This is a genomic window from Streptomyces neyagawaensis (assembly GCF_023516595.1).
Lineage (GTDB): Bacteria > Actinomycetota > Actinomycetes > Streptomycetales > Streptomycetaceae > Streptomyces > Streptomyces neyagawaensis.
Map to the genome: position 1 here is coordinate 1 of NZ_JAMGBG010000117.1, position 88,309 is coordinate 88,309.

Consider the following 88,309-nt stretch of genomic DNA (forward strand, 5'->3'; position numbering starts at 1 on the left):
CCAAAAGACATCTGCCGTGAAAGGTCAGCCGGGCATTAGCGTGGGCCACCAGGACCTCCGGTTGTGGTGAAGACAGGCATCTCCACTACGCCCGGAGGTCTTCTCTTGATCAACTACCGACGCGAGTCACCAACCTCATGGCCGAGTACAACTAGGGCCCTTGTGACGGATCTCCGCGGTGTCGCGACGCCCGGCACTCCCCCAAGCTCTTCGAGCAGGGGGTACCTCCACTCGCCGCACCGGACAAAAGCCCTGGTAGCTCCGCTACGAGGGCTTCCGCCCGGCACTCCCCCAAGCTCTCCGAGCAGGGGGTACCCCCAGAGCACGCACCGAACGCCGCTCCTTCTCCCACGGAGATCCGTCAGAAGGGCCCTGGCGGCCCGGCGTGGCCCGGCGGGGGCGTCAGCCGGGCAGCCGCTCGGGGGTTCTCGTCACCGTCAGCCCCGTTCCGCGGGCCGCCCGGGCGAAGGTCATGGCGTCCAGCACGGCCGCCGCGTGGGGGTCGTTGTTGAAGTAGGCGTGGACGTCGGCGCTGTCGGGCCAGGTGGCGGCGATGCGGTGGACCCAGGTGGTGAGGGCCTGGCGGCCGTAGTGGGGCCAGGTGTGGGCGCGGCCGACATGGAAGCGGACGTAGCCCCAGTCGGTGGTGCGCCACAGCGGCGTCGCGGGGCGGGAGCGGACGTCGGCCCAGCACAGGGCGGCGGAGCGGGCCTCCAGGACCCCGCGCACCTCGTCGGTCCACCATGACTCGTGGCGGGGCTCCACGGCGACGCGTGTCCCGGCGGGGAACCGCGCGAGGCAGGCGTCGAGGAGGGGCGGGTCGGCGCGGAGGGTGGGTGGCAGCTGGAGGAGGACCGGACCCAGCCGGTCCCCGAGGCCCTCGGCACGGCTCATCAGGCGCTCCACGGGTTCCTCGGGGTCCTTGAGCCGTTTGATGTGGGTCAGGAAGCGGCTCGCCTTCACCGCGACGACGAAGCCCGGCGGGGTCCGGTCGTGCCAGGCCTCGAAGGTCTCGCGGGACGGCAGCCGGTAGAAGGCGTTGTTGTTCTCCACGGTGGCGAAACGCGCCGCGTACTCCTCCAGCCAGAGGCGGGTGGGGCAGCCCTCCGGATAGAAGGCGCCCCGCCAGTCCTTGTACTGCCACCCCGACGTGCCGACGAACAGGGTCATATCTCCATCAAAGCACCCGGGCGCCGGACCCATGTACTCGGCTGTACTCGGCGGCCGGGACAGCTACAGATACAGGCCCGCGTCCGCGCCGCCGCGCGGTTCCGGGAGGGACGTGGGCGAGGTGCCCCGGCGCAGGGCGTACAGCTCGGCCAGGGTCGCGCCCTCGCGGCCGACGCCCTCGTCCGTGCCGAGCCAGTTCACCGCCTCCTGGCGGGTCAGCCCGCCGACCTCGATCCGGGCGAGACAGCGGCCGGGGCGGACCACGGCCGGGTGCAGCCGCTCCAGGTCCTCGTTGGTGGTGACGCCGACCAGGACGTTGCGCCCCTGCCCGAGGAGACCGTCGGTGAGGTTGAGCAGCCGGGACAGCGCCTGGCCGGCGGTGTGCTTGGCCTCGCCCCGGATCAGCTCGTCGCAGTCCTCCAGCAGCAACAGACGCCAGCGGCCCTTGCCGGTGGCGTCCTCCTCACCGATCGCGATGTCCATCAGATAGCCGACGTCGGAGAAGAGACGCTCGGGGTCCAGGACGCAGTCGACCTGGCACCAGTCCCGCCAGGACCGGGCCAGCGTCCGCAGGGCGGAGGTCTTGCCGGTGCCGGGCGGGCCGTGCAGCAGCAGGAGCCGGCCCGCGATGTCCTCCGGGGTCGTCTTCATCAGGCGGTCCATCGCGTCCGCCACCGGCGCCGTGTAGTTGGGCCGCACCTCTTCCCAGGTGCCCGCCGAGATCTGCCGTGTCGTACGGTGCGGGCCCCGGCGCGGCGAGACGTACCAGAAGCCCATCGTCACGTTCTCCGGCTGCGGTTCGGGCTCGTCGGCCGCGCCGTCCGTGGCCTGGCCCAGCACCTTCTCCGCCAGCTCGGCGGTGGTCGCGGTCACGGTGACGTCCGCGCCCCGGTTCCAGCGGGACACCAGCAGCGTCCAGCCGTCGCCCTCGGCGAGGGTCGCGCTGCGGTCGTCGTCCCGCGCCACGCGCAGGACGCGCGCGCCCGGCGGCAGCAGGGTCACACCGGTTCGTACCCGGTCGATGTTCGCCGCGTGCGCGTACGGCTGCTCGCCCGTCGCGAAGCGGCCGAGGAACAGCGCGTCGACGACATCGGACGGGGAGTCGCTGTCGTCGACGTTGAGCCGGATCGGCAGAGCGTCGTATGGGTTCGCAGACATGCCGCCATGATCCGTCACGGAGGGCTCGCCGTGCATCCGCTTTGCGTGGCGAGTCGGTTGTCGATGACGGAAGCTCCCCTACCGCCGCTCCCCGCCGTTACTGTTGCCCATGATGCGACGGCATGGGTGGAATTCGGGGGACCGGCGGTGGCGGCTCACCGCGCTCCTCGGTGTGGGGGCGGCCGTGCTGGCCCTGATCGTGACCCTGCTCAACACCCTGCCCGGCGACGGGGGCACCGCCGGCACCTCACGCGACGGCGACAAGGTGCACGGCACACCCGCCGTCCCGCCCGACGACCTCGGGCCCGAGGTCGGCTGGGGCTTCACCCACACCCAGTTCAGCGCGGACGAGGGCAGCCGGGCCGCCGTCGAACGGGTCGAGAAGCGCCTCGGCGAGCGGCCGCTGCCGCAGATCCAGCACATCATGGGCTGGGGCGCCGGCAACCCCGAACCGGTCGAGGGGCGCTACGACTTCGAGGAGATGGACCGGCGCATCGACTTCGTCCGCGCCACCGGCGGCACCCCCGTCGTCACCCTGTGCTGTGCCCCCGACTGGATGAAGGGCGGAGAGTCAGGCGTCGGCGACACGGACTGGAGCCAGTCCGCCCTGGAGACCGCCCCCGAGCCCGAACACTTCCAGGACTTCGCCGACCTCGCCGCGACCGTCGCCAGGCGCTACCCGGACGTGCGGCACTTCATCGTCTGGAACGAGTTCAAGGGCTTCTGGAACAACGCCGAGGCCCGCTGGGACTACGAGGGCTACACCCGCCTCTACAACCTCGTGTACAAGGCCCTGAAGAAGGTCGACGAGGACATCATGGTCGGCGGTCCCTACCTCGTCATGGACAGCCTCGACCCCCGGCAGAAGCAGGACGCGTCGACGTCCCTGAAGGGCCCCTGGGGCGCCATGGACCAGCGGATCCTCGACGCCTTCGACTACTGGGACAAGAACCGGGCGGGCGCGGACTTCGTGGTCGTCGACGGCTCCAGCTACACCGCGGACGACGAGCTGCTGCCGGACGAGTTCGCGGCCACGGAGAAGTTCACGGCGGTGAGCGAGTGGGTGCGGGGGCGCTCCCCGGGGCTGCCGCTGTGGTGGGCCGAGTACTACGTGGAGCCCGCCGACGCCAACGACGACCGCCACGGCTGGTCCGAGACCCGGCGGGTCGCCGTGCAGGCCGCCGGGCTGATCGGCATGGCGAAGGGCGGCGCGACCTCCGCGTTCTACTGGAACCCGGAGGAGCGCAGCGGGGAGTGCCCCGGATGCCTGTGGACCCCGACCGACACCAGCGGCGGCGGCAGGGCGCTGCCCATGTACGACCTGCTCGCCCGGTTCGGCGCGGAGTTCCCGCCGGGCACGAGGTACGAGACGGTGTCGGTGGCCGAGGACGACCGGCCGAACGTGCGGGTGCTGGCCGACGACGACGCCGTGCTCGTGGTCAACACCCTCGACCGGAAGATCAGCGCGAAGATCGACGGGCGGCGGTTCGCGATGGGGGCGTACGAGGTGCGGTGGCTCGAGCGGTGAGCCGGTTCAAGTGGTGAGCCCTCACACCTCGTACGCCCCTCACGGGGCGCCTCCCATCGTCAGGAACCGCTGCACCAGTGACGCGAGGAGCAGCGCCAGCAGTGGCAGGCTGAACCAGAAGCTGCCCTGCAACCAACGGAGTTGCCGGACGCTCGGGCGGGTCGCCACACGTACCACCTCGCGGGTGGTCAGCAGCACGATCAGGGCGATCGTCGCCAGACCGCCGACCACGGACCACGGGGTCCAGGTCACCTGCGGGCCGATCGGCCCGGGGTCGGGCGCGGGGGCCTTACCCGTCTGACCGCGCAGGGCGAAGATCGTCGCGTCCTCGTCGGTGAAGACCTTCCTGAGTTCCTTGCGCGCGTCGAGGTTGCGGATGAGCCGGGCATCCCAGTTCGCGGGGTAGCCCGAGTCCAGCTGGAGGGACGTGGCCTGGCCGCGGTTGACGATGAGGTAGGAGTTCGGGCCCGCGTCCTTGAGCGACTTGACCAGGCCCGACACCAGGACCGGGTCGACCGGTGCAAGCGTCGGCACGTACTCGACCTTCTCCATGTCCCGGGCGCCCCACGGCAGCGCGGGCGTCACCGAGTCGACCGGGTCGTCGCTGAGCCAGAGCAGCCGTACGGTGGGCTCGTCGTGGGCGTACACGTACTCCATGGCGGCGACCTCGCCGGTGCGGACGCGCTCGAAGGGCTCGTTGCCCCAGCGGGCGACGAGAAAGCCGCCGATGAGGACGAGGCCCGCCACGAGGGCCGCCAGAGGGGCGAGGCTCCGCCGGTCCCGGGCGCGCTCCGCGGTGGTCGCGCCGGAGCGCGGGAACAGGGCGAGGGCGGCGAGCAGCGCTGCACCCGGCAGGGCGAACATGAAGACCCGCAGGGCCATCTCGCCGCCGTACGACTGCATCCCGAAGCCGAGGAACGGCACGAAGGTCAGGACGAGCAGGGAGCGTTCGCGGTACCTGTTCCGGCGGCGGCGCAGGAAGCCGTGGCAGGCCAGCAGCATGACCAGGCCGGCGAGGGCCACGCGCGCGTACAGCACGAGTTTGTGCGTGGAGCTTCCCTCGCCGATACGGCCGGAGACCGAGGAGGTGACGTTCCCGCCGACGCCGCCGACACCGCCGAAGAGTTCGTCGAAGTGGCCCGACCAGTACGGCTCGGCGAGGAAGCCCACCCAGACGGCGACCAGGACGGCGAACAGGAGGGGCAGACCGCGCAGTTCGCAGCGGCCGACCAGGACGAGGGCGGCGAGGACGCCCAGCATCACGAACGGGGTGAGCTGGTGGGCCGGGACGGTCGCCGCGTACAGCGCGATGAGGACCACCAGCAGCACCGCGCGCTGCCGGCGGTCGGTGGGCTCCACCTCGGCCTCGCCGGGCCGGACCGTGGCCCACAGCATGCGCGGGGCACGGAACCACACCAGGAGGATCGCCACGAAGGCCAGGTAGAGGAGGTAGGTGAAGCCCTGCGGGGAGAAGTAGTCCTGGCCCACCCAGCCGCTCAGCACGAAGATCCACACGCCCGTCCACCGGGCGCGCCAGTTCGCGCGCACATGGCGGGCGAGGAGGAACATCGGGGCCAGGTAGAGCAGCTGCATGGCGGTGGGCCACCAGCGGACGACCTCCGTGAGGTCGTCGACCCCGCAGGCCCGGGCCACGAACGCGGCCGCCGCGAAGAAGCCCGGCCAGCTCCAGCGGGCGTCGAGGTCGGGGACCGCCGAGCCGGTGCGGTCGATGTGGTCGAGGAAGCCGAGATGCTGCCAGGCCGTCGCGAAACGAGGCTCGGCCTCGATCACGGCGGGCAGCGCGTGCAGCGACACCACGGTGGCCAGCAGCGTGACCAGCAGCAGTCCCCGGTGCTCGCGGCGCAGCCACAGCAGCGAGGCGAACACGGTGGCCAGCAGGGCCGTCCCGACCAGCGTCGGCAGCGGCAGCACGGAGACGAGGCCCAGCCCGTCCATGCCGTCCAGGGCGGAGTCGTCCAGCGCCAGCGCGGGCACCCAGTACAGCAGCAGCGCCGCGACCAGGAGGCAGCCGAGGACGAGCCCGGCGGAGGTGGGCCGCGGCAGCCGCTCCCGGCGGGGCCCGGACGGCGGCGGCTCCGCAGAGGAGGGGGCGGGCGGCGGTGCCGGTTCCCGTCCGTCGGGCTGCCCGGCGGCCTCCGCCACAGCGGACGCCGTGGACGCCGCCACGGCGGCCGCGTCCCGTAGGGCGCCCTCGCTCTCCTCGACCGGGAGGACCTCCCCGTCCACGGGCCGTGCCGGTACGGGTGGCCGGTTGAGGTGGAGCGGCCGGGTCGGCCGGTCCTGGGCCCAGGCCGGCCGGTGGTCCCTGCGGACGGCCGGGGTTCCGGTGGGCGGGGTGCCGGGGCCGGGGCGTACGTCGGGGCGGCGTTCCATGTGGTCGAAGTCGAGGTGCAGGCCGAGGGTGAGGGTGTCGGAGTCGAGCCGCCGGGACCGGGCGACGCTCTCCTTCCTCGCGGCGGACGCCACCCGGCCCAGGTCGGCGAGGTCGCCGTCGGGCGCCGCGTCCTCGGGGACCGCGGCGGGCGGCGCCGTGCGGACGATCCGCCAGAGCCGGGACGCGGCGATCAGCACGATCACCGCGAGACTGGAGATCTCGGCGACCCCCGCGCCCAGCAGACCCATGCGGGGGAGCAGCAGCAGCGTCAGTCCGAGGACCAGGGCGCACAGCAGGCCCTGCAACCAGGCGAGTCCGGCGGTACGGCTCTGGGCGCGCAGCACCGCGAAGTACGTCTCCATCACCACGCGCAGCACGGCGCCGACCGCGAACCAGCGCAGCAGCCCCGTCGCCGCGTCCGCGTAGCCCTGCCCGAACACGGCGAGGATCCACGGCGCACCGAAGAACAGCACCCCGCACACCGGCAGCATGATCCGGGCCATCCGCCGCAGCGCGGCCCGGGTGTTCGCCGCGAGCCGCGCCGGGTCGTGCGCGCCCTCCACGGTCAGCGAGGCACCCATGTTGATGGCGAGGAGGTTGACCGTGCCGCCGATCGTGGTGGTGATGTAGAAGTACGCGTTGTCGGCGGAGCTGACCTGGGCGGCGACGATCACCGGGACCAGGTAGACGACCGCGAGGGAGAACAGCGAGCCGGTGTAGTCGCCCGCGAGAAAGCGGCCGATCTCCCGCAGCGACGGCGGGTGGGCCCGGCCCTCGGTCGCCTTCACATGCCGGGGGACGAGCCGCCGGAACACCAGCCACCCCAGCGGCAGCACGGACACCGCGATCGCCGCGACCCAGGACACGAACACACCCATGGTCGGGATCGCCGTGGCGAACACCACCAGCAGCACCAGCTTCACCGCGGAGAACACGGTGTTGCCGACGGGCACCCACAGCGCGCTCCGCAGCCCGGTCAGCACCCCGTCCTGAAGGGTCAGCAGCGACCAGGCGACCACCGCGAGGACGAAGAACACGGCGTCCACCGGGTCGTGCAGGAAGCGGTACGAGGACCCCCACAGCTTGAGGGTCAGCAGGAACCCCCCGGCCGCGAGCGCCACCGCCACCGAACTGCCCGCGTACGTACGGAAGACCAGCCGTCCCGTGGCGCGCCCCGCGACCGGGATGAACCGGGCGAGGGCCCCCGTCAGCGTGAGCGCGGCCAGCCCCGCCAGGAGTTTCATCGCGGCGATCGCGGCGGAGCCCTGCCCGACCGCCGCCTCGGTGTAGTACCGGGCCGCGGCCAGCCAGAAACCGAGGCCGAGCACGGCCGAGATACCGGTGTTCAGCATCAGGGCGTAGGCGTTGCGGAACAGCTGGTTGCCGCCGGCCCCCCTGCCGAGGCCGGGCAGCCGCAGCCGGCGGGCGGGGCCGGGCCGCTGTCCGGCGGTCTCCGCGGTGCCGGTGTCGGCCTGCCCGGCCGTGGTGGTCGTCGTGTCAGACACGGGAGCGGATGGCCTTTCCCACCTGGCGAGCTCTTCGGACCATGGCGTACCCCTTGGTGAGGGCACGGTCCCGGGCGAAGCCACGGGCGATGGCGCGGCCCTCGACCAGCCGCTCGAACTCCTCGGCCCCGGTGGAGCGCCGCACGGTGACCCGCCGCAGCGCGTACGGGCCCTGCCGGCGCCGGGCGAGCGCGTTGCCGACGGCGAGCGCCTGCGCGAACCCCGTCTCCCGCACCGCGACCCGCACCCGGCGGCTGGAGTAGCCGTACGGGTAGGCGAACGAGACGGGCGGGGTGCCCAGTTCGTCGGCGACGATCCTGCGGCAGCGCCGCAGCTCGAACCGGAGCCGGTCCTCGTCGAGCATGTCGAGCTGCGGATGGGTGTGGCTGTGTCCGCCGATCTCCACGCCGTGGTCGGCGAGTTCACGGACCTGGTCCCAGTCGAGCATGGTGTCGAGGGCGCCCCCGTCGTCGTACGGGCCCTTGATCCAGGCCGTGGAGACGAACAGGGAGGCCGCGAAGCCGTGCTTGGCGAGGACGGGCAGGGCATGGCGATGCACGCCCTCGTAGCCGTCGTCGAAGGTGATCAGCACGGGCCGGGCGGGCAGCGGGCGACCTGAACGCCAGCTGTCCGCCAGGGTGGCCGTGTCGACCGGGGTGAGACCGAGGTCCCCGATCACCGCCATCTGCTCCGCGAACGCCTCCGGTGTCACGGACAGGGCACGGGTGGCATCGCGCGGAGCGGTGGCGACCGCGTGGTACATCAGGACCGGTACGGCGTCCTCCGTCATGACGAGCCCCCCTCGTCCCCCTCACCGACCGGGATCCCGCCGACGGAGAACGTGACTTCGCCACGGCGGGCCCGGACGCTCCCCACAACGTACCCCCCGGCCGCCGCCGTGACCCCGGCGACGATGGCACCGGCGCGGCCCGCGCCGCCCCGGCGGCCGAGCAGCGCGTCCCGCAGGCCGCGCGCCACCCCGGCGGGCAGGACGCGCGTGGTGTAGCGGCGCTCCGACTCCAGGCCCTTGCCGGCGCCGACGCTCCGCGCGACCAGCGCCTTCGACAGGCCCTCGGCGTAAGTGCGCGCCCGGAAGTACCCGAAGCGTTCGCGCGCGCCGGGCACCCGGTGGTGGATCACCGCCCGGTCGTCGAGGAGCAGGATCGCGTCCGGCCTGGCGCGGGTCAGCCGGATGCACAGCTCCGTCTCCTCGCAGCCGAGGGGGTGTCTGTCCCCGTCGCGGCCGATCCCGGTGGCGAAGCCCCCGGCCGCGTCGAAGGCGGCGCGGCGGAACGAGGCGTTGCCGCCGAGCACATTGCGCACCCGGGCGACCCCGCCGGGCAGGCCCTTGTAGGCGCAGCCCACGACCCAGTCGAACTCCTCGGGGAACCAGGCCGGGCGGCGGCCGGAGGCCCAGACGGGCACCGTACGGCCGCCGACGGCCATGACGCGGGGGTCGGTGTACCCCTCGGCGAACCAGCGCAGCCAGTCGCGTTCGGCGACGGCGTCGTCGTCGAGGAAGGCGATGATCTCGCCGGACGAGGCGGCGATGCCCGTGTTGCGGCCGGCGGACAGGCCGCGGGGGCCCGCGTTGGCGAGCACCCGGACCTCACCGCTCTCCCGGTGTTCCTTGTACTCCCTGGCCAGACGCTCCAGCAGGGCCTGGTTGTGGTCCACCACCAGGAGCGTCTCCAGGGCCGGCCGGGACTGCGCGCGGACCGAGGCGACCGCCGCGAGGATGTCCTCCCAGCGGTCCTCGGTGTACGCGCAGATCACGACCGAGACGGCCGGTCCGTTCAAGATGCCTCTCCTCGGCCGGAGACGAGCATCCTCGCGTGCGAACGGCGCCGCAGCGCGCGCCGGTTGGAGCGCTCCTTGAGGATCACGTGCAGGACGCGCAGCCCGTCGCGCACGGCCCGCAGATTGCTCGCGCCGTGGATGCGGAGGTACTCGTGGCTCGGTATCTCCTGCACCCTGAGACCGGCCTTGACGACCCTGATGTTCATCAGGGTCTCGACCTCGAACCCGGTGCAGTCGAGGTCGATCTTGTCCAGGCAGTGCCGCCAGAAGGCGTTGTAGCCGTAGCAGAGGTCGGTGTAGCGGGCGCCGAACTTGCGGTTGACGACCGTGCACAGCGCCCAGTTGCCGAACTTGCGGATCAGGGTCATGTCGTCGGTGGCGCCGCCGTTGGCGAAGCGCGACCCCTTGGCGAAGTCCGCGCCCGAGACCAGGGCGGAGACGTAGGAAAGGATCTCGTGGCCGTCGGCCGAGCCGTCCGCGTCGACCATCACGATGATGTCGCCGGTGCACGCCTCGAACCCGGTGATCAGGGCGTCCCCCTTGCCCTTGCCCCGCTGCGGCACGATCTTGACGCCGGGCCACACCTCGCGGGCCACCTCGACGGTGTCGTCGGTGGAGTTGCCGTCGACGAGGACCACTTCGTGGATCCAGTCCGGCAGTGTCTTGAAGACGTACGGGAGGTTCTCCGCCTCGTTCATGGCGGGGATGACCACGCTCACCGGGGGAGCGATGGCCAGATGGGTGGAGACCGGCCGGTACTTGCCCGAGGCGACCGTACTGGTGTCGTCGGGCTCCTCGGCCGTGTCGGTATCGGATATCGCCGGGCGCAGAACTGAGCTCATGAGTCTGGTCCCTCTCGTCCGGTGGACCGCCCGCCCCTGGGCGGTCCGGCTATGTGTCCGGTTCGAAAGGGGGGTTCTCACCCATGGCACGCGAAATCGATCTCCGTATCGACCCCTTGGTGCATGACAGGGTGAGCTGGCAAAGCTGGCCGACTGTCGCGACTCGGCAGTCGGTCGCGCGGCACGACTCGGCGACAGATGCGCTCACCGAGTGCGGCACCCCCCTACCGCGCCCCGCGCCGGGACCGTCACGCCCCTCGAGCCCTCCCCTTGGGACCACTGTCGACGGACCGATGCGGGTGGATGTAAGACGGTATTGATGGTTGAGCCCGTATGGCAAGGCCTACTACGAGGCCTCACATTTTTGTTGTTGTGTCCGTTGCCTATAGCCCTGACCGGATTTTGCCTATCCGTTTCAGCGCTCTGTCCGCCGACGCGAACAACTCCGGCCTGGCCAGCACGGCGTTCCGCAGCGCCCGGACGGGAGCGCGACGGGCCCGGTGCCCGAGCGCCACGGGGTGACGCCGGGTGACCCACCCCTCGGACACGGAGATCTCCCGTGTCTTCAGGGAGTCCTTGTACTGCTTCTGGCCCCGGCCGAGATCCAGGTACGCGATCCCGTCCGCGGCGCCCTCCTCCGCCATGTGCAGATGCAGCAGCAGCCCCGGCGAGAACCGCGCGAACGCCGGGTCGTACGCGGGGAACCAGCAGGTGAGCACCCGCTCGGAGCGGAGCCCGAAATGGGCCGCGACCGGCTTGTCGTCCGCGTACAGCACGGACAGCTGGCCGGCGAAGGAGTCGGAGCGGGTGTGGAACAGCTGCTGGCAGAGCCGGATGATCCACGGGTGGGCGAAGCGGTCGCTGCGACCGGTCCTGCGGTACTGGGCGGACTTCCAGGCCATCAGGGTGCGCAGGACCTCGGGGTCGCGCTCGTCGTGCACATAGCGGACCTCGCGCACCGCGCGGCCGAGCCTGCGTTCCTTGGCGAGCGTCGAGCGGAGGAACTTCGGGGAGTCGGTCCGCAGTCGGCCCAGGTAGGCCTCGTAGCCCTGTTCGAGGTCCATGACCGGTGACGGGAAGGTCCCGGTGACGTGGTCCGCGAACGGCGTCTGGCCCTCCGCCAGGTGGTCGAACTCCCAGACGACGAGCCCGCAGGCCCGCAGCAGCGCCTCGGCGTCCCAGGTGAATCCGGGGCGGTGGACGACGCCCTGGCAGTCGGACAGTCCCAGGCCGACGGCCCGGCCCACCCCGACGGCGGTTCTCTGGAACGGGAAGAACGCCGCGGGTTCACCGCCCTCGCTCAGGACCGCGATCCGCACCCCGCGCCGGCACCGGCCGACGGCGAGGGCGAACTCGGGGGACAGGAACGGGTTCGCCAGCTCGGGCGTGCCGTGGAGGTGTGCCTTCGACTGCAGGGCGGTCCAGGCCGCCCGGTCGGCGGCGCTCAGTTCGCCTGGGCGGTACACGCTGATGTCCACGTCTCAGGTCCGTCTTCTCTCCGTACGGCCGCGCACGCGCCGTACCAGGCTCAGCAGGAGAACGAGCGAGCTGATCACGGTCACGGCCGTGATCCCGCCGGGTACCGACCAGGAGTGGGTGGCGATCATGCCTTGTGCGACGAGGAGGTTCACCGCGATCGCGCCCGCGACGGACGCCACGACACGGCCGAAGGGTTCCAGTCCGCGCAGCGCGGCCCCCATGGCGGTTCCGGGCGCGACGAGGAGGAAGAACAGCGTGAACGGGCCGCGCAGGACCGAGTCCGCTTCGGTGAACGCGAGCACCGCGCCGGTCCCCGCCACGGCCGCGGCCACGCCCGCGAGCAGTGGCCCGCCACTGTCGGACAGGGATGGCTTGGTACTCAAGGTCTGCATTGGCGACTTTGCCCCCCGAAGCGCCGGATGCCGGGCTTCAATGTCGCTCAGCGGGCGCGGGACAGTCAAGATGCGGAACTCGACGGTGCGCGCTCGCGCGGAGGTCGGCGGAGAAGCGACGGCGGGGGGACTTCCGGGTCCGGGGACGAGGACTCCCCGGAGGCGGCGGGCGCCTCCGGGGAACTCGTGTGCGGACGGACCGTCCCCTGTCAGGAGGGACCTCAGGAGGCCTCAGGGACTCACCGGTCCTCGGGAGACCGGGGACGGGCCGGCCGGTGTCACGGGACGATCTGGAGCAGGCGGTTCGGGGAGCCGGAGCCCGGGCTGGTGACCTTGCCGGTGACGGCCCCGCCGGTCAGTGCCGTGGCGACCTGGGCCGGGGTGGCCGAGGTGTGGCCGGCCAGGTAGACCGCGGCGGCGCCCACGACGTGCGGGGTGGCCATCGAGGTGCCCGAGATGGTGTTGGTGGCGGTGTCGCTGGTGTACCAGCCGGCCGTGATCGACGAACCCGGGGCGAAGATGTCGAGGACCGACCCGTAGTTCGAGTAGCTGGCTCGGGCGTCGGTGCTGGTGGTCGCGCCGACCGTGATCGCCTCGGTGACCCGGGCGGGGGAGTACGAGGAGGCGTTGGCGCTGCTGTTGCCGGCCGCGACGGCGTAGGTCACGCCGCTGGCTATGGAGTTGCGGACGGCCGTGTCGAGGGCCGTGGACGCGCCGCCGCCGAGCGACATGTTGGCGACCGAGGGGCCGCTGTGGTTCGCGGTCACCCAGTCGATACCCGCGACGACGCCGGCCGTGGTGCCCGAGCCGGAGTCGTTGAGCACGCGCACCGCCACGATGTTCGCCTGCTTGGCGATGCCGTAGGTGGAGCCCGCGATGGTGGTCGCCACGTGGGTGCCGTGCCCGTTGCCGTCCTGTGCCACGTTGTCGCCGTCGACGGCGTCGTAGCCGTTGGTGGCCCGGCCGCTGATCTGGGAGTGCGTGATGCGGACGCCGGTGTCGATGACGTACGCCGTCACGCCGCTGCCCGCGGAGTCCGGGTAGGTGTACGTGCCGGAGAGCGGCAGCGACGCCTGGTCGGAGCGGTCCAGGCCCCAAGGGGCGTTGGACTGGGTGGCGTCGGCGGTGAAGATCTGGTTCTGCTCGACGGAGGCGACCGCCGGGTCGGCCGCGAGTCTCCTCGCCTCGGCCGCCGAGAGCTCGGCCGAGTAGCCGTTGAGCGCGGACCGGTAGGTCCGCTTTACCGTGCCGCCGTACTCCTTGACCAGGCTCTTGCCCTCGCTGGAGGCGGCCTTGAGGCCCGTGCCCTTCTTCAGGGTGACGAGATAGCTGCCCTTGATGGCGGTGGGGGAGTTCGCCGCGAGCACCGTGCCCTCGGCGGGGGCGGCCTGGGCCGGCAGTGCGGTCGGACCGCCGAGCAGGGCGGCCGTCGCCAGGGCGGTGACGGCGGTGACACGGATCCTCTTGCTGCGCAGGTGTGCCATTACGAGGGAGTCCTCCTCATGGGCGGCGCACGCCAGGTTGGGGGGCGTGCGTCTGTGGGGGGCGTGCGGGATCGCACTCACGACCGGGAGCGTCGCGTTCCGCTCACGGCTTCCAGCAGCGTGGTGGACACACAAGCCCGGCACAAGGGAGTTGGGGTCTTGTCATGTGTATGCCATACGTACGCAATCGAACGGGAGTTGAACGAGGTGCCTTCGGGTCGGTTGGGACCCGAAAGTATTGACATGAACACTTCCGATCAACACGCGTAGTTGCTACGACGGTTGACACAGAGATCCTGCTAAAGGGAGGTTCCATGAGACGTTCCCGATTTGCGGTTTTCACGACCTCACTCCTCCTCGCCGTCGCCGCCCTGACCGGGTCCGCGGCGGCGCAGGCGTCCGAAGAGGCCGCCGCCACCGGCTATGTGGCCCTCGGCGACTCCTACTCCTCCGGTGTCGGCGCCGGGAGCTACATCTCCTCCAGCGGTGACTGCAAGCGCAGCACGAAGGCCTACCCGTACCTCTGGGCGGCCGCCAACTCCCCCTCCTCCTTCGACTTCACGGCCTGCTCCGGCGCCCGAACGGGTGATGTTCTGGCGAGTCAGCTCGGCCCGCTGGACGCCGGAACCGGGCTCGTGTCCCTCTCCGTCGGCGGCAACGACGCCGGGTTCGCCGACGTGATGACCACGTGCGTGCTCCAGTCCGACAGTTCCTGCGTCTCCCGGATCAACACGGCCAAGGCATACGTCGACTCGACGCTGCCCGGCCAGCTCGACAAGGTGTACTCGGCCGTCCGGGCGAAGGCACCGGCCGCCCATGTGGTGGTGCTCGGCTACCCCCGCTTCTACCAGCTGGGCGGCACCTGCCCCGGGCTGTCCCAGACGAAGCGGTCCGCCATCAACAGCGCGGCCGACTACCTGAACACCGCGATCGCCAAGCGCGCCGCCGACCACGGGTTCACCTTCGGCGACGTCCGCTCCGCCTTCACCGGGCACGAACTGTGCTCCGGCGACGCCTGGTTGAACAGCCTCAACCTGCTGAACATCGGCGACTCGTACCACCCGAAGGCCGCGGGGCAGACGGGTGGCTACCTGCCGGTGTTCAGGAACGTGGCCTGACACCGGCCACGGCCCTCACGAGCACGCCCTGTACCCGCCCTGAACACGCCCACAGCACGCCCTGAGTACGCCCTGAACACGTCGATCGGGCCGGCTCCCCGCTCCCCGGGGCCGGCCCGGTCGACTGCGTTCCGGGGCGCGGGCGTGATCCTTGCGACTGGCCCTAAGCCCGCGGCTCCACCACGCGGCCGTAGGCCCCGGCCTCGTCGTCCGAGCCGCCGGGGGCCCCCGAGTCCGAGGGGGTGCCGCCCGTGGTCGGGGGCTCCTCCTCGCACGCCACGGAGAACGCCACGGAGTTGGACTTCGTCCGCACCGGCCCGCGCACCTCGACGGTGATCTCGTCCTCGTAGGTCGTGTCCGGCGCGTACGTCGTGACGACGATCCGGTCCTGCCGGCTCTTCCCGCCGCCCTCCGGGAACGACAGCGTCTTCCACTCGGTGTCCGGTGCCTTGCTGCTCGCGGTCACCCAGCGGTACTCGACCTCCACGGGCACCCGGCCCACGGTGAACGTCGCCGTGAAGCGCGGGGCGTCGCCCTCGGACGGCGGACAGGCCCCCGAGTAGTGGGTGGCCTCGCCCGCGACCACCACCTTCACGGACTGGGCCGGCGGCTTGCTGGTGGTCGGACCGTCGTCCGGGGTGTCGGAGGGCCCGTCGTCCTCGGTGGTGGGCTCGTCGCTCGGCTCGTCGGACGTACCGCCGCCGCTCGTCCCCCCGTCGCTGCCGCCCGAGGTGCCCGCCCCGTTGGTGGTGTTGCCGTCGGCCCCGCCGTCGTCCCGGTTGACCCAGGCGTACGTCAGCCCCGCGACGGCTAGGGCGAGCGCCGCGATACCCGCGATCAGGAAGGTGAGGGCTCGCCGGTCGCGTCCCCGCGCACCGGCGGGCACCGCCGAGGGGCTCGTCGCCGCGGCCCCGCCTGTATACGGCGGCGTCGGGGCCCCGTATCCCGTCGTGTCCCGTCGGGTCGGCCCGCCCCCGGCCGGGGACGTGGTCACCGTCGGGGCGTACGGAGCCGCCCCGGCCGTGCCGGTCCTGGAAGGGGTGCCCCCGGCGCCGATGATCCGCAGGTCCCGCTCGGCCTGCTCGGCCGGGACCCGCTCCGCCGGGTCCTTGCGCAACAGCCCCTCGATCACCGGGGCCAGCGGGCCCGCCCGGCGCGGTGGCGGCAACTCCTCGTCGACGACCGCGCGCAGCGTGCTCAGCGGAGTCTCCTGGCGGAAGGGGGAGTTGCCCTCGACCGCGGCGTACAGCAGCACGCCCAGCGACCACAGGTCCGACTCGGGTCCCGGTGTCCGGCCGAGCGCGCGCTCGGGGGCGAGGAACTCGGGCGAGCCGATCACCTCGCCGGTCATCGTCAGCGCGGAACTGCCCTCCACCGTGGCGATACCGAAGTCGGTGAGGACCACCCGGCCGTCGTTGGACATCAGCACGTTGGCCGGTTTCACGTCCCGGTGCAGGACCCCCGCCTCGTGCGCGGCGCGCAGCGCGGCCAGCACCTCGGCGCCGATCTGCGCGGTGCGCTGCGGGGGGAGCGGGCCCTCGGCGTCCAGGAGGTCGGCGAGCGACAGGCCGCGCACCAGCTCCATCACGATCCAGGGGCGGCCGTCCTCCAGGGCCACGTCGTACACCGTGACGACATTGCGGTTGGCGACCCGCGCGGCCGCCCACGCCTCCCGCTCCAGCCGCGCGTACATCCGCTCGACGTCGGACGTCGGGATACCGGCCGGGGCCCGCACCTCCTTGACCGCGACCTCGCGGTGCAGGACCTCGTCACGGGCCCGCCACACCGTTCCCATGCCGCCCTGGCCGAGCGGGGTCAGCAGGCGGTAGCGGCCCGCGATCACACGTTCACTGCCCGGTTCTTCGGACACGGACATCCCCCATCATTCGCATCCGCGCGACGTCTCCACTCCGTGCGATTTCTCCCCAAAAGTAGCTCAGAGGAACGCGGATGCCGCCCCCTTGAACACCAAAGCCGCCCCCAGGGCGACGACCAGGAGCGCCGACGCCAGCGGGACGGTGCGGCGGACCAGTGCCGCCGTGGGGCCGCCGAGCCGGCCCTGACCCTTGTCCATCACGCGCGCGGCCCAGCCGCCCGCCTTCACCACGGCGTACCCGGCCGCGGTCAGCGTGAGCGCCAGCCCGATGCCGTACGCCAGCACCAGCAGCAGGCCGAACCACGCCTTGCCCATCGCCGCCGCGCCGACCAGCACGACCACCGCGGACGGGCTCGGCACCATGCCGCCCGCGAAACCGAGCAGGATCGTGCCGCGCAGGGTGGGCGCGGTGGGGTGGGTGTGGGTGAAACCACCGTGGGTGTGCGTCAGACCACCGCCGAGCAGCGAGCGCTTGGGGGCGGGGGCGTGGTCGTGGTCGTGCTCATGGTCATGGTCGTGGGTGTGGGTGTGGCTCGCGTCGTGTGCGTGGTCATGGCCGTGGCTGTGACCGTGCTGGTGCCCGTGGTCGTGGCTGTGCTCGTGGGCGGTGCCGTGGCTGTGGGTGTGCGCCTTGACCGGGGCCGTTTCGGGCTCGTGGATGTGGGCGTGGGCTTCGCCGTGTGTACGCGGGTGCGCGTGCGCGAGGACGAGCTGCTTCTGGGGCTCGGGCTCGGGTGCGTGATCGTGGTCGTGGGAGTGCCCGTGGCCGTGCGTGTGACCAGGACCGTGCTCATGGTCATGGTCGTGGTCATGGTCGTGCGTGTGCTCGTGACCGTGATCGTGGTCGTGCCCATGCTCATGACCATGTCCGTGCCCCGGCATCAGCGTGAGCTTGCGGTTCAGCCAGGCGCGGCGGGCCAGGGTCACGCCCGCCGTCATCACGAAGAGGCCGCTCGCGATGCCGAGCCAGGTGATGACGGACGGGGCGGCGGCGGAACCGGCGAGGACCAGCAGCCCGAGGGCGACCACGCCCAGGGTGTGGGTGATCGTCACCGACGCGGCCATGGGGAGTACGTCGCGCATCCGGGCGCGGTCGCGGGCGGCGGCGGTCGCGGCCATGAGCGTCTTGCCGTGGCCCGGGGCGAGCGCGTGCATCGCGCCGAGGAACAGGGCGATGCCGAAGGCCAGCGCGCCGAAGCCGAGGGTGAGGTCGTGGCTGGAGACCAGGTCGTCCAGGGCCCGGGTCCAACGGTCGGCGCCGCGCGGGAGGATCGAGGCCCCCGGCGCGTCGTCCTCGCGCTCCGTCAGCGCGGGACCGCCGGGCCGTACCTGGAGGGAGGCGGCCGCGGTGTCCTCCGGGGACTGGAGCAGTTCCTGGGGGTAGTCGGTGAGCCGGTCCGACACCGACTCCTCCGGCACGTCCGACCCGGTCAGGGTCATCCGGTCGCCCTGGGCGGTGACCTCGCGCCAGCCGGGTCCGGAGTCCACGGCGGCGTGGAAGCGCACATCGACGGCCCGGTCCGGCAGGGCGGCCCTCAGCCGGCACTCCACGCGGAGGGTCTTCAGCCCGGCCTGGCCCGGCCGCTCCTGGGCCCGGCTCGACGAGACGGTCACCTCGACGGCCCGTCCGTCGACCGTCACCTCGGTGTCCCCGGCGGCCGTCGCGCACCGTTCGCGGGCCCACCCTGCCCTGCCCCGGCGCTCGATGGCGGGCTCGGCCTGGGTGGCGGGGATCTCCGCCAGGTCCTCCACATGGAGGATCCTGAGCTGTCCGGGGGCGGCGACCAGCCCGTCGTACCGGTTGACGGTGAAGTTGCCGAGCGGGTGCGCGCTGGCGGTTCCGCTGGGTACGAGCACCAGGGCGCAGGCGGCCGTGAGGACCGCCGCACAGGAGGCGAACAGGCGCCGAGAGGCAGTCACTTGGTCTCCAGAGCCTTCAGGGTCGTACGGGCTTCGGCGGCACCGCGCGGTGCGAAGCCGGGGTTCAGATCGAGTGCCGCGCGGAGCGACGCCTTCGCGGCCTTCCTCTCGCCGGCGCCGTACTCGACCATCCCCCGGTGGTACAGGAACGTGGCGTCCTTGTAGCCGGGAGCGGTGGCCCGCCTGGCGTACGGCAGGGCCTCCTTGTCGCGGCCGTTGACGTGCAGCGCCCAGGCGAGGGCGTCCGCCGTGTGGACCGTCTCGCGGCGCTTCCACTCCGCCTCGGCCGCGCGCAGGGCGGCCTTCCTGCCGCCGTGGTCGGCGGCGGCGAGCGCCGTGTCGAGGTCGGCGTTGACGCCGTTGGCGCGGGCGATCGCGGTGTAGGCGTTCACCAGCACGTACTGGTCACGGGCCGCCGACGTGTCGCCCTTCGCGTCGTACAGCTCGCCGAGGAGGACCAGCGGGCCCGGCAGCGGGTAGGCGGACACGACCTGTTCGAGTCCTCGGACGGCCTCGGCGGTGTCGCCGCTCGCGGCCTGGGCGCGGGCACGGCCCTCCAGCGCGGGGAGGTAGGTGTCGTCGGCGCCCAGGGCGCGCGCGTAGTGGTCGAGCGCCGTCTTGACGTCGCCCTGCTTCCAGGCCAGTTGGCCGAGCTGGGTGGCCACGTAGGCGATGTCGCCCCGCGTGACCGCCGAGTCGAGCGCCTGCCGCAGGACGCGGCGGGCGGTCTTCACGTCGCCGCGCAGCTCGTGCACATAGGCGTAGCGGGTGAACACGGGGATGCCGGGGCGGCGGGTGTCGGCGAGCTTCGCCGCCTTCAACGCCCCGTCATAGCGGCCGAGTTCGACGAGGGCATCGATCCGGCTGCACAGCGCCCGTTCGCTGTAAGGGTTCTCCTCGAGGGCCCGGTCCGCGTAGCGCAGGGCGTCCTCGAACTCGTGCCGGGCCGCGGCGAGCGCGGCGAGGCCGGCGAGGGCCGGGTCGTTGTCCGGGCGCAGCTTCAGGGAACGGTTCAGGGCCTTCTCGGCCTGCGGGTAGCGGGAGGGGTCGCCCTTGGTGCGGGCCTGTTCCACATAGGCCAGGCCGAGGGTCGACCAGGAGCCGAAGTCCCGCGGCTGGTCCTTGAGATGGGCCTGCAACGCCTTGACCGACGTGTCCAGGTCCCCGCCGGCCAGCTGTGCCGCCGGGAGCCCCGGCGAGGAGGAGAGAGCGACCGTCCCGTCGTCGTCCCGGGCGCCCAGCGCGATCGCGAACCCGGTGAACGCGACGGCCAGCGCGGCCGCGCACGCGGTGAGCCGCAGCAGCCGCCCCCGGACGGGCTCACGAACCGGCTCGCGAACGGGTACGACGTCGCCGGAATCGGCACCCGACTCCACACCGGACGCGGACGCGGACTCGGCACCGGACCGGGCACCGGAGTCGGCACCCGACCCGGCACCGGACTCGGAGTCGGCGCTGGACTCTGCACCGGAGTCGGCGCTGGACTCTGCACCGGAGTCGGCGACAGCCTCGGCGATCTCGTGCCCGTCGGCCTCGGGAGCCCCCTCGTCGGGGCGCGGACGCCCGTCCTGCGACGCGCTGTCGTTCGTACGCGGGGACATGCCCTCTCCTCAAAGTCCTTGCCGAGCAACGGTGGTGACGTCGGTGGGGCGCGGCCCGCGCCGTGGGGGATGGATACGAGCGGACCGCGCCGGTCGGTGGGCCGGGCCCCCGCGGGGCCCGGCCGGGGTGGGCCTAGTAGTAGGCCCGGTCGTTCCGGCGGCGCCACCACAGCAGGCCCGAGCCGATGAGCAGGACACCGACCGCGCCGGCACCCGCGGAGGCCGCGATCAGCGTGGTGTCGTCCATGCCGGCCTCGACGCCACCGCCCAGCGCGCTGCGCACGTTGTTCGTGGTGTTGCCCTTGACCGTCTTGCCCCGCGAACCCGCCGTCGGCAGACCGACGTACGGGAAGGACTTGCCGAACTTCTTGTCGTTCTTGTCGACCGCGTCGCCCAGGTCGTTCTTGGCACCGACCAGTTCGCCCTCGACCACCTGGAGCGCGATGTCGATCACGTCGTCGGTGAGCCGGCGACCGTTCGGGAAGCCCTGGTTGTCACCGTCGAGGACACCGAGCCGCTTCGGCTTCGCGGTCGGCTTGATGGAGGTGTTGAGGCGCAGCTGCTCCGACGGGGTCACGCGCGGCGGCTGGTTGAGGCCCTCGACACCCTTCAGGAAGACGTCGACGAGGTCGTTGCGCGGCGTCTTCGGGGCGGGGATCTTGTAGATCGCCTCGATCAGCTTCGGCAGCTCCGGCTCGGTGACGTTCTTCAGGAACTGGGCGTCCTCCGTGGGCGAGGACGCGTTGAACCGGTCCTTGTCCTTCAGCGGGTTGACGACCTCGTTCACCAGCGGCATGCCGAGGCGCGACACCTGGTGGAAGCGGCCGTTGGCGCCCTTGCGCTGCGTCGTCGACCATATGCCGACGATCGGCTGGTCCTTGGAGTAGGCGAGCGCCGCGCTCGGCACCTGGAGCGCGATCGAGTTGACGTTGTAGCCCTTGAGGGTGTCCCGCCCGACCTCGGAGAGGTCACCGCCGTACAGCAGGTCGAAGACCCGCAGGTCCAGGAAGAACGGGTCGTCGGCCTGGCCGGCGAACGTCGTCACACCGCTCGCGGTCTTGTAGACGGCCTCGTCGCGCAGCTTCTTGAAGTTCGGCATCGACGCCTTGCCGACGTTGGAGGGCGCCACCCACACGTCGTCGGCGAGCTTCGTCCGGGACACCGGGCGACGGTCCCGCAGCTTGATCAGCTCGATGTCGTACGTCTGCGTGATGTTGAGGTCCGGGTCGTCGAGGCTCTCCACGACACCCGTGTTGTACAGGAACGTCTTGTCGTTCTTCGTCTTGGTGTCGAACGTGTAGCGGAAGATCAGGTCTTCCTTCGCGTCGCCGTCCTGGTCGACGCGGATGTCGTACTGGGCTTCCTCGGAGAACGGGAAGAAGTTCGGTCCGCCCGCCGGCTCCTCGAAGGGGATCCAGTTCGCGACGATCGTCGTCGTGTCCGGCCTGTCCGGGCTGACGAACGCGTACACGTCGGTGTTGTCGAACTGCGGCTCCCCCGAGATCAGGGGGGCCTCACGGTGGCTGGAGGCGGAGGCCGTCCCCGGCTCCAGCACGGTGACGCCGGCGGCCGCGAGCCCTCCGGCGGCCAGCGAAGCACAAATGAGGGCCGCGATGCTCCGCCGCCCCGCGCCGCTCTTGGAAGTAGGTGTCGTCATGCCGTCCGTCCTCTGTCCCAACTTGCCTGACGAACGCCATTCGGAGCGGTCGGCAGGGTGGATTGGTCGAATCCCAAACGTTCTTACGGCGCGTTTGAAAGGTTGTCTCAGCGGAGAACGGGATTCCTCGGATCGAGATCGCGTCCGGAGCCCGTCACGATCCGATCCGGAGCCCGTCAGGACCCGATCCGGCCGGATCCGATCGGATTCGTCGACGGGGGACCCGCGTTTTGGGCACGCTGATCCGTAACCCCATCCGGAGGTGGGTCGGTTGCGAATGCCTTACGCGCGGGGATGGCCGTGCTCGGCCGGAGGCGAGGGGGAGCGAGTGGAGGCGGACAAACTCCTGGTCCGGGTGGCCGGAGGTGACCAGCGGGCCTTCGAGGAGCTGTACACCCTGGTGTCCGGGCCGGTGTTCGGTCTGGTGCGCCGGGTCGTACGCGACCCCGCGCAGTCGGAGGAGGTGGCCCAGGAGGTGCTGCTCGAACTCTGGCGCTCCGCCGGCCGTTTCGACCCCGCCCGAGGCAGCGCCCTGTCCTGGATCCTCACCCTCGCCCACCGGCGCGCGGTGGACCGGGTGCGCAGCGCCCGCGCCGCCACCGAGCGTGAGCAGCGCGAGGGCCGCCGGGCCCACGACACCGCCTTCGACCAGGTCGCCGAGGAGGTCGAGGCGGGCCTCGAACGCCAGTGGGTGCGCCACTGCCTGGAGCGGCTCACCGCGCTCCAGCGCGAGTCGGTCACCCTCGCCTACTACGACGGCTACACCTACCGTGAAGTGGCCGAGCGGCTCTCGCTGCCCCTCGGCACGGTCAAGACCCGTATGCGCGACGGACTCACACGGCTGCGCGAATGCCTGGGAGGAGTCGCATGAGCGCCCTGATCGGCCTCGTGGCACAGGAGGCCCCGTTCGGTTCCACCGCCCCCCGCGCCCGGGTGCCCGAGGGAGGGGCGGCATGAGCCTGTTCCGCCGCGAGGACCTCCACTCGCTCGCCGCCCCCTACGCCCTCGACGCCCTGGAGCCCGACGAGCGCCGCCGCTTCGAGAAGCACCTGGAACGCTGCGACCGCTGTCCCGCCGAGGTGCGCGCCCTGGCCGAGGACGCGGTCCGGCTCGCCTGGTCGACGGCCGTCCCCGCGCCGGCCGCGATGCGCGACCGGGTGCTGGCCGCCGTACGGAGCACTCCCCAGGAGGCCCCGGCGCAGGCGCGGCCCCAGCAGCATCTGCCGCCGCACGTCTGGGGCACCGCGCCGCCACCGAAGGCGCGCGCCCGTGCGCCCCGGATGCGCCCTTTGTTCATGCCGCTCGCCACCGTGACCGCCGCCGGCGCGCTCGTCGTGGCGTCGCTCTTCGCCGTCGAGGCGAACCGGACACAGGATCAGCTGGACGCGGAGCGGGCGCAGTCACGTGAGATCGCCCACGTTCTCACCGCGCCGGACGTCCGGGCGACCCGGGAACAGGACGCGGAGGGCAATGGAATCGGAGTGATCGCTTCCGCCGAGGAGGGGCGTGCGATCGTGACGCTCGCCGGATTCGAGGACCTCCCCCGCGATCGGGTGCACCAGCTCTGGCTCATGCGCCCCGACGTGCAACCACGCTCCCTGGGCCTCTTCGACGGCGACACGCCCTTGGTCACGAACGGATTGGACACCGATGCGACGTCACTCGCCGTGACCGTCGAGCCCGACGGGGGGTCAGCACAGCCCACCAGCCAGCCGATTGTCCAACTCGCCCTGAAATCAGTTGGATTCGGAGAGTGATCGACAACGCCCTTACGGGGTAGGTGTATACCGGGACCGTGATTCCCGAGTGCTCGGGTGGGGCGATATGGTTACGCTGCCCGGGCCGGGTGGACTCGAACGGGTGGGGAGTGACATGGAACAGATAACAGTCCGCAGGGCGCGAGTCCCTGCGATCACCTGCGGGAGCAGTGCGACGAGTTCGCGCCTCGACCGCCATCTCTCGGTGCTGAGCGGCCCCGCCGTGCCGCAGCGCGAGACGGCCGAGGCGACTTCGCTGATGCGGGAGATAACGGCGCGTTCCCCGCACGAGAAGCGTGCCGCCAAGGACACTCGCGTCGGCCGTGTCTCGTTGTTCGCACCCCTGAGGCGGTTGCGCCGCTCGCTCTTCGGCAGCCGCTAGCACCAAGGATCTTCAGCAGGAAGCCCGCGCTCAGGCGATCACACCGTCCCGGCGCAGCGCTGCGATCTCGTCGCCCGTCATCCCCACGGCGCGCAGCAGCGACTCGGTGTGCTCCCCGAGCGCGGGTACCGCCCCCATCCGTGCCTCGTCCCCGCCCGGCAGCGTGATGGGCGGCAGCAGCGCCCTGAGCGGCCCCACCGGTGACCCCACTTCCCGCCACCGGTCCCGGGCCGCCAGCTGCGGATGCTCCGCCAGGTCGTGCACGTCCCGCAGACGTGCGCACGCGATCCCGGCCGCCTCCAGTCGCGCCACCGCCTCGTCCGCGTCCAGGACGCCCAGCGCCTTCGCCACCGCCTCGTCCGTACGGTCCCGGTGCGCGACCCGGGCCGGGTTGGTCGCGAACGCCGGATCATCGGCCAACTCGGGCCGCCCCAGCACCTGTTCGGTGAGCCGTCGCCACTCGCGGTCGTTCTGCACCGACAGCAGCACCCGGCCGCCGTCCGCCGTCGGGTAGGCGTCGTAGGGCGCGATCACCGCGTGCGCGAGGCCCGTCCGCACCGGGGGAGTGCCGCCGTGCAGGGTGTGGTGCAGCGGGTGCCCCATCCACTCGGCGAGCGCCTCCAGCATCGACACCTCCACCGGCCCGCCCCGCCCGGTGGTGCCCCGGCGGACGAGCGCCGCGAGGACCCCCGAGAACGCGTACATCCCGGCGGCGATGTCCGCCGCCGGGATGCCCGCCTTCACCGGCTGCTCCGGGGTGCCCGTCACCGACACCAGCCCGGCCTCGCACTGCACGAGCATGTCGTACGCCCGCTTGTCCGCGTACGGCCCGCAGGCCCCGTAGCCGGAGATGTCCACCGCGATCAGCCGGGGGTGCGCGGCGCACAGGGTGGCGGCGTCCAGACCGAGCCGGGCCGCCGCGCCGTGCGCGAGGTTCTGCACGAACACGTCCGCGTCCGTCACCAGCCGCCGGACGACGTCCAGGCCGCGCGGTTCCTTCAGGTCGAGGGCGAGGGACTCCTTGCCCCGGTTGCACCACACGAAATGGGAGGCGAGGCCCCGCGCGGCGGTGTCGTAGCCGCGCGCGAAGTCACCGCCGTCCACCCGTTCGACCTTGATCACACGGGCGCCGAGGTCGGCGAGCTGCCGGGTGGCGAACGGGGCCGCCACGGCCTGCTCGACGGCGACGACGGTGAGGCCGTCGAGGGGCAGGGGGTCGCCGGTGCCGGTCGGTGAGCGCATGCCGTGGATCATGTCCCCGGCGGGGTGCCGTTGTCAGCAGGGCGTGCCGAGCGTCACGTGCCCCGCCCCGGCGTGCCGGCCCCCGGCCCACCCCGCCGGAGCGGGCCGGGGGCCGGCCGGGTCCGGCCCGTCCCCCGAACGGGCCGGAGGTCACCTGGGGCCGGCCGCGTAGGTCCGCACCGCGAGCGGGACGAACACCGCGAGGAGGACGGCGCACCAGGCCAGCGAACCGGCGACCGGGTGGGCGACCGGCCAGGCGGCGCCGTCGGGGACGGGTGCGTTCCCGAACAGGTCGCGCAGGGCCGTGGTGACCGCACTGATCGGGTTCCACTCTGCGGCGGTGCGCAGCCAGCCCGGCAGACCCTCGGTCGGGATGTACGCGCTGGACAGCAGCGGCAACAGGAAGGTGGCCCCGCCCAGTTGGCCCGCCGCTTCCTCGTTGCGGGTGAGCAGGCCCAGGAAGACACCGATCCACACCGCCGTGAACCGGAACAGCAGCAGCAGGGCGAACGCGCCGGCCGCCGCGAGCGCGCCGCCCTCGATCCGCCAGCCCACCGCCAGCCCGACCAGCAGGAACGGCACCGTCCCCGCGGCCGTGAGGACCAGGTCCGCCGCGACCTGGCCGAGCGGGACGGCGGCCCGGCTCATCGGCAGCGTGCGGAAGCGGTCCATAACGCCCCGGTGGGTGTCCTGCGCGGCCTGGAACATGCCGGTCATGATCCCGCCGGCCGCCGTCGCGACCAGCAGACCGGGCACCAGGAACCGCCGGTACTCCTCGCCCGGCACGGCGAGGGCGCTGCCGAAGACGTACCCGAAGAACAGCAGCATCGAGATCGGCATCGTCTGGGTGAGGATCAGTAGCCCCGGATTGTTCCGGGCCCGCCGCAGCTGACGGCCGAGCATGGCCGCGCCGTCGTACGCCAACGCGCTCATGCGGCACGCTCCTTGACGTCGGAGTGGTCGGAGTGGTCGGTCGCGGGCGCCTCGGTGAGGCGGAGGAACACGTCGTCGAGGGTCGGTGGGCGTAGGCTCGCGTCGAGCAACGGCACCCCGGCCGCGTCGAGTTCGCGGACGAGACGGGGAAGCGTCAGCGTCGGGTCGGGGGAGACCGCGCCGACCGCGTGCCGGTCGTGGTCGAACGACGGCTCGGCCCCGGTGAGTTGGTCGAGGACGCCCGCCGCCGCGACCATCGCGTCGGCGTGCGCGACGACCACCTCCGCGTACGACCCGATGAGTGCCTTGAGCTGGGGCGGCGAGCCGCTGTGCGCGATCCGGCCCCGGTCCATCAGCACCACCTGGTCGGCGAGCCGGTCGGCCTCCTCCAGGTACTGCGTCGTCAGCAGCACGGTCGTTCCCTCCGCCTTCAGGGCGCCCACGGCGTCCCAGATCTGGTTGCGGCTGACCGGGTCGAGCCCGGTGGTCGGCTCGTCGAGGAACAGCACCGCAGGGTGCCGTATCAGGCTCGCCGCCAGGTCGAGTCGGCGCCTCATCCCGCCCGAGTACGTGGAGACGGGCCGGTCGGCGGCCTCGGCCAGCCCGAAGCGGTCGAGGAGTTCACCGGCCCGGGCGGCGGTGTCGCGGACGCGGTGCAGCCGCGCGAACAGCCGTAGGTTCTGCCGTCCCGTGAGGTCCCCGTCCACTGACGCGTACTGTCCGGTCACCCCGATCGCCCGCCGCACGGCCTGCGGCTCCCGTACGAGGTCGTGCCCCGCGATCCGCGCCGAGCCGGCGTCCGGCCGCAGCAGCGTCGCCAGCAGCCGTACGGCGGTGGTCTTGCCCGCCCCGTTCGGGCCGAGCATCCCGACCACCGAGCCCCGGGCCACGGCCAGATCCAGGCCGCGGACGGCACGGACATCCCCGAAACGCTTCTCCAGACCTTCACTAAGTACAGCGTACGTAGAAGTCATGGGTCGACCATAGCGCACTACGTACGCTGTACGTAACTAGGATGGTGGCCAGAGGTGATGATCGATGGCTGGCCGACCGGCCGTACCCCACGTGATCTGGGCGCGCCCCGAGCGCACCGGCCGCGGCCCGAGGCCCGCGTTCAGCCGGGCGGACATCGCGGCGGCGGCGGTGCGGCTCGCCGACGAGGGCGGGCTCGACGCGGTGTCGATGCGGCACGTCGCGGCCGAGCTGGGCTGCGGCACCATGTCGCTCTACAACTACGTGCCGCGCAAGGAGGACCTGTACGAGCTGATGGTCGACGCCGTCGGCGGCGAGCACGAGCTGTGGGAACCGAGCGGGGACTGGCGGGCCGATCTGCGCCGGGTGGCCCATCAGACACGGGAGCTGATGCGCCGGCATCCGTGGCTGCCGCGGCTGATGTCACCGGTGTACGGGTTCAGCCCGAACGCGCTGCGATTCCTGGAGCACTGCCTGGCCTGCATGGACCCGCTCGACGCCCCGTACGGCACGAAGCTCCAGCTCCTGGCGCTGCTCAACGGGTGTGTGACGACATACGTCGCGAACGAGCTGGCGACGGCGGAGCGGACGCGCGCGCTGCCGTGGTCCGAGGAGCAGGAGAACCAGGTGCGGATCGCGTACCTGGGCGGACAGATCGCCTCCGGGGCGTATCCGCGGATGGCGGCGGCGTTCACGGAGGACGCGGGGCCGATCGATCTGGAGGCCGTCTTCGCGTGGATGCTGGACAGGGTGCTGGACTCGTTCGCTCCCTGATGCCGCGCCGGGCGGCGGGGCCGCTCACAGCAGGGTGAACTGGCCTTCCGGGCCCTCCTCGTCGTGGTCCAGCACCGAGGCCGGCCTGCGCGCCGACTCCACGACGGGGAGGACGCCGGCCGTGCGCAGGTCCGCCGTCGTGAGGTGGTCCTTCACCGTCAACCCGTCCAGCTCCGGACGCAGTTCGGCGAGCAGTGCCAGGACCGTGATCAGCTCCAGGAGTTCCGACGTCCAGCTCTGGGGCCAGGTCGAGGGACGTACGGCCTCCAGGGTGCCCGGGTCGGCGGGCTCCGTGCGGCGGGCGAACCACGCGTCGAGGACGCGGACACCGCCGACGTGGAAGTCCCAGGCCCCGGCGGGCACCGGTGAGACGCGGCCCTCGTCGAGGAGGAGCGCCTCCTCGTCGGGGTCGTAGCGCAGCTCCACGGGGCGGGCCGGGAGCGGGGCGCGGACGTAGGGGCGCCGGCCGCCGGGGAGCTTGGGGCGGTCGCCGTCGCGGCGCATCAGCCAGCGGGCGCGGCGGCCCAGCCCGACGCCCCGGGACCAGATGTCGGGGTCCGCGGTGAGCGGGACCTCGATGCCCCCGGGGCCCGGACGCGCGGTCGCCAGGATCCAGCCGAGGACGTCCAGGGGTTCGACGCGGTCGGCGCCGACGCGGTCGGCGAGGAACTCCGTGAGACCGGGGGCCAGGTTGGGTTCCCGGCCGCCGGGCCGCCGGTACAGGGGGCGGACCCGGCCGGGGCGCGGACCGTGCGGGGGAGTCAGCGGAAGGACCGCCGTGGCGAGGAGCGGCGGCCCGGACGGTTCGGGCGCGGGCGTCTGCTCCACCACGAACACCTGGTGCTCGTCCACGACCCGCCACAGCTCGGGGCGGGCCGCGTCGATCAGGCGGTGGTCGGGGATGAGCCACTGCTCGTCGAAGGGCGCGGCGAGGACCCGTACCGGCTCGGGGCACGGGCCCGACTCGCGGGCCAGCCGCCCGGTGCCGCCGGACCGGCCCGGCAGTCCCGGGACGGCGGACGTGAGGGTGCGGGAGCGCGTGGGGCCGAACAGGGCCTCGCGGTCCGGGCCCTCCGCCTTCAGCAACGCGTCCCATCGGGCCCTCAGGGACGCCGCGTCCGGCGCCGCCGGCCACGCCCGGCCCAGCCGGGGCGGTGCGACGGACCACGGCATGAGGTCCGCCAGGAGCGGAGCGTCGTCGTGCGTCACGCTGGGCATCGTACGACCTCGTCAGTGGGCGTCGAGGGTGACCGTGAAGGAGAAGCGGTCGCCGCGGTAGTGGATGACCGCGACGTCCAGGACGCGGCCCGACTCGTCGTAGGTGACGCCCGTGTAGTGCAGGATCGGGCTGAGCAGGGGGATCTGGAGCAGGCGGGCGGTCTCCGGGTCCGCGAGGCGGGCCTCGACGGTGTCGGTGATCCGGCCGATGGCCACGCCCACGGCGTCCCGGAGCACCTTGGTCATCGGCCAGCGGAGCAGGTCCTTCCCGTCGATGCGTTCGGCCAGCTCGGGGCGGACGTAGTTGCGGGCGTGATTGGTGGGTTCCCCCGTCCGCTCGTCGCCGCGCAGCCGGTGATAGGTGGCCACCTCCGTCAAGTCGGGGAAGTAGTCCGAGAGTTCACCCGGCAGGGGGGTGCTGCCCTGGTCCAGCAGCTCGGTCGTCATACCGGACTGCTGGGCCACGATCGCGTCCACCGAGCCGAGCAGCCGCACCGGCGTGCCCCGTTGCGCGCCCGGCTCGATGAACGTGCCGCGCCGCCGGTGCCGGCTGATCAGCCCCTCCTCCTCCAGCTCCTTCAGCGCCTGCCGCATGGTCAACACGCTCACGCCGTAGTGCCCGGCCAGCTGCTCCTCGGTGGGCAGGCGCAGCGGATCGTGGGGCGACCGGCCCAGTATCGAGGCGCGCAGGGACTGCGAGACCTGATACCAGAGAGGCAGCTTGCGGTTCAGGACGATCGAGTCCGGGGCGAAGGAGGTCACGACGCTATCCGTACCCGGCCCGGCGCGGTCAGCGCAACGGACCGAAGTGACGCTGGAGGCCCGACCACACGTCGTCGTACCCCTGCTGGAGATGGTCCGCCCCGGCCGCCTGCGCGGTCGTCAGGATCGGCCACCGCGTCTCGAACATGAAGGCAAGCCCGTCGTCGACCTTCTGCGGCGTCAGCTCGGCGGCGCTCGCCCGGTCGAAGGTCTCCCGGTCGGGGCCGTGCGCGGACATCATCGTGTGCAGCGAACCGCCCCCGGGCACGAAACCCCCTTCCCCGGCCGTCTTGGCGTCGTACGCGCCCTCGATGAGGCCCATGTACTCGCTCATCACGTTCCGATGGAAGTACGGAGGCCGGAACGTGTCCTCGCCCACCAGCCAGCGCGGCGCGAACACCACGAAGTCCACACCGGCCAGCCCCGGGGTGTCCGACGGCGAGGTCAGGACGGTGAAGATCGACGGGTCCGGGTGGTCGTACGAGATCGAGCCGATGACATTGAAGCGACGCAGGTCGTAGACGTACGGCGTGTAGTTTCCGTGCCAGGCCACCACGTCGAGCGGCGAGTGGTCGTAGGTGGCCGTCCAGAGGTTCCCGCAGAACTTGTTCACCACCTCCACCGGGCCCTCCACGTCCTCGTACGCTGCCACCGGCGCCCGGAAGTCACGGGGGTTCGCCAGGCCGTTGGCGCCGATCGGGCCGAGGTCGGGCAGCCGGAAGGGGGCGCCGTAGTTCTCGCAGACGTAGCCGCGGGCGGTGCCGTCGAGGAGCTCGACACGGAAGCGGACCCCGCGCGGGACGAGGGCGACCTCGCCGGGCTCCGCGTGGAGCAGACCGAACTCGGTGCGCAGAAGCAGGCCGCCGCGCTCCGGGACGATCAGCAGCTCGCCGTCGGCGTCGCTGAAGACCCGCTCCATGGAGGACGTGGCGTGGTACAGGTGCACGGCCATGCCGGCGCGCTGGGCCGCGTCGCCGTTCCCGCCGAGCGTCCACAGGCCGGCGAGGAAGTCCGTGCCCGCCGGGGGCTCCGGCAGGGGGTTCCAGCGCAGCCGGTTGGGGTCGGGGACCGTCTCGGTGAAGGGGGCCGTGCGCAGCGCGCCGTTGTCCGTGCGGGTGAAGGCCGGGTGCGCGGCCGACGGGCGGACGCGGTAGAGCCAGGAGCGGCGGTTGTGTGCCCTCGGCTCGGTGAAGGCGGTGCCGCTGAGCTGCTCCGCGTACAGGCCGAGCGGGGCGCGCTGGGGTGAGTTGCGGCCCTCGGGCAGCGCGCCCGGGACCGCCTCCGAGGCGTGCTCGTTGCCGAAACCGGAGAGGTACTCCAGTCCCTCGGCGGTCTTCCTCGCGTCCCCGCTCATGATCGCTCCCTCGCGCTCCTGATTCCTATGCATCACCGTAGGATTTGGGTCGGGCGGGCGCAAGAGGGCCGATGGCCGGACCACGGCAAGCCGCGGCCTCGGTGTCGCCACATCGGGTGCCATCGGGCGGCGGCGGAGAACCGGAGTCGGGGTGGATCCGTCTTGTCAGTGCGGTGCTCTACGCTCCCGGCAGGGCCCGGACGTGCGGATGTTCGTCGTCCGCGGTGTTCGACCGCTGAGCGGGAGTGGCGGTACCGGCCGTACCTGTATCCGGAAGCTCATCGGACCTCGGCGGAAAGGCATCATGAAGCCCGTGTCCCAGGCGACCTCCTTGCGCCGTGCACCCGTGCAGCGGCGCAGTGCCGAACGACTGACCAGGATCCTCGACGCCTGCGCCGACCTCCTCGACGAGGTGGGCTACGACGCGCTGAGCACCCGTGCCGTGGCGTTGCGCGCGGGTGTGCCCATCGGCTCCGTCTACCGCTTCTTCGGCAACAAGCGCGCGATGGCCGACGCGCTCGCCGAACGCAACCTCGCCCGCTTCACCGAACGCGTCGGACGCCGCCTGGAGGGCACCGGCGACCGGGACTGGCGCACCGCCATGGACGCCGTCCTCGACGAGTACCTCGACATGAAGCGCCACGCCCCCGGCTTCGCCCTCATCGACTTCGGCAACCAGATCCCCGTCGGCGGCAGCCGCCAGGAACCCAACACCCGCGTCGCCGACCGCCTCTCCGAGCTGCTCTCCGACTACATCGGCCGCACCCCCGACGAGGACCTGCGCCGTATCTTCCTCATCGCCGTCGAGACCGCCGACACCCTCGTCCACCTCTCCTTCCGGGTCTCCCCCGAGGGGGACCCGCGGATCATCGAGGAGATGCGGCAGCTGCTGAGGGCCTATCTCGCGCGTGTCCTGGACTGACCGGATCCGCCCCGATCCGGTTCGCCCCTCCCGCTGATGCATACCGGTCGGTATGCTCGGCTGCGGCGCCGCGCCCTCCGAACGCGCGGCGCCCGTCCGAGCGCCAACGCCGTCGCCCTCCGGGAGGACCCGTGTCCACCACCCCCGACTCCCGCACCGCCCTGCGGATCTGCCCGCTCTGCGAGGCCACCTGCGGGCTCACCCTCACCATCGAGGGCACCCGGGTCACCAAGGCCCGCGGCGACCGGGACGACGTGTTCAGCAAGGGGTTCATCTGCCCGAAGGGCGCCTCGTTCGGCGCGGCCGACGGCGACCCCGACCGGCTGCGCACCCCGCTGGTCCGCAAGGACGGGGAACTGCGGGAAGCCACCTGGGCGGAGGCCTTCGACGCCGTCGCCGCCGGACTGCGCCCGGTCGTCGAGGCGCACGGCCCCCACGCCGTCGGCGTCGTCCTCGGCAACCCCAACGTGCACACCATGGCGGGCGCCCTCTACCCGCCCGTCCTCCTCGCCGGGCTCGGCACCCGCAGCCTGTTCACCGCCTCCACGGTCGACCAGATGCCCAAGCACGTCTCCAGCGGACTCCTCTACGGCGACGCCCACGCCATCCCCGTACCGGACCTCGACCGCACCGACCACCTGCTGCTCCTCGGCGCCAACCCGCTGGAGTCCAACGGCAGTCTGTGCACCGCCCCCGACTTCCCCGGCAAGCTCAAGGCGCTCAAGGCCCGCGGCGGCACCCTCACCGTCGTCGACCCGCGGCTGACACGCACCGCCAAGCTCGCCGACCGGCACGTGGCCATCCGCCCCGGCACGGACGCGCTGCTCCTCGCCGCGATGGCGCACGTCCTCTTCGAGGAGGACCTCGTCGACCTCGGCGACCTCGCCCCGAACGTCCTGGGCGTCGAGGAACTCGCCGAAGCCGTACGGGAGTTCAGCCCCGAGGCCGCCGCCGAGGCCTGCGACGTGGACGCCGGCACGATCCGGGCCATGGCCCGGGAACTGGCGGCCGCGCCCACCGCCGCCGTCTACGGCCGCATCGGCAGCTGCACCGTCCCGCACGGCACCCTCGCCAGCTGGCTGGTCGACGTCCTCAACATCCTCACCGGCAACCTCGACCGGCCCGGCGGCGCCCTGTTCCCGCTCTCCGCCACGGACAAGACGCCCCGGCCCGCCGGACCCGGCCGCGGCTTCGCCCTCGGCCGCTGGCGCAGCCGGGTGAGCGGCCACCCCGAGGCCAAGGGCGAACTGCCGCTGTCCGCGCTCGCCGAGGAGATCGACACCGCCACCCCCGAGGGCAGCCCCGTCCGCGCCCTGGTCGTCGTCGCCGCCAACCCCGTGCTCTCCGCGCCCGACGGCGACCGCCTCGACAAGGCGCTCGACTCGCTCGACTTCATGGTCAGCGTCGACCCCTACCTGAACGAGACCGCCCGCCACGCCGATGTCGTCCTGCCCCCGCCCCCGCCCTCGCAGGCCCCGCACTTCGACTTCGCCTTCAACTCGTTCGCCGTCCGCAATCAGGTCCGCTACAACCGCGCCGCCGTGCCCCTGGAGGACGGCCGCATGGCGGAGACCGAGATCCTCGCGCGCCTGACCCTTGCCGCCACGGGCATGCACGGCGCCGATCCCGCCGCCGTGGACGACCTGGTCATCGGCCAGACCCTCGGCAGGGCGGTCAAGGAGACCCACTCGCCCGTCCACGGCCGGGACCCCAAGGAACTGGCCGCCCAGCTCCACGGCGAGAGCGGCCCCGAACGGCGGCTCGACATGATGCTGCGCCTCGGCCCGTACGGCGACGGCTTCGGCACCGACCCCGACGGCCTGAACCTGGAGCGGCTGCTCGCCCACCCGCACGGCATCGACCTCGGGCCCCTCCAACCCCGGCTGCCCCAGCCGCTCAAGACGGTCAGCGGCAGGATCGAACTGCTGCCGGGCCCGATCGCCGACGACCTGCCGAGGCTCCGCACGGCCCTCGGGGAACGCCCCGACGGCCTCGTCCTCATCGGCCGCCGCCATCTGCGGTCCAACAACAGCTGGCTGCACAACGTGCCCGCCCTCACCGGCGGCACCAACCGCTGCACCCTGCACATCCACCCCGAGGACGCCGCACGCCTCGACATCACCGACGGGGACGCCGTACGGATCAAGGGCGCCGGGGGAGAGGTCACCGCCCCCGCCGAGGTCACCGACGGTGTGCGCCGGGGCGTGGTGAGCCTTCCGCACGGCTGGGGACACGACCGGCCGGGCACCCGGATGAGCCACGCCGCGCTCGACCCCGGCGTCAACGTCAACCAGCTCCTCGACGGCTCGCTCCTTGATCCACTGTCGGGCAACGCGGTCCTCAACGGAGTGCCCGTGGAGCTCGCGCGAGCAGGCGCAACGCTGTGACCTGGAGTTCTGCGCTTATTGCTCGCATGTCAACGTCTTGTTAACGCTTGTGGAGCCGCCCTAACGTCGTCGCACCGCCGGTGCCCTGGTGGGAGTTCAAGGGCGAACGTTAGGTATCCACATGTTGACCATCCTCGGCTTTGCCATGATCGCGACCTTCCTGGTCCTGATCATGATGAAGAAGATGTCGCCGATCGCGGCGCTCGTGCTGATCCCCGCTCTCTTCTGCGTCTTCGTAGGGAAGGGCGCCAAGCTCGGCGACTACGTCATCGAGGGGGTGGGCAACCTCGCGCCCACCGCCGCGATGCTCATGTTCGCCATCGTCTACTTCGGCCTCATGATCGACGTCGGCCTCTTCGACCCGATCGTCCGAGGCATCCTGAAGTTCTGCAAGGCCGATCCGCTGCGCATCGTCATCGGCACGGCCCTGCTCGCCGCGATCGTCTCGCTCGACGGCGACGGCTCCACCACCTTCATGATCACCGTCTCGGCGATGTACCCGCTGTACAAGCGCCTGAAGATGAGCCTCGTCGTCATGACCGGTGTCGCCGCCACCGCCAACGGCGTGATGAACACGCTGCCCTGGGGCGGCCCGACCGCCCGCGCCGCCACCGCGCTCAAGCTCGACGCGGGCGACATCTTCGTCCCGATGATCCCGGCGCTCGCCGTCGGCCTCCTCTTCGTCTTCGTCCTCGCCTACTTCCTCGGTCTGCGCGAGCGCAAGCGCCTCGGTGTGCTGAGCCTCGACGAGGTCCTGGAGCAGGAGAAGATCGTCAAGGACGAGGAGCAGGAGCAGTCCGAGGAGACCGTGCTCGTCGGCGCGGGCGCCTCCGCCGCCTCCGGCTCCGGTGACGACAAGGTCCGTACGACGAAGACCACCGGCGGCGCCGGCTCCGGCACGGACGCCGACCCCGAGGGCGACGACGCCGACGACGTCCGCCTCCAGGGCCTGGACCCCGACCGCCCGACGCTGCGCCCCAAGCTGTACTGGTTCAACGCGCTCCTCACGGTCACGCTGCTCACCGCCATGATCATGGAGTGGCTGCCGATCCCGGTGCTGTTCATCCTCGGCGCCGCCCTCGCCCTGACGGTCAACTTCCCCCACATCCCCGACCAGAAGGCCCGGCTCGCCGCCCACGCCGACAACGTCCTCAACGTCTCCGGCATGGTCTTCGCCGCCGCCGTCTTCACCGGCGTCCTCCAGGGCACCGGCATGGTCGACTCCATGGCCAAGTGGATCGTCGACGGCATCCCGGAGGGCATGGGCCCGCACATGGCCCTCGTCACCGGTTTCCTGAGCCTGCCGCTCACGTACTTCATGTCCAACGACGGCTTCTACTTCGGTGTCCTGCCGGTCCTCGCCGAGGCCGGTGCCGCGCACGGTGTCTCGCCCCTGGAGATCGCCCGCGCCTCCCTCGTCGGTCAGCCGCTGCACATGTCCAGCCCGCTCGTGCCCGCCGTCTACGTCCTCGTGGGTATGGCGAAGGTCGAGTTCGGCGACCACACCCGGTTCGTCGTGAAGTGGGCGGCGGTCACCTCGCTGGTCATCCTGGGCGCCGGGATCCTGATGGGCATCATCTGAGCCGACGGGCAGCGTCGGTTGAGCCAAGGAGGAACGTCATCGTGAGGCCCGGCGGGAATCGCGGCTGGCTGCTTCGTCTCGTCATCGCCTTCAGCTTCGCGCAGGGGGCGGTGTCGATGGCGCGGCCCGCCGTTTCCTACCGGGCCCTCGCGCTGGGCGCCGACGAGCGGGCGATCGGTGTGATCGCCGGGGTCTACGCCCTGCTCCCGCTGTTCGCCGCCGTCCCGCTCGGCCGCAGGACCGACCAGGGGCGGTGCGCGCCCCTGCTGCCCGTCGGCGTCGTCCTCATCGCCGGCGGCTGCGCCCTGAGCGGTCTGGCGAACTCCCTGCTGACGATGGCCGTCTGGAGCGGGGTGATGGGCCTCGGCCATCTCTCCTTCGTCATCGGCGCCCAGTCGCTGGTCGCCCGGCAGTCCGCGCCGCACGAACACGACCGCAACTTCGGCCACTTCACCATCGGCGCCTCCCTCGGCCAGCTGATCGGCCCGATCGCCGCGGGCGCCCTCATCGGCGGCCCGGACATGGCACGGACGAGCGCCCTGGCGCTGGTGGTGGCGGGCGCGGGAGCGGCAGTCGCGTGCACGTCGCTGTGGCGCATAGAGCGCCCCGTGGACCCCGACTCCCGCACCGAGCAGGGCGAGCGGGTCCCCGTGCACCGCATCCTGCGCACCAGAGGAGTGCCCGGCGGCATCCTCATCAGCCTCGCGGTGCTGTCGGCGACCGACATCCTCACCGCCTACCTCCCGGTCGTCGGGGAGGACCGGGGCATCGCGCCGTCCGTCATCGGCCTCCTGCTGAGCCTGCGCGCCGCCGCCACCATCGCCTGCCGTCTGGTGATGACGCCCATGCTGCGATGGCTCGGCCGGACCGCCCTGCTCACCGTGACCTGTGCGCTCGGGGCCGTGCTGTGCGCGGGGATCGCGGTGCCGGTGCCCGTGTGGGCGCTGGCCCTGATGCTCTCCGCGCTCGGCTTCTGCCTCGGGGTCGGGCAGCCGCTGTCCATGACGACGGTCGTGCACGCCGCCCCGGACGACGCCCGCTCCACCGCCCTCGCGCTCCGGCTCACGGGCAACCGGCTCGGACAGGTCGCGGCGCCCGCCGCCGCGGGTCTGGTCGCCGGTGTCGCGGGAGTGGCCGCGCCGTTCGTGATGCTCGGCGCGTTGCTGCTGGTATCGGCGGGGATCGCCCTGCGCTCCCCGGTCGCCCCGGCGCGGGGGAGCGAGGGGAAGGAGCGTTCCGTCGGGCGGCGCCGCTCCCGGATCGGGGCGGTCTTGAGCCGGAAGAGGGATATCTGACGGCGTGTGAGGCGCGGCTCCCGCCGTCTCCTCGATGATGTGACAAAGAGTCAGGTGAAAGCATGATTTGTATGACAATCACCTGACTCGGAGGTCTTACATGTCCACCTCGTCCCGCCCCCGCCGCGCCGGAGCACGCGCGAGTGCCGCCGTCCTCGCGACGCTCACCGCCACGGGAGCCACCATGATCTCGGCACCGGCCGCCGTCGCGGCGCCGGGCGACCCCGACGTCAAGATCCACCGGGTGGGCTTCCCGTTCAGCAACCAGCGCCACCAACCGAACGTCTGCGACTTCTATCTGGCCGCGTTCAACTTCCGCGCGGGACAGAGCATCGCCTGGAGCATCGACAAGCTGCCGCCCGCGCCGATCCCCAACCCCGTCGCCGAGGGCGCCATCGCGCTCGCGGACGACGGCAGCGGCCACACCCCGCCCGTGACCCCCGAGGGTGCCGTGCGGTTCCAGGACGGCGACTACCGGCTGACCTGGCGGGTCGTCGGCGAGACGGCCGCGCCCAAGTTCAAGGACTTCACCGTGAACTGCCCCGTCGCGCCCAACGGAGGCCCGCCGGCCGGCGGCGGCGGTCTCGCCATGACCAAGGACTTCTCCCCGGTCGCCGGGACGGCCGCGGTGGGCCTCGCCGCGGTGGGCGGGGTCGCCTATCTGCGGCTGCGCCGTCGTCGCGCCGATGGCGCCGCGTAGACGCGCCCCGCGGCCCTGGCAGCGGACGCGCGCCTACCGCCTCACCCGGACGATCGTGCTGACCGTCGTGCTGGTGGTGAGCGTCGCGAACTGGGCGAAGGACGAGGAGCGGGGCGGCCCGCACGGGGCCGACCTCGCCGGGGCGCGCGATGCGGGGACATCGCGCGCCCCGGCGCCCTGGTCCTCCCCACGCCCCACGCCGTCGCCCACGGCGCGCCCCACGACGGCGGCCACACCCCGCACACCACCGGACGCGACCACGGCATCCGGGGTGCCTTCGGGGGCCGGGACGCCTTCGGGCGCAGGGTCCGCGCCCGGGGTGCCGTCGGCGGCTGGGGCGGCGTCGGTGGCGGGGGGTGCGGTGACTTCCGGGGGGCCTGATGGGGCCCGTGGGCCCGGTGGGCCCGGCCGGTCCAGTGGCTCCGGTGCGTTCTCCGGTGGGCCGGGGGTGCCGGGATCGCCTTCGCGGGCGGCGGCTTCGGGAGGAGGCGGGAGCACCGGGCGCCAGGGGTCCGCCCCCGCCGAGGGTTCCGGCACGACGGTCGGCCGGCCGACGAGCCCCGACCCGGCCGGGACCGCCCGCCCCACCCCCGGGCGGCCGGCGAAGCCGGGTGGGCCCGCGGGGCCCCGTACGCTTCCGCACTCGCCGGCGAAGACCGTCAGCATCCCCTACCTCGGCATCAAGGCCCCGGTCATGGAACTCCGCCTCGACCGCGAGGGGCGGCTGCCCGCGCCGCCGGACGACAGGCCGAAACTGGTCGGCTGGTACGCGGCGGGCCCCGCGCCCGGCGGCCCCGGTACGGCGGTCGTGGTCGGCCATCGCGACACCCGGACGGGACCGGCCGTGTTCGCCGCGCTGGACATGGTCAAACAAGGTCGCGTCGTCGAGGTCCGGCGCGCCGACGGCCGTACCGCCGTCTACACGGTGGACGCCGTGAAGACGTACGAGAAGGCCCACTTCCCCAACGAACTGGTCTACGGCACCCGGAAGCGCCCGGAGCTGCGCCTGATCACCTGCGGCGGGGTGTACGACCGGAGGAAGGGCTACGCGAGCAACGTCGTCGTCTTCGCCCACCTCACCGCCGTCCGGGACGCGACGGGGAGAAGATGACTCGGGTGCGGAGGGGCCGGGCGCGGAGGGGCGGGGCGGCTCCCCGCGCGGAGAGGGGACCGGCGCCCGGCATGGAGGGATGAAGCGGCCTCCCATGCGGAGGCGGCAACCGGCGTCGGGTGTGGAGGTCGTGAACCGGCGCGCGGGGAGCGGGGGGCGGCTTCTCGGCGGCTCCGGGGCGTACGGGCGCACGCGCGGGTCCGGCTCCGGCGCGGCCGACGTCCCGGAGTCGGCGGTTCCGTTACAGGTGTGGGCATGGCCTCGCATTCCACTCGTCCCCGGAGCCCCGCCCTCGCCCGGCACCTCACCCGCCCCCGCCTCGCCCCAGCGGCGGCCGCCTGTCTGCTCGCCGTCGGGGCCCCGACGGCGTACGCCACCCTCGCCGAGGACATCTCCTCCGGTCCCGTCGTGGCGCCCGGGCGCGGGGCCCCGTACATCGAGACCCGGCTGTTCTTCGGCACGGAGCGGCCCGACGGCGGACCAGCGGTCACCGACGGGGAGTTCCGGGACTTCGTCCAGCAGGAGGTCACACCCGGCTTCCCGGACGGGCTCACCGTGCAGCAGGGGCGCGGCCAGTGGCGGGACGCGAGCGGCGCCATCGAGACGGAGCGGTCGTACGAGCTGACTCTGCTGTACCCGGTGTCGGCCGCCGCCGCGAGCGACCGGAAGATCGAGGAGATCCGCGTCGACTACCGGAAGGCCTTCGGCCAGGAGGCGGTGGCGCGGGTGGACGACCGCACACGCGTCGACTTCTGAGGCGACCCCTCCGGACGGCTCCGGACGGGGCGGTCGTCACAGTCCTCCACTCTGGTGCCGGAAAACTATCAGAGCTAGTTTTTGGTGCGGACCACTCGGCGGCGCAGCGGAAGGCACCATGATGAAGGCACACGACGGCATGTACATCGGCGGCGATTGGCGGCCCGCCGCCGGCACCGACACGATCGAGGTGGTGAACCCGGTCGACGAGCAGGTGATCGACCGGGTCCCCGCGGGCACCGCCGAGGACGTCGACGCCGCCGTACGCGCCGCTCGGACGGCCCTGCCGAGCTGGGCCGCCACGCCGCCCGCGCAGCGCGGCGCGGTGATCGGCGCGCTGCGGGACGCGCTCGCCGCGCGCCGGGAGGAGATCGCCGAGACGGTGACGGCGGAGCTGGGCTCGCCGCTGCCGTTCTCCCAGAAGGTGCACGCCGACCTGCCGATCACGGTCGCGGGCTCGTACGCCGAACTGGCCGCGACGCACGCCTTCGAGGAGAAGGTCGGCAACTCGACCGTGTTCCACGAGCCCATCGGCGTCGTCGGCGCGATCACCCCCTGGAACTACCCGTTGCACCAGATCGTCGCCAAGGTCGCCCCGGCGCTCGCGGCGGGCTGCACGGTCGTCCTGAAGCCCGCCGAGGACACCCCGCTCGTCGCCCAGCTGTTCGCGGAGGCCGTGCACGAGGCGGGGGTGCCCGCAGGGGTGTTCAACCTGGTCACCGGTCTCGGCGCGGTCGCCGGGCAGGCCCTCGCCGCGCACGACGGCGTCGACATGGTGTCCTTCACCGGCTCGACGGCCGTCGGCCGCGGCATCGGCGCCACCGCGGGCGCGGCGATCAAGCGGGTGGCCCTGGAACTCGGCGGCAAGTCCGCCAACGTCATCCTCCCGAGCGCCGACCTCGCCAAGGCGGTCAGCGTCGGCGTCGCCAACGTCATGTCCAACTCGGGCCAGACGTGCAGCGCCTGGACCCGGATGCTGGTGCACGCCTCCCAGTACGAGGAGGCGGTCGAGCTGGCCGCGACCGCCGCCGCGAAGTACGGCGAGCGCCTCGGCCCGCTGGTCAACGCCAAGCAGCGGGACCGGGTGCGCGGTTACATCGAGAAGGGCCTCGCCGAGGGCGCCAGGCTGGCGGCCGGCGGCCCCGAATCCCCGCGCGAGCAGGGCTACTTCGTGAGCCCCACCGTCCTGGCCGACGTGACCCCCGAGATGACCGTCGCCCAGGAGGAGATCTTCGGCCCCGTGTTGTCCGTCCTCCGCTACGAGGACGAGGAGGACGCCCTGCGCATCGCCAACGGCACGGTGTACGGGCTCGCCGGTGCCGTCTGGGCCGCGGAGGAGGCCGAGGCCGTCGCCTTCGCCCGCCGCATGGACACCGGCCAGGTCGACATCAACGGCGGCCGCTTCAACCCGCGGGCCCCCTTCGGCGGCTACAAGCAGTCGGGAGTCGGCCGCGAACTGGGCGCCCACGGCCTGGTCGAATACCTCCAGACCAAGTCCCTCCAGTTCTAGTCCAGTCGCCCCTAGCCCCCAGCCCCCGGCCTCAGCGCCTGCCCGTTGCCTTCGCCGTCGTCCGCTGCCGTCGCTCCAGGAGAGTCGTTCCGTCATGACCGTTCGAGCCGCCGTACTGCCCGCCGTCGGGGCCCCGTTGGAGATCGCCGAGATCGAGCTGCCGGAGCCCGGACCCGGCCAGGTCCGAGTGCGGCTCGCCGCCGCCGGGGTCTGCCACTCCGACCTGTCGCTGTCCGACGGGACGATGCGGGTGCCGGTGCCCGCCGTGCTGGGCCACGAGGGCGCGGGGACGGTACTGGCCGTGGGGGAGGGCGTCACCCATGTCTCACCCGGTGCCGGGGTCGTCCTCAACTGGGCACCGTCCTGCGGGAGTTGCCACGCCTGCTCGCTCGGCGAGGTGTGGCTGTGCGCGAACGCGCTGGCCGGCGTGGGCGACGTGTACGCCCGGCGCGCCTCCGACGGCACGGACCTCCACCCAGGCCTGAACGTGGCCGCGTTCGCGGAGGAGACGGTGGTGGCCGCCGGGTGCGTACTTCCCGCTCCGGACGGCATCCCGCTCACCGACGCGGCGCTCCTCGGCTGCGCCGTCCTGACCGGGTACGGGGCGGTGCACCACTCGGCGCGGGTGCGGGAGGGCGAGACCGTCGCGGTGTTCGGCGTGGGCGGAGTGGGTCTCGCGGCGCTCCAGGCGGCGCGGATCGCGGGCGCGTCGCGCATCGTGGCGGTGGACGTCTCCCCGGCGAAGGAGGAACTGGCGCGGGCGGCCGGGGCCACGGACTTCGTCGTCGCCTCCGAGGGCACCGCCCGCGAGATCCGGGCGCTGACCGGGAAGCAGGGGGTCGATGTCGCCGTGGAGTGCGTGGGGCGGGCGGTGACGATCCGTACGGCCTGGGAGTCCACGCGGCGGGGCGGGCGCACGACGGTCGTGGGGATCGGCGGCAAGGAGCAGCAGGTCGCCTTCAACGCGCTGGAGATCTTCCACTGGGGCCGCACCCTGTCCGGCTGCGTGTACGGCAACTCCGACCCGGCACGGGACCTGCCGGTCCTGGCCGGCCACGTCCGGGCCGGCCGCCTCGACCTCGGCGCACTGATCACGGACCGCATCTCGCTGGACGACATCCCGGCGGCCTTCGACAACATGCGCGCGGGCAAGGGCGGCCGGGCGGTCGTGACGTTCTGACCGGCGTACGCACGGCGCGGACGGGTGGGGGCCGTTCGCGCGGTTCCCCGCGCCCCTGAAAAGCGACCGGGGCTTCGCCCCGTGCTTTTCAGCTGAAGGCGGGCCGCAGGCCCATGCCTTCAGGGGCGGGGAACCGCGCGAGAAACCACGACGCACCCGCACCCGCCACAACCACGCGCACCCCCGAGCCAGGAGGCACCCGAAACCCACCCGTGCACAACCGTTGACCGGCATACCGTCCGGTCAGTACGTTCCCCCGGAACGTCCCCGCACCCATCGGAGTGTGCACGCATGGACACCGCTCCTTCTCCCCGTCCCCAGCAGCCCGACGCCCGTCATCGCCGCAAGGTCGCCACGGCCGCGGCCCTCGCCTCAGCCGTCGAGTGGTACGACTACTTCGTCTTCGGTATAGCCGCGGCCCTCGTCCTCGGCGACCTCTACTTCCCCGCCGGCAGCTCCTCCGCGGGAGTCCTCGCCGCGTTCGCCACCTTCGCCGTCGGCTTCCTCGCCCGCCCCCTCGGCGGCATCGTCGCCGGTCACCTCGGTGACAAGCGCGGCCGCAAGCCGATGCTGGTCCTGGCCCTCACCCTGATGGGCCTCGCCACCACCGGCATCGGTCTCCTCCCCACGTACGAGACGATCGGGATCGCCGCTCCGGTCCTGCTCGTCCTCCTCCGGGTCGCCCAGGGTGTCGCCGTCGGCGCCCAGTGGGGCGGCGCGATGCTGCTCGCCACCGAGTACGCCCCCGAGGGCAAGCGCGGGGTGTACGGCAGCTTCGTCCAACTCGGCGTGCCGATCGGCGTGGTGAGCGCCAACACCGTGTTCCTCGTCGTGGGCGGGGCCACCAGTGAGAGCGCGTTCGTCGCGTGGGGGTGGCGCGTCCCGTTCCTGATCGGCCTGTTCGTCCTCGGCCTGGCCTGGTACATCCACCGCAAGGTCGAGGAGACCCCCGAGTTCCGGGAGGCGGAGCGGGCGCTCGCGGAGCAGGAGAGGAGCGAGAAGAGTTCGCCGCTCAGGACGATCCTCCGCGGTCACCTCGGCACGGTCTTCCTCGCCGGCGGTTCCTTCGCCGTGAACACCGCGACGTTCTACATCATCATCACCGGCGTCCTCGACTACACCACCCGTGAACTCGACATGAAGCGCAGCGCCGTCCTCGCCGTCTCGCTCTGTGTCAGCCTCACCCAGCTCATCCTGATCCCCGCCGCCGCGGCCCTCTCCGACCGGGTCGGACGGATCCGGATCTACGCGTTCGGCGCGGCCGGGATCGCCCTGTGGGCCGTGCCGCTGTTCCTGCTCATCGACACCGGGTCCCTGGTGTGGCTGGCCGTCGGCACCTTCGTCGCCAGCTGCTTCCTCAGCATCATGTACGGGCCGCAGGCCGCCCTGTTCGCCGAGCTGTTCACCCCCGAGATGCGGTACACGGGTGCCTCGCTCGGGTACCAGATCGCGGCGGTCCTCGGCGGCGGCCTCGCGCCGTTCCTGATGGTGCTGCTCCTGGAGGCGACCGGCACGTCCCTGGCGGTGTCCGCGTACATCATCGCGCTCTCGGTGGTGGCCCTCCTGTCGATCAGGGTCCTCGCCCGCCGGGCGAGCGCCCGGACCGAACCTGCCCCTCAGGCGGAGCCGGCGGAACAGGTCGGTTAGCCGCGTCGACTAGGAAGTCCGATCGTGCCGTGGCCGTGGCTCCGTGACCGTGTCCGGAGCCACGGCCACCGCCACCTCCGCCACTACCGCCACCTCAGCCGCACCGGTCACCGCCGTGCCGTCCGCGGCACCCCGGACCCCTGCCCCCGCCCCCGCCCCCGCCCGCGGTCGGGACCGGGACACGGCCACACCCGCCAGGCACAGCGCGCCACCGGCCAGGGTGAGCGGACCCGGCACCTCGTCGAGGGCCAGCCAGGACATGAGGACGACCAGCGCGGGCACGGCGTACGTGGTGGCGCCCATCCGGCTCGCGGTCGTACGGGCCAGGGCGTACGCCCAGGTCGTGAACGCCAGCGCGGTCGGGAAGACGCCCAGGTAGACCATGTTGAGGGTCGCGGAGAGCGGCGCGTCGGCCGCGTCCCGCACCAGCTGCCCGGCGAACGGCAGGCACAGCACCGCGCCGACGAGACAGCCGAAGGTGGTCACCTGGAGGGCGCTCGCCGAGCCCAGCGCGGGCTTCTGCGCGACCACGCCGCCCGCGTACGCGACCGCCGCGAGCACGCACAGCACGACGCCCAGCACCGACGCGCCGCCCTCGCCGGACATCGACAGCCCCACCGCGACGGCTCCCGCGAACGACACCGCCATGCCCGCGAGCAGCCGGGGCGGCATCGGGTCGCCCAGCAGACGGGCGCCGAGCAGGGCGATCAGGAGGGGGCCGATGTTGACGACCAGCGCGGCCGTACCCGCGTCGACCTGCTGCTCGCCCCAGTTCAGGGCGACCATGTAGAACCCGAACCAGAGCGCCCCGGACACCGCGATCCCCCGCCACGCGGCCTGTGGCGGCCAACCCTCCCGCCGTACCGCCCAGATCAGCCCGAGCGCCACCGCCCCGGCCGCGAGCCGGCCCAGCGCCAGCGCCCCCGGCGCGTACGCCTGCCCGGCGCTGCGAATGGACACGAAGGCCGACGCCCACAGCACGACGGTCACGAGGGCGGCCCCACCGGCGAGCAGCTCGGCACGACGGACGGGACGGACCCGGGAGTTCTCAGCCATGCCCCGAGGCTAGGCGCGCCGCCGCACCGAGGCTCGCGATTTTCGGACGCCGAGCTCGGAGGGCCGGCCGAGGGCGGCAGGGGAGCGGAGCCGCCGGCGGGAGACTTGATCCGGCGGTCGGCGTCGGCCGCCGTCGGCCGCCGCCGAGCGCCGCCGGCCGCCGCCGACCGTCGCCGACCGCCGTCGACCGCCGCCGAGCGGCGTCGGCCGACGTCCGGTCGGCTAGGGCCCCTGCCGGACGACCCGCTCGTACTGGGCCGCGAGGCCCTCCAGCAGTGCGTTCAGGCCCGCTTCGAACGCCCGCTCGTCCACCTTCTCCTGCTGTTCGGCCAGCAGATGCGCCTGACCGAGATGCGGATAGTCCGCCGGGTCGTACGCGCTCTCGTCGTCCACGAAACCCCCGGCGAACGACCCGAGGGCGGACCCCATGATGAAGTACCGCATCAGCGCCCCGATGGACGTGGCCTGCGCCGCGGGCCACCCCGCGTCGACCATGGCGCCGAAGACCGCGTCCGCGACCCGCAGCCCGGCGGGCCGCCGTCCGGGCCCCCGCGCGAGGACGGGCACGATGTTCGGATGGTCGCGCAGGGCGCCGCGGTAGGAGAGCGCCCAGTCGTACAGCGCGGTCCGCCAGTCGCGTCCGTCCTCGAACATCGACAGGTCGACCTGGGCGCTCACCGAGTCCGCCACCGCCTCCAGGATCTGGTCCTTGGTGCGGAAGTGGTTGTAGAGCGACGGCCCGCTCACCCCCAACTCGGCCGCGAGCCGCCGGGTGGACAGGGCCGCCAGCCCCTCCGCGTCGACCAGGTGCCGTGCCGTCTCCACGATGCGGTCGGTGCTCAGCAGGGGCTTGCGCGGTCGGGCCATGGCGCACATAGTAGGGGTGCGCGATTAAACTAGCAGTGATAATTAAAGGAGGGGTGAGCCGCCGTGAACCTGGAGCTCAGCGAGGAGCAGACCGCCGTCCGCCGACTCGCCCGGGACTTCGTCGAGCGCGAGATCGCCCCGCACGTCGTGGACTGGGACCGCGCCGAGAGCGTCGACCGTTCGATCGTGAAGAAGCTCGGCGAGGTCGGCTTCCTGGGGCTCACCGTCGACGAGGAGTACGGCGGCAGTGGCGGCGACCACCTCGCGTACTGCCTGGTCACCGAGGAACTCGGCCGCGGTGACTCCTCCGTGCGCGGCATCGTCTCCGTCTCCCTCGGCCTGGTCGCCAAGACGATCGCGACCTGGGGGAGCGAGGAGCAGAAGAGGCGCTGGCTGCCGGGGCTGACGGCGGGGGAGTACGTCGGCTGCTTCGGCCTCACCGAGCCCGGCACCGGCTCCGACGCCGGCAACCTCGCCACCCGCGCGGTCCGCGACGGCGACGACTACGTCCTCGACGGCACCAAGATGTTCATCACCAACGGCACCTGGGCCGATGTCGTCCTCCTCTTCGCCCGCTCCACCGACGCCCCCGGCCACAAGGGCGTCACCGCGTTCCTCGTCCCCACCGACACCCCCGGCCTGACCCGCCGCACCGTCCACGGCAAGCTGGGCCTGCGCGGCCAGGCCACCGCCGAACTGGTCCTGGAGGGTGTCCGCGTCCCCGCCTCCGCGATGCTCGGCCCCGAGGGCAAGGGCTTCGGTGTCGCCATGTCGGCGCTCGCCAAGGGCCGGATGTCGGTCGCCGCGGGCTGCGTCGGCATCGCCCAGGCCGCACTGGACGCGGCGGTCCGGTACGCCGGCGAACGCGAGCAGTTCGGCAGGCCGATCGCCCACCACCAGCTCGTCCAGGAACTCCTCAGTGACATCGCGGTCGACGTCGACGCCGCCCGGCTGCTGACCTGGCGCGTCGCCGACCTCGTCGACCGGGGCCTGCCCTTCGCCACCGAGGCGAGCAAGGCCAAGCTGTTCGCCTCCGAGGCCGCCGTCCGTGCCGCGAACAACGCCCTCCAGGTCTTCGGCGGCTACGGCTACATCGACGAGTACCCGGTCGGCAAACTCCTGCGCGATGCCCGCGTGATGACCCTGTACGAGGGCACCAGTCAGATCCAGAAGCTCCTCATCGGGCGGGCGCTGACCGGCGTGTCGGCGTTCTGAGCGCCGGGGACGGCGGGCGTTCCGAGCGCCGGGGCGGCGGGGGTTCTGAGTACCGGGAGCCGTTCCCGACTGAGTATCCGCACGGATGTGGCGCGCCCCACATCCGTCGACCCTGGTCCCCATGAGTGAGACACCGGTCAAGCAGCAGAACACGGCCGCCTTCTACGGGCAGGCCGTCGCGTCGTTCGCCGTCGCCATGGCGGCCACCGGCATCGGCATCTACAACCTGGACGCCGACGTCTGGGTCCGCGCCTTCCTCGCCATCGCGGTCCTGTACCTCGTGACCTCGGCGTTCACCCTGTCCAAGGTGATCCGCGACCGGCAGGAGGCCGGGCAGATCGTCAGCCGGGTCGACCAGGCCAGGCTGGAGAAGCTCCTCGCCGAGCACGACCCCTTCGAGAAGCTCTGACGCCCCTCACCGCCACGCGTGACGCGTGCCCAGCCGCTCGCTCCCGCACGGCCGCACCCTCGCCCGCTCACCCCGCTGAGCGGGCACTCTAAGCGCTCGCTCACCCTCGGCGGTATGGTGGTGCCCAGCCAGGGAAGGGGCGAACGATCGATGAGTACGGCGGAGGAGACGGCCGGCGGCGAGCCGCAGCCGTGGGGCGAGGTCAGCCCGGACGCGGCCCGACGGCTGCTGGTGGCCGCCGTGGAGGCCTTCGCCGAGCGCGGCTACCACGCCACGACCACCCGTGACATCGCGGGCCGCGCCGGCATGAGCCCGGCCGCGCTCTACATCCACTACAAGACCAAGGAAGAGCTGCTCCACCGGATCAGCCGCATCGGCCACGAGAAGGCCCTCGACGTCCTGCGCACCGCCGCCGACTCCGAGGGCACCCCGGCCGAGCGCCTCGCCGAGGCCGTCCGCTCCTTCGTCCGCTGGCACGCCGGGCAGCACACCGTCGCCCGTGTCGTGCAGTACGAACTCGACGCGCTGGGCCCCGACGCCCGCGCCGAGATCGTCGCCCTGCGCCGCCAGAACGACGCCGCGGTCCGCCAGATCATCCAGGACGGCGTCGCCGCCGGCGACTTCGACGTGCCCGACGTCAAGGGCACCACGGTGGCCGTCCTCTCCCTGTGCATCGACGTGGCCCGCTGGTTCAACGTCAACGGCCCGCGCACCCCCGACGAGGTGGGCGCCCTCTACGCCGACCTCGTCCTGCGCATGGTCCGCGCCACGAAGTAGGGCCCGCCCCGCACGTCACGATCGCGTCCGCTCCCCTGGAGGTCGCCCGCATCCGCGCCTTCGCGGCCGCAACCCGCACCGGACGTCCTGGACGGCCACCAGGACGGGGCCCTTCCCGGGCTCCGCCCTGGTGGCGGGGCAGCGATCCGCACGCGCTTCAGAGAAAAGAGGAAAGACCGTCGAGGAGCCTGTCCACGTCGTCGGCGGTGTTGTACGGCGCCAGGCCAACCCGCAGGGCGGGGTCCTCCAGCTTCAAGGCGGCGAAGGGCTCGTACGCGTAGAACGACCCGGCGGGGGCCAGGACGTCGCGTGCGGCCAGATGTACCTGGGCCTCGCGGGCGTCGCGGCCTTCGAGGGTCATCAGAAGGGTCGGGGTGCGGTCGGCCGCCTTCGAGTGCAGGGTGACGGCGTCGCCCAGAGCGCGCAGACCCTCTTCCAGCCTCGTGCGCAGCATCTGCTCGTGTTCGTGCAGGGAGCCCAGTGAATGCGCGAGCTGCTCCCTGCGCGTGGCCCGCGTGCCCGGGTCGATCGCGGCGAGGAAGTCCACGGCGGCGGTGGCACCCGCCAGGATCTCGTAGGGCAGTGTGCCGAACTCGAAGCGTTCCGGCACGGTGTCGGGGGAAGGCAGGAGTTTGTCCGGGTGGAGGGTTTCGAGGAGTCCGGGCGCTCCCGCGAGCACACCGCAGTGCGGTCCGAGGAACTTGTACGGGGAACAGACGAACAGGTCCGCGCCCAGGGCGGGCACGTCCACCAGATGGTGGGCGGCGTAGTGCACCCCATCCACGTACACCAGGGCACCGACCGCGTGCGCCAGGTCGGCGATCCGGCGGACGGGCGGCTTGGTGCCCAGCACGTTCGAGGCCGCCGTGACCGCGACGAGCCGCGTCCGAGGCGACAGCGCCCGCTCGAACGAATCGAGGTCGAGCTCCGCGGTCTCGCTGTCGATCTCGATCCAGCGGACCGTTACGCCGGCGCGCTCGGCCGCCTGGATCCAGGGGCGGACGTTGCAGTCGTGATCCAGGCGGCTGAGGACGATTTCGTCGCCGGTCTTCCAGCTCTTGGCCAGGTGACGGGAGAAGTCGTACGTGAGCTGGGTGGCGCTGCGACCGTGGACGACACCGTCGGCGGGCACATTGAGCAGGTCGGCATAGGCGGCGCGGAACTCCGCGACGGCGCGCTCGGCATTGAGCTCGGACGGGCTGACAACTCCCCGGTTGGAAAGGGGGCCGGTCAGCGTCGCGGCGATGGCGTCGGCGACGGGGCGGGGGGTCTGGGTCCCACCCGGGCCGTCGAAGAAGGCGAGGCCGTGGTCGAGGGAGGGGAAGTGGGCCCGGAGGGCGGTCAGGTCGATGGCCATGGCCTCGGCTTTCGCAGAAGTGCAGCGGTCATGCGGACGGCTGGGGGCGGTGGGCGGCAGCGCAGGTGAGGCGCGTTCTTCCTGCCGGTTGCCTAGACTCTGGCATCCGGCAGGAGAACACGTAAAGCGATGGATCGAGAAGAGAAAGTTCACCATCCATGAAGCCCCAGCCCGATCTGAAGCTCCTGTCCACTTTCATGGCCGTGGTCAACTGTGGCTCCATGGCCGAAGCCGCGGCAGCCCTCGGCTACGTGCCCTCCGCGGTGTCCCAGCACATCGCCCTGCTGGAGCGCGACATGGGCATCGAGCTGCTCGTCCGCCGCCCCGGCAGCCGACTGATCCTGACCGCGGCCGGCCGCTCCCTCACCCGAGCGACCGAGACGCTCTTCGAGGCGACTGCCCGATTCCAGGACGCCGCCAACGGCATCTCGAACCGTGAAATCGCCGAATTGCGTGTCGGGGCCTACCCCAGCGCGATGAGCCACCTGTTCCCCGGGATTCTGTCCGCTCTCAAGCTCCGTGGCCGCGGCGACCGCATCCGCCTCATCATCGTGGAGACACACGAAGGGTTGCCCAAGGTCACATCGGGGGACCTGGATGTGCTCATTGCCTACCGATACCTGCCCGAGGACCCACCGACCACTTCTGGTGAGTGGACCATCACCTCTCTGGGGCACGAGCCGCTGTTCCTCGTCACGGGCCCACGGCCGGGCCGTCGCCCGTTGGAACTGGCGGAATGCCTTGAGATGGAGTGGACATCAGGCCATGCGCACAGTCCCGATCGGCGTTTGCTGCATCGGTGGGCCGGAGAACTGGGGATCTCTCCCGACGTCACGCTGGAAACCGAGGACCTGCACAGCATGCTGGCCATGATCAGAGCCGGATTGGCGGTGGGTCTGATCCCGGCCACTCTCATCAGCGGAGAGAGCGACCAGCCCGGAGTCGAACGGGTTGTCCTTCCGCCCGAGGCCGCACCGCTCCACCGTGAGGTCCTTGCCGTGAGCAGACCCGGCGTCCGCCCCCCGATCGTCAACGAGTTGGTCACGCTGCTGGCCGAGGCTCTGAAGAGCGTCCAGTCGTAGTACCGGCGAGCAACGCGGAGCCGATACACCCCCACGCCCCCTCGGAGTCGCCCGGGATGCGCAGCGTCCGGCGCGTCGGCCCACAGGGCTCCGCCCGGATGGCCGGCAGCATGGTTCGGTGCAATCTTCGAAACATTCGAAGGGTAGAGGTGGGGCCTTTGATCTTCGCTTTCCGGGCTCTTGGGGGAGGTATTTCTTCTGGGTGGCGGTAACCGCTTCTGAGCAGGTAGTACGACATTTCCTCGGTCAATTCCGTCGGGCGAATGTTTCGAAACTGTTGCCGAAACCATTGACAGTTGACAGGGTCGGCTCAACACTCCCCCGTGACAGGGCCCCACGAGAGGGAGGAAGCACGCCAGATGAACGACGCACCCGCACCCGTGCCCGGCACCCCCAGCCGCAGGCTGTTCCTCGGCGGCGTCGGCGCCACCGCGCTGGCCGCCGCGACCACGCTCACACTGCCCGGCACCGCCCACGCCGACACGGTCGTCACCAGCAACCAGACCGGTACGAACAGCGGCTTCTACTACTCGTTCTGGACCGACTCCCCGGGGTCCGTCTCCATGACGTTGGCCAACGGGGGCGCCTACCGGACCTCCTGGCGCAACACCGGCAACTTCGTCTGCGGCAAGGGCTGGAGCAACGGCTCCCGCAGGACGGTGACCTACTCGGGCAGCTTCAACCCGTCGGGCAACGCGTACCTGTGTCTCTACGGCTGGACGTCGAACCCGCTCGTCGAGTACTACATCGTCGACAACTGGGGCACCTACCGGCCCACGGGGACCTACCGGGGCACGGTCAACAGCGACGGCGGCACGTACGACATCTACCGGACGACCCGGTACAACGCACCCTCCGTCGAGGGCAACCGCACCTTCGACCAGTACTGGAGCGTCCGTCAGCAGAGGCGGACCGGCGGCAGCATCACCACCGGCAACCACTTCGACGCCTGGGGCCGCGCCGGAATGCCCCTGGGCAACTTCCGCTACTACATGATTCTGGCGACGGAGGGCTACCAGAGCAGCGGCAACTCCAGTATCACGGTCGGCGGTTGACGATGACCGTTCCGTTCCCGGCCCGGTCGTCGGCACGTCCGTCGGCGCGGCCCTCCCGACACCGGTCCTCGCGTTCCCTGGTGGCGCTCCCGGCCGCCGTCGTGATGGCCGCCGTGGGCGCCCTCACCGCCGGCACCGCCGCACCGGCGGGGGCCGCCGGGGCCGCCGCCTGCAACGGGTACGTCGGACTCACCTTCGACGACGGCCCGACCGGCAACACCTCGGCGCTGCTCAACTCGCTGCGCCAGAACGGGCTGCGGGCCACCATGTTCAACACGGGCCAGAACGCGGCAGCGAACCCGGCCCAGGTCCGCGCCCAGGTCGCCGCCGGGATGTGGGTGGCCAACCACAGCTACACGCACCCGTATCTGACCCGGCTCTCCACGGCGCAGATCGACTCGGAGATCGCCCGCACCCAGCAGGCCGTCGCGAACGCGGGCGGCGGCACTCCGCAGTTGTTCCGGCCGCCGTACGGGGACACCAACGCGACGGTGAAGTCCGTCGCGGCCGGGCGCGGCCTGACCGAGATCCTGTGGAACGTCGACTCGCAGGACTGGAACAACGCGAGCACGGACGCGATCGTGCAGTCCGTCGGCCGGCTCACCAACGGGCAGGTCATCCTCATGCACGACGGGCCCGCGAACACGCGTGCGGCGATCCCGCGCATCGCGCAGACGCTGGCCGCTCGCGGTCTGTGCGCCGGGCGGATCTCGCCCCAGACCGGACGCGCCGTGGCTCCCTGAGCCCGGTGACGGCGGTCCGCCCCGGCGGGCGACGCCCGACCGGTGCGAACAGCGGTACCCGTGGCGCGGCGGACCTCACCTCCGCCGCGCCACGGGTACCGGCTCGCCAAGGGCACGTCACCGGCTCGGCAAGGCCCCGTCACCGGCTCGCCAAGGGCCCGTCACCGACACGGCAGCGCCCCGGTGCCGGCTCAGAAGTAGTAGCGCGACACGGACTCCGCCACGCACACCGGCTTGTCCCCGCCCTCGCGCTCCACGACCACCGCGGCGGTCACCTGCACACCGCCGCCGACCTCCGTGACGTCCTGGAGCGTCGCCGTCGCCCGCAGGCGGGAGCCCACGGGGACGGGCGCGGGGAAGCGCACCTTGTTGGTGCCGTAGTTGACGCCCATCTTCACGTTGTCGACCTTGAGCACCTGGGGCACGAACAACGGCAGCAGGGACAGCGTCAGATAGCCGTGGGCGATGGTCGTGCCGAAGGGCCCCGCGGCGGCCTTCTCCGGGTCGACATGGATCCACTGGTGGTCGCCGGTGGCCTCCGCGAACAGATCGATCCGCTTCTGGTCGACCTCCAGCCAGTCGCTGTACCCCAGCTGCTCGCCCACCGCCGCCTTCAGCTCCTCGGCGGACGTGAAGATCCTCGGCTCTGCCATGTCCCGGCCTCCCGCATCCCGGATGCCACCGCATCCGCGTCAACCCTGTCCCATATGCCTAAGCAACTGCTTAGCATGGTCGGGTGGGCGGCTCCTGTCAACGGACGGCGGCACCTCCCCGGGTGGGTAGGCTCGGAGGGGTGCCCCAGATTCCTGAGAAGATCCACGAGTTGACCGTCGGCCAGCTGTCCGCCCGTAGCGGTGCCGCCGTCTCGGCCCTGCACTTCTACGAGTCCAAGGGGCTGATCAGCAGCCGCCGCACCGCGGGCAACCAACGCCGCTACAGCCGGGACACCCTGCGCCGCGTCGCCTTCGTCCGGGCAGCGCAGCGGGTCGGCATCCCCCTCGCCACGATCCGTGAGGCGCTGGCCGAGCTGCCCGAGGAGCGCACGCCCACCCGGGAGGACTGGGCGCGTCTGTCCGAGGCATGGCGCTCCGAGCTCGACGAGCGGATCAAGCAGCTCAACCGGCTCCGCGACCACCTCACCGACTGCATCGGCTGCGGCTGTCTGTCCCTGGCCACCTGTGTGCTGTCCAACCCCGACGACGTCTTCGGCGAACGGCAGACCGGCTCCCGCCTCATGGTGGAGCACCGGACCGCCCGGGCGGCCGAGCCGCCGAGCGGCACGACGGCCGAATAGCGGCCCACGCGTCCGCCGGACCGTCGAGGGCCCGGGAGCGACCGCCGAGCGGCCGTTCCCGGGCCCCGCGCCCACGGGTCCCCCGAAGATCCCGTGGGGCCCTCACTCGTACTCGGTGCCGCCCTTGCGGGTCAGATACGCCGGGCTGACCGCCTTCGCGATGGCCCGTCCGCCCGTCACCGGGCTGTACCGCTCGACGGCCGGCCGGATGACCACGCCCTCGCGCAGATGCATCTCCCGCCCGGAGACGGTCTCCCGTCCTGTGGCGACCTCCAGGACCCGGTCGACGGCGTACGGGCCCTCGTACAGCCGGGGTACGAGGGGCAGTTCACCGTCGAGCAGGTCGGTCAGCTCCGCGGTGTCCAGCCAGCGGACCCGGCCGTCGATCTCCGCGGAGACGTCGAACACGGCGTAGCCGAGGCTCTCGCGGCGGCCGTCGGCGCCGTACGTCAGGTCCTGCACCCCGGCGCCGTACACCTCGCCGAAGACGCCGACCCGGCGCGCGCCGAGCCGCCGGGCGAGCCGGGCCGCGACCTCCGGGACCCCGTGGCCGTGGACGGCGCGCCAGTACAGGTTGCGCGGATCCTCCTTCAGCGCGAGGGACTTGGCGCCGAAGCCCTTCGAGGAGACCTGGACGCGGCCGTCCTCGGCGAGATACGTCATCAGGCAGGCCGAGCCGTGCAGCTTCTCGGTGAGGACCACCGGTTCGCCGGGCGTGAAGATGTCCGGGTAGCGCTGGATGTTCTCGATGTCGACCCAGGGCAGCAGATCCGGCGCGGTCTCGACCTCGCCGCTCATCGTGGGCGGGATCGGCGGCACCCACTTGACGATGCCGAGCCGCTCCGCGAAGTCGGTGCCCTCGGCGACCGCCGCCGTCAGGTCCACGTCGGCCAGCGCCTTCGGCCGGCACACGATGCCCTGCGACAGCTCGCCCCGCAGCCGTACGGCCTTCACCCGGTCCGCCCCGGAGCCGGCCAGCCGTCCGGTGAGCCCCAGCTCCTCGATCAGACCGGCCGGCAGCACGGACTGCTCCGGGATGTAGACAGCGGTGTCACCGGTGCGGAAGGCGCCCTTCGCCACGACGGCGCGGTACAGGCCCACCTGGGCCAGCTCCAGGGCGTCGGCGTTGGGGTGTTCATGGATCGTCAGCACTTCGGCGGTGACACGCAGGGTCGACATCGGGCACTCCTCGGGAGCTCAGCTCGGTTTCATCGACCCCAACTGTCCTTACGGGAAAGGGGTGGAGCGACATAATTTGCTGCTGATAAGGTCACGCGCCCCGGAGCGCCGGGCCCGGTACGAAGAGGAACGTCGATGAGCGTCGTCATATGTTCGCTGAAGTGGGAGAGCGCGCGCTCGGGGGCGCAGCGGATCAGCTACGACCCGGACGGGTACCACCTGGTGCGCTTCCCCTACGGCGTGTCGGAGGAGTCGTACGACCCGTGGAACATGCACGATCCGGCCAACGGCGGTGACACCCCGTCGGAGTTCCCCGACCCGCGTTCCGGGCTGATCTGGCCCAGCCACGACGGCTGGGGGGTGCTCTCCGCGATGGTGTTCTGGGAGGCGGACCCGAAGACGCTGGAGTACCGGGCCCGCTTCGTGCGCGACCCGCTCGACATGACCGACAGGAGATACGACTCCACGGCCACCACCGACAGCGCGCTCACCCGGGGCGGGCAGTTCCGCACGTATCTGTGGCAGATGTTCGTGAGCAAGGGCACACCGATCGGCCTGAAGGTGTCGGCGCGTGGGCTGGGGGACACCAGACGCTCCACGCCGCTCACCCTCGCCGAGTTCAAGCTCGCCATCCACACCGATGTCGAGGAGCCTTAGCCGACGGCACCGGCCCGCGGGGGCCGGGGTTCTCGGCGGGAGGCCCGGACATGGTGGGCGTCACGCCGTACAGGCACGGGGGTGCGGCATCCCCGGCGCACCCCCGCCGTGCTACGCCGACACCAGCATCCGAACGCGCCTGGTGCCGGCCAGGGCCTCGGGTGTCAGTACCGGACGCGGCACCACGATTCCGCACTCCGTGCAGACCGGGCCCGCGGACGGTTCATGGGCCAGGTCGTACTTCCAGACGAGGCGCTCGCCGTCGCACACCGGGCAGGTCGAGCCCGGTTCGCGCTCCAGCGCGGCGATCAGCCGGCGCAGCACCTCCGCGAGGGGTTCGTCGGGGTGGACCTTCGGGTCGTCGCACCAGGCGACGCCGAACCCGCCCCAGGTCAGCCGGTGCCAGTCGTCGACACTGCCCGGCCTGCGCAGCCCGTCGTGCTTCTCCTTCTTGCGGCGCTGCGCGAACTGCACTTCGTAGTCGAGCCAGACGGAGCGGGCCTCCTCCAACTCGTCCAGTGCGGCCACGAGCCGCGCTGGATCGGGGTTGCGGTCCTCGGGACCGAACCCGGCCCGGGAGCACAAGTGGTCCCAGGTCGCCCGATGCCCGTAAGGGGCAAACCTCTCCAGGCACTTGCGCAGCGAATAACGCCGCAGTGCCAGATCACACCGTGGATCGCGCACCTGTCTTGCCAGACTCCGGAAACCGGCCATCGCCCTGCACCTCCGTCACACCTGCACCTGTACTTCGGTCACTTCGGCGTCGTCCTCGGAACGTCGCGCGACGTCGCCGAATAGACGTATCGACACGCGATTCGGCTCCATCCGATTTCCGATGACCCCCATAAGTCGTCTACTGAGCCGTTCATGGACCGTTCCTGTCTGTGTCTGACCGTTGTTGACTTCTTCTTCCTGCTTACGACTCCTTCTGAGTGCCTGTTCATGCTGTCGGTCATCTGTGCGGCCGTGGGCGGCTTCGAAAAGATGACGCATGTTCACTTTCGAAGCAGGGGATACCGGCGGTAACATCCGGCCCCACCCCCCTTCGGGAGGAGCTGCCATGCCCTGGCACACCCCACGCATCTCACGCACCGCACCGGACGGAGTGAGAACTCCCCGTCGAATCCCGGAGTTCCTCAAGGCCGCCTCCGTATGCGCACTCGTTGCCGGTCTTTTGTCCCCTCTTTCCCCGGCTGCCCAGGCAGCGACCGCCGACACCAAAGCCGCACCGACCGCAGCCACCAAAGCCGCGGCGGCCGCCGCGAACGACTACTGCGGTGGCCAGTGCTCGGACATCCTGCCGCCGGGCCAGAACGGCAACGCCACCCTCGCCCAGATCCTGCTCAACCAGGCGTTCGGCAGCATGCCGGAGAACGCGAGCAACCAGCTCGGGCCCTACAACAACCTCGCCAAGGGGCACACCGGGCTCACCAACGCCACGATCAACACCTTCTTCAACGACGCGTCCTTCGGCGTCGCCTCCGACCAGGTCGCCTCCACCCTGAAGCCCGCCGGACGCACCGACGTCACGATCGTCCGCGACAAGAAGACCGGTGTGCCGCACATCACGGGCACCACCCGCTACGGCACCGAGTTCGGCGCCGGTTACGCCGCCGCCCAGGACCGGCTGTGGCTGATGGACGTCTTCCGGCACGTAGGCCGTGGCAAGCTCACCCCGTTCGCCGGTGGCGCCCCCTCCAACCAGGGCCTTGAACAGGAGTTCTGGCGGCACGCGCCCTACACCGAGGCCGATCTGCAGGCCCAGATCGACAAGGCCGTCGCCACCAACGGCGACCGCGGCCGCCAGGCCCTCGGCGACGTCAACGCCTACATCGACGGCATCAACGCCTACATCGACGCCTCCGACAGCGGCCGCTACTTCCCCGGCGAGTACGTCCTGACCGGCCACAAGGACTCCATCACCAACGCCGGCACCATAGAGAAGTTCAAGCCCACCGACCTGGTCGCCCTGGCCTCCGTCATCGGCGCCCTCTTCGGCTCGGGCGGCGGCGGCGAGGTCAACAACGCCCTGTCCCTGCTCGCCGCCCAGGAGAAGTACGGCGTCACCGAGGGCACCAAGGTCTGGGAGTCCTTCCGCGAGCGCAACGACCCCGAGGCGGGCCTGACCGTCCACGACGGCAGCTTCCCCTACGCCACCAAGCCGGCCGACCCGCAGGGCATGGCCCTGCCCGACAACGGCGCCGTCACCGAAGAACCCCTGGTGTACGACCGCACCGGAAGCGCGGCCGGCACCGCCTCCAAGAGCGTCTCGTCCAAGGCCACCGACAGCGCCCTCAGCTCCGCCCGGCGCGGAATGTCCAACGCCCTCGTCGTCGGCGGCAAGCACACCGCGAGCGGCCACCCCATCGCCGTCTTCGGCCCCCAGACCGGCTACTTCGCCCCGCAGCTGCTGATGCTCCAGGAGATCCAGGGCCCCGGCCTCAGCGCCCGCGGCGCCTCCTTCGCCGGCCTGAGCATGTACGTCGAACTCGGTCGCGGCCAGGACTACGCCTGGAGCGCCACCACCTCCGGCCAGGACATCATCGACGCGTACGCCGTCGAGCTGTGCCAGGACGACGTCCACTACCTGTACCACGGCACCTGCACCCCGATGGAGAAGGTCGAGCAGACCAACGCCTGGAAGCCCACCACCGCCGACTCCACCCCGGCCGGCTCGTACCGCATGCAGGTCTGGCGCACCAAGTACGGCCCGGTCACCCATCGCGCCACGGTCGGCGGCAAGAAGGTCGCCTACACCACCCTGCGCTCCTCGTACATGAACGAGGCCGAGTCGATCATCGGCTTCCAGATGCTGAACGACCCCGACTACGTGAAGGGCCCCGAGACCTTCCAGAAGGCCGTCCAGAACATCAACTACACCTTCAACTGGTTCTACGCCGACTCCCAGCACACCGCGTACTACAACAGCGGCGACAACCCGGTGCGCGCCGCGGGCGTCGACGCCGAGTTCCCCGCGTGGGCGCGGGCCCCGTACGAGTGGCGCGACTGGAACTCGGCCACCAACGTCGCCGACTACACCCCGCCCTCCGAGCACCCCAACTCCATCGACCAGGACTACTACATCTCCTGGAACAACAAGCAGGCCAAGGACTACCCCTCCGCCCCCTGGGGCAATGGCTCCGTGCACCGCGGCAACATCCTCGACGACCGGGTCAAGCGGCTCGTCGCGGCCGGCGGGGTCACCCGCGCCTCCCTGACCAAGGCCATGGCCGAGGCGGCCCTCGTCGACCTGCGCGCCGAGGACGTCGTCCCCGACCTGCTGAAGGTCGTCAACAGCAGCCCGGTCACCGACTCCGCCGCCGCGGCGGCCGTCACCAAGCTCCAGAACTGGGTCGCCTCCGGCTCGAAGCGCACGGAGACCTCCGCCGGTTCGAAGACCTACGCCGACGCCGACGCGATCCGCATCCTGGACGCCTGGTGGCCGCTGCTGGTGAAGGCCGAGTTCGAACCCGGCCTCGGCACGAAGCTGTACAACGCGATGACCGCCAACCTCCCCGTCGACGAGTCCCCGTCGGCCGCGCACGGCCCGACCGGCTCCCACGCCGGCAGCTCCTTCCAGTACGGCTGGTGGAGCTACGTCGACAAGGACATGCGCGCGGTTCTCGGCGAGTCGGTGCAGGGACCGCTCGGCCGGAAGTACTGCGGCGACGGCACCCTCAGCGCCTGCCGCACCCTTCTGATCAACACCCTCAAGGAGGCGGCCGGCAAGACCGCCGCCCAGGTCTACCCCGGGGACGAGTCCTGCTCGGCGGGCGACCAGTGGTGCGCCGACGCGATCATCCACCGGACCCTGGGAGGCATCAAGCACGGCAAGATCAGCTGGCAGAACCGGCCGACCTTCCAGCAGGTCGTGGAGTTCACCTCGCACCGGTGACCACCGGCGGCGGGTGACTCCCGTGCGGCGGCGGGCCGGTCAGACGACCCGGCCCGCCGCCAGCACGATCCGCGCCAGCTCCTGGTGACAGATGTCGCTGTGCGCGCCGGACGGCGCACCACCGCGCCGGACGACCGCCGACGCGTCGACGTTCACACACCCGGACGCCGGCAGCCGTCCGGCGAGCGCGGCGGACAGCGGGAACGAGAGGGTGCCCTTCACCGCCTTGATCCCGTCGTAGCCGAGCGCGCCCCACTTCGCGCCCAGCAGACTGTTCACGCTCAGGCCCCGCACCGTCCGCGCGTCGCCCGCCATCCGGGACGCCAGCGGATAGATCGTGCCGAGCGCCGAGTCGTGCCGGGAGTGGCAGCACACCAGGGGGCCGTCGACCCGCTTCTGCTGCCCGTTCAGCACTCCGCTCGCCCGGGGGTCGTGCGGCAGCCGCGCCGCGAACGCGTAGTGCGAGAACGCCGCCTGAAGCAGCGTCGCCGACTTCACCGTGCGCACCCCGCGCGGCAGCCCCCGCAGCGCGAACGACACCAGGCGCGCGCCGAAGCTGTGCCCCACGAGATGGACCCGGACGTCCGGCGCCCGCTCGGCCAGTTGCCCGAGCAGCCGCCCGAGCCCTCGCTCCCCGACCGTCCCGGCCCGCCGCTTCATCGCGAAGTACGTGGCCTGCCGCAGCAGTTCGTGGGCGCCGTCCCAGACCTGCGGCCCCGGGGCGGCGGCACCGGTCATGACGGCCGAGGGCCCGGTGGCGGACGCGGCCAAGGACGCTCCGGCCACCGCGTCGGCTGCCGCCGCGACCTCCGCCAGCGCCGCGGCGAACTCCGCGCACACCCCCGCCGTCTCCCCGCACAGCATCCCGGGCGTGCCCTCGGGCACCCCCTCGGCCAGCGTGTCCGCCGTGAACGCGCCCTGCGGCCCCTGCGGCGGCACCTCCACCAGCAGCCGTGCGAGCCTGCCGAACTCCTCCAACGAGGCGCTCTCGTCCGGCCGTTGCTCCAACAGCCGCGCCAGCTGCTCCACGAGCGTGGCCCGGCCCGGGAACACCTCCAGGAGCGCGTGCCGGGTGCGCTTGTCGAGCGCGGGACGGGCGGGACCCAGGGCCGGCACCGGCCGGTAGTCCGGGATCGGCTCGTCCGAGAACCGCATCGACGGCCACAGCACCCCGACATAACCGAGCCGGGCCGACGGGGCGAGCGCCGGGAACGGGGCGAAGAACCTGCTGTACAGGCCCGTGGCCCCGGAACGGTCGCTGTTCCAACCGTGGGCGAAGACCACCAGGTCCACCACCCCGCGCCGCACCACCCCGTCGAGCAGCCGGTCCCGCTGACCCGTGTCGACGTCACCGTCCGCGTCGAAGGTCACTTCCCAGTAGGGCGCCACGCTCATGTCCGAAGCCGCCATGACGAGCCCCCTTCGACCGCGTTGGTGCGCTCAGGCGCATGGTCCTGCCAACGGCGAAGGATGGCCATACGTCACGTACGGCTCTTTCGCGCGGACCTCGGGACGGGACATCGGGACGTGGACGTCGGGGACGCGGATATCGGGGACGGTGACATCAGGGCCCAGGTGCGGCCCGGCGTCCCGGGCGGGTCACCGGTAGAGCAGATACTCCTCGCGCACCTTCCGGAACGCCCTGAGCTCCTCCTGCCAGCCGGCCACGACCTCGTCGGTGTCCGCCCCGGCGTCGATCATCGTGCGCACCCGAGTCGACCCGGTGAGCTTGTCGATCCAGTTGTCCGGACGCCAGGCGAAGCCGCTCCACACCTTCTTCGCGGTGACGAGCAGACCGATCCCGGTGCGCACGGGGTCGTACGCCGCCCGGTCGTGCACGTGGATCTGCACGCCGCCGACGGTCTTCCCCTGGAACTTGGAGAACGTGGGCGTGAAGTACGCCTCCCGGAAGTGGGCGCCCGGCAGCCCCAGGTCGTTCGCGGCGGCCGCCCACCGCCGGTCGATGCCCTCCGCGCCGAGCAGCTCGAACGGGCGGGTGGTGCCCCGCCCCTCCGAGAGGTTGGTCCCCTCGAAGAGGCCCGTCCCCGCGTACACGAGCGCGGTGTCCGGGGTCGGCATGTTCGGGCTCGGCGGCACCCAGGGCAGCCCCGAGGAGTCGTAGAACCGCGACCGCTTCCACCCGGACATCAGCACCGTCTCCAGCGGTACGGGCTCCTCCAGGAACTCCCCGTTGAACAGCCGCGCCAGCTCCGCCACCGTCATCCCGTGCGCCTGCGAGACGGGCTGCCGCCCGACGAACGTCGCGAACTCCTTGTGCAGGACGGGCCCCTGCGCCGACCGCCCGGTCACCGGGTTGGGCCGGTCGAGCACGACGAAGCGCTTCCCCGCGAGCCGGGCCGCCTCCATGCAGTCGTACAACGTCCAGATGTAGGTGTAGAAGCGGGCGCCCACGTCCTGGATGTCGAAGACGACCGTGTCCACCCCGGAGGCGGTGAAGATGTCCGCGAGGGCGCGGCCGCTCTTCTGGTACGTGTCGTACACGGGCAGCCCCGTCGCCGGGTCGTCGTGGCGGCCCTCGGAGCCGCCGGCCTGGGCCGTGCCCCGGAAGCCGTGCTCGGGGCCGAAGACCGCGGTCAGGTCCACGCGGTCGTCGGCGTGCATGACGTCGACGATGTGGCGGGCGTCGCGGGTGATCCCCGTGGGGTTGGTGACGACGCCGATCCGCCGGCCGTCGAGGAGCCGGTAGCCGCCGGCCGCCAGGCGCTCGAAGCCGGTGCGCAGCCGCGAGGAGGCCGTCTCCCCGGAGGGCGGCGCACCGCCGGGGGAGGCGCAGGCAGTGGTGGCCGCGGCGGCGGTGGAGGCGGCGAGGAAGGTGCGGCGGGAGAGGCGCATGGGGGTGACCTCCGGGGCGCGGGTGGGGGAAGCGGCGTCCCTGCAAGCTAAGCGCTTCCCCGGGCGGTTTGTAGCCCGCGCGTCCGTCACGGCCGGTCGGGCGTTTCGCCGCGCGCCTGTCACGGCCGGTCGCGCGTTTCCCCGTACGCCCGTCACGCCCCGGTCGGGGCGTGTCCCCGCGCGTCGGTACGGCGGTGTCCAGGCACCCCTTCCTCACAACATACCGACCGGTTAGTCTGATGGCGGACGATGAGCCGTTCATCATGGTCGTGAGCCTCGCGTAAGGAGACCGGAGTGGGTGTCGTGCAGGGTGCGGGAGTGGTGGTCACGGGGGCCGGGGGCGGGATCGGAGCCGCGCTGGCCCGGCGGTTCGCGGCGGAGGGTGCCCGGGTCGTCGTGAACGACCTCGACGGGGACCGGGCGAAGGCCGTGGCCGACGAGATCGGCGGGATCGCCCTGCCCGGGGACGCCTCGGAGATCGTCGCCCCGGCGCGCGAGGCACTCGACGGCACGGTCGACGTGTACTGCGCCAACGCGGGGCTCGCCAGCGGCGGCACGGAAGCCGCCGACGAGAAGGTGTGGGCGCTCGCCTGGGACGTGAACGTGATGGCGCACGTCCGGGCGGCCCACGCACTGCTCCCGCAGTGGCTGGAGCGCGGCAGCGGGCGTTTCGTCTCCACGGTCTCGGCGGCCGGGCTGCTCACGATGATCGGCGCGGCCCCCTACAGCGTCACCAAGCACGGGGCGTACGCCTTCGCCGAGTGGCTGTCCCTCACCTACCGCCACCGGGGCCTCAAGGTGCACGCGATCTGCCCCCAGGGGGTGCGCACCGACATGCTGACGGCGTCCGGCAGCGCGGGCGACCTCGTGCTCGCGCCGACCGCGATCGAACCGGAGGACGTCGCCGACGCGCTGTTCGACGGCATCGAGAAGGACCGCTTCCTGATCCTGCCGCATCCCGAGGTGGCCGACTTCTACCAGGCGCGGGCGACCGACCCGGAGCGCTGGCTGACGAACATGAACCACATCCAGCAGAAGTGGGAAGCCGCGGGCTGACCCACCTGCCCGGCGGACCGGGCGCCGGGAGTGGGATGATCCTTCGACGGGATCGTCCCCTTCCGGCCATTCCGGCCGGCCGGGAACCGTTCGACGGCCGTGGGACGACCAGTAGGCGACGACAGAACTCCGAAAGGCAGGTGGCGGAAGTGCCCAGGACGACGGACGGAGACGGTACCCCCGTCCCGCAGCGGCTGCTGGCCGCCGCCACCCGGCTCTTCGCCGAGCGCGGCTACGACCGCACGTCCGTGCAGGAGATCGTCGAGGCGGCGGGCGTCACCAAGGGCGCGCTGTACCACTACTTCGGTTCCAAGGACGACCTGCTGCACGAGGTGTACGCGCGCGTGCTGCGGATCCAGCAGGAGCGGCTCGACGCGTTCGCGGGCGCCGACGCGCCGGTGGAGGAGCGGCTGCGGGGCGCCGCCGCCGACGTCGTCGTCACCACCATCGACAACCTCGACGACGCGATGATCTTCTTCCGCTCGATGCACCACCTGAGCCCCGAGAAGAACAAGCAGGTCCGCGCCGAGCGCCGCCGCTACCACGAGCGCTTCCGCGCGCTGATCGAGGAGGGCCAGGAGTCGGGCGTCTTCTCCAAGGCCACCCCCGCGGACCTGGTCGTCGACTACCACTTCGGCTCCGTCCACCACCTGTCCACGTGGTACCGCCCGGACGGCCCGATGGGCCCACAGGAGGTCGCCGACCATCTGGCCGACCTGCTGCTGCGCGCGCTGAGGCCGTAGGCGTTCTTGCCGGGGTTCGGTGGGGCGGTCACCATGGCTGAATGAGTTCCGGGACGGGCCCCTCGAGCCCTGGGGGCGGTTCTGCCGACCCCGATCTGTGGCAGCGCAGAGTCACCCGCTGGGCCTCCGCCCTCGCCGTTCTCTTCCTGGGCCTGCTCACCGCGGCCGTACTGGCGTGGCGGGAGGGGAGCCTGGCCGGGAATCTGGTCAACACGGTGGTGGCTGCGGCCAACGTGGCCTTCGTCATCTTCACCTGGGCCGTCTTCAAGGCAGGTCAGGAACAGATCGCCCAGATGCGCAGGGAGTACACCCACGCGGAGCAGGTCTACGAAGAGGCGGTGCGAGCCCGTCTGGACCAGACGGGTCCACGTGTCAGCGTCTCCTTCGACAGCTGGGACGCCGCCCTGGAGAAGGACGACCAGGGCAACCACCTGCAGCCCGGGGCCGTCGTCGCCGACGGCCAGCGGGTACGGGTGAGAACCCTCTGGCTGGTGAAGAACTGGGGACCGGAACCCGTCATCGTCACCCGTCGGGACATGGCCGACCCGGGGTGTCCGCACGGGCGGCGCGTGCTGCCGGGTGCAAGGACCTCCCTCACGTTCGAGAGGCAGGGCACGGTTGCGGACTGGAAGCTGGCTGACGGTTCATGGGAATGCGACATCGAGGTGATCGCCGAGGATCTGAGCGGCGCCGTGCGGGACCGGCACAGCTGGGAGGGGACCTTGCGGCTGTTCGTGGAGGTCCAGGACGGGGTGAGACTGGTGGCTCCCGACATCTCGCACGACGCCGTCGCGCGTCGAGAACGTTCCTACCCCGACCGGCCTCCGTCGCCGTTGCGAAGCCGTAGCGTTCGGATCCCCTGATCCAACAGCTTGCGGTGAGCTGCGCTGGCGGAGCGACGGACAACGAGTGGTGCCTCAGCGACATGAGCGGCCCGACACGGCAGAAGCACCTGTTGGACTTGCCGGGCGGCCTGCCGTAGATCCTCTGACCCGATCGGCTCGCCGTCGGTTTCGTCGAGCAGCTTCAACAGGATGTCGACGGCCGGACGGTGCGCGAACCAGCAGGGCAGGATCTGGGTGCCGAGTTGGTGCGTGTTCACGGCCTCGATGACGAAGTCACGAAGGTACTCCAACTCGTCCAGCGACGCAGCGGGCACCGGATCGGGCGGTGTCGACGACTGTTGCGCGGGCACGGGACGAGGAGGGTTCCTGAGGTATGCACGCCGAGCTTCCTTCACCGCATCGCGTAACCGGGGCGAGCTGTTCCAACGGCGGAGCTGCATGAGCTTGGCGGGTAGACCGCCGTACAAGCACAGCACGGTTTCGGCCGGCATCTCCCGCAGATCGGAACGCCGCCAGCCGCGATGGCTGTGCCCGCGCACGTCCGACTGCTGGAGCAACTCGTGCAGGAAATCACCGGTCCGCGGGTCGCTGTTGCCTGGGAGGAAGAGTTTGCCCCGGTGATTGTTGACGATGAGGGCGCCGCGGTCCTCGCCGTACGTGGCGCGGAGTTGGCTCATGTCGTGGAAGACGGAGATCAGTTGGATGCCGCTGCCCGCCGCCGTCGTCGCGAACGTGTCCAGGTCGTCGAGGCGCGCGATGTTGCCCGCCTCGTCCAGGCACAGCATGAGCGGCACCTGGATGATCGCCTGTCCGTCCTCCTCCGGTACACCGTTCCTGTCGATCGTCGCGCTGACCGTCTGCCGTGCCAGAGCCGTGAAGAGCGGCATGAACTGCTTCTGCTGGTGCGGTGGAGCGCACAGGAACAGAGTGTGCGGTCTGCCGTCGAGGAAGGTCTGCAGAGGCAGGCGCCTGGTCTGCGCGCAGCGTCGGTTCACACCTTCCAGGGCGAACACTTCCAGGGTGCCGGCCGCCGTGGCGCAGATATTGGCGTAGGTGTCGCGGTGGTACTGGTCGTAGCCCAGCAGGCGGGTGATGCAGCGTTCCCAGCCGCCCGCCTGCGGGTCCCTGTCATACCGTTGCCGACGCTCGATCAGCAGGGTCACCATGTCGCCGGGCTGGCCCTGGTTCAGCCATTCCAGGACGTCGCCCATGGTGGCCTCGGTCCGTGCCGCGGCGTAGAGCAGAGGAGTGAGCAACAACCGTGCGTGACTCGCCCAGAAGTCGCCGCCTCGCATCGTCCGGAAATCCGTGCCGCTGGTCAGGCTCTCCGCCTGGCGTACCGCGTCGTCCCAGTCCCGGATGGAGTCCAGAGGGCTCCAGCCGACGCAGTAGGGCGCGAAGCGCCTGCCGATGGACTCGGTCAAGCCTGCCGGATCGAAGATGAACACCTCGCCGAGGCTGCTGCGGTGCCTCAAGGTGGCCGCGATGACATCGAAGCGCACGGACGTGACCAGACACGGCCCCGACCATTCGAGAACGGCCGGGATGACCACGCCCGTGGTCTTGCCGCTCCTCTGCGGCCCGAAGACGATGAGCGGCTGCCGGTCCTCGCAGCGGTACACGCCCCGTTCGTCGGCGCCGAGAGCCACGCGACGGCCGCCGCCGTCGTCGTCCTGGGATGTGAAGAGCTGTCGGAACTCATGGTCCATGCGACGCCAGTCCTCTCCCCCGACCTCAGGCCAGGCTGCCCGAGGTCGTGTCGAAGTCGTATCCCTCGGTGACGGACGCGAGGAACCCCGCGAGGCCGATGTCACGGAAGAACGACACGTACGCGTCCGCACCGGCCGCCGGCTGGAGGAAGTGGTGGGCGTTCAGTGAGACGCGCGTGCCCTGCTGGTCGGCCCCTGAGTGCTCGCCGCTGTACACGAGTTGGAAGAACAGGCCGCTCCAGTCGGAAGCCGCGGGAGCCATGACCTGGAGGTGCTCGCTCACGCTCAACTGGGTCGGATGGCGGCGACTGACGCGATAGTCCATGCGCCCGAAGTCGTGGTAGTCGCCCTGCGGGGCCCCGTTGGTGCTGCGCTCGATCCGGCCTCCGGCGTCGGGCAGCCGGATCGCGATGTTCTCCATCATGACGTCGAGGTTGCGCGCGCGGTCGTTGAACCGGTGGCGGCGGAAGTTGTGGCAGACGACGTCGAAGGTGAAGTCCGCGGTCAGGAGTTTCACCCGTTTGGTGATCTCGTCCGGCGCGATCCCACTGCTCTGCTCACCCTCGAGGGCTCGGTGCAGCTCGGCGTCAAGGGCTGCTATCGCCTTGCGGAGGATATCCGGCAGGGTCGGCATGAGGCGCGTGTACCAGCGGTGGAACGTGCGCAGCGTCGAACCCGGACGGGTGAGCTGCACCCGCCCGTTGCCATAGAAGGTAAGATTGAAGGCGTAGTCCGTGTCGAGGAACTGGAAGAGCAACCGCTCGTCGTCGATCGCGGTTTCCAGGGCGGGAAGGTTGGCGAACTTCGCTTTGATGAGAGCTTCCTCGATGGCTCCATGCAAACGAAGCGCGACGCGGCTCGCATCGATGAGTCGCGACCAGCGGCCCACGCCGGAGAACACTGCCTGGAAGGTGAACTTCCGTATGTTTTGTACGGATTCCGCGAAACCCGTGCAGAAGTCCTCCCAGGTCAGCTGTTCCAGGAATGCCCCGGTGTAGTTGCGGTCACGCAAAGCGCGCTCGAGTTCGGGCTGCATGCTCTCCCTCAGTCGGTAGGCGTGGGGTCGTAGGTGTTCCGCGCGTGGTCGTAGGTTCCGTTTTTCAGCTGCCGGTAGACCGCGAGGGAAAGGGGGAAGCGGCTCGGCCCACCGAGGCGGTCCGTTCCCCCGTCGGTGTGGATCAGGTGATTCGCCAAGTCGTGCAATACGGGGAAGAGCTCCTGGTGCAGGCCCCGAGCTCCGAGCTTCGACTGGCAGGCGGCTGTGGCGATGGCGGACAGCACTGCGGGTTCGATGTCCAGCAGATATCCGTGGCGACGGAAGTACTCGCGGTAGAAGACCAGCGGTGAGACGTCATCCTGTTCGAGGATCTGCCACAATGCCCCGACGTCCAGCGGGTCGAAACGGATGATGACGGGCAGCCGGGCGGTCAGTTCCTCGATGAATCCGTAGCGGTGGACATCCTCAGGCCTGATCACATCACCCCAGCCGTGACCGACCTCCCGCATGTCGCGAAACCGGTCGATGTTGGTGAAGGCGCCCGCCGCGATGAACAGGATTCCGCGTGTGTCGAGCACGCGCGGGTGCTCGAACTCATCGGGAGCGAGGTCCAGCCCGTCACTCTCGATGAACTGGAGGAGCCGGCGCTGTATTGCCGCGGTGTCCTCCGTCGCCTTTCCGAACCGTAACTTGTCGAACTCGTCCAAGAAGATGATCCCGCGGGCCGCGCGATCCTCCGGAGTGCCGGGCCCTTCCATCGACCGGGCTCGTTTCACCAGCAGGCTCAAGACCCCCTCAAGGGAGAGACTGGCTGAACTGCCGGTGCCGACAAGTCGGGTGGAGTCCACTACCACGCAGGGAATGTCGAGGGCATCGGCTGCGACACGGATGGCGTGCGTCTTGCCGGTGCCCGTCGGGCCGATGATCAGTGCGTTGGGCGGGCGGTGTTGCGGGTCGGGCGCGTCGTTCCATGCGAAGTGCATGTCGATAAGGCGACTGAGCGCCCTGATCGCCCGATTCTGCCCCACTACCAGTCGATCCAGCTGCGCCTGAACGGAATCAGCCATGCGCATCCCCCCGATCGCAAGGATCGTACGTCGGGAAGATGCGCACAAGCGAGATGTTGTCAGAAAATCAAGCTGAATGTCCGATAGTTGCTGCCGCTGCTCCGGGGTCCGTCGCCCGGAATCGCAGGCACTCAGGTTGAACTCGTGGAGTCCGGAGGCCCGTGACGGTTCTTGATCGTTGCGTTACGACGTCGTCCTGCTGTACGCGCATGGGGGCGTGCTGACGCCCAAGGAGCAGGAAAAGCGGGAGCGGGTGCGCCTTTTGGCGGCCGAGCGGTTTGCACGTGGTGAGAAGACCGAGGTCGTCGCGAGGGCGCTTCGGGTGACGTCGCGGTCCGTGCGACGTTGGCGGCGGGAGTGGGAGCAGGGCGGTGCGGACGCCCTGCGCTCGAAGGGGTCGGCCTCGGTGGAACGGCTCAGTTCCGGGCAATGGGAGTGGCTGGAGCGGGAGCTGAAGCGGGGAGGCGGGCCAAGGGCTGAGGCCGCCGAAGGGACGCATGTGGGCACCGCGCGGAGCCCGGCGGTGGTGCGTGTGCGCGGTCGCAGCCGGGGACGGGTCAACATCGCCGGAGTGGTCTGCTACAGCGCCGGACACCGCTCCCGGTTCTTCTTCAAGCTGGCCATCTGGCACGGGCGCCAGGGTGAGCCGAAGGCGTCTCCTGGCGCCAGTACCGCGATCTGATCGTCATGACCACATTCAGCTCGGCACCCCGGTGGTGTGGTGCTGGGACAGTCTGAGCGTGCATATGGTCAAGGAGCTGGCCGACTTTGCCGAGGAGCACCAGGACTGGTTACTTCTCTTCCAGATGCCCTCCTACGCACCCGGGCTGAACCCGGCCGAGGGGACCTGGGCGCTCCTCAAGCGGCACCTGTTAGCCGCCGCAGACCTCGCGCACCTCACCCTCGTGATCAAGCGGAAGCTGAAGAAGATCCAGTACCGGCCCCACCTGGTCGACGGCTGTCTGCCACCCACCGGTCTGACCATGGACGGCGGCGCGATCGGACCGCCGGACTCCACGAGTTCAACCGGAGTACTTCTTCAGCTCCCGCCGCGCCAGCGACCGCTGGTGCACCTCGTCCGGCCCGTCCGCGATCATCAGCGTCCTCGCCCCCGCGTACAGCTCGGCCAGCGGGAAGTCCTGGCTGACGCCGCCCGCCCCGTGCAGCTGGATCGCCCGGTCGATGATGTCGACGACGGTCCGCGGGGTCGCGATCTTGATGGCCTGGATCTCGGTGTGGGCCCCCCGGTTGCCGACCGTGTCCATCATCCACGCGGTCTTCAGCACCAGCAGCCGCAGCTGCTCGACCGCGACGCGCGCGTCCGCGATCCAGTTGTGCACCACGCCCTGCTGGGCCAGCGCCTTGCCGAACGCCTCGCGGGCCACCGCCCGTCGGCACATCAGCTCGATCGCCCGCTCGGCCATCCCGATGAGCCGCATGCAGTGGTGGATGCGGCCGGGCCCGAGCCGGGCCTGGGCGATGGCGAAGCCGCCGCCCTCCTCACCGATCAGGTTCGACACCGGCACCCGCGCCCGGTCGAAGATCACCTCGGCGTGCCCGCCGTGGTAGTGGTCCTCGTACCCGAAGACCCGCATGGCCCGCTTCACGGTGACGCCCGGTGTGTCACGGGGCACCAGCACCATCGACTGCTGGCGGCGGATGTCGGCCCCGTCCGGGTCCGTCTTGCCCATCACGATGAAGATCTTGCAGTCGGGGTTCATCGCCCCGGAGATGTACCACTTGCGCCCGGTGATGACGTAGTCGTCGCCGTCCCGCTCGATGAGCGTGGTGATGTTGGTGGCGTCGGACGAGGCCACCTCCGGCTCCGTCATCGCGAAGGCGGACCGGATCTCACCGGCGAGCAGCGGCTCCAGCCACTGCTTCTTCTGCGTGTCGTCGCCGAACTGCGTCAGCACCTCCATGTTGCCGGTGTCCGGCGCCGCGCAGTTCAGCGCGGTCGGCGCCAGCTGCGGCGAACGCCCGGTGATCTCGGCGAGCGGAGCGTACTGGAGGTTGGTGAGGCCGGCCCCGTACTCGGAGTCCGGCAGGAAGAGGTTCCACAGGCCCTGCCTGCGGGCCTCGGCCTTCAGCTCCTCCACCACGGCCGGCGTGTCCCACGGCGAGTCCAGCTCGGCCCGCTGCTCCTCGGCGACGGCCTCGGCCGGGTACACGTGCTCGTCCATGAAGGCGAGGAGCTTGGCGCGCAGCTCCTCCGTGCGGGCGTCGAAAGCGAAGTCCATGGTGGATCAGCCCTCCTGGGAGCCGGAACCGGAGCCGGTACGAAGAGTCGTCAGGCCGTGTTCGATGAAGACGGGGACCAGGTCGCCGATGCGGTCGAAGCCGCGGCCGACGGTCTGGCCGAGGGTGTACCGGTAGTGGATGCCCTCCAGGATCACGGCGAGCTTGAACCACGCGAACGCCGTGTACCAGGCCACGGACGACACGTCCCGGCCCGAGCGCTCGGCGTAGCGGGCCACGATCTCGGCGGGATCGGGGTGCCCGGCGGCCGTCGCGGTCGTCGAGACGGGGGAGTCGGGCAGCCCGAGCGGCACGCTGTACATCACCAGCAGCCCCAGATCCGTCAGCGGGTCGCCGAGCGTGGACATCTCCCAGTCGAGGATCGCCCTGATCCGGTCGTCCTCGCCCAGCAGGACGTTGTCCAGCCGGTAGTCGCCGTGGACGATTGCCGGCGCGGGGGAGTGGGGGAGCTGCCGGCCGAGGGCCGCGTGCAGTTCGTCGATGCCGGCCAGCTCGCGGTTGCGGGACGCGTCGAGCTGCTTGCCCCAGCGCCGCAGCTGCCGGTCGAGGAAGCCCTCCGGGCGCCCGAAGTCGGCGAGGCCCACCTCGGCCGGATCCACCGCGTGCAGCTCCACCAGGGTGTCGACCAGGCCCAGTACGGCTGCCCGGGTGCGCTCGGCGCCGAGCGGCGCGAGCTGCTCGGCGGTGCGGTACGGGGTGCCCTCGACGAAGTCCATGACGTAGAAGGGCGCGCCGAGCACCTCCTCGTCCTCGCACAGCAGGACGGGGCGCGGCACGGGGACGTCCGTCGGGTGCAGCGCGCTGATCACCCGGTGCTCGCGCCTCATGTCGTGCGCGGTCGCGAGGACATGGCCGAGCGGCGGCCGCCGGACGACCCACTTGGCGACGCCGTCGGTGACCTCGTACGTCAGATTCGACCGCCCGCCCTCGATCAGCCGGCCGGTGAGCGGACCGGCCACCAGCCCGGGCCGCTCGGCGTCGAGCAGGGCGCGGAGCCGGTCGGGGTCGAGACCTGGCGGGTGGTCTGGGCGCATCATTGCTCCTACACGCGGGGAGAACGGAACCAGACACATGATGCCGACCGGTCGGTATGTCGTCCAGTGGGTGAGGCGAAAGTGATCGGTGTCTCGACGGGATCCGGCCTCGCGCAGCCGGATCCCGATACCGATGCCGTCACCCGGGGGTCCAGGTGCCGAGGGCGTCTCCGCGCCGTCCGGGCGTCACGCGTGGCAGGTCATCATCTCCCCGCCGTTGATGGTCGCCATGTCCATGAACCCGGCGAACGGGTCCACGCCCTCGCCCTCGGGCAGCCCGTCCAGCTCGGCGTAGGCCCGGTGCAGGTTCGCCACCAGCCGCTCGCTCTCGGGGAGCGCGGCGTACTCGCCGAGATCCGTGGTCCGGGCCGCCTCCAACGGAGTGAGCCCCGCCGCGCGGGACTTCTCCGCGACCTCCGCCACGAACCGGGTGTACCGCTCGGCCCGGTCGAACGCCGACGGGTCCGTCACCGGCCCGTGCCCCGGTACGACGGTCTCGGCGCCCAGCTCCCGCATCAGCGCGAGGGCGCGCAGCGAGCCGCTCAGCGACCCCATCAGGAAGAACGGCGTACCGCCCTCGAACACCAGGTCCCCCGCGAACAGGATCCTCCGGTGCGGCAGCCAGACCAGCGAGTCGCCGACCGTGTGCGAGACACCGGGGTGGATCATCTGCGCCTCGATGTCCCCGACGTGCACGGTCATCCGGTCGTCGTACGTCAGGTCCGCGCCCTGGATGCCGATGTCGCCGAAGTCGGTCTGCGGCCACAGCAGATGCAGGTGCTGCCCGCTGGCCAGGGCCTCCCGGCGGCAGGCGGAGTGCGAGACGAGGGTGGCGGCCGGCGTGAAGAAGCCGTTGCCGTAGGTGTGGTCGCCGTGGTGGTGGGTGTTGACCAGGAAGCGCGGGGTGGGGACGCCGGTCGCGTCGAGCGCGGCGCCCAGCGCCCGGGTCCGGCGTTCGGTCGCGGCGGTGTCCACCAGCAGGGTGGTCGTCCCGTCGCTCACGAACCCGGAGTTGTTGAGACACCATCCGCCGTCCGGCTGCACATACGCGTACACGTCACTCGCCAGCTCGACGGTGTACGGCTCCGCTGCGGTCATCGTGATCCCCTTCATCCCAGAATCGCCCCCAACTGGTGCTCAGAGCCTGCCAGTCGGCGACGGCCCACCGTAATCCGGGGCACCGGGAACACGCGGGTGACCGCCCGGGGCCACCGGGGCCACCGGGGCCACCGCCCGGCGGGCGGCCTCCGGCGGGCGGCCCCCGGCGAGCGGGTGGCCGCCCGGCCGTCAGAAGGGCCCTAGTGGTCGTCCCAGTGGCCGTCGTGCGCCGCGTGGCGGTGGCCGTCGTGCACATAGTCCACGTGGTCCCCGTGCGCGACCGTCGGATGCCCGCACCCGTCGCCGTGCTCGTGGGCGTGCCCGTCGTGCTCCGTGTGACCGCTCGGCTCGCACTCGTCCCAGTGCCCGCCGTGCTCGCGGTGCAGATGCCCGTCGTGCGCGTAGTCGGTGTGGTCGCCGTGCGGCACGGCCGTGTGTCCGCAGGCGGGGCCGTGGTCGTGGTCGTGGACGGGGTGTTCCTGGTGAACGGTGGTCATGGTGCTGCTCACCTTCAGTGGTGCGGGGGTGACATCCCCAAGGTAGGCACAGAACTCCCTGTTCCTCCTCTGCGAAACCTCATGCGCACCCCAAGCCTCGGCCACGGTTCACCCACCCGCCGGGCGGCGCCGAGGTCAGACCACCAGGGCCGCCCCGCACACCGCGAGGGCGACCGTGCACAGCACGGCCGTGGCGGCCACACGCGGCGCGAGAGCCGCGGGCCGGGGGCTCGCCAGGGCGCCGATCCGGCGGTGGGCGAGCCCCAGGAGCCCCAGCCACAGCGCCGCGCACAGGGCTGCCGCCACGATCCCGGACGCCGGGGCGCCGCCGTGCAGCGCGGACTTCATGGCGAGCACGGCGATCACGGCCCCGGTCAGTGTCGTTCGCCGCCACGCCAGCCGGGTCCTCTCCGGCTGGAGCCCCGGATCGCGCGCGGCGGCCGCTCGGCGAGGGGTCACCCCTCCCACCCGAGCAGGACGACGGCCACCATGGCGATCGCGACGACGGCGACCACGACGCCCAGCGCGGCCGGGAAGCGGGACACCGGCAGGTCCTCGCCCCGCCGCATCGCCCGTTCGCACCGCACCCAGTGGTTCACGGCCCGGAACGCGCACAGCACCCCGGCACCGAGCAGGGCGAGCGCGAGTCCCACGCGCCACCCCCAGCGCAGGTCCGGCAGGAACTGGTCCACCGCGAACCCGCCGCCGATGAGGGCGAGCGCGGTGCGCAGCCACGCCAGGAACGTGCGCTCGTTGGCCAGCGAGAACCGGTAGTCGGGCGTGCCGCCCTCCTCGCGGATCTCCTCCGGCGCGAACCAGAGCCGGACGTTCCGCACGAATTCGATCACTTGAGGGACCCTACCCGTGACCCCCGCCGGCCCCGGTCCCCGCCCCCGCGCCCCCGGACTCCCGAAGCCGCTCCCACGCGGCCAGCCCGTCCGGCACCCATTCCCAGTCGTCCAGCCGCCGCTCGACCTCGGCCTCGGTCAGGAAGCCGTACCAGTCGACCTCCTCGACCTGCGGGTTCACCGGCAGCTCACAGCGCACCTCGTACACGGCCGACCACCAGGTCCCGCCCTCCCCGTCGTCGTACAGGAACTTGAACAGCGGCACCGGCCGGGGCAGCCCGGACACCCCCAGTTCCTCCTCGGCCTCGCGCAGCGCCGCCTCGTCGTAGGACTCGCCGGCGCCGACCACCCCGCCCACGAACATGTCGTACAGGGAGGGGAACACCAGCTTCGTGGCCGTCCGGCGGTGGACGAAGATCCGCCCCTCGGCGTCCCGGGCCCGCACGAACACCGCCCGGTGCCGCATTCCGCGCGCGTACACCTCCCCGCGCGGGGCCTGTCCGATGACCTGGTCGTTCTCGTCCACGATGTCGAGGATCTCGTCGGCGGCACTCATGCCCTCATCCAACCAGGCGAGCCGTCACCCGCCGAGACGCGCGGCCCCGGCGCGGTCAGCCCCGCTGGAGCTCCCGCACCCGCGCGCTCCCGGAGTGGTTGCACGGCATCGCCGGATGCATCCCGAGCAGCACCACCCCGACGACGATGCCGACGAGCCCGGCCGCCTCCCAGGCCAGCGCCCCCGCGTCGGTTCGCAGCCGGTCCCCGAGGAAGCCCACCCCGCAAGCGATCCCGGCGAGCGGCTGCGCGGCCGTGAGCGCGGGCAGCGACATCCGCAGCGGCGCCGCCTCGAAGGCGCTCTGCACCAGCAGCAGCCCCGTCACCCCGAGCAGCAGCACCCCGTACGGCTCCCACGTCGTGAACAGCCCGCCCCAGCCGCCGTCGGCGAACACCTGCCCGCTCACCCGGGTGAGCGCGTCCTGGACGCCGTACAGGAGCCCCGCGGCCACCGCGAGCAGCACCGGTGCGACAGCGAGCCGGAGCCGCTTCGCGTACGCCGTCAGCAGCAGCGCCGCCCCCACCATCACACCGATGATCAGCCACTGCCGGAAGTCCCCGCTCGGAGCGGTGCCGCCCTGCGGCTGCCCCGCCACGATGAACGCCGTCACCCCGCCCGCGAGCAGCGCGAGCCCCGCCCAGCCCTGGCGGCCCAGCGGCTGCCGGTTGCGGCGGCGGGAGAGGGCGAGCGCGAAGAGCAGATTCGTCGCGAGGAGCGGCTCCACCAGCGAGACCTCGCCCTGGCCGAGCGCGATCGCGCCCAGCGCCATTCCGCAGACCATCAACCCGATCCCGCCGAGCCAGCGGGGCACGCGGACCAGGTCGAGGAGCAGCCGGGGGGAGAGGAAGTCGCCGATCGGCGCGTGCGCGGCGGCTTGCTGCTGGAGCACGAAGCCGAAGCCCAGACAGCAGGCGGCGCACACGGACAGGAGAAGAACCAGAACCGACACGCGGAGTACCTCGGGTCGTCGGACGGGCCGCTGCGGCCGTCCCACGGGATGTGCCGCTCGGATTCCCGCTCAAGGGCGATTCATGCCTCGACGGGTGGCCCGATACGTATTCATACGACTCTAACCGTCACCTCGTGGGCTGTCCGTAAGCAGAGACACATCCGGACAGTTGACTAAGTCGCGTGTTCTGCCGAAGGATCTGATCCGAATGCTGCTGACCGGCCAGTAACAAAGCGTCGGCGGCGCCTGGCCCGCCACGCCCGCCCCGTTTGACCGCGCCCGTTCCCGAGAGGACGTCATCCATGTCGTACGACGCAGATGTGATCGTGATCGGGGCGGGCCTCGCCGGGCTCGCGGCGACCGCGGAGCTCGTCGACGCGGGTCGCAAGGTGATCCTCCTCGACCAGGAGCCGGAGCAGTCGATCGGCGGGCAGGCGCACTGGTCCTTCGGCGGTCTCTTCCTCGTCGACTCGCCCGAGCAGCGCCGCCTGCGGATCAAGGACAGCCACGCCCTCGCCCTCCAGGACTGGATGGGCACGGCCGGCTTCGACCGTGAGGAGGACCACTGGCCGCGCAGGTGGGCGGAGGCGTACGTCGACTTCGCCGCCGGTGAGAAGCGCTCCTGGCTCCACGGGCAGGGCGTCCGCTTCTTCCCCGTGGTCGGCTGGGCCGAGCGCGGCGGCTACGACGCCAACGGGCACGGCAACTCCGTGCCCCGCTTCCACATCACCTGGGGCACCGGCCCCGGCCTCGTGGAGCCGTTCGAGCGGCGGGTCCGGGAGGGTGTCGCCCGGGGCCTGGTCCAGCTGAAGTTCCGGCACCGGGTCACCGGGCTCGCACGCAGCGCGGGCGCCGTGGACACCGTCACCGGCGAGATCCTCGAACCGTCGACGATCGAACGCGGGCAGCCCAGCACCCGCACCGTCATCGGCGCTTTCGAGCTCAAGGCCCAGGCGGTGATCGTCACCTCCGGCGGCATCGGCGGCAACCACGACCTCGTCCGCGCCAACTGGCCGGAGCGCCTCGGCAACCCCCCGGAGAAGATGATCTCCGGTGTGCCCGCGCACGTCGACGGCAGGATGCTGACCATCGCCGAGGAGACGGGCGCCCGCCTGATCAACCGCGACCGTATGTGGCACTACACCGAGGGCATCCAGAACTGGAACCCCATCTGGGACAACCACGGCATCCGCATCCTGCCCGGCCCGTCGTCGCTGTGGCTGGACGCCCGCGGCAAGCGCCTGCCCGTGCCGCTGTTCCCCGGCTTCGACACCCTCGGCACGCTCGAGCACATCATGAAGACCGGCTACGACTACACCTGGTTCGTGCTCGACCAGAAGATCATCGGCAAGGAGTTCGCGCTCTCCGGCTCCGAGCAGAACCCCGACCTCACCGGCAAGTCGATCAAGGACGTCTTCGTCCGGGCCCGCGCGGACGTCCCCGGCCCGGTCAGGGCGTTCATGGACAACGGCGTCGACTTCGTGGTGGAGAAGGACCTCGGCTCCCTGGTCCGCGGCATGAACGCGCTCACCAAGGACCCCCTCATCGACGAGGCGGAGCTGCGCCGCGAGATCGTGGCCCGCGACCGGGAGATCGCCAACCCGTTCACCAAGGACCTCCAGGTCATGGCGATCCGGGGCGCCCGCAAATACCTCGGCGACAAGCTGATCCGCACCGCGGCCCCGCACCGCGTCCTCGACCCCAAGGCGGGCCCGCTGATCGCCGTCCGCCTCAACATCCTCACCCGCAAGACCCTCGGCGGCCTGGAGACGGACCTGTCGTCCCGCGTCCTCACCGAGGGCGGCGACCCCCTGGAGGGCGTGTACGCGGCGGGCGAGGCCGCCGGCTTCGGCGGCGGCGGTGTCCACGGCTACCGCTCCCTGGAGGGCACGTTCCTCGGCGGCTGCCTGTTCTCGGGCCGCACCGCGGGCCGCGCGGCGGCGAAGGCGACGGCCTGATCCCTTGGTGGATGTGACGGATTTCTGACGGACCTCCGCCGTCCCTGGCATCTCAGGGGCGGGGGATGGTCGAATCGTTGTGTGAACCCTGAACATCCCGAGGCGCGGGAAGCGCCGACGGAGCATCCCGAAGAGCGCGAGCGCCACGACGGCCGGGACGTGGAGCACGGCCAGGACCCGGAGCGGGGCAAGCCCATCGGCCGCCGGATCTTCCTCGGCACCCTCGGTCTCGGCGCCCTGGGCGTGGTCTCCGCGCCCGTCCTCCAGCGCGGACTGGAGGGGTTCCTCGGCGAGGCGGCCCAGAAGGACCCCACGGGCCTGACCGGTCTGCTCCCCAACGGCGGAGGCTTCCGCTACTACTCCGTGACCGCGTCCGTCCCCCGCAAGAACGCGGGGAACTACCGGCTCACCGTCGGCGGCCTGGTCGACCGGCCCGCCTCCTACACCCTCGCCGATCTGCGGGCCCTGCCCCAGACCCGGATGGTGAAGGACGTCCAGTGCGTGACCGGCTGGCGGGTCCCGGACACCCCGTTCGAGGGCGTACGGCTCTCCGAGCTGCTGGACGCGGCCGGGGTGCGCTCCTCGGCCGGCGCGGTCCGGTTCACCTGCTTCGACGGGGCGTACAGCGAGAGCCTCACCCTGAAGCAGGCCCGCCGCGCGGACGTCCTCGTGGCGCTGCGCATGCAGGACAAGGACATCAGCCACAACCACGGCGGCCCCGTACGCCTCTATGTCGCCCCGATGTACTTCTACAAGTCGGCCAAGTGGCTCTCCGGCATCGAGGTCACGGAGGACGTCGAGCCGGGCTACTGGGAGAAGCGGGGCTACGACATCGACGCCTGGGTGGGCCGGTCGAACGGGCGGGACGATGAACCGACGACTTGAGACACCGCCCGCCGGAGCCGGAGCCGGAGCCGGAGCCGGAGCCGGAGCCGGGTCGGGGGACGGGGCCGGGGTGCCCGCCCGCGTCCGGCGCTTCACCCCGGCCGAACGCTGGATCCACCGCACCACGGCCGCCCTGATGGGGGTCTGCGTCGTGACGGCGGCCTGCCTCTACCTGCCCGCCCTCGCCGAGCTGGTGGGACGGCGGGCCCTGGTGGTGACCGTGCACCAGTGGTCGGGCCTGCTCCTGCCCGTCCCGGTCCTCGCGGGCCTGGTTTCCCGCGCGTTCCGCGCCGACGTGGGCCGGCTGAACCGCTGGGGGCCGCACGACCGGGTCTGGCTGCGCGCCGCCCGCCGCCGTACGCCGGGCCCGCGGCCCGCCGCCAAGTTCAACGCCGGCCAGAAGGTCTACGCCGCCTGGATCGCCGGCGCCACGCTCGTCATGCTCGCCACCGGTCTGATCATGTGGTTCACCCATCTCACCCCGCTGGCGTGGCGCACCAGCGCGACCTTCGTCCACGACTGGCTGGCCCTTACGATCGGGATCGTCCTGGCCGGCCACATCGGCATGGCCCTGGGCGACCCGGAGGCCCGCCGGGGCCTGCGTACGGGCCTGGTCTCGAAGGAGTGGGCGGACCGGGAGCACCCCTTGTGGCGGCCGTAGCGAGCCGGCACCGCTAGTGCCGTGACCGGAAAGGTTCACCGGCTCGCGACGCCTGGCACGGCACCTCGCCGCGTTGTCGCATCACCCGCGTACATCCAGTACGCGGGCGATGCTCCGCCTTGCGATGCTCCCCCACTGCCTGAATGGCGTGGGAGGTGCCCCCAGCACCAGACGCCGCGAGCCTCCCGGCAAACCTTTCCGGTCACGGCACTAGCCGGGCCTCCGGCCTGCGCGATGGGCCCCGGCCCGCAGCCGGGCGCCCATCGCGCAGGACCGGCGTCCTGAATCACCTAGATGACCAGCGACAGGAGCAGCACGAGCGCCCCCGCCACCACCGAGATGATCGTCTCCATGACCGACCAGCTCTTGATGGTCTGGCCGACGGTCATGCCGAAGTACTCATTGACCATCCAGAAGCCGGCGTCGTTGACATGGCTGAAGAACAGGGAGCCGGCGCCGATGGCGAGGACGAGCAGCGCCGTGTGGGTCGTCGACATGTCGGCGGCCAGCGGCGCCACGAGCCCGGCCGCGGAGATGGTCGCGACGGTCGCCGAGCCCGTCGCGAGCCGGATACACACCGCGATGAGCCAGGCCAGGACGAGCGCGGGGATGGACCAGTCCTCGGAGATCTCGAGGATCATCCGCCCGACCCCGGAGTCGATCAGCGTCTGCTTGAAGCCTCCGCCGGCCCCGACGATCAGCAGGATGCCCGCGATCGGCGCGAGGGACGTCTCCACGGTCGACGACAGCCGCTCCTTGGTGAACCCGGCCGCCCGGCCCAGCGTGAACATGCCCACGATCACCGACGTGAGCAGCGCGATCAGCGGTGAGCCGACGACGTCGAAGACCCGCTGCACCATCTGCTCGGGGTCGTCGACCACGATGTCGACCAGCGCCTTGGCGAGCATGAGCACGACGGGCAGCAGCATGGTCGCGATGGTCGCCCCGAACCCGGGCCGCTTCTCCAGCTCCTCCGACGCCCGCGCGGGGATCATGCGCTCGGGCACCGGGACGTCCACCCACCGCGCCGCGTACTTCGAGAACAGCGGCCCGGCGATGATCACGGTCGGCACGGCGACGAGCAGACCCAGCGCCAGCGTGACCCCCAGGTCGGCCTTGACCGCGTCGATCGCGACCAGCGGCCCGGGGTGCGGCGGGATCAGCCCGTGCATGACGGACAGGCCCGCGAGGGCGGGGACACCGATCCGCATCAGCGAGTAGCCGCCGCGCTTGGCGACCATCAGGACCACCGGGATGAGCAGCACGATCCCGACCTCGAAGAACAGCGGCAGCCCGATCACCGAGGCGATCAGCACCATCGCCCACGGCATCGCCCGCCCGCCGGCCTTCGCGAGGATCGTGTCGACGATCTGGTCGGCGCCCCCGGAGTCGGCGAGCAGCTTGCCGAGGATCGCGCCCAGCGCGATGAGCACACCCACCCCGGCCACGGTCGTCCCGAGCCCGGTGGTGAAGCTGACGATCACCTTGTCCAGCGGTGCCCCGGCGAACGCGCCGAGCGCGAGCGAACCGATGGTCAGGGCCAGGAAGGCGTGCACCTTGAACCTGGTGATGAGCACCACGATGACGGCGATGCCCGCCAGTACGGCTATGCCCAGCTGCGCGTGGCCCGCCGAGGTGATCGGCTCGACGGGGTCCGCTGCCAGCATCTCGACGCTGAGTCTGGTCACGGTGATTCCTTGAAGGGAGGGGGAGGCAGGGGAGGGGACAGCGGAGGGGTAGGTGAAGCGGGCCGGGGAGACGGATCGGTCACGACGCCGGGTCGAGCCGCGCTCGCAGCGCGGCGACCGCCCGGTCGGCGATCTCCTCGGGGCCGCCCGAGACGTCGACCTCGACACCCGCCTCGTCCGCGCCCAGCGGTTGCAGCGTGGCGAACTGCGAGTCGAGCAGCGCGGTCGGCATGAAGTGCCCCTGCCGGTGCGCCATACGGTCCTCGATCAGCGCCCGGTCGCCCGCGAGGTGCACGAAGACCAGGCCGGGCGCGGTGGACCGCAGCCGGTCCCGGTAGGCGCGCTTCAGCGCCGAGCAGCTGACCACCCCGCCCAGCCCGGCCCGGCCGCGCGCCCAGGCGCCGATGGCGTCCAGCCAAGGCCACCGGTCCGCGTCGTCGAGCGGTGTCCCGGCCGACATCTTCGCGATGTTGGCCTCGGGGTGGAAGTCGTCGCCCTCGGCGTACGGAACGCCGAGCCGGGTCGCGAGCAGGGGACCGATCGTCGTCTTGCCGGTCCCCGCCACGCCCATCACCACGACGACGGGAGGGGTACGCATCGCTACCTCGCTGTCCTCGTCGACATCTGGGACGTCAGTCGACGTCGACGCACACTGAAGCCCATTACGTAGGACTAATTCAAGCCCTCGTCGCCAATAAACCTGACTTTTTCCTCACGCCTCTCGCCTCGTACCCTGATCCCCATGAGCACACCGGGCCGGGGGCTGCACGGACGAGTACTGGACACACTCGGCCCGGCGATCACGGCGGGCGAGTACCCGCCGGGCAGTGTCCTGCGCACCGATGAACTCGCCCAGCGGTTCGAGGTGTCGCGCTCCGTGATGCGGGAGGCGGTGCGGGTGCTGGAGTCGATGCACCTGGTCGAGTCCCGCCGCCGGGTGGGAGTGATCGTCCGCCCGGCCGCTGCCTGGAACGTCTACGACCCGCAGGTCATCCGCTGGCGTCTCGCGGGCGCCGACCGCCCCCGCCAGCTGCGTTCGCTGACCGTCCTGCGGTCGGCGGTCGAACCGGTCGCTGCGGCCCTCGCCGCGACCCACGCCACCGCCGAGCAGTGCGCCGCCATCACCGAGTGCGCGCTCGGCATGGTCGCCCACTCACGCGGCCACAAACTGGAGGGCTACCTCCTCCACGACGTGGCCTTCCACCGGCTGATCCTCACCGCCTCCGGCAACGAGATGTTCGCCCGCCTCGGCGACGTCGTCGAGGAGGTCCTCGCGGGCCGCACCCACCACGAGGTCATGTTCGACGACCCGGACCCCGCCGCCGTCACCCTCCACGTCCAGGTCGCCGAGGCCATCCGCGAGGGCGACGCCACCCGCGCCGAACACCTCACCCGAGAGATCACCGAGGGCGCCCTGAAGGAACTCGACATTCTGGCCCCCAACGGCCGCCCCGCGACCACCGGTTGACCGACGCGGGCCCCAGCGGCCCCTGACGGCGGCCGTCAGTCCAGGAACTCCCCGTCCACATACACCCACGCCCCGTCCACCCGCTCGAACCGGCTGCGTTCGTGCAGGGTGCCGTCGTGGAACGAGGCGCGGAAGGTGACCGTGCCGGTGGTGTGGAAGGCCGAACCCTCGCTCGTGCCGAGGATCTCCAGGCCGGTCCAGCGCATGCCCGGGTCGAAGTCGACGTGTGCCGGGCGCGTGCGCGGATGCCAGGTCCGCAGGAGGTACGCCTCGTCCTGGACGACGAAGGCGCTGTACCGGGACCGCATCAGGGCCTCGGCGGTCGGGGCCCCGGCCGGTCCGGCGTGGAAACGGCCGCAGCAGTCCGCGTACACGCCCGGAAGACCGCACGGGCAAGGGCCGGCCGCCCTCGACGGCACCCCGCCGGGCGCCGAGGACCTGGCGGCGGACCGGGACGAGGTCTTCGAACGGGCCTTGGGGCTGCGACGCGACGACATGACCGTCATTCTGCCCGCCCTCGACACACGCCCTTACGCGGAGCCCCCTGCGCGGAGCCTCTTACGCCGTGCCCGCGTTTGTCGGCGGATACGGCGGCCGGGCCGGCACCGCTCCACCCGTCGGCGACGCCTGCGGCAGCGGCGGCAGCGCCGGCTCGTACAGCCACGCCGCGAACAGGTCGTCCAGCGGCCCGTCCGCGTACCGCCCGGCGTGCGCGGTGAACGACGCCGTCGTCACCGCACCCCCGCGATGCACCGTCGCCCAGCCGCGCAGCATCCGGAAGAACGCCGCGTCACCGAGGGCGCAGCGCACCGCGTGCACGGTCAGCCCGCCACGCTCGTAGAGCCGGTCGTCGAACATCAGCTTGCGGCCCGGATCCGCCAGCCGCAGATCCTGCGGTAGCGCCGCGAGCTTGCGGTGCGCGGCGGCCGCCAGCTGCGCCGCCGTACGCCCGCCGGACCGCTCCGACCACAGCCACTCCGCGTACTTGGCGAACCCCTCGTTCAGCCAGATATGGCGCCAGTCCGCGATGGACACGCTGTTGCCGAACCACTGGTGGGCCAGTTCGTGCGCGACCAGCCGCTCCGAACCACGCGCCCCGTCCACATGATTGGCGCCGAACAGCGACAACCCCTGTGCCTCCACCGGGACATCGAGCTCCTCCTCGGTCACCACCACCGCGTACTCACCGAACGGGTACGGCCCGAAAAGCTCCTCGAACAGCTCCATCATGGCGGGCTGCCGCGCGAAGTCCCGCGAGAACTCGGTGAGCATGTGCGCCGGGATGTGCCCGTGCTGCGGCACCCCGCCGGGCCCCGGATCGCCCAGCAGCACCGTCTGGTACTTCCCGATCGACAGGCCGACGAGATAGCTCGACGTCGGCGCCGACTGCTCGTACACCCACGTCGTCGTGGACGCCTTCGTCGTCCGCGTCAGCAGCCGCCCGCCCGCGACCACCTGGTACGCCGACGGCGTGGTGATCGAGATCTGGTACGACGCCTTGTCCGCCGGCCGGTCGTTGCACGGGTACCACGACGGCGCCCCCACCGGCTGGCTCGCCACCAGCGCCCCGTCCGCCAGCTCCTCCCAACCGAGCCCGCCCCACGGGCTGTTGACCGGCTTCGGATTCCCCGACCACTGCACCTCGACCGTGAACGCCGCCCCCGCCCGGATCGGCTTGGCGGGCCGGACGCGCAGCCTGCCGCCCCGGTGCGTGTAGTGCGGGGCCCGCCCGTCGACCCGGACCCGGCCGACCTTGAAGTCGGCGAGGTTCAACTGGAACTCGGTGAGCGCCGCACGGCCCGCTATGGCGTTCAGCCGCGCGGTGCCGGACAGCCGGTTGGGCCCGGGACGGTAGTCCACGCCCAGCTCGTACCGGTGCACCCGGTAACGGGCGTCACCGTTCGCCGGGAAGTACGGGTCCGGACCCATCGCCTGCTGAACCGCCACTGCCGCTTCTGCTCCCCGCTCCGCTGTCGTACGACGTCCATCGTCCCCCGGCATCGCGGACACGGCACTCAGGGCCGCCACACCTCGATCGGGTTGCCCAGCCACCGGGTGTCGTCAGGGACGGACTCCGCGGCCATGACCAGCGACGCCGGACCCAGCGTGGTGCGAGCCCCGACCACACTGCCGGGCAGGACGATCCCGCCCGGGCCCAACGTGGCGCCCTCACGGAGTTCCACAGTATCCGTCCGCAAGATCCGGTCGTGGAAGAGGTGGGTCTGCAGCACGCATCCCCGGTTCACCGTGGCGCCGTCGCCGAGCGTCACCAGATCGGTCTCGGGCAGCCAGTAGCTCTCCACCCACACCCCCCTGCCGATCCGCGCCCCGAGCCCACGCAGCCACACGTTCATCAGCGGCGTACCGGGCACCGACCCGGCCAGCCACGGCACGGCCACCACTTCCACGAAGGTGTCCGCCAGCTCGTTGCGCCACACGAACCCGCTCCACAGCGGATGCTCACCGCTGCGGTGCCGCCCCACGAGCAGCCACTTCGCGACGACCGACAACACACCCCCCAGTGCGCCCGCGCCGATCAGCACCAGCCCACCGAACAGCCACCCCCAGCCGCCGAGCGCGCTCAGCACGGCCACGGTCAGCAGCGCCAGCCCCGCCGAGCAGAACACCGGCACGATCCGGCACAGCTCCACCAGGGCCCGCGCCCACAGCAGCCGCGCCGGCGGCTCGTACGTCCGGCTCTGGTCCCCGCCGGTCGCCGCCCTCGGCAGCTTCATCGGCGGCAGCCCCAGGTACGAGCTGCCCTTCTTCGCCTTCTTCGGCGTCGCCGACAGCACCCCGACCAACCCGCCGTCCGGCACGGAACGCCCCGGCGCGGTCATCCCGGAGTTCCCGAGGAACGCCCGCCGCCCGATCTCCGCCCGCCCGATCCGCATCCAGCCGCCACCCAGCTCGTACGGCGCGGTCAGCGTGTCGTCCGCGAGGAACGCCCCGTCCCCGACGGTCGTCAGGCTCGGCAGCGCGAGCACGGTGGACACCTCGGCGCCCTTCCCGATCCGCATCCCCAGCAGCCGCAGCCACATCGGCGTGACCAGCCCGGCGTACAGCGGGAACAGCGTCTCCCGCGACCGGTCCATCAGCTGCGTCACCGTCCACGCCTGCCAGCCGACCCGGCTGTGCGTGGGATGCGTGCCCTCCCGCAGCCCCAGGCTCAGCAGCCGCACAGCCACGAGCAGCAACAGCGCGTACGCCGCCCCGAACGCGAGCGTCGCGGGCACCAGGCCCACCGCCGCGCCCCGCACCGCGGACCCGAGCCCCGCACCCGGCGCCACGAACAGCGTCAGCACGGCCAGCGCGGCGACCCCGGCGAGCAGCGGCAGCGCGGTCAGCCCGACACCGGTCGCCCCGTACGCGGCCCGCCAGAACCGGCCCCGCTGCGGACGCTCCTTCGGCCAGTTCCGCTTCGCCTTGCCCAGCTTGACCGCGGGGGCCCCGGCCCAGCGCTGCCCGGTGGGGATCTGCCCGGCCACCGCCGACCCCGGCGCCACCTCGGCCCGCTTGCCGACCCGCGCCCCCGGCAGCAGCATGCTCCGCGTCCCGACCACCGCGCCGGCGCCCACCTTCACGGCACCGATCTCCAGCCGGTCCCCGTCCAGCCAGTACCCGGACAGGTCCACCTCCGACTCCACGGCCGCGCCCCGACCGAGCTTCAGCAGCCCGGTCACCGGCGGCAGCGCGTGCAGGTCCACATCGGCCCCCACCTTGGCGCCCAGCGCCCGCGCGTACCGCTCCAGCCACACCCCGGTCAGCGAGGTCGCCCCGCTGAACTCGGCCAACCGCTCCGCGGCCCACAGCCGCAGATGCACGCTCCCGCCGCGCGCGTACCGCCCCGGCCGGACCCCGCGCAGCAACAGCCGCGCCCCGCCCGCCGCCACCGCGAGCCGCCCCGGCGGCGTGAAGAACACCAGCGCACCCGCCGCCACGGCCCACCAGGGCGCCGTCGGCAGCCACGCGTACGACCCGAGCAGATTGCCCAGCGCCGCCAGCGGCACCACCCATCGCAGCCCCAGCAGCGTGAACAGCGGCACGAGCAGCAGCAGTTGCACGACCCGCGCCCGCACCGGCACGGGCACCACGGCCCGCCCCGCGCCGTCCTCCTGCGCCGACTCCTCCAGGTACCGGGCCAGCTTCCGCAGCGTCGGCCGCTGATAGACGTCCAGCACGGCCACGCTCGGATACCGGCGCCGCAGCCGCGTCGTCAGCTGCGCGGCCGCCAGACTGCCGCCGCCGATCGCGAAGAAGTCGTCGTCGGCGCCGCCCACCGGCGCACCCAGCACCTCGGCCCACTGCTCGGCGAGCCACGCCTCGGTGCCGTACAACTGCTCGGCCGGCCCACCGGTCTCCAACTCGGGCAGCGGCCACGGCAGTGCGTCCCGGTCGACCTTCCCCGACGTCCGCGTCGGCAGCTCCTCGACCGGCGCCAGCAGCGGCACCAGCGCCGCCGGCAGCTCCGCCCGCAGCCGCTCCACCGCCGCCGCCCGGTCCCACCCGTCCTGGGTGACCACATACCCGACCAGCAGCTGATTCCCGCTCCGCGCGGTCCGTACGGCGGCCGCGGCGCCCGCGACCCCGGGCAGGCCCTGCAAGGCGGCGTCCACCTCGCCCAGCTCGATCCGCCGCCCGCCGAGCTTGATCTGCTCGTCCGCCCGCCCGAGGAAGACCAGCCCCTCCGGCTCGGCCCGCACCAGGTCACCGCTGCGGTACGCCCGCTCCCAGCCGAGCGGGGGAAGCGGCGCGTACTTCTCCGCGTCCTTCTCGGCGTCGAGATACCGCGCGAGCCCCACCCCGCCGATCACCAGCTGCCCGCTGCCGCCCATCGGCACCGGCTCCCCGGCCTCGTCGACGACGGCCAGCTCCCAGCCGTTCAGCGGCAGCCCGATCCGGATCGGCTCCGCGCCGCTCATCAGCGAGGCACACGCGACGACGGTCGCCTCGGTCGGCCCGTACGTGTTCCAGACCTCGCGCCCCTCCGTCACCAGCCGCTGCGCCAGCTCCGGCGGGCACGCCTCACCGCCGAAGATCAGCAGCCGGACGTCGTTGAGCGTCTCCGGCTCCCACAGCGCCGCGAGCGTCGGCACCGTCGACACCACGGTGATCTCCTGCTCGACCAGCCACGGCCCCAGAT

75 protein-coding genes and 1 pseudogene are annotated in these 88,309 nt (G+C 71.8%); 33 read left to right on the plus strand and 43 right to left on the minus strand.

What is annotated here, in order from left to right:
* Positions 1 to 402: 402 nt before the first annotated feature.
* Entirely contained in the window at positions 403 to 1,170 is a 768-nt protein-coding gene (locus M8J73_RS34295) for a DUF72 domain-containing protein (protein WP_249829479.1), read from the minus strand.
* Positions 1,171 to 1,233: 63 nt separating this feature from the next.
* Entirely contained in the window at positions 1,234 to 2,328 is a 1,095-nt protein-coding gene (locus M8J73_RS34300; RefSeq protein ID WP_055541249.1) for a DUF5925 domain-containing protein, read from the minus strand.
* Positions 2,329 to 2,440: 112 nt separating this feature from the next.
* On the opposite strand from M8J73_RS34300, the gene M8J73_RS34305 reads away from it, so the two are divergent.
* Positions 2,441 to 3,856 (plus strand): GH39 family glycosyl hydrolase, encoded by a 1,416-nt coding sequence (locus tag M8J73_RS34305; RefSeq protein ID WP_055541250.1) that lies wholly within the window; start codon positions 2,441 to 2,443, stop codon positions 3,854 to 3,856.
* Positions 3,857 to 3,895: 39 nt separating this feature from the next.
* Here the strand turns inward: M8J73_RS34305 and M8J73_RS34310 are convergent, their stop codons facing one another.
* The 7 genes from M8J73_RS34310 to M8J73_RS34340 form a co-directional block, all read right to left on the minus strand.
* Entirely contained in the window at positions 3,896 to 7,756 is a 3,861-nt protein-coding gene (locus M8J73_RS34310) for a lipopolysaccharide biosynthesis protein (protein ID WP_249829480.1), read from the minus strand.
* Positions 7,749 to 8,546 carry a polysaccharide deacetylase family protein gene (locus tag M8J73_RS34315; protein ID WP_055537641.1) on the minus strand — a complete coding sequence of 266 codons (798 nt, stop codon included), beginning with the start codon at positions 8,544 to 8,546 and terminating at the stop codon, positions 7,749 to 7,751. Before M8J73_RS34315 ends, M8J73_RS34310 begins: the two co-directional genes overlap by 8 nt.
* A complete protein-coding gene (locus tag M8J73_RS34320) occupies positions 8,543 to 9,556 on the minus strand; it encodes a glycosyltransferase family 2 protein (protein WP_055537640.1) in 1,014 nt (337 codons plus the stop codon). The genes M8J73_RS34315 and M8J73_RS34320 overlap by 4 nt, the downstream gene beginning before the upstream one ends.
* On the minus strand, positions 9,553 to 10,398 hold the full coding sequence (locus M8J73_RS34325; protein WP_055537639.1) for a glycosyltransferase family 2 protein: 846 nt from the start codon (positions 10,396 to 10,398) through the stop codon (positions 9,553 to 9,555). Before M8J73_RS34325 ends, M8J73_RS34320 begins: the two co-directional genes overlap by 4 nt.
* A 383-nt stretch (positions 10,399 to 10,781) precedes the next feature.
* A complete protein-coding gene (locus tag M8J73_RS34330) occupies positions 10,782 to 11,876 on the minus strand; it encodes a GNAT family N-acetyltransferase (RefSeq protein ID WP_055537638.1) in 1,095 nt (364 codons plus the stop codon).
* Positions 11,877 to 11,879: 3 nt separating this feature from the next.
* Positions 11,880 to 12,269, minus strand: coding sequence for a hypothetical protein (locus M8J73_RS34335; RefSeq protein ID WP_055537637.1), 390 nt, complete (start codon positions 12,267 to 12,269; stop codon positions 11,880 to 11,882).
* A gap of 278 nt (positions 12,270 to 12,547) precedes the next feature.
* Positions 12,548 to 13,753: a S8 family peptidase gene (locus M8J73_RS34340; RefSeq protein ID WP_055537636.1), complete on the minus strand. Its 1,206-nt coding sequence runs from the start codon at positions 13,751 to 13,753 to the stop codon at positions 12,548 to 12,550.
* A 314-nt stretch (positions 13,754 to 14,067) separates the two neighbouring features.
* Between M8J73_RS34340 and M8J73_RS34345 the strand changes: the two genes are divergently transcribed.
* Positions 14,068 to 14,871, plus strand: a complete 804-nt coding sequence (locus M8J73_RS34345) for an SGNH/GDSL hydrolase family protein (RefSeq protein WP_055537635.1) — start codon at positions 14,068 to 14,070, stop codon at positions 14,869 to 14,871.
* Positions 14,872 to 15,034: 163 nt separating this feature from the next.
* On the opposite strand, the gene M8J73_RS34350 is transcribed toward M8J73_RS34345, so the two are convergent.
* The 4 genes from M8J73_RS34350 to M8J73_RS34365 form a co-directional block, all read right to left on the minus strand.
* Positions 15,035 to 16,747, minus strand: a complete 1,713-nt coding sequence (locus M8J73_RS34350) for a serine/threonine-protein kinase (RefSeq protein ID WP_055537634.1) — start codon at positions 16,745 to 16,747, stop codon at positions 15,035 to 15,037.
* Positions 16,748 to 16,807: 60 nt separating this feature from the next.
* Positions 16,808 to 18,667, minus strand: coding sequence for a nickel transporter (locus M8J73_RS34355; protein ID WP_249829481.1), 1,860 nt, complete (start codon positions 18,665 to 18,667; stop codon positions 16,808 to 16,810).
* Entirely contained in the window at positions 18,664 to 20,268 is a 1,605-nt protein-coding gene (locus tag M8J73_RS34360; protein ID WP_055541677.1) for a tetratricopeptide repeat protein, read from the minus strand. Before M8J73_RS34360 ends, M8J73_RS34355 begins: the two co-directional genes overlap by 4 nt.
* 133 nt (positions 20,269 to 20,401) lie before the next feature.
* Positions 20,402 to 21,925 (minus strand): DUF4331 domain-containing protein, encoded by a 1,524-nt coding sequence (locus tag M8J73_RS34365; protein WP_055541678.1) that lies wholly within the window; start codon positions 21,923 to 21,925, stop codon positions 20,402 to 20,404.
* A gap of 328 nt (positions 21,926 to 22,253) precedes the next feature.
* Between M8J73_RS34365 and M8J73_RS34370 the strand changes: the two genes are divergently transcribed.
* The 3 genes from M8J73_RS34370 (at position 22,254) to M8J73_RS34380 (ending at position 24,064) form a co-directional block, all read left to right on the plus strand.
* Positions 22,254 to 22,796, plus strand: coding sequence for a sigma-70 family RNA polymerase sigma factor (locus M8J73_RS34370; RefSeq protein WP_055541679.1), 543 nt, complete (start codon positions 22,254 to 22,256; stop codon positions 22,794 to 22,796).
* Positions 22,797 to 22,878: 82 nt separating this feature from the next.
* Entirely contained in the window at positions 22,879 to 23,682 is an 804-nt protein-coding gene (locus M8J73_RS34375; RefSeq protein WP_055541680.1) for an anti-sigma factor, read from the plus strand.
* A 115-nt stretch (positions 23,683 to 23,797) separates the two neighbouring features.
* Positions 23,798 to 24,064, plus strand: coding sequence for a hypothetical protein (locus M8J73_RS34380; protein WP_055541681.1), 267 nt, complete (start codon positions 23,798 to 23,800; stop codon positions 24,062 to 24,064).
* Between the two features lie 30 nt (positions 24,065 to 24,094).
* Here the strand turns inward: M8J73_RS34380 and M8J73_RS34385 are convergent, their stop codons facing one another.
* The 3 genes from M8J73_RS34385 to M8J73_RS34395 form a co-directional block, all read right to left on the minus strand.
* Positions 24,095 to 25,318, minus strand: coding sequence for a CaiB/BaiF CoA transferase family protein (locus M8J73_RS34385; RefSeq protein WP_249829482.1), 1,224 nt, complete (start codon positions 25,316 to 25,318; stop codon positions 24,095 to 24,097).
* Positions 25,319 to 25,456: 138 nt separating this feature from the next.
* Entirely contained in the window at positions 25,457 to 26,239 is a 783-nt protein-coding gene (locus tag M8J73_RS34390; RefSeq protein ID WP_055539664.1) for an ABC transporter permease, read from the minus strand.
* Positions 26,236 to 27,213, minus strand: coding sequence for an ATP-binding cassette domain-containing protein (locus M8J73_RS34395; RefSeq protein WP_055539663.1), 978 nt, complete (start codon positions 27,211 to 27,213; stop codon positions 26,236 to 26,238). The genes M8J73_RS34390 and M8J73_RS34395 overlap by 4 nt, the downstream gene beginning before the upstream one ends.
* A gap of 64 nt (positions 27,214 to 27,277) precedes the next feature.
* Here M8J73_RS34395 and M8J73_RS34400 point away from each other — a divergent pair, with 64 nt between their 5' ends.
* Positions 27,278 to 27,985 (plus strand): TetR/AcrR family transcriptional regulator, encoded by a 708-nt coding sequence (locus M8J73_RS34400; RefSeq protein WP_055539662.1) that lies wholly within the window; start codon positions 27,278 to 27,280, stop codon positions 27,983 to 27,985.
* Between the two features lie 24 nt (positions 27,986 to 28,009).
* Here M8J73_RS34400 and M8J73_RS34405 read toward each other — a convergent pair whose 3' ends face one another.
* From M8J73_RS34405 to hmgA, 3 genes are read right to left on the minus strand one after another with little or no spacing between them, the layout of a single operon-like run.
* Positions 28,010 to 29,203, minus strand: a complete 1,194-nt coding sequence (locus tag M8J73_RS34405) for a type ISP restriction/modification enzyme (protein WP_249829483.1) — start codon at positions 29,201 to 29,203, stop codon at positions 28,010 to 28,012.
* Between the two features lie 12 nt (positions 29,204 to 29,215).
* Positions 29,216 to 29,965: a GntR family transcriptional regulator gene (locus M8J73_RS34410; RefSeq protein ID WP_055542822.1), complete on the minus strand. Its 750-nt coding sequence runs from the start codon at positions 29,963 to 29,965 to the stop codon at positions 29,216 to 29,218.
* Positions 29,966 to 29,993: 28 nt separating this feature from the next.
* Complete coding sequence (gene hmgA / locus M8J73_RS34415) at positions 29,994 to 31,319, minus strand: homogentisate 1,2-dioxygenase (protein ID WP_055542823.1); 1,326 nt, start codon at positions 31,317 to 31,319, stop codon at positions 29,994 to 29,996.
* Between the two features lie 304 nt (positions 31,320 to 31,623).
* Between hmgA and M8J73_RS34420 the strand changes: the two genes are divergently transcribed.
* The 10 genes from M8J73_RS34420 (at position 31,624) to M8J73_RS34465 (ending at position 44,409) form a co-directional block, all read left to right on the plus strand.
* Entirely contained in the window at positions 31,624 to 32,241 is a 618-nt protein-coding gene (locus M8J73_RS34420; RefSeq protein WP_055542824.1) for a TetR/AcrR family transcriptional regulator, read from the plus strand.
* A 131-nt stretch (positions 32,242 to 32,372) separates the two neighbouring features.
* Positions 32,373 to 34,628: a molybdopterin oxidoreductase family protein gene (locus M8J73_RS34425; RefSeq protein WP_249829484.1), complete on the plus strand. Its 2,256-nt coding sequence runs from the start codon at positions 32,373 to 32,375 to the stop codon at positions 34,626 to 34,628.
* A 121-nt stretch (positions 34,629 to 34,749) separates the two neighbouring features.
* A complete protein-coding gene (locus M8J73_RS34430) occupies positions 34,750 to 36,210 on the plus strand; it encodes a citrate:proton symporter (RefSeq protein ID WP_055537256.1) in 1,461 nt (486 codons plus the stop codon).
* 41 nt (positions 36,211 to 36,251) lie between these two features.
* A complete protein-coding gene (locus tag M8J73_RS34435; RefSeq protein ID WP_055537255.1) occupies positions 36,252 to 37,505 on the plus strand; it encodes an MFS transporter in 1,254 nt (417 codons plus the stop codon).
* 100 nt (positions 37,506 to 37,605) lie between these two features.
* Positions 37,606 to 38,205: a hypothetical protein gene (locus M8J73_RS34440; RefSeq protein ID WP_055537254.1), complete on the plus strand. Its 600-nt coding sequence runs from the start codon at positions 37,606 to 37,608 to the stop codon at positions 38,203 to 38,205.
* A gap of 346 nt (positions 38,206 to 38,551) precedes the next feature.
* Complete coding sequence (locus tag M8J73_RS45615) at positions 38,552 to 39,316, plus strand: class F sortase (protein ID WP_492012102.1); 765 nt, start codon at positions 38,552 to 38,554, stop codon at positions 39,314 to 39,316.
* 255 nt (positions 39,317 to 39,571) lie between these two features.
* Entirely contained in the window at positions 39,572 to 40,072 is a 501-nt protein-coding gene (locus tag M8J73_RS34450; RefSeq protein ID WP_249829486.1) for a DUF3574 domain-containing protein, read from the plus strand.
* A gap of 121 nt (positions 40,073 to 40,193) precedes the next feature.
* On the plus strand, positions 40,194 to 41,582 hold the full coding sequence (locus tag M8J73_RS34455) for an aldehyde dehydrogenase family protein (protein ID WP_249829494.1): 1,389 nt from the start codon (positions 40,194 to 40,196) through the stop codon (positions 41,580 to 41,582).
* 94 nt (positions 41,583 to 41,676) lie between these two features.
* Complete coding sequence (locus M8J73_RS34460) at positions 41,677 to 42,762, plus strand: Zn-dependent alcohol dehydrogenase (RefSeq protein WP_055539874.1); 1,086 nt, start codon at positions 41,677 to 41,679, stop codon at positions 42,760 to 42,762.
* A 291-nt stretch (positions 42,763 to 43,053) separates the two neighbouring features.
* The gene (locus tag M8J73_RS34465) at positions 43,054 to 44,409 is read left to right on the plus strand and encodes an MFS transporter (protein ID WP_055539875.1); all 1,356 of its coding nucleotides are present in this window, start codon (positions 43,054 to 43,056) and stop codon (positions 44,407 to 44,409) included.
* 9 nt (positions 44,410 to 44,418) lie between these two features.
* Here M8J73_RS34465 and M8J73_RS34470 read toward each other — a convergent pair whose 3' ends face one another.
* On the minus strand, positions 44,419 to 45,465 hold the full coding sequence (locus M8J73_RS34470; RefSeq protein ID WP_240501414.1) for a DMT family transporter: 1,047 nt from the start codon (positions 45,463 to 45,465) through the stop codon (positions 44,419 to 44,421).
* Positions 45,466 to 45,687: 222 nt separating this feature from the next.
* Positions 45,688 to 46,332 carry a TetR/AcrR family transcriptional regulator gene (locus M8J73_RS34475; protein ID WP_055539876.1) on the minus strand — a complete coding sequence of 215 codons (645 nt, stop codon included), beginning with the start codon at positions 46,330 to 46,332 and terminating at the stop codon, positions 45,688 to 45,690.
* Positions 46,333 to 46,395: 63 nt separating this feature from the next.
* Between M8J73_RS34475 and M8J73_RS34480 the strand changes: the two genes are divergently transcribed.
* From M8J73_RS34480 to M8J73_RS34490, 3 genes are all read left to right on the plus strand, one after another.
* Entirely contained in the window at positions 46,396 to 47,547 is a 1,152-nt protein-coding gene (locus M8J73_RS34480; protein ID WP_055539877.1) for an acyl-CoA dehydrogenase family protein, read from the plus strand.
* A gap of 121 nt (positions 47,548 to 47,668) precedes the next feature.
* Positions 47,669 to 47,956 carry a YiaA/YiaB family inner membrane protein gene (locus tag M8J73_RS34485; protein WP_055539889.1) on the plus strand — a complete coding sequence of 96 codons (288 nt, stop codon included), beginning with the start codon at positions 47,669 to 47,671 and terminating at the stop codon, positions 47,954 to 47,956.
* A gap of 150 nt (positions 47,957 to 48,106) precedes the next feature.
* Complete coding sequence (locus M8J73_RS34490; RefSeq protein WP_055539878.1) at positions 48,107 to 48,733, plus strand: TetR/AcrR family transcriptional regulator; 627 nt, start codon at positions 48,107 to 48,109, stop codon at positions 48,731 to 48,733.
* Between the two features lie 157 nt (positions 48,734 to 48,890).
* Here M8J73_RS34490 and M8J73_RS34495 read toward each other — a convergent pair whose 3' ends face one another.
* Entirely contained in the window at positions 48,891 to 50,090 is a 1,200-nt protein-coding gene (locus M8J73_RS34495; RefSeq protein ID WP_055539879.1) for a cysteine desulfurase-like protein, read from the minus strand.
* A gap of 158 nt (positions 50,091 to 50,248) precedes the next feature.
* Here M8J73_RS34495 and M8J73_RS34500 point away from each other — a divergent pair, with 158 nt between their 5' ends.
* From M8J73_RS34500 to M8J73_RS34510, 3 genes are all read left to right on the plus strand, one after another.
* Positions 50,249 to 51,172, plus strand: a complete 924-nt coding sequence (locus M8J73_RS34500; RefSeq protein WP_055539880.1) for a LysR family transcriptional regulator — start codon at positions 50,249 to 50,251, stop codon at positions 51,170 to 51,172.
* A gap of 359 nt (positions 51,173 to 51,531) precedes the next feature.
* The gene (xynA, locus tag M8J73_RS34505) at positions 51,532 to 52,227 is read left to right on the plus strand and encodes an endo-1,4-beta-xylanase XynA (RefSeq protein WP_055539881.1); all 696 of its coding nucleotides are present in this window, start codon (positions 51,532 to 51,534) and stop codon (positions 52,225 to 52,227) included.
* 104 nt (positions 52,228 to 52,331) lie between these two features.
* A complete protein-coding gene (locus M8J73_RS34510) occupies positions 52,332 to 52,970 on the plus strand; it encodes a polysaccharide deacetylase family protein (protein ID WP_240501417.1) in 639 nt (212 codons plus the stop codon).
* Between the two features lie 191 nt (positions 52,971 to 53,161).
* Here the strand turns inward: M8J73_RS34510 and M8J73_RS34515 are convergent, their stop codons facing one another.
* Entirely contained in the window at positions 53,162 to 53,623 is a 462-nt protein-coding gene (locus M8J73_RS34515; protein ID WP_055539882.1) for a MaoC family dehydratase, read from the minus strand.
* Positions 53,624 to 53,763: 140 nt separating this feature from the next.
* Between M8J73_RS34515 and soxR the strand changes: the two genes are divergently transcribed.
* Entirely contained in the window at positions 53,764 to 54,264 is a 501-nt protein-coding gene (gene soxR, locus M8J73_RS34520; RefSeq protein ID WP_055539883.1) for a redox-sensitive transcriptional activator SoxR, read from the plus strand.
* Positions 54,265 to 54,366: 102 nt separating this feature from the next.
* Here the strand turns inward: soxR and M8J73_RS34525 are convergent, their stop codons facing one another.
* On the minus strand, positions 54,367 to 55,443 hold the full coding sequence (locus tag M8J73_RS34525; protein WP_249829487.1) for an RNA ligase (ATP): 1,077 nt from the start codon (positions 55,441 to 55,443) through the stop codon (positions 54,367 to 54,369).
* Positions 55,444 to 55,578: 135 nt separating this feature from the next.
* On the opposite strand from M8J73_RS34525, the gene M8J73_RS34530 reads away from it, so the two are divergent.
* A complete protein-coding gene (locus tag M8J73_RS34530; RefSeq protein ID WP_055539885.1) occupies positions 55,579 to 56,100 on the plus strand; it encodes a hypothetical protein in 522 nt (173 codons plus the stop codon).
* 111 nt (positions 56,101 to 56,211) lie between these two features.
* Here the strand turns inward: M8J73_RS34530 and M8J73_RS34535 are convergent, their stop codons facing one another.
* Complete coding sequence (locus M8J73_RS34535) at positions 56,212 to 56,814, minus strand: hypothetical protein (RefSeq protein WP_055521508.1); 603 nt, start codon at positions 56,812 to 56,814, stop codon at positions 56,212 to 56,214.
* Positions 56,815 to 57,160: 346 nt separating this feature from the next.
* On the opposite strand from M8J73_RS34535, the gene M8J73_RS34540 reads away from it, so the two are divergent.
* Complete coding sequence (locus tag M8J73_RS34540) at positions 57,161 to 59,995, plus strand: penicillin acylase family protein (RefSeq protein WP_079054961.1); 2,835 nt, start codon at positions 57,161 to 57,163, stop codon at positions 59,993 to 59,995.
* 39 nt (positions 59,996 to 60,034) lie between these two features.
* Here M8J73_RS34540 and M8J73_RS34545 read toward each other — a convergent pair whose 3' ends face one another.
* Positions 60,035 to 61,405, minus strand: a complete 1,371-nt coding sequence (locus tag M8J73_RS34545) for a hypothetical protein (RefSeq protein ID WP_055539887.1) — start codon at positions 61,403 to 61,405, stop codon at positions 60,035 to 60,037.
* A gap of 189 nt (positions 61,406 to 61,594) precedes the next feature.
* The gene (locus tag M8J73_RS34550; RefSeq protein ID WP_249829488.1) at positions 61,595 to 62,848 is read right to left on the minus strand and encodes an exo-beta-N-acetylmuramidase NamZ family protein; all 1,254 of its coding nucleotides are present in this window, start codon (positions 62,846 to 62,848) and stop codon (positions 61,595 to 61,597) included.
* A 294-nt stretch (positions 62,849 to 63,142) separates the two neighbouring features.
* Between M8J73_RS34550 and M8J73_RS34555 the strand changes: the two genes are divergently transcribed.
* The 3 genes from M8J73_RS34555 to M8J73_RS34565 all read left to right on the plus strand — a co-directional run bounded on the left by M8J73_RS34555 (position 63,143) and on the right by M8J73_RS34565 (position 65,510).
* Positions 63,143 to 63,904, plus strand: coding sequence for an SDR family oxidoreductase (locus M8J73_RS34555; protein WP_249829489.1), 762 nt, complete (start codon positions 63,143 to 63,145; stop codon positions 63,902 to 63,904).
* A gap of 149 nt (positions 63,905 to 64,053) precedes the next feature.
* Positions 64,054 to 64,647, plus strand: a complete 594-nt coding sequence (locus M8J73_RS34560; protein ID WP_055521512.1) for a TetR/AcrR family transcriptional regulator — start codon at positions 64,054 to 64,056, stop codon at positions 64,645 to 64,647.
* Between the two features lie 41 nt (positions 64,648 to 64,688).
* The gene (locus tag M8J73_RS34565; RefSeq protein WP_055540476.1) at positions 64,689 to 65,510 is read left to right on the plus strand and encodes a hypothetical protein; all 822 of its coding nucleotides are present in this window, start codon (positions 64,689 to 64,691) and stop codon (positions 65,508 to 65,510) included.
* On the opposite strand, the gene M8J73_RS34570 is transcribed toward M8J73_RS34565, so the two are convergent.
* Genes M8J73_RS34570 through M8J73_RS34580 form a run of 3 tightly spaced genes read right to left on the minus strand, consistent with a single transcriptional unit; the run spans position 65,456 to position 69,265 of the window.
* Positions 65,456 to 67,201: a type IV secretory system conjugative DNA transfer family protein gene (locus tag M8J73_RS34570; protein ID WP_055540477.1), complete on the minus strand. Its 1,746-nt coding sequence runs from the start codon at positions 67,199 to 67,201 to the stop codon at positions 65,456 to 65,458. The two genes, M8J73_RS34565 and M8J73_RS34570, sit on opposite strands and share 55 nt — an antisense overlap.
* A gap of 25 nt (positions 67,202 to 67,226) precedes the next feature.
* A complete protein-coding gene (locus tag M8J73_RS34575; protein ID WP_055540478.1) occupies positions 67,227 to 68,237 on the minus strand; it encodes a hypothetical protein in 1,011 nt (336 codons plus the stop codon).
* A gap of 8 nt (positions 68,238 to 68,245) precedes the next feature.
* Complete coding sequence (locus M8J73_RS34580) at positions 68,246 to 69,265, minus strand: AAA family ATPase (RefSeq protein WP_055540479.1); 1,020 nt, start codon at positions 69,263 to 69,265, stop codon at positions 68,246 to 68,248.
* 196 nt (positions 69,266 to 69,461) lie between these two features.
* Here M8J73_RS34580 and M8J73_RS45790 point away from each other — a divergent pair.
* Positions 69,462 to 70,293: pseudogene (locus M8J73_RS45790) on the plus strand (transposase); the annotation flags it as partial.
* On the opposite strand, the gene M8J73_RS34595 reads toward M8J73_RS45790, so the two are convergent.
* The 8 genes from M8J73_RS34595 to M8J73_RS34630 form a co-directional block, all read right to left on the minus strand.
* The gene (locus M8J73_RS34595; RefSeq protein WP_055540480.1) at positions 70,288 to 71,505 is read right to left on the minus strand and encodes an acyl-CoA dehydrogenase family protein; all 1,218 of its coding nucleotides are present in this window, start codon (positions 71,503 to 71,505) and stop codon (positions 70,288 to 70,290) included. The pseudogene M8J73_RS45790 and the gene M8J73_RS34595 sit on opposite strands and share 6 nt — an antisense overlap.
* Before the next feature lie 6 nt (positions 71,506 to 71,511).
* On the minus strand, positions 71,512 to 72,558 hold the full coding sequence (locus M8J73_RS34600) for a phosphotransferase family protein (protein ID WP_249829495.1): 1,047 nt from the start codon (positions 72,556 to 72,558) through the stop codon (positions 71,512 to 71,514).
* A gap of 186 nt (positions 72,559 to 72,744) precedes the next feature.
* Positions 72,745 to 73,656: an MBL fold metallo-hydrolase gene (locus M8J73_RS34605; RefSeq protein WP_055542904.1), complete on the minus strand. Its 912-nt coding sequence runs from the start codon at positions 73,654 to 73,656 to the stop codon at positions 72,745 to 72,747.
* Positions 73,657 to 73,856: 200 nt separating this feature from the next.
* Complete coding sequence (locus tag M8J73_RS34610; protein ID WP_055542905.1) at positions 73,857 to 74,153, minus strand: hypothetical protein; 297 nt, start codon at positions 74,151 to 74,153, stop codon at positions 73,857 to 73,859.
* Between the two features lie 135 nt (positions 74,154 to 74,288).
* Positions 74,289 to 74,612, minus strand: coding sequence for a DUF202 domain-containing protein (locus M8J73_RS34615; protein ID WP_055542906.1), 324 nt, complete (start codon positions 74,610 to 74,612; stop codon positions 74,289 to 74,291).
* Positions 74,609 to 75,001, minus strand: coding sequence for a YidH family protein (locus tag M8J73_RS34620; protein WP_055542907.1), 393 nt, complete (start codon positions 74,999 to 75,001; stop codon positions 74,609 to 74,611). The genes M8J73_RS34615 and M8J73_RS34620 overlap by 4 nt, the downstream gene beginning before the upstream one ends.
* 10 nt (positions 75,002 to 75,011) lie before the next feature.
* Positions 75,012 to 75,557 (minus strand): NUDIX domain-containing protein, encoded by a 546-nt coding sequence (locus tag M8J73_RS34625; protein WP_249829490.1) that lies wholly within the window; start codon positions 75,555 to 75,557, stop codon positions 75,012 to 75,014.
* Between the two features lie 55 nt (positions 75,558 to 75,612).
* The gene (locus M8J73_RS34630) at positions 75,613 to 76,506 is read right to left on the minus strand and encodes a DMT family transporter (RefSeq protein WP_055541897.1); all 894 of its coding nucleotides are present in this window, start codon (positions 76,504 to 76,506) and stop codon (positions 75,613 to 75,615) included.
* 302 nt (positions 76,507 to 76,808) lie between these two features.
* Here M8J73_RS34630 and M8J73_RS34635 point away from each other — a divergent pair, with 302 nt between their 5' ends.
* The 3 genes from M8J73_RS34635 to M8J73_RS34645 all read left to right on the plus strand — a co-directional run bounded on the left by M8J73_RS34635 (position 76,809) and on the right by M8J73_RS34645 (position 80,010).
* The gene (locus M8J73_RS34635) at positions 76,809 to 78,464 is read left to right on the plus strand and encodes an FAD-binding dehydrogenase (protein WP_055541898.1); all 1,656 of its coding nucleotides are present in this window, start codon (positions 76,809 to 76,811) and stop codon (positions 78,462 to 78,464) included.
* Between the two features lie 81 nt (positions 78,465 to 78,545).
* The gene (locus tag M8J73_RS34640) at positions 78,546 to 79,349 is read left to right on the plus strand and encodes a molybdopterin-dependent oxidoreductase (protein ID WP_055541899.1); all 804 of its coding nucleotides are present in this window, start codon (positions 78,546 to 78,548) and stop codon (positions 79,347 to 79,349) included.
* Complete coding sequence (locus M8J73_RS34645; protein WP_249829491.1) at positions 79,333 to 80,010, plus strand: cytochrome b/b6 domain-containing protein; 678 nt, start codon at positions 79,333 to 79,335, stop codon at positions 80,008 to 80,010. Before M8J73_RS34640 ends, M8J73_RS34645 begins: the two co-directional genes overlap by 17 nt.
* A 290-nt stretch (positions 80,011 to 80,300) precedes the next feature.
* Here the strand turns inward: M8J73_RS34645 and M8J73_RS34650 are convergent, their stop codons facing one another.
* Both M8J73_RS34650 and M8J73_RS34655 read right to left on the minus strand, forming a co-directional pair.
* Positions 80,301 to 81,698, minus strand: coding sequence for a GntP family permease (locus M8J73_RS34650; RefSeq protein ID WP_055543228.1), 1,398 nt, complete (start codon positions 81,696 to 81,698; stop codon positions 80,301 to 80,303).
* Positions 81,699 to 81,777: 79 nt separating this feature from the next.
* Positions 81,778 to 82,296, minus strand: a complete 519-nt coding sequence (locus tag M8J73_RS34655) for a gluconokinase (protein WP_249829492.1) — start codon at positions 82,294 to 82,296, stop codon at positions 81,778 to 81,780.
* Between the two features lie 144 nt (positions 82,297 to 82,440).
* On the opposite strand from M8J73_RS34655, the gene M8J73_RS34660 reads away from it, so the two are divergent.
* The gene (locus M8J73_RS34660) at positions 82,441 to 83,166 is read left to right on the plus strand and encodes a FadR/GntR family transcriptional regulator (RefSeq protein WP_055542333.1); all 726 of its coding nucleotides are present in this window, start codon (positions 82,441 to 82,443) and stop codon (positions 83,164 to 83,166) included.
* Between the two features lie 35 nt (positions 83,167 to 83,201).
* Here M8J73_RS34660 and M8J73_RS34665 read toward each other — a convergent pair whose 3' ends face one another.
* The 3 genes from M8J73_RS34665 to M8J73_RS34675 form a co-directional block, all read right to left on the minus strand.
* The gene (locus M8J73_RS34665; protein WP_157873340.1) at positions 83,202 to 83,663 is read right to left on the minus strand and encodes a YchJ family protein; all 462 of its coding nucleotides are present in this window, start codon (positions 83,661 to 83,663) and stop codon (positions 83,202 to 83,204) included.
* 61 nt (positions 83,664 to 83,724) lie between these two features.
* On the minus strand, positions 83,725 to 85,113 hold the full coding sequence (locus M8J73_RS34670) for a M1 family metallopeptidase (protein ID WP_206188026.1): 1,389 nt from the start codon (positions 85,111 to 85,113) through the stop codon (positions 83,725 to 83,727).
* A 68-nt stretch (positions 85,114 to 85,181) separates the two neighbouring features.
* Positions 85,182 to 88,309: Pls/PosA family non-ribosomal peptide synthetase (locus tag M8J73_RS34675; protein WP_249829493.1), on the minus strand; the 3,128-nt coding region annotated here is incomplete at its 5' end.

What these genes read in the sequence shown, in the direction of transcription:
- M8J73_RS34295 (WP_249829479.1), bottom strand. Translation starts at nt 1,170, where the DNA reads ATGACCCTGTTCGTCGGCACGTCGGGGTGGCAGTACAAGGACTGGCGG.
- M8J73_RS34300 (WP_055541249.1), bottom strand. Translation starts at nt 2,328, where the DNA reads ATGTCTGCGAACCCATACGACGCTCTGCCGATCCGGCTCAACGTCGAC.
- M8J73_RS34305 (WP_055541250.1), top strand. Translation starts at nt 2,441, where the DNA reads ATGCGACGGCATGGGTGGAATTCGGGGGACCGGCGGTGGCGGCTCACC.
- M8J73_RS34315 (WP_055537641.1), bottom strand. Translation starts at nt 8,546, where the DNA reads ATGACGGAGGACGCCGTACCGGTCCTGATGTACCACGCGGTCGCCACC.
- M8J73_RS34325 (WP_055537639.1), bottom strand. Translation starts at nt 10,398, where the DNA reads ATGAGCTCAGTTCTGCGCCCGGCGATATCCGATACCGACACGGCCGAG.
- M8J73_RS34335 (WP_055537637.1), bottom strand. Translation starts at nt 12,269, where the DNA reads ATGCAGACCTTGAGTACCAAGCCATCCCTGTCCGACAGTGGCGGGCCA.
- M8J73_RS34340 (WP_055537636.1), bottom strand. Translation starts at nt 13,753, where the DNA reads ATGGCACACCTGCGCAGCAAGAGGATCCGTGTCACCGCCGTCACCGCC.
- M8J73_RS34345 (WP_055537635.1), top strand. Translation starts at nt 14,068, where the DNA reads ATGAGACGTTCCCGATTTGCGGTTTTCACGACCTCACTCCTCCTCGCC.
- M8J73_RS34350 (WP_055537634.1), bottom strand. Translation starts at nt 16,747, where the DNA reads ATGTCCGTGTCCGAAGAACCGGGCAGTGAACGTGTGATCGCGGGCCGC.
- M8J73_RS34360 (WP_055541677.1), bottom strand. Translation starts at nt 20,268, where the DNA reads ATGTCCCCGCGTACGAACGACAGCGCGTCGCAGGACGGGCGTCCGCGC.
- M8J73_RS34365 (WP_055541678.1), bottom strand. Translation starts at nt 21,925, where the DNA reads ATGACGACACCTACTTCCAAGAGCGGCGCGGGGCGGCGGAGCATCGCG.
- M8J73_RS34375 (WP_055541680.1), top strand. Translation starts at nt 22,879, where the DNA reads ATGAGCCTGTTCCGCCGCGAGGACCTCCACTCGCTCGCCGCCCCCTAC.
- M8J73_RS34380 (WP_055541681.1), top strand. Translation starts at nt 23,798, where the DNA reads ATGGAACAGATAACAGTCCGCAGGGCGCGAGTCCCTGCGATCACCTGC.
- M8J73_RS34385 (WP_249829482.1), bottom strand. Translation starts at nt 25,318, where the DNA reads ATGATCCACGGCATGCGCTCACCGACCGGCACCGGCGACCCCCTGCCC.
- M8J73_RS34390 (WP_055539664.1), bottom strand. Translation starts at nt 26,239, where the DNA reads ATGAGCGCGTTGGCGTACGACGGCGCGGCCATGCTCGGCCGTCAGCTG.
- M8J73_RS34395 (WP_055539663.1), bottom strand. Translation starts at nt 27,213, where the DNA reads ATGACTTCTACGTACGCTGTACTTAGTGAAGGTCTGGAGAAGCGTTTC.
- M8J73_RS34400 (WP_055539662.1), top strand. Translation starts at nt 27,278, where the DNA reads ATGGCTGGCCGACCGGCCGTACCCCACGTGATCTGGGCGCGCCCCGAG.
- M8J73_RS34405 (WP_249829483.1), bottom strand. Translation starts at nt 29,203, where the DNA reads ATGCCCAGCGTGACGCACGACGACGCTCCGCTCCTGGCGGACCTCATG.
- hmgA (WP_055542823.1), bottom strand. Translation starts at nt 31,319, where the DNA reads ATGAGCGGGGACGCGAGGAAGACCGCCGAGGGACTGGAGTACCTCTCC.
- M8J73_RS34420 (WP_055542824.1), top strand. Translation starts at nt 31,624, where the DNA reads ATGAAGCCCGTGTCCCAGGCGACCTCCTTGCGCCGTGCACCCGTGCAG.
- M8J73_RS34430 (WP_055537256.1), top strand. Translation starts at nt 34,750, where the DNA reads ATGTTGACCATCCTCGGCTTTGCCATGATCGCGACCTTCCTGGTCCTG.
- M8J73_RS34440 (WP_055537254.1), top strand. Translation starts at nt 37,606, where the DNA reads ATGTCCACCTCGTCCCGCCCCCGCCGCGCCGGAGCACGCGCGAGTGCC.
- M8J73_RS34450 (WP_249829486.1), top strand. Translation starts at nt 39,572, where the DNA reads ATGGCCTCGCATTCCACTCGTCCCCGGAGCCCCGCCCTCGCCCGGCAC.
- M8J73_RS34455 (WP_249829494.1), top strand. Translation starts at nt 40,194, where the DNA reads ATGAAGGCACACGACGGCATGTACATCGGCGGCGATTGGCGGCCCGCC.
- M8J73_RS34460 (WP_055539874.1), top strand. Translation starts at nt 41,677, where the DNA reads ATGACCGTTCGAGCCGCCGTACTGCCCGCCGTCGGGGCCCCGTTGGAG.
- M8J73_RS34465 (WP_055539875.1), top strand. Translation starts at nt 43,054, where the DNA reads ATGGACACCGCTCCTTCTCCCCGTCCCCAGCAGCCCGACGCCCGTCAT.
- M8J73_RS34470 (WP_240501414.1), bottom strand. Translation starts at nt 45,465, where the DNA reads ATGGCTGAGAACTCCCGGGTCCGTCCCGTCCGTCGTGCCGAGCTGCTC.
- M8J73_RS34475 (WP_055539876.1), bottom strand. Translation starts at nt 46,332, where the DNA reads ATGGCCCGACCGCGCAAGCCCCTGCTGAGCACCGACCGCATCGTGGAG.
- M8J73_RS34485 (WP_055539889.1), top strand. Translation starts at nt 47,669, where the DNA reads ATGAGTGAGACACCGGTCAAGCAGCAGAACACGGCCGCCTTCTACGGG.
- M8J73_RS34490 (WP_055539878.1), top strand. Translation starts at nt 48,107, where the DNA reads ATGAGTACGGCGGAGGAGACGGCCGGCGGCGAGCCGCAGCCGTGGGGC.
- M8J73_RS34495 (WP_055539879.1), bottom strand. Translation starts at nt 50,090, where the DNA reads ATGGCCATCGACCTGACCGCCCTCCGGGCCCACTTCCCCTCCCTCGAC.
- M8J73_RS34500 (WP_055539880.1), top strand. Translation starts at nt 50,249, where the DNA reads ATGAAGCCCCAGCCCGATCTGAAGCTCCTGTCCACTTTCATGGCCGTG.
- xynA (WP_055539881.1), top strand. Translation starts at nt 51,532, where the DNA reads ATGAACGACGCACCCGCACCCGTGCCCGGCACCCCCAGCCGCAGGCTG.
- M8J73_RS34510 (WP_240501417.1), top strand. Translation starts at nt 52,332, where the DNA reads ATGGCCGCCGTGGGCGCCCTCACCGCCGGCACCGCCGCACCGGCGGGG.
- M8J73_RS34515 (WP_055539882.1), bottom strand. Translation starts at nt 53,623, where the DNA reads ATGGCAGAGCCGAGGATCTTCACGTCCGCCGAGGAGCTGAAGGCGGCG.
- M8J73_RS34525 (WP_249829487.1), bottom strand. Translation starts at nt 55,443, where the DNA reads ATGTCGACCCTGCGTGTCACCGCCGAAGTGCTGACGATCCATGAACAC.
- M8J73_RS34530 (WP_055539885.1), top strand. Translation starts at nt 55,579, where the DNA reads ATGAGCGTCGTCATATGTTCGCTGAAGTGGGAGAGCGCGCGCTCGGGG.
- M8J73_RS34535 (WP_055521508.1), bottom strand. Translation starts at nt 56,814, where the DNA reads ATGGCCGGTTTCCGGAGTCTGGCAAGACAGGTGCGCGATCCACGGTGT.
- M8J73_RS34540 (WP_079054961.1), top strand. Translation starts at nt 57,161, where the DNA reads ATGCCCTGGCACACCCCACGCATCTCACGCACCGCACCGGACGGAGTG.
- M8J73_RS34545 (WP_055539887.1), bottom strand. Translation starts at nt 61,405, where the DNA reads ATGGCGGCTTCGGACATGAGCGTGGCGCCCTACTGGGAAGTGACCTTC.
- M8J73_RS34550 (WP_249829488.1), bottom strand. Translation starts at nt 62,848, where the DNA reads ATGCGCCTCTCCCGCCGCACCTTCCTCGCCGCCTCCACCGCCGCCGCG.
- M8J73_RS34565 (WP_055540476.1), top strand. Translation starts at nt 64,689, where the DNA reads ATGAGTTCCGGGACGGGCCCCTCGAGCCCTGGGGGCGGTTCTGCCGAC.
- M8J73_RS34570 (WP_055540477.1), bottom strand. Translation starts at nt 67,201, where the DNA reads ATGGACCATGAGTTCCGACAGCTCTTCACATCCCAGGACGACGACGGC.
- M8J73_RS34575 (WP_055540478.1), bottom strand. Translation starts at nt 68,237, where the DNA reads ATGCAGCCCGAACTCGAGCGCGCTTTGCGTGACCGCAACTACACCGGG.
- M8J73_RS34580 (WP_055540479.1), bottom strand. Translation starts at nt 69,265, where the DNA reads ATGGCTGATTCCGTTCAGGCGCAGCTGGATCGACTGGTAGTGGGGCAG.
- M8J73_RS34595 (WP_055540480.1), bottom strand. Translation starts at nt 71,505, where the DNA reads ATGGACTTCGCTTTCGACGCCCGCACGGAGGAGCTGCGCGCCAAGCTC.
- M8J73_RS34600 (WP_249829495.1), bottom strand. Translation starts at nt 72,558, where the DNA reads ATGCGCCCAGACCACCCGCCAGGTCTCGACCCCGACCGGCTCCGCGCC.
- M8J73_RS34605 (WP_055542904.1), bottom strand. Translation starts at nt 73,656, where the DNA reads ATGACCGCAGCGGAGCCGTACACCGTCGAGCTGGCGAGTGACGTGTAC.
- M8J73_RS34610 (WP_055542905.1), bottom strand. Translation starts at nt 74,153, where the DNA reads ATGACCACCGTTCACCAGGAACACCCCGTCCACGACCACGACCACGGC.
- M8J73_RS34625 (WP_249829490.1), bottom strand. Translation starts at nt 75,557, where the DNA reads ATGAGTGCCGCCGACGAGATCCTCGACATCGTGGACGAGAACGACCAG.
- M8J73_RS34635 (WP_055541898.1), top strand. Translation starts at nt 76,809, where the DNA reads ATGTCGTACGACGCAGATGTGATCGTGATCGGGGCGGGCCTCGCCGGG.
- M8J73_RS34645 (WP_249829491.1), top strand. Translation starts at nt 79,333, where the DNA reads ATGAACCGACGACTTGAGACACCGCCCGCCGGAGCCGGAGCCGGAGCC.
- M8J73_RS34655 (WP_249829492.1), bottom strand. Translation starts at nt 82,296, where the DNA reads ATGCGTACCCCTCCCGTCGTCGTGGTGATGGGCGTGGCGGGGACCGGC.
- M8J73_RS34660 (WP_055542333.1), top strand. Translation starts at nt 82,441, where the DNA reads ATGAGCACACCGGGCCGGGGGCTGCACGGACGAGTACTGGACACACTC.
- M8J73_RS34665 (WP_157873340.1), bottom strand. Translation starts at nt 83,663, where the DNA reads ATGTCGTCGCGTCGCAGCCCCAAGGCCCGTTCGAAGACCTCGTCCCGG.